Raw genomic sequence first — 115,343 nt, forward strand, 5'->3', positions numbered from 1 at the left:
CTTCGGCGGATTCGCGCCGAACTTGCGCGCGTCGTAGACGAGCACGTAGCTCAGCAGGTACGACGGCACGCCGAAATCCGACCCGAGTCCAGGCAGCGCGTTGCGGCCCACGACCGAGTAGTCGATCGGCCGCAGGAAGCCCTGCTTGCCGAGCTTGATCGCCGCGAAGCCGTCGAGATCCATCACGTCCCAGATCACGTTCCTGTTCTCGACCATCGCCTTGATCTTGCCGTCCTCCGGCGACGAGTCGTAACCCATCCTGATCCCGCTCGCCTTCGTGAACGGATCCATGTATGCGGAACGGAACGCCGAACGCGCTTCGCCGCCCCATGCGCTGAGCACGATTTCCTTCGGGTTCGACGCCAGCGCGTCTTTCGCGCCGAGCGACAGCAGCGTCGGCGCGATGCCGGCCGCCGCGCACAGCCGCAGGAAATCGCGGCGGCGCTGCGAGGTCACGGGTTGCAGCTCGCGTGCTTGGTCAAGCAGGTCCTGCAGATGGCGGTTCGTCATGGTGTCTCCTCCAGGCTGGACAGCGCCCGCACGCATCTCGTCGTTGTCGGGCACGGTGAATCGGCCGGCGACGACGGCAGGCGCCGCGTCGCGCGGGATGCAGCGTTCGCCGCGTCAGTCGGCCGCGATCCGGCAGGTCGCGTCGCGCTCCCACTGCACGAACACGTCCATGCCGGTGCGCGGCGACGCGAGCCCTCGCCACGCGGGCACGTCCGCCGTCATGCAGCCGAGCGCCGACGTCTCGATCTCGAAGCGGTACGACGAACCGAAATAGCTCCAATGACGGATGCGGCCGGCCACTTCGTTGTGTGCGCCGCCGCACGACGTCGCCGACACGGCGATCTTCTCGGGGCGCAGCGCGAACAGCAGCGTGTCGTCGGCGCGCGCGCCGCACGCGGGCGCGACGAACCGCGTATCGCCGACGCGATAGTGCGTGGTGGCCGCATCGCCGCCGAGCGCCACGCCTTCGATGAAGTTGCTCTTGCCGAGGAAATCCGCGACGAAGCGGTTCGCCGGCTGTTCGTACAGCCCGTCCGGCGTGCCGATCTGTTCGAGCCGGCCGTCGCGCATGATCGCGATCCGGTCCGACATCGACAGCGCTTCCTCCTGGTCGTGCGTGACGAACAGAAACGTTGCCCCGAGCCGTTCGTGCAGCGCCTTCAGTTCAACCTGCACCTCGCCGCGCAGCTTGCGGTCGAGCGCGCCAAGCGGTTCGTCGAGCAGCACGAGATCGGGATCGAACACCAGTGCGCGCGCGATCGCGACGCGTTGCTGCTGGCCACCCGACAGCTGGCGCGGCAGGCGATCCGCGAGATGGCCGAGCCGCACGAGATCGAGCGCGGCCTTCACGCGCTTCACCGCGTCGGGCCCCTTCTGCTTGCGCACCATCAGCGGATACGCGACGTTCTGTTCGACCGTCATATGCGGAAACAACGCATAGCCCTGGAACACCATCCCGAAGTTGCGCTTCTCCGGCGGCAACGCGACGATGCTGCGGCCGCCCACGCGCAGGTCGCCGGTGGTCGGATGCTCGAAGCCCGCGACGATCGTCAGCAGCGTCGTCTTGCCGGAACCCGACGGCCCGAGGATCGTCAGGAATTCGCCGCGCGGAATCTCGATCGACGTTTCCCGCAACGCATGCACGCTGCCGTAGCGCTTCGACACGCGATCGATCTGCAGGCCTGCGCCGCTCGCGATGCGCCCCGCCGATGCGGTGCGTGCCACATGCGCCCCGGCCCTTCCCTCCTCCACACCTGCCGACGTCTCCATCACCACGCTCATCGTGTGTCTCCTGGTCGACTCACAATTGGGTTGAACGTTCATTTAACAGAACTTATACTATGCCGAAATGCGGTCCGCAAGTAGCGGCGACCCTTGCCGGCTCTGACACACCCCGACACACAACAACCAGGAGACAGTGATCAGCATGAGCATCGAGGACATCCGAATCGAACGGCACGACGGCGTCGTGACCCTTCGACTGAACCGCCCGGCGAAGCGCAATTCGCTCGCGCGGCCGCATCTCGACTTTCTTCGCGAGACGCTCGACGCGCTCGCGAACGATCCGGCGGTACGCTGCGTCGTGCTGACCGGCACCGGCAGCGCCTTCTGCGCGGGCGCGGACGTCGACGAGTGGGCCGAGGCCGAGCGCAATGGCGAACTCGACACCTACGGGTGGACCGAACGCGCGCACCGTTTCGTGCAGGCGCTCGCCGCGTTTCCGCGCCCCACGATCGCCGCGTTGAATGGTTCGACGGTCGGCGCGGGCGCCGACATCGGCTTCGCGTGCGACTTCCGCATCGCGAGCACGGCCGCGACGCTGCGCTGCGGGTATACGGGCATGGGCTACAGCCCCGACATGGGCGGAAGCTGGTTCCTGCCGCGCCTCGCGCGCCCCGACGTCGTGCGCCGCTTCATCTTCCTGAACGAACGCTGGAACGCGCAGGATGCGCTCGCGGCCGGGCTCGTGTCGGAAGTCGTCGACGCCGATGCGTTCCCGGAGCATGTCGCCGCGTTCGCCGCGCGGCTCGCTCAGGGGCCGAGCGTCGCGTTCGGCCATACCAAGGCACTGCTTGCGCAGTCGCTCACGCATACCCTTGCCGAGCAACTGCGCGGCGAGCTGGCAGCCGGCGTCGCTTGCGGTCACAGCGAGGACGGCCAGGAAGCGCTTCGCGCGTCGGTCGAAGGTCGCGCACCCCATTTTGTCGGGAGATGATTGATGGATTTTTCGCTGACCCAAGAGCAGGACATGCTGGTGACGTCGCTGCGTCAGTTCGTCGAGAAGGAACTGCAGCCCCATGAATTCGCAGTCGATCGCGCGGACGACGTGCCGGCCGAACTCGCCGATTCGATCCGCCGCAAGTCGCTCGAGCTTGGCTTCTACGCGTTCAACATGCCCGAGAGCGCCGGCGGCCCGGGCCTCGACTACGTGACGCAGGCGCTGGTCGAGCGCGAGCTCGGCCGCACGAGCTGGGCGCTGCACGTGTTCGTCGCGCGGCCCAGCAAGATCCTGATGGCATGCAAGGGCGACCAGATCGAGCGCTACCTGAAGCCGGCCGTGCGCGGCGAGCGCGTCGACTGCTTCGCGCTGACCGAGCCGGGCGCGGGCTCCGACGCGATGGGCATCCGCACGCGCGCGGTGCGCGACGGCGACGACTACGTGATCAACGGCAGCAAGCACTTCATCAGCCACGCGGATACGGCCGACTTCGTGATCCTGTTCGCCGTCACCGGCGAGGAGGAAGTGCGCGGCCAGAAGCGCAAGCGCGTGACCTGCTTCCTGATCGACAAGGACACGCCGGGCATGACCGTGCGGCGTGGCCCGCACTGTACGAGCCTGCGCGGCTACCACCAGTCGGAGATCTTCCTGTCCGACTGCCGCGTGAGCGCCGCGCAGATCCTCGGCGAAGAGCATCGCGGCTTCGAGCTCGCGAACGACTGGCTCACCGCCGGCCGCGTGATGGTCGCCGCGAACAACATCGGCCGCGCGCAGCGCGCTTTCGAGATGGCCGCCGAATGGGCCGCGACGCGCCATCAGTTCGGCAAGCGCATCGGCGATTTCCAGGGCACGTCGTTCAAGCTCGCCGACATGCAGACCGAGATTCGCGCGGCGGAACTCGTCACGCTCTATACCGCGCAGAAGCTCGACCAGGGCACGATGACCGACGGCGACGCCGCGCTCGCGAAACTGCTGGCCACCGAGACGCTCGGCCGCGTAACCGATCACGCGGTGCAGATCTACGGCGGCATGGGGTTGATGGACGAACTGCCGATCGAGCGCTTCTGGCGCGATGCGCGCATCGAGCGTATCTGGGAAGGCACGTCCGAGATCCAGCGCCACATCCTGTCCAAGGAAATCCTCCGACGCTACAGCTGACGCGAATCGTCGCGCCGGCGCCCAAGCCGGCGCGCGTTCCGAAAGGACCATCATGACCTCTTCCCCTGAAGTCAGGGATCGCCGTGCCGCCGCCGCGGCCAACCTGCGCCGGCTGCTCGAGCCGGCCAGCATCGCGTTCGTCGGCGGGCGCGGCATCGCGGGCGCCGTGCAGCGCTGTCGCCACTACGGCTATGCCGGCGACATCTGGCTCGTCAATCCGAACCATGCCGAGATCGACGGCGTGCACTGCCATGCAAGCGTCGCCGACCTGCCCGCCGCGCCCGATGCCGTGTTCGTCGCGGTCCCCGCGCGGCAGGCGATCGACGTCGTGCGCGCGCTCGCCGAACGCGGCGCCGGCGGCGCGATCGTGTACGCGTCGGGTTTCTCCGAAACCGGGGCCGACGGCGCCGCGCTGCAGCAGGCGCTCGTCGACGCCGCCGGCGACATGGCCGTGCTCGGGCCCAACTGCTACGGGTTGATCAACGGCCTGAACGGCAGCGCGCTGTGGCCGGTCGCGCACGGCGCGCCGCGCGTCGAGTCGGGTGTCGCGGTGATCACGCAAAGCGGCAACCTCGCGTACAACCTGTCGATGAGCGCACGCTCGGTTCCGTTCGCGTACCTGGCGAGCGTCGGCAACCAGGCGTCGGTCGACATCGCTCGCCTCGTCGATGCATTCGTCGACGATCCGCGCATCCGCGCGATCGGCGTGCATCTCGAAGGATTGAAGGACGTGCGCGCGTTCAGCGAGGCCGCCGCCCGCGCGCTCGCGCGCGGCGTACCGATCGTCGCGCTGAAGAGCGGGACCTCGGCGCTCGGCGCGCAGCTCGCGATCAGCCACACGAGTTCGCTCGCGGGCTCGGACTCGCTGTACGACGCACTGTTCCGGCGGCTCGGCGTGATCCGCGTGAAGGACCCGGTCGGCCTCGTCGAAACGCTGAAGCTGCTCGCGATCGCCGGTGTGCCCGAGCGCCGCACGCTCGCCGCGCTGGCGACGTCCGGCGGCGATGCGGGCCTTGTCGCGGATCTCGGCGAAGCGCGCGGCATCGCGTTCCCGCCGGTCGGCGATGCGGGCCGCGACGCGCTCGGCAGCGTACTGCCCGCGTATGCGACGATCGCGAACCCGCTCGATTTCACGACGACGCCGTGGGGCGATCCGGACAAGATGCGCGCGTGCTGCGACGCGTTGCTGGCCGACCGCCCCGGCGCAGCCGCGATGATCCTCGACTATCCGCAGGAAGCGACCGGCGAACGGCCGCTGTGCGACATCGCGGCGCAAGCGTTCGCCGCGTCCGCGCGCCAGCACGGCGCGGTCGGCGCGGTGATCTCGGTGTTTCCGGACCTCACGCCGCCCGATCACGCAGCACGCATGGCCGCGGCCGGCATCGCGCCGCTGCAGGGGCTCGCCGACGGGATCGATGCGATTGGTGCGGCGATGACCTACGGCGAGACGCGCCGCCGCGTGCTCGACGCCGATGCGCTAAACGCGCTGCCGGTACTGCGGGCCGGCAACGGCGGCGGCAGTCACGGCGCCACGACGTTGCACGACGAATGGGCGAGCAAGCGGATGCTGGCCGCGCACGGGCTCGACGTACCGTCAGCGGAATGCGTCGCGCCCGCCGATGCACCGGCCGCCGCGCAGCGGCTCGGCTTTCCGGTCTGCGTGAAAGTGGTCAGCGATCGCCTGCCGCACAAGACCGAGGCGGGCGCGGTCGCGCTGAAGCTCGCGTCGCCCGAAGCCGTCGCCGCCGCCGTCGAGCGGATGACCGAACAGGTCGCGCGTTACGCACCGGACGTGCACGTCGAGCGGATTCTCGTCGAGAAGATGGCCGACGCGCCGCTGCTCGAACTGATCGTCGGCGTGAAGCGCGAGCCGAATTTCGGTCTTGCGCTCGTGCTCGGCACCGGCGGCGTGCTGGTCGAGCTGATCCGCGACACCGCGACGCTCCTGCTGCCGGTGCGTGAAAGCGATGTGCGCGACGCCCTGCTCGGGCTGAAGCTCGGCCCGCTGCTGACCGGCTATCGCGGACGTCCGAAGGCCGATCTCGATGCGGTAGTGGCGAACGTGATGGCGATCGCACGCTTCGCGCAGGCACACGCCGACACGCTGGTCGAACTCGACGTCAATCCGCTGCTGGTGATGGAACGCGGCGCGCTGGCCGTCGATGCGCTGGTCAGGCTCGACGCCTGACACCCGTCAGCCCGCTCAGGTATCGCCCGAGCGGGCCGGCGGCGACCGTGCGCGGGTCTTCGCCGCAGTTCGTTCAATGACGCTCGCCGAGCGTGCCGTCCGTGCTCACGTCATCGTCGCCGGGCGCATCGCGCAGCGCGGCGACGCCCCCTTCGACGCGAGCCTGGGCCGGGCAGACGGGGCCGGCCCTGCCCGGCCCGGGCCGAGGAAACGATCAGAAGTTGTGCCGCATGCCGATGCGCGCGGCGGCTTGCGTGCGGCTCGTCGACGGCGTGAAGCTGTAGCCGATCACCGCATCGACGCCGTTCGATGCGCGCATCCAGTCGACGGCCGCATAGACGTCGGTGCGCTTGGACAGCGCGTAATGCGTGCCGAGCGCGACTTCGTGCCAGTGATGGCCTTCGAACGTCGTGTACTGGTAGCCCGCGACGAGCGACAGCGGAGCGGTCGCCTGGTACAGGCCGCCCGCCTCGTACACGCGCATCGTCGACGATTGCCCGTAGCCCTTGAACGTCGTGTTGCTGAAATCCGCGTTGAGCGTCAGCTTGCCGAGCGTGTACGACGCGCCGATCCCGAAGATCGACTGCGAGTCGATCGAGAACGGCGTCGAATCGTGCAGGTCCGTGACGGCGCCCGTCGCCGGATCGACGGTCGCGACCGTCTGTCCGAGCATCGTCCTCACGCCCATCTGCACATACGGATCGAGCGCCGCAAGCCGGCGCGGCGCGTTGAGCCGCGTATAGTTGCCGCCTGCCGAGAAATCGCCGTGCGTGTAGCTCGCGCCCAGGCTCCACGCACTGCCGTCGTGGAAGCTGCCCGCATCGTTGCTGAACGAATACATGCCGCCGACCACGAGCCCGTGGAAACTGTTGCTGACGAACTTCACCGCGTTCTGCAGCCGGTCGCCGCTCTGACGGTCGAAGTCGCCCAGGTGCACGCCGTAGCCGCTGCCGAACGCGCTGACGTTGTAGTTCGCAGTGAAATCGAATGCAAAGTCGTACTGGTTGCCGAACGTCAGTGTGCCCCAGTCGTTGCCAAGCCCCACGTACGCCTGCCGCCCGAACATCGCGCCGCCCTGGTTCAGCTTGCCGGTGCCGAGCCGGAACCCGTTCTCGAGCTTGAACACGGCCTTGTTGCCGCCGCCGAGATCCTCCGTGCCCATCAGGCCGACGCGGTTGCCGTACGACACGCCGTCGTCGAACAGGTACGCATGCGCGCCGCCCGTATTGTTCACGTAGGTGATGCCGCCGTCGATGATCCCGTACAGCGATACGCTGCTCTGGGCATGTGCGTAGCCGTGGACCATCACCGACATCATGCCGGCCAGCAGGAAGCGCTTCTTCATTTTTCGGTGTCTCCGGTTTCCGCACGAGGCGGATCGATTGTTCGTTGTACGTGACATGCAGATGCGCCGCCCGCCCTGCTTCGCTTCGGCATCGCGGCGCTGGCGAGTATAGGTTTCGTTGAATGAATGTTCAATTGATTGAGAGAGGAATCCGCACCGGTGTTTACACGCATCGGCGATATCTTTATTGAAAAAACGTTCAACCCGTCATAACATCGACCGGCAGCCCCGCGGACGACGTGCGGGCCCGTTCCGAACCCTGGAGTGCACTGGATGACGACCCACCTCAGCCCCGCCGCCGAGCCGCGCCTGCGCTCGGCCTACGAAGGACAGAAGGCGCGTCCGTACGACCCCGCCGCACCGATCGCGACGCCCCTCGTCCTGCATCGCTGCACCGTGCAGCCCGAGTGGGTCGATTACAACGGCCACATGAGCGAATCGTGCTATCTGCTCGTGTTCGGCGACAGCAGCGATGCGTTCTTCCGCTACTTCGGCATCGACGACGACTATCGCGAGGCCGGCTGCTCGATTTACTCGGCGGAAACGCATATCCGCCACCTGCGCGAAGCGATGCTCGGCGAACCGCTCAGGCTCACGGTGCGGCTGCTCGACATGGACGACCGGCGGCTGCACGTGTTCCATTCGATGCACCATGCGACCACGGGCGCGCAACTCGCGACCGGCGAGCAACTGCTGACCCACGTCGACATGCGCGCGAAACGCTCCGCGCCGTTCCCGGCCGCGATCCGCCGGCATCTCGACGCGATTCACGCCGAACATGCGCGCGCGCCGCACGAGCCGCATGCGGGCCGCGCGATCGCGATCCGCCGCCCTACGCCCGCTTCACGCTGATCTCGCCGACCCACGACGGAGTGTTCTCATGCAGACGAACGACGCCTGGCGCACGCGCGCCAGCCAGCTCGACATCGATTCCCGCGCATTCGTGGACGGTGCGTTCCGCGACGCGCACGACGGCGCCACCTTCGCCTGCACGAGCCCGATCGACGGCCGCGCGCTCGCGCAGGTCGCGCATTGCCGGCAGGCCGACGCCGACCTCGCGGTCGCGGCCGCGCGGCGCGCATTCGAAAGCGGTGTGTGGCGCGACGCGTCGCCGCGCGAACGCAAGCGCGTGATGCTGCGCTGGGCCACGCTGATCCGCGAGCACGCGGACGATCTCGCGCTGCTCGAAACGCTCGACACAGGCAAGCCGATCGGCGACACGACCACGATCGACATCCCGTCGACCGCCTACTGCGCCGAGTGGTTCGCCGAATCGATCGACAAGACGGGCGGCGAAGTCGCGCCGGCCGACGCGCATCTCGTCGGGCTCGTCACGCGCGAGCCGATCGGCGTGGTCGCGGCGGTCGTACCATGGAATTTCCCCGCGATGATCGCGATGTGGAAATGCGCGCCGGCGCTCGCGGCCGGCAACAGCGTCGTGCTGAAACCGTCGGAGAAATCGCCGCTCAGTGCGTTGCGACTCGCCGCGCTGGCCGCGCAGGCCGGGCTGCCGGCCGGCGTGCTGAACGTGCTGCCGGGCTTCGGCGATGCGGGCGAAGCGCTCGCGCGGCATCCGGACGTCGACTGCATCGCATTTACTGGCTCGACCGCGGTGGGCCACCAGGTCGCGCGATGCGCGGCCGATTCGAACCTGAAGCGCGTGTGGCTCGAACTCGGCGGCAAGTCGCCGCAGATCGTGCTGCCCGACTGTCCGGACCTCGAACGCGCGGCGCGCACCGTCGCGCATGCGGTGTTCTACAACACCGGGCAGATGTGTACGGCGGGTTCCCGTTTGCTCGTCCACCGTGCGATCCGTGACGAACTCGTCGCGCGCGTGCTCGCGATCGCACCCGAGTACGCGCCCGGCGATCCGCTGTCGCCCGCGACGCGCATGGGCAGCCTGATCGATGCCGCGCAGGTCGAACGCGTGCTCGGCTACGTCGACGCGGGCCGCGACGAGGCGACGTTGCTCGCGGGCGGCAAGCGTGCGCGCGCCGGGAGCGGCGGCCAGTACGTCGAACCGACCGTGTTCGACTGCCCGCGTGCCGACGCGCGGATCGTGCGCGAGGAGATTTTCGGGCCGGTGCTGGCGGTCACGGCGTTCGACGACCTCGATACGGCCATCGCGCACGCGAACGACACGCGCTACGGGCTGGCGGCATCGGTATGGACGGCCAACCTGACGACCGCGCACGAAACCGCGCGCCGGCTGCGGGCCGGCACGGTGTGGGTGAACGGCTATGAGGAAACCGACGACATGAACTTCCCGTTCGGCGGATCCAAGGAATCGGGCAATGGACGCGACAACTCGCTGCACGCGCTGGAGAAATATACGGAGTTGAAGTCGACGGTGATCCGGTTGCGGTGACGCGAAACGGGCGGCGCGCGCCCGCAGGACGAATCCGCTCCCGTTGCGGCATGACCGCCATGCGATCAGTTTTCACGCGCCTCGGCGAGCCAATCCTCGACCTGTAGCCCCGGGACTCGCGCAAACTCGCGCACGTTATGTGTGACGAGCACCAGACGCCGAGCGCGTGCCTGCCCGGCGATCAACGCATCGAACGGACCGATCGGGGTGCCCGCCGCTGTCAGATGCGCGCGAATCTCGCCGGCGTGCTGAGCATCTTCCACATCGAAAGACACCACCTCGAACTGAAGTGCCTCTACACGTGCCACGTTCGCCGCCGCTCTTTGACTCTTGTAGGCGCCGTAATAGAGTTCCGGCATGCCGAAATCGGCTGGCTGATACGTGCGCAGCCGGGCCAGCATGGCCGGCTCGCCTTTCATGATGGCGATTACAGCGTTGGTATCCAACAGAAATTTCATCCAAATACGTCCAGATCCGGGCGTTCCTGAGCGGCAGGCTCGGTCGTGGCGGCGGCTTCGAAATCGGCGTCGACCGGGCCGATCAGCGGCGTGAGCCATACCCAGTCTTGCGGCACCGGCTCGAGAATCACAGATGAACCGTGGCGACGAATCCGGACCTCGGTCGTGTCGAAGCGGAAATCCTTCGGCAGACGGACAGCCTGCGATCCGCCATGCTTGAAAATCTTGGCAGTATCCATCTTCGCCCCTCGCGTATCTACGAAATGTATCTATTTTAACCACTCCGCGCGCTGATGACGAGTCACCCGATCGGTATATGAACAATGAGCAACGGAGCGTCGCGGAAACCCGATTCATTCCCACCAGGAAACAATCAATCGCACGCCGGCGATTCACGTCACCGCCCGCACGCCCTAGACTGTCGCATCGCTCCCCTTTCGGACCCAACGCAATGACCGACGTCCTGCCGCTGACCACCGATCCCGAGTCGGGCCTCCAGTACCGGCTGCGCCCGGCCACCGGCCGCCCCGCTGCCCGCCTGTTGCTGCTGCATGGCGTCGGCGGCAACGAAACCAACCTGCTGAACCTGGCCGACGTCATCGATCCGCGCATCGAGATCGCCTTCCTGCGCGCCCCGCTCGCGTTCGGGCCCGACCAGCACGCGTGGTTTCCGGTGCGCTTCGGCCCGAACGGTCCCGAAATCGACGCGGCCCGCGCGGACGCGAGCCGCGTCAAGCTGATCACGCTGCTGCGCGCCTTCCACGCCGGCGGTGACGCGGGCGCGGCCTTGCCGACGGTGATTGCCGGCTTCAGCCAGGGCGGCATCATGAGCGCGAGCGTCGGCCTCACGTCGCCGCAGGACGTCACCGCATTCGCGGTGTTGTGCGGGCGCATCCTGCCCGAAATCGATCCGCTGATCGCGCCGCGCGAGGCCCTTCGCCCGCTCCATGCGCTGATCGTGCACGGCCGCGCCGACGACAAGCTGCCCGTCGCGTGGGCCGACACCGCCGACGCGAAACTCACGGCGCTCGGCGTCGCGCACGATACGCGGCTGTACGCGGCCGGCCACGAGCTGACCGCGGAGATGGCCGGCGATTTCGGCCGCTGGGTCGGCGAACGAGCCGGATTGAACTGACTGGCACGAGGCGCCGGGGCGCCGGCCGCGAACGACCCGGCGCGCCCGGCTCATTTCGTCTTCAGACGCCCCGCGCCGGATCGGCAACGGCGCGCGTGGCCGAAGATGCAAGCGCATCCGCCGCCTGCTCCCGCGCGGCGCCGCGCTTCGCCAGCTTCCAGCCGACCACCAGCGCGAGCACGACGACCGGAATCGTCGCGATGGTCCACGTGCCGCCCGGATAGTCGAATGCCATCAGCACCAGCACGCCGACGAGGAAGGCCAGCGTGAGCCACGACGTGAACGGCGCGCCGGGCATCCGGAACGACACGGCCTTCAGCTCGCCGCGATCGACCGCGCGGCGGAACAGGATCTGGCACATGACGATGAAGCCCCACGTCGTGATGATCCCGAGCGACGCCATGTTCAGCACGATCTCGAACGCCTGCGCCGGCACGATGTAGTTCAGCGGCACGCCGATCGCATTGATCGCGACCGTGATCAGGATCCCGCCGTACGGCACGCCGCGTGCGTTCATCCGCGACACGAAGCGCGGCGCCGATCCGCCCATCGCGAGCGAACGCAGCACGCGCCCGGTCGAATAGAGGCCGGAGTTCAGGCTCGACAGCGCGGCGGTCAGCACCACCACGTTCATCACGGTGCCGACGTACGGCACGCCGAGCTTGCTGAAGAACGTCACGAACGGGCTTTCGTGCGCGCTGTACGCGGTCCACGGCAGCAGCATCGTCAACAGCACGACCGAGCCGACGTAGAACAGCGCGATGCGCCACATCACGCTGTTGATGGCTTTCGGCAAGACCTTGCGCGCATCGGCGGTCTCGCCCGCGGCGACGCCGACGAGCTCGATGCTCGCATACGCGAACACGACGCCCTGCACGATCAGCACGGCCGGCAGGATGCCGTGCGGGAAGATCCCGCCGTGATCCGCGACCAGGTGAAGCCCCGGCATCTGGCCGGCGACCGGATGGCCGCTCGCGAGAAACACGGCGCCGACCGCGAGGAACACCGCGAGCGTGCCGACCTTGACCAGCGAGAACCAGAACTCCATCTCGCCGAACACCTTCACGCCGATCATGTTCATCACCGACACGATCCCGAGCGCGCCGAGCGCGAACACCCACTGCGGCACGTCCGTGAACACGGCCCAGTACTTCATGTAGATCGCGACCGCGGTGATGTCGACGATGCCGGTGGTCGCCCAGTTCAGGTAGTACATCCAGCCCGCGACGAACGAGGCGCGTTCGCCCATGAACTCCCGTGCATACGACACGAAGCTGCCGCTGGTCGGCCGGTGCATCACGAGCTCGCCGAGCGCGCGCATGATCAGGAACGCGAACACGCCGCAGACGAGGTACACGAGCGCGAGCGCCGGCCCCGCGTGCTGCAGGCGCCCGCCCGCACCGAGAAAGAGGCCGGTGCCGATCGCGCCGCCCATCGCGATCATCTGTACGTGCCGCGGCTTCAACTGCTTCGCATAGCCGGCTTCGTGCGATGCGAACATCGCATCGGGGTCGGCATGTCGGGAATCCGCGCCGCCGGCCGGATCGGCCGGGCGCTCGCTGCTGTGGGTCATCGTGAGTCTCCGTTGTTTCTTGATGTATCGCGTCCCGCGCGGGGACGCTCAGGGTGCAGCCGCACGCAAGCCGCCGGCGTCACGCACCGTCGGCCTGCGCAGCCGGCGTCAAAGCACGCGCGGCCGGATCAGCGCTTCGGGCTGCAGCGCTTCCTCGACCTGCGCGGCGGTCATCCACGCGCGCTCCAGCACGACCTCGCGGATCGACTTGCCGGTCGCGTGCGCTTCGGCCGCCACGGCGGTCGCGCGCTTGTAGCCGATGTACGGGTTCAGCGCGGTTGCGAGCGCGACCGAGCGCTCCATCGTTTCGCGCAGCCGTTCGGGGTTCGCGGTGATCCCGCTCACGCAACGCTGCGCGAGCGTCGTGCAGGCGGCCGTCAGGTGGCTGAAGCTGCGGAACAGCGCGCTGGCGATCACCGGCTCGAACGCGTTCAACTGAAGCTGCCCGGCCTCGGCCGCGAAGGTCACGGTCAGGTCGTTGCCGAACACCTCGAACGCGACCTGGTTGACGACTTCCGGGATCACCGGATTCACCTTGCCGGGCATGATCGACGAGCCGGCCTGCACGGGCGGAAGGTTGATCTCGCCGAACCCCGCGCGCGGGCCGCTCGACAGCAACCGCAAGTCGTTGCAGATCTTCGACAGCTTCACCGCGATCCGCTTGAGCACGCCCGACACCTGCACGAACGCGCCGCAATCCTGGGTCGCTTCGATCAGGTTCGGCGCGGTGCTCAGGTCGAGCCCGGTAATGCGCCGCAGCGCCGCCAGTGCCTTCTCCGCGTATTGCGGATGCGCGGTGATCCCCGTGCCGATCGCGGTCGCGCCGAGATTGATCTCGCGAATCAGCCAGCCGGCTTCCTGCAGGCGCGCGATGTCTTCCGTCAGCATCACCGCGTAGGTGGAAAACTCCTGGCCGAGCGTCATCGGCACGGCGTCCTGCAGCTGCGTGCGCCCGAGCTTCAGCAAACCGGCGAACGCGTCGGCGCGCTCCGCGAACGCATCGCGCAGGCGCGCCATCGCTTCGAGCAGGTGCTCGACCGCGAAGCAGGTCGCCACGCGGATCGCGGTCGGATAGACGTCGTTGGTGCTCTGCGCGAGGTTCACGTGCTCGTTCGGATGCAGGTATTCGTACTGCCCGCGCGCGTGGCCCATGATTTCGAGCGCGCGGTTGCAGATCACCTCGTTCGCGTTCATGTTGGTCGACGTGCCGGCCCCGCCCTGGATGATGTCGACGACGAACTGGTCGTGCAGGCGCCCTTCGCGGATCTCGACGCACGCGGCGGCGATCGCATCGCGGTACGGCCGCGGCAGCAGCCCGAGCTCGCAGTTCGCGTCGGCCGCGGCCTCCTTCACCGCGGCGAGCGCCATCACGAAGTACGGCAGCGACGCGATGGTGCGGCCCGAAATGTCGAAATTCTCCTTCGCGCGCAGCGTATGGACGCCGTAGTAGGCCTCATTCGGAATGCTTCGCTTACCTAAAAGATCCGCTTCGACGCGGAAGCCGTTTTCTGTCATCGTGCCCCTCCTGGATGTCTCGTGCCGCTCGTCGTGCGCCGCTTCCCGACGCGACGGGTTCGCATTCTATGCCTTTGCAAAAACAAGCTCACTTCTGTATTATCGAAAGCGGTTTTGCGTGGGACGCAACAATGAGAGTTAAATGAAAAAAGGCGCGAGGGAAACCGGCATCGATCACTTGGGGGCGATGCGCGCGTTCGTCAGAGTGGTCGAAACGGGGAGTTTTTCGGCGGTCGCCAAGGAGATGCACGTGTCGACGTCCACCGTCGCACGCAAGGTCACGGCGATCGAGGAGGCACTCGGCGTCGCGCTGCTGCACCGCTCCACGCATAGCGTGACGCTCACCGAAGCCGGCCATATCTACCTGGAACGCGCCGTCACGCTGATCGCCGATCTCGACGACACCTTGCGCGTGGTCGCCGAGCTGAATGCGCAGCCGAGCGGCCCGCTGAAGCTCACCGCGCCGGTGGCATTCGGCCGCCGCCATCTCGCGCCGCTGGTCGCACCATTCCTCGCGCGCTACCCGACGATCCAGCTCGACGTGCGGCTCACCGACAACCACAACGACCTGGTGGCCGGCGGCTTCGATCTCGACATTCACGAAGGCGAGAACTACCTGGACAACCTCGTCGTTCACCGCCTGTCACGCAACGACAGCATCCTGTGCGCGACGCCCGGCTATCTCGACCGCTGCGGGCGCCCGTCCACGCCGGACGACCTCAAGCAACACAACTGCCTGCGCTACGTGCATCCGGAAGGCGATCCGCGCTGGGATCTCGTGAACGGCGACGCGCGTCATAGCGTGCTGCCGGCCGGCAACCTCGTCACCGACCATTCGGAGCTGCTGCTCGAAGCGACCTGCGCGGGGCTCGGCATCGCGGAGTTCGAGATCTGGCTGGTGCGCGACCTGCTCGCGAGCGGCCGGCTCGAATCCGTGCTGCCGCGCTACCGGCTGCAGAACCGGCTGACCGGCGAATACATCTACATCGCGTATCTGGCGAACCGGCGCAGCTCGGCAAAGTTGCGCGTGCTGAAGGACTTTCTCGCGGAACACCTCGCGCATATCGGCGAGCTGTCGGCGCTGGAGCTGACGAAGATTCGCGGCGCGAGGGTGTAGCGCACGCGCCTTTGGTCGCGCTCGCGCCGCTGCGCACGGCCCGCGTCGCGGACCACCGGCAGCCACGCATTCACGCCGTTCAGGCCGTTCAGGCCGTTCAGGCCGCCTGCAATTCGAACGGGAACGTGGCGTGCCCGATCTCGACACCCTGCGTGTTGAGCATCCGCGGCCGATGGAAGCCGGCCAGTTGCGCACGCTGCTCGGCCGTGCCGATCTGCAGCCGCTCGAGCAGCTCGCTGACGACCATGTAGAGCACGTCGAGATTGCCGTCCTCGATCTTCACCGAGATGCCGAGCGCCCCATCGGCGCCCAGCGCCCGCGTGCGCGCCGACGCACGCACGCCGATCCCGTAGCACGCATCGGCGCCGAGCTTGCCGACCACCTGCCCGTCGAACGCATTCATCAGCACCGTGCAATAGCGCCCTTCGCCGGCAACCAGCTCCGGATACGCGGTCATCGCATGATGAATGCGCGCCAGCGCGCGGACGCGCTCGGTGATGTCGCCTCCGCCCGCTTCCACCGTATCCGCCCCGTCGGCCAGCGACGCGTAAAGCCGCGCGAGCCGGTCCAGCGAAAACGCCGGCGTCGGCAGGTTGCACCCGTCGATGCCCCACTCGACCTCGTCGTCGCGCAGCCCGCATGCATCGGCCACCACGTGCTTCACGCGCACCTGCATCGGATGCTCGGGCAGATGGTAATCGGCGATCGCGGCGCCGATCGCCTGCGCGCCGGCCAGCATCCCGACGTGCTTGCCCGAACAGTTGCTGCACACGCCGGTCGGCGTGTAGTCGCGCTTGATCCACGCGCGGTACACCGCGTCCGACAACGGCGGATGGCCGCCGCAACGCAAGTCGGATTCGTGCGCGGCGACCTTGGCGAGCATCGCGCGCGTGCGTTCGATGTGCCGGTCCTCGCTGCTGTGCGACGCGCACATCAGCGCGATATCCGCATCGTCGAAGCCGAAGCGCTCGGGTGCGCCCGTCTCGATCACCGACAGCGCCTGCGCCGGCTTGGCCGCCGAGCGCGCGAGCGTCATCCGGAACGGATCGCCGAACCGGGCCAGCAGCCGGCCGCGTGCATCGACCACCGCCACATGGGCGACGTGCGTGTTCTCGATCGCATCGCCTCGGTACGTGACGACTGCTGCGCGTTGGGTGTCCATCTTGTGTTGTCTCCATACTTCGGGCCTGCTTGCCGGGGCCCGTCCAACCGGTACGGCAGTGTATCGAGTCGTCGCCGCCGCGCACCGGCCGGGTGATGGAAAGTGGTGTTGCACGCCACGCAAAGGCAATCCGCCCCCCACGAAAGCCTGACCAAATTAGTACAAAAACCATTCGATCGAATCGACATCAATTCGTACACGCACGTCCAATAACGCGAATAATACTCATTTTCACTGATCGCTTCCGATGTCTCTCGACGCCCGGTCGGCATCGCGAAACCGTACCTGTTCCCTGAATCTTCCGCTGCCTCTCGATATGTCCGCCAAGTGCAATACAAGGCCTCGTACCCTTGTATTGGCGCTGACCTGCAACCCCGCTGCTCGCTTCCGCCAAAGCCGCTCCCGCCCATGCCACTGACCAGCCCTCGTTGTCCACCACACTGCCGGCTATCATGGTCCAGTCGACTGCCGTCGGACATACAGGCGAAGCATTCGCCGTCGTGCAAGTTCACCGCGCCGCTGCTCGATGCGCCGCGCTCGGTCACGGTGATCCCGGAGCAACTGTTGACATCCTCCCCCACCTGAAGACGGGGGACTCCTACCGCGTCTGAAACGATGATGTTTATCTCAGATCGCCTCGGTGGGTTCCTGCTTCACAGAGCGGCCCGACTGCACCGGCTCTCCACAGGCTGCAACGCGGTGTCCCCGCGCCAGAATGTTCAGAGCGCCGACGACATCGGCGTTCTCCTCGTAACCGCATTCGACACAAGCGAATTTTTCCTGCGTGGTCCGATTTTCCGCACTCACGTATCCACAAGCCGGGCACGTCCGGCTTGTATTCGCGGGCGGAACTGTCACGAGCCAGCCGCCATTCCAGGCCAGCTTGTATTCCAACTGCCGCCTGAACTCGAACCACCCTTGGTCGAGGATGGCCTTGTTCAAACCGGACTTGGCCCGAACGTTCTTGCCAGGCGCATCGGTGCTGCCTGCCGCCGACCTGGACATATTCCGAACCTGCAAGTCCTCGATACACACCATCGCGTGGTTTTTGCTGATCGTGGTCGTGGCCTTGTGCAGGTAGTCGCGGCGAGCATTGCCGATGCGCGTATGGATACGCTGGACTCTGGCCTTGGCTTTTTTCCAGTTATTGCTGAACTTGACCTTGCGGCTCATCGCACGTTGGCATCGGCGCAGACGAGCCTCATGTTTCTTGAAACTGTTAAGCGGTGTGAGAAACGTGCCGTCGCTCATCGTAGCGAAGCGGGCAATGCCCATATCGATGCCGACCACGCTGGTGGCATGGGGCACCGGCTGCTCGACCTCCCGCTCGGTCTGGATCGAGACCCACCACTTGCCCGCGTTGAAGCAGACCGTTGCGTTGCGCAGTTCGCCCGGCACGGGACGCGACAACCTCAGCCGCATCCAGCCCAGCTTGGGCAGGAAAATGCGCCCATTGGGCTGGTCGAGCTTGAATTGCTTGGGGTCCGGGTAGCGAAAACTGTCGCGCTGGCCGCGCTTCTTGAACTTCGGAAGCGCCGCTCGCTGGGCGAAGAAGTTCTTGTAGGCCCGCTCCATGTCCTTGAGAGCCTGTTGCAACGGGTGAACGGGGGCATCCTTGAGCCACGGCGTTTCGCCTCCGTTACGCCACTCCGTCAGATGCTTGGCCATTGCTACGTATCCAATGAACTTGCCGCCCGCCTCGTAGTTCTCCTTCTGCAACGCCAATGCCTTGTTGTAGACGAACCGGCACGATCCGGCGAAGCGGCGCATATCGCGCTGCTGCTCGCCGTTCGGCATCAGTTCGAATTTGAAGGCCTGGAGTCGTCGCATCGGGCCATTGTATGTGTGGCCTACAAGCGAGAGTCAAGCCATTCGACGCGGCCGCAACCTGGCGCGTGAACAAGACGATGGACGTGCAGCTCAACGTGCAGAACCTGTTCGACAAGAAGTATTACTCGAGCGCATATCCGATCTACGCGACGTGGGCGCCGGGCCGTTCAGCGATGGTCACGCTCAACTTCTACCAGTAACGCTGCTGGCGGCGGGAGGGCCTGGTACGGCCTTCCCCGCCTCGCTCACCACGGCAGCGAATACGTCTTCACGTTCGTGAAGCTCTTCATCGCTTCCTGCACACCCTCCTTGTACCCCAGCCCCGAATCCTTCACGCCGCCGAACGGCGTCACTTCGAGCCGGTAGCCCGGCACTTCGCGCACGTTCACGCTGCCGACTTCCAGCTCGGTGATGAAGCGCGTGATGTGGTCGAAGCGGTTCGTGCAGACCGACGACGACAGTGCATAGTCGGTACTGTTCGACATCCGGATCGCGTCGTCGATGTCGCGGAAACGCATGATCGGCGACACGGGGCCGAAGGTTTCGTATTTCACGAGCGGCATGTCGGGCGTCACGCGATCGATCACCGTCGGCGAATACAGCGCGCCGCTGTGCACGTTGCCGACCAGCAGCCGCGCACCGCGTGCAATCGCGTCGTTCACCTGCTGCTCGCAGAACCTCGCGGCGGCCTCGTCGATCACCGTGCCCATGTCGACCGACGGATCGGCCGGATTGCCGTATGACCACGTCTTGGTTTTCTCGACCACCAGCTCCGTGAAGCGATCGGCCACCGACTCGTGCACGAGCATCCGCTTGATCGCGGTGCAGCGCTGGCCAGAGTTCTTGTACGAACCCGACACCGCGAGCGTGCTCGCTTCGTCGAGGTCAGCGTCTTCCATCACGATGATCGGATCGTTGCCGCCGAGTTCGAGCACCGCGCGCCGGTAGCCCATCCGTGATGCGATCGACTTGCCGATCGACACACCGCCCGTGAACGTGATGAGATCGATCGCCGGGTTCGTGATCAGCTCGTCGGCGATCTCCTTCGGGTCGCCGGTGAGCACTTGCAGCATCTGCGGCGGCAGGCCGGCTTCATACAGGATGTCCGCGAACAGGTAGCACGACAGCGGCACCTTCTCCGACGGCTTTACGACGATCCGGTTGTTGGTCGCGACCGACGGCACGATCTTGTGCGCAACCTGGTTCATCGGGTGATTGAACGGCGTGATCGCCGAGATCACGCCGAGCAACGGGTCGCGCTGCGTATACACGCGGCGCTTCTTGCCGTGCGGGGTCAGGTCGCACGAGAAGATCTGCCCGTCGTCCTTCAGCACTTCACCGGCGCCGAACGTCAGCACGTCGGCCACGCGGCCAGCTTCGTATGTCGAATCCTTGATGCACAAGCCGGCCTCGGCCGTGATCAGCGCCGCAATCTCGGCAGTGCGCGCGCGCACGATATCGGCCGCACGGCGCAGGATCGCCGCGCGATCGTGGCGCGTAAGCGTCGGCCGGTAGGCACGCGCGGCGGCAAACGCGCGCCGCACGTCGTCCAGCGTCGCCTTCGGCACGGTGCCGACCAGCGCGCCGTCGTACGGGTTGCGCACGTCGATCACTGCGTCGCGCCACTCGCGCTGCCCGTCGATGCGCAACGCTTCGTGCCGCACGCTGGATGCGGGAATCGGCTTCAGGACCGTGCTCATGTCGTCTCCGTCTTTGTGCAGCGTGATCGTGGCCACGCTTTCGGTTAGCGCACCACCACCAGCCCTTCGTATTCGAGGCAGCGGCACAGCGTCGCCCAGGCCGGCGTATCGGGCCATTCCCGTGCGCGGGCATCGATGCGGATCGGCCGCCCGAATTCGCGCGACGCGCTAGCGAGCAGCGTGTGCGCGATGCCGCTGCGCCGATACGCGGGTTCGACGTACAGCCGCGTGAGCGACGGTGATCGCATGGCGCTGCCACCGTCGTCGTCGATGCCGAGTTCGCCGATCGCCTCGTCGTCGCGATACGCGACCGCCGTCGCACGTGCATCGTCGAACACGATGCGGATCACGCGCTCGCAGCGATCCCTGAATACGACGACATGCATGGCGTCCCTCTCCTTGGCATCACGCTGCAGGCGAACGCGATGCGCGCACGCCTCCCTGCGCCCGCGAACCGGGGACTAATCCGGATCGTCCAGGGGCGACGGTTTGAGTATCGTCTTGCCACATCGGCACGCAGTAGTGCCAGACGGCACCTTTCATTGAGTCCACATCCACGGCGCGACGCGCGTATGCTCGCGACACCGCGCCCCTCGCGGGCCGCGCGCATCACGCGCACCGCCTCGCGTTTCCCGTACCGATCACAGGAGGAAGCATGCCGAGTCGCACCCCGACCGCCTTATGGGCCCAGCAGTTCCGGCGGTCGTCGGCGTCGAGCCTGCAGGACCAGATCCGGCGGATGCTCGTGGCCGCGATCCTCGACGGCCAGCTCGCGCCCGATGCCGCGCTGCCGTCGAGCCGCGAGCTCGCCGACCAACTCGGCGTCGCGCGCAACACCGTCGTGCTCGCGTACCAGATGCTCGTCGAAGAGGGCTACCTGATCTCGCGCGAACGCAGCGGGCACTTCGTGAACCCGAAGATGCTCGAGGGCCTGCCCGGCTTCTCGGCCGCCAAGCCCGCCGTGCAGCCCGGCGGCGGCGACGACACGCCGGGCCGCCCCGCATGGGACGAGCGCATCGCGCATCCGCCGTCGAGGCAGCGCAACATCGTGAAGCCCGCGAACTGGCAGCACTACGAATATCCGTTCATCTACGGGCAATTCGACCAGTCGCTGTTTCCGACCAACGACTGGCGCGAATGCTGCCTGAAGGCGCTGTCGGTGATGGAGATCCGCAACTGGGCGCCCGACCTGATCGAACGCGACGACGAATCGCTGATCCAGCAGATCCGCACGCGCGTGCTGCCACGGCGCGGCGTGTTCGCAATGCCCGACGAGATCGTCGTCACGAACGGCTGCCAGCAGGCGCTGTATCTGATCGCGGACCTGCTGTGCGGCAAGCACACCACGGTCGGTTTCGAGAACCCCGGCTATCCGGACGCGCGCAACATCTTCGAGAACCGCAACGCACGGCTGCTGCCGCTGGCCGTCGACGGCCACGGGATCGCACCCGGCGCGCTCGGCGCGACGCTCTCGCGCTGCGACTACGTGTACGTGACGCCGAGCCACCAGTGCCCGACCACCGCGACGATGCCGGTCGAACGCCGCCGCGCGCTGCTCGATTGCGCGCAGCAGCATGACTTCGTGATCATCGAGGACGACTACGAGAGCGAGAACACGTTCTCCGGCACGCCGCATCCGGCGCTGAAGAGCCTCGATACGGCCGACCGCGTGATCTACGTCGGCAGCCTGTCGAAGACGTTCGCGCCGGGGCTGCGGCTCGGCTACGTGGTCGGGCCGCGCGAGCTGATCCGCGAACTGCGTGCGCTGCGGCGGCTGATGGTGCGCCACCCGGTCGCGTATATCCAGCGCGCGTTCGCGACCTTTCTCGCGCTCGGCCATCACGACGCGTTGCTACGCCGGCTCGCGCATGCGTACAGCGAGCGCTCGCAGGCGCTGATGGCGGCGCTCGATGCGCACTTGCCGGAAGCGCGGTACGTGCCGGTGACGGGCGGTGCATCGTGCTGGGTCGAGGGGCCGCCGTGGCTCGATGCGACGCGCCTCGCCGCCGATGCACAGGAAGCCGGCATCCTGATCGAGCCGGGCAGCGTGTTCTTCATGAACGATGAAGGCGACGCGCGACGCTGCTTCCGGATGGGGTTTTCCGCGATCCCGCTCGAGCGGATCGAGCCGGGTGTGCGGGCGCTCGCGCAATGCGTGCGCACGCAACGTCCGGTGGCCTGACCGCACGCGAAAAAGCGTCGTGCGCCGGCGCAGCGCAGTCACCCGGGAGCACGAGCGTTGCGTGGGCGGCTGCTGGCGAAACCCGTTTCAACGATCGGCCGTGAGTCATCCTGCAACGTGACTCGCGGCCGCATGATTGCCGACCGCCTTGTCGGGTATCGATGAACCGCAGACGTGAACGCAAGATGCATCGATTCGACCGGCAGGCCATATCCGCTGCTTCATCGGACACCGCGTGCATCGCTCACGCTTGCAGACCGCTACAGTGCGGCTTCAACACACCATCGCCTGGATTGTTTTCGTTTCGATTCGTTTAGTAAATCCAATAAAAACATTACAACTCTCCAAATCCGATTGACAACGGATTCATCCAAATCCTAGTGTTACGACGCTGAAAGACGGCAACACGCCACGACGAACCGACGGTTCGATCGATTGGACTGCCGACGAAAAAATGCATGGATAACCGGAGGGGGCGATCATGATTCGATTCACGACGCTCGCGGCAATCCTGGCCGCGGCGTGCGCGTTGAGCGGGTGCGGAGGCGGTGACGGCAGCGACGGAACCGCGGCGTTGGCATTGGCGGCACGCCCGTCGGACGCCGTGGCCGATACGACCAATCTCGATGACAACCGCAACCTGTCGTTGACACAGTACGTCGATCCACTGATCGGCACACTCGCGAGCAACTCGCCGAACCCGGTGCCTGCGGGACAGGCCGGCAGCGTCGAACCGGCCGCCGGCCTGCCGTCGGGCATGGTGCAGTGGGCGCCCGACACCAACACCACGCCCGCGCCGAACAACAGCCAGGAGCCGAACTCGCCCGCCGGCTACTACTACGACATCCACTCGATCCAGGGCTTCAGCATGACGCACATGCCGGGTGCCGGCTGCAGCGGCAACAACGGCGAATTTCCGGTCATGCCGACCACCGACCCGGCTCAGCTCGCGCCAACCTTCAGTCATGCGAATGAAACGGCGAGGCCCGGCTACTACTCCGTGCTGCTCGACTCGCAGATCAAGGTGGAGCTGACCGCCACCCTGCGCACCGGCTTCGGCCAGTTCACGTACCCGGCCGGCAAACCCGCGCTGCTGGTGCTCGACGCGACCCGCACCAACACCAAGACCTCGACCACCGGCGCCATCACGCAGGTTTCCGACAGCGCCATTTCCGGCAGCACCATCGGCGGCGGCTTCTGCGGCAACTCGGTGCCGGTACCCGTCTACTTCTACGCCGCCTTCGACCAGCCCTTCACGTCGGCGTCGATTTCGCACGGCGTGGCCCAGCTCGGTTTCCGCTCCGGCCAGACGGCCAGGATGAAGATCGGCATCTCCTACGTCAGCGTCGCCAACGCAAAAGCCAACCTCGACGCGGAAAATCGCGGCTGGAACTTCGCGGGCGTGCGCACGCAGGCCGACCGCATCTGGAACGAGCGCCTCAATAGCATCCGCGTGGCGGGCGGCACGCTCGACGCGAAGAAGAAGTTCTACACGGCGCTCTATCACGCGCTGTGGGCACCCAGCATCTTCAGTGACGTGAACGGCCAGTACATCGGCTTCGACAACACCGTGCACCAGGTCGCCAAGGGCCAGCAGGCCCAGTATTCGTCGTTCTCGGGCTGGGACATCTACCGCTCGCTGATCCAGCTGAAGTCGATCCTCAACCCGTCCGAAACGAGCGACATGATCCAGTCGCTGATCAACGACGCGGACCAATGCGGCGCGATTCCGCACTGGGTCAACGACAACGTCGAGGACGGCGTGATGCCGGGCGACGCCGGTTCGCTGATCGTCTCGAACGCCTATGCGTTCGGCGCGCGGCGCTTCGATACGCGATCCGCGCTGCAGCACATGGTGAAGATGGCGAACATCCCCGGCACGGCCTGCAACAACGTGACCACCAACGGCGGTCGTGCGAGCTACCTGCAGACCGGGTACATCACCAACGGCGAGTGGGGGCAGGCTTCGTCCTCGCTCGAATACACAAGCAGCGATTTCGCGATCTCGCGCTTCGCCGGGGCACTCGGCGACGCCGCCACGCAGCGCATGCTGCTGAGCCGCTCGGCGTACTGGCAGAACCTGCTCGACACCGCGCTGACGCCGCCGCTGATCGCGGCGCGCCAGTCGAACGGCGCGTGGATACCCGAGACGCCGAGCAGCGGCGACAACTACGTGGAAGGCAATGCCGAGCAGTACACGTGGATGGTGCCGTACAACGGTGCGGGCCTGTTCGCGCAGCTGGGCGGCAATGCGGCGGTGACGTCGCGGCTCGACCAGTTCTTCACGGTGCTCAATGCCGGCCTGAGCCTGCCCAACTTCTACATGGGCAACGAGCCGACTTTCGAGGTGCCCTGGCTCTACAACTGGGCCGGGCAGCCGTCGGGCACGCAGCGCGTGGTGCAGCAGATCCTCGCCAGCGCGTTCGGCACCGGCCCCGACGGCTTGCCGGGCAACGACGACCTCGGCGCCGTGTCGGGCTGGTATGTGTGGGGTGCGCTGGGCCTGTATCCGCAGATCCCCGGCGTCGCGGGCCTGGCGATCGGCAGTCCGCAGTTCCCGCAGATCGACGTCCGGCTCGGCACTGGCCGCACGTGGCGGATTCGTGCCGAAGGCGCGCCCGCGTCCAGCTATGTGCAGTCGCTGTCGATCAACGGTCGCGCGCACGAAGTGCCGTGGGTCGCCTTCGACGACATCGCGAACGGCGCGACGCTGCACTTCGCAATGGGCAGCGCGCCATCGCAATGGGGCAGCAGGAAACAGCCGCCGTCGTTCGGCGTGCCCGTGGCGATCAACGCGGTCGACAGCTACAACAATCGCGGCTTCAGCGCGGACGGCGCGACCAATGCCGACGGCCAGGGCGCGGACTTCGACGGTAGCCTGTTCAGCTACTCGCTGAATGCGCTGGCAGCGGCGGGCGTGCAGCCCGGCAAGCCGTTCGCGGTGGCCGGCGCCAGCGTCGCGGTCGCGGGCGGGCCGCTCTCGCTCGACAACACCGTGACCGTCGGCCAGACCGTGATGCTGCCGCCGGGATCGGCCGGCACCGGCGTGGTGGTGCTCGGCTCGGCCAACAATGGCCCGAGCAGCGGCACGGCGCAGCTGAATTTCGCCGACGGTTCGAGTCAGGCTGTCACGCTGGCGTTCGACGACTGGACGCTGAACGGCGGCAGCGCGCACGCCAGCGCGGCGATCGCCGTCACGATGGCGTACCGCAATTCGGGCAGCGGCCAGCAGGACAACGTCAAGACCTATATCTTCGCGCAGAAGATTCCGGTGCCGCCCGGCAAGGTGGTGACGAGCATCGTGCTGCCGCGCCAGGTGAGCGCCGGCAAGATGCATGTGTTCGGCATCGGCATGACGGCGTCCTGACGTCCGCATGACCGGCGGGGATGCATCGGGCCTTCCGATGTATCCCCTCGCCGGCCGGCGCTGCTGCCGCGCGGCCCACGGTCGCCGAGACGTCCTCGCGTCACTGCAACGGTTTCGCGATATGCCCCTGAGGCAGCGCTTTTTGCTCATCGCGCCGCGTCGACGATTTCGATCGATGCGCGTCAAGGCACTCACCGTCGTGAGCCCGCGGGGCACCGGCAGACAGGCGCACCGGTCAGGCGCCGCCGCTGGCCCAAGCGAATCCTCCCGACTGGCGCTACCGCCAAAAACGAGCGCTCACTAACGTGTCGATACCGCGTGCCGCATGCGCGCCAGCGCCTTGCGCACCGCCCACCATTCGACAGGAGACACGTTATGGCAGACACGCTCACCGCCCCCGTCACGGCCGCCACGCTCGCGGCCTTTTCCGACGCCTTCAACCGGCACGACGCCAATGCGTTGATGGGCTTCATGACCGAGGACTGCGTGTTCGACGCGGCCGGCGGCCCCGACATCCACGGCACGCGCTTCGTCGGCCGTGACGCGGTACGCGCCGCGTTCGAAGCCGTGTTCAAGACCTTCCCCGACGCCCACTGGGGCCACGGCCGCCACACCATCGCCGGCGAGCGCGGCGTCTCCGAATGGGTGTTCACGGGCACGCACGCCGAAGGCTGGCGCATCGAGGCCGAAGGCTGCGACCTGTTCGAATTCCGCGACGGGCTGATCGCCGTCAAGCGGGCATTCCGCAAGGAACGGCCGAAGCAGCCGGCCTGAGCGCACCGCCCCGGCCACCGTGCTCCCCACGCATTTTGAAACGAATCATTTCATTTCATTCCACATTCCCCGGCAGCGGGCGGAATGACTTGACCGGCCTTCCCCAGCAAATAGCATCTGGAACAAGACGTTCCGTTAATTGAACAATCGGAGACAACCCATGAGCGAACAATCCACTTCCCTGCGTGCATCGGCGAACGGTCCGCAGGACATGACGCCGTCCGAAGCCTTCGTCGAGACCCTCGCGGCCAACGGCGTGACCGACATGTTCGGCATCATGGGCTCCGCGTTCATGGATGCGATGGACATCTTTGCACCGGCCGGCATCCGGCTGATCCCGGTCGTGCACGAACAGGGCGCGGGCCATATGGCCGACGGCTATGCGCGCGTGTCGGGCCGCCACGGCGTCGTGATCGGCCAGAACGGCCCCGGCATCAGCAACTGCGTGACGGCGATCGCGGCCGCGTACTGGGCCCATAGCCCGGTCGTGATCGTCACGCCGGAAGCCGGCACGATGGGCATCGGCCTCGGCGGTTTCCAGGAAGCAAACCAGCTGCCGATGTTCCAGGAGTTCACGAAATACCAGGGCCACGTCACGCACCCGGCGCGGATGGCCGAATTCACCGCGCGCTGCTTCGACCGCGCGCAGGCCGAGATGGGCCCGACCCAGCTGAATATCCCGCGCGACTACTTCTATGGCAAGGTCAAGGTCGAGATTCCGCAACCGCGCCGGCTCGATCGCGGCGCCGGCGGCGAGCAGAGCCTGGACGACGCAGCCGCGCTGATCGCGCAGGCGAAGTTCCCGGTGATCATCTCGGGCGGCGGCGTCGTGATGGCCGATGCGATCGAGGAATGCAAGGCGCTCGCCGAACGGCTCGGCGCACCGGTCGTCAACAGCTACCTGCACAACGACTCGTTCCCGGCGAACCATCCGCTGTGGTGCGGCCCGCTCGGCTACCAGGGCTCGAAGGCGGCGATGAAGCTGCTGTCGCGCGCGGACGTCGTGATCGCGCTCGGCTCGCGCCTCGGACCGTTCGGCACGCTGCCCCAGCACGGAATGGACTACTGGCCGAAGGACGCGAAGATCATCCAGATCGACGCCGATCACAAGATGCTCGGCCTCGTGAAGAAGATCTCGGTCGGCATCTGCGGCGACGCGAAGGCCGCGGCGATCGCGCTCACGCAACGCCTCGAAGGCCGCACGCTCGCGTGCGACGGCTCGCGCGGCGATCGCGCCGACCAGATCGCGACCGAGAAGGCCGCATGGGAAAAGGAACTCGACGACTGGACGCACGAGCGCGACGCGTACAGCCTCGACATGATCGAGGAGCAGAAGCACGAGAAGCCGTTCAGCGGCGGCCAGTACCTGCATCCGCGCCAGGTGCTGCGCGAGCTCGAGAAGGCGATGCCCGAGGACGTGATGGTGTCGACCGACATCGGCAACATCAACTCGGTCGCGAACAGCTACCTGCGCTTCAACAAGCCGCGCAGCTTCTTCGCGGCGATGAGCTGGGGCAACTGCGGCTATGCGTTCCCGACGATCATCGGCGCGAAGGTCGCCGCACCGCACCGCCCGGCCGTGTCGTATGCGGGCGACGGCGCATGGGGCATGAGCCTGATGGAAACGATGACCTGCGTGCGCCACAACATCCCGGTGACGGCCGTCGTGTTCCACAACCGCCAGTGGGGCGCGGAGAAGAAGAACCAGGTCGACTTCTACAACCGCCGCTTCGTCGCCGGTGAACTCGACAACCAGAGCTTCGCGGCGATCGCGCGCGCGATGGGCGCCGAAGGGATCACGGTCGACCGCCTCGAGGAGGTGGGCCCGGCGCTCAAGCGTGCGATCGACATGCAGATGAACGAAGGCAAGACGACGATCATCGAGATCATGTGCACGCGCGAACTCGGCGACCCGTTCCGTCGCGATGCGCTGTCGAAGCCGGTGCGCATGCTCGACAAGTACAAGGACTACGTGTAACGCCGCGTCGCCGACGCACCCCGTTGCCGGTCGCGCGCCCCTCTCGCGCGGCCGGCCCTCCGGCCGGACGCCGTGCCCCGTGCGGGCCGCCGCATCCGGCCGTTTTTCTTCCTTATCCGAGCAAACGATGAAAGCCCTCGACCGCATTCTCGACGCCGCGCGCCGCCAGCCGATGCGCATCGCGCTGTGCGAAGCCGACGATCCGCGCGTGCTGCAGGCCGCCGCACGTGCGACACGCGACGGCATCGCCCGCATCGTGCTCGTCGGCAACCGTGCGGCGATCCACGCGGCGGCCGCGCGCGACGCGATCGATCTCGACGGCATGACGCTCGTCGATCCGGCCACCGCCACGCAACGCGATGCCTATGCCGACACGCTGCACACGCTGCGCAAGAACAAGGGCATGACGGCCGAGGCCGCGCGCGACGCGGTGCTCGACCCGCTCTGCCACGCGAACCTGATGGTGCGGCTCGGCGATGCGGACGGCTCGGTCGCGGGCGCCGTGCATGCGACGGCCGACGTCGTGCGCGCGGCAATCCAGCTGATCGGCGTCGAGCCCGCGTTCCGAATCGTGTCGAGCTTTTTCCTGATGATGCTGTGCGAGCCGTTTCACACGATCAAGGGCGGGCTGATCTTCTCCGACTGCGCGCTGGTCGTCGATCCGCACGCCGATCAGCTCGCCGAGATCGCGATGGCCGCCGCCGACAGCGCGCACGCGCTGCTCGGCGAGGCGCCGCGCGTGGCGATGCTGTCGTTCTCGACGAGCGGCAGTGCGCATCACGCGGCGGTCGACAAGGTAACGGCCGCGACCGCGCACGTGCGCGCACTGCGCCCCACCCTCGCGATCGACGGCGACGTGCAGCTCGACGCGGCGATCGTCGCGGAAATCGCCGAGCGCAAGATCGCGCATTCGCAGGTGGGCGGCCACGCGAACGTGCTCGTGTTCCCGAGCCTCGAAGCCGGCAACATCGGCTACAAGCTCGCCGAGCGGATCGGCCGCGCGAAGGCCGTCGGCCCGCTGCTGCAGGGGCTGCGCCGCCCCGCGAACGACCTGTCGCGCGGCTGCAGCGCCGACGACGTGTATCACGTGATCGCGGCAACCACCGTGCAGGCGCAGGCGGCCGCGCAACGCGCCGCAACCGGCGAGGCTGCGCACGCATGACAGCCGACAAACTGGCGATCCTGATCGCGGTGATCGGCGCCGGCAGCTATTTCCAGACCGTCACCGGCTTCGGGCTCGGAATGATCGTGATGGGCGCGACGAGCGGCTTCGGGCTCGCGCCGCTCGCCACGGTCGCCACGCTGATGAGCGTCGTGTCGCTCGCGAACGGCGCGACCGCGTTGCCCGGCCGGTTGCATCACATCGACTGGCGCGCGGTCGGCGCGGCGACGCTCGGCATCCTGCCGTCCGTCGTCGCGGGCGTGCTGCTGCTCGAGTGCCTGAGCCGCTCGGCGGCCGACCTGCTGCAACTGATCCTCGGCGCGGTCGTGCTGTACGGCGGCCTGAGCACGGCGCTGCGCCCGACGCCGCTCACCGAGCGCTCGGACAACCGCAGCTTCTTCGTCAGCGGCCTGTTCGGCGGCTTGCTGAGCGGAATGTTCGGCGTGTCGGGTCCGCCGCTGATCTTCCAGTTCTACCGGCAGCCGCTGACGCTCGTGCAGATCCGCTGCGCACTGATCGTGCTGTTCACGACGACCTCGGCCACGCGCGTGCTGTACAGCGCATGCGAAGGCCAGCTCGATCGCGACATCTGGCTGCTGGCCGCGATCGCGACGCCGGTCGTGATGCTGACGACGGTCGCCGCGCGCCACTATCCGCCGCCGCTGTCGCCGGTCGCGCTGCGCCGGCTTGCGTTCGGCGTGCTGATGGCGATCGGCATCGGGCTGATCGCAACGTCGCTGCCGCCGCTGCTGCATCGCGCTTGATGTCGCGCGGCGTGCGCCGCGTCGAACCGCCCTGTTCCCGGCGATCGATTCGGACTCGACGCGTACACAGTTGCCGCGTCCGCGTCCGTGTCGAATGCAGTCACCCGCGTCATCGCCGCGCGCCGATCCATCCGGCGATTTCGACGAGCCGCTTCATGTCCGGCGCTGACGCGAGATCGATCGCGAGCCGGTGCCGGTAGTACGGACCGAGATCGAGCCCGACGCCGAGCCCGAGCACTTCGACGCGGCCGGCCGACTCCTGGCGCGCAACCACCTGCTTCAGGTGGTTGTCGAGGTAGAACGGATCGTTCGCGAGCGCCGTCGCGCCATCCATCGGGCTGCCGTCCGAGATCACGACGAGGATCTTGCGCGCCTCCGGCCGCGCCGCGAGACGCGCGCACGCCCATTCGACCGCTTCGCCGTCCACACCTTCACGGAACAGGTCCGCCTTGAACAGCGCGGCAATGCCCGTGCGCGCATGTCGCCAGCGGGCATCCGCGTCCTTGAACACCAGGTGACCGGTTTCGTTGAGCCGGCCCGGATGGCGCGGCTTGCCGCGCGCGAGCCAGTCGTGCCGTGCGCGGCCGCCGTTCCAGGCGAGCGTCGTGAAGCCCAGCACTTCGGTTGCGAGACCGGCGGCATCGCCCGCGCGGGCCAGCGTATCGACCATCAGCGCGACGCCGTCGATCCACGTCTTCATCGACCCCGAGCAGTCGATCAGGAACGCGAGCGCGCAGTCGGCGTGCGGCCGCACGCGTTCGAGCCGGAACAACCGCCGTTCGGCCGGCGAGCTGACCAGTTGCGCGAGGCGGCGGCCGTCGAGCCGGCCATGCTCCTCGCCGAACGACCAGCCGTCGGCCTGCGGCACGACGAGCGCCGCACGCAACACACGTGCGAGCCGCGTGACGTTGATCCGCTGCGCGGCGACCTGGCCGTCGAGCCGGTCGCGATATTCGCGCAGGAGCGCCGCACGGATCTGCGCGGCCGGCCGGAGTTCGCGGTCGTAGCGCGTCGTGTACGCGCGGTAGACGGCGTCGCCACCTTGCAGCACGACGCTGTCGCCCGTCTCCACGAGAGCCGGCATATCGATGCCAGTCTCGTCGAAATCGACCCACAGCGAGAAATTCGTCAGTGCATCGTCCTGCTCGCGCGCGTCTTCGGCCGCCGTTTCGACGACGGCCGCACGCGCGTCGTGGATCATCGCCGCGATGCGCTTCGCAAGCGTCAGCGCATGTTCCGCGAATGCGCGCTGATCGTGCCGGCACCGCTTGAGCCCCGCGAGCTGCACACCGATCTCGGGAACGATCGCCGCGCGCGACGCTTCGATCAGGTCTTCCGTCTCTTCGAGCACGGGCCAGCCCGTCAGCCGCGACCATGCGATCTGCGCGACCGTGTACACGAGAATCCCGACATGCGTATCGGCCTGCCCCGACCGGTGAAATGCGCGCGCCCAGGTCTCGAAACGATGGCGCAGGTTCTGCACGACACCGCGCATGGCGGGCGGCGCCAGCGACTCACAGCGCAGTTGCTCGAGCATTTCGAACAGCACGCGTTCGACCGGATCGTCGCCGGACAACGCGCGATGCAGGTCCGCATCCGAATGCAGGATGCGCAGTGCGGCGCCGTCGGCCGCACCGCGCCACGACGCGAGATCGTCGTCGGCGGCCTGCGCGCGCAGGTGCGGCGCATGGATCGGCAGCGGCCGCAGGTCGCGGCACACGCGGCCCGCGCGGTAATGCAGCGCCGCGTCGCGCGTCAGCGCACGCACCGTCGACGCGCCCAGCGCTTCGCGCGCCGATGCGCGGCGCGCGGCGTCGCGATCGGCGCTCACCGCCCCGCTCCCGGCTCGCCGCCGACACGCGACGCAACCGCCAGTTCCTCGCCGAAACAGCGCTGGTAATACTCGGCGACGACCGGCCGTTCGGCGTCGTCGCACTTGTTCAGGAACGTGAGCCGGAACGCGAGCGCCGGATCGCGGAAGATCTGGCAGTTCTCGGCCCAGTTGATCACTGTGCGCGGCGACATCAGCGTCGACAGATCGCCGGTCGCGAAGCCGTTGCGCGTCAGCTCCGCGAGGCTCACCATCGATTCGAGCAGCGGGCGGCCGGCTTCGTCCGCGAGTTCCGGCACGCGCGCGCGCACGATGCCGATCTCCTCGTCGCGCGGCAGGTAGTCGAGCGTCGCGACCACGTTCCAGCGGTCCATCTGCGCGTGGTTGAGCATCTGCGTGCCATGGTAGAGCCCGTTCAGGTTGCCGAGCCCGACCGTGTTCGCGGTCGCGAACAGCCGGAACGACGGATGCGGGTGAATCACGCGGTTCTGGTCGAGCAGCGTGAACTTGCCGTCGCGCTCCAGAATCCGCTGGATCACGAACATCACGTCGGGCCGCCCCGCATCGTATTCATCGAAAATCAGCGCGACCGGACGCTGCAGCGCCCACGGCACGATCCCTTCCTGGAATTCGGTTACCTGCACGTCGTCGCGCACGACGATCGCATCCTTGCCGACGAGGTCGAGCCGGCTGATGTGGCCGTCGAGATTGATACGCACGCACGGCCAGTTCAGCCGTGCCGCGACCTGTTCGATATGTGTCGACTTGCCGGTGCCGTGCATCCCCTGCACGAGCACGCGGCGATTGCGTGCGAAGCCCGCGAGGATCGCAAGCGTGACGTCCGGATTGAACCGGTATGCGTCGTCGATATCGGGTACGTGGTCGTCGCGCGTGCTGAACGCGGGCACCATCAGGTCCGAATCGAACCCGAACCGTTCGCGGACCGACACCATGCAATCCGGCTTGTTCGCCACCCCATCCATTGCGTTGCGCTCCTGTCGTTGCTTGTCATGCGGGCGTCGATCGTCGCGCCCGCGCCGGTCGTGTTGACGGAACGATTCGTTCCATCACTGAAAATGCGTGCCGGGCTGCCGCGCCCACTGCCCCACGTGGCCGGCTTTCCAGGCCGTTCGGTACAATGGCCGCACTCCAGTTTCCGGAACGCCTGCCATGCTGCCCGCGGATACGCCCACGTTGCGCGCCTTCGCGCTGCTCGAACATCTCGTCCAGGCCGGCGATGCCGTGTCGCTCGCCGATCTCGTGCGCGAAGTCGATATCCCGAAGGCGTCGCTGCACCGGATGCTCGCGTCGCTCGAGGCCGGCGGCCTCGTGATCCGCGAGCCGGGCCGCAAGAACGCGTATGCGATCGGCCCGCGCCTCGCGCGGCTCGGCACCGGCGTGATGCTGCATGCGGGCGCGCGCCGGCTGCGCCACGCGATCCTCGAACGGCTCGTCGCCGATCTCGGCGAAACCTGCAACCTCACCGCGCTGCACGACACGGATGTCGTCTATCTCGACCGCGTCGAAGCCGACTGGCCGCTGCGGCTCGACCTGAAGCCCGGCTCGCGCGTGCCCGCGCATTGCAGCGCCAGCGGCAAGCTGCTGCTCGCGCTGCTGCCGCGCGACGAACGCACCGCGCTGGTACGCGCGCTGGCGCTGCCGCGCTACACGCCGAACACGATCTCGGACCCCGAGCTGCTCGAAGCCGAACTCGACCGCACCGCGCACAAGGGCGTCGCGATCGACAATGAGGAATACGTCGCGGGCATCGTGTGCATTGCGGCACCGATCGTCAGCGACGACGGTGCGTGCATCGCCGCGGTCGCCGTGCATGCGCCCGTGTCGCGCGCACCGCTGTCGCGGCTGCTCGACCATGTGCCGCGTTTGCAGCAAGCGGCGCGCGCGCTCGCGGAAACGTTCTAGTTCCCGCACGGCGCGGCGGCGCACACGCAACGTCACGACGCGCGCTGGTAGTAGATGTTCTGCGGATGCCGCGCATCCGCGAAGAAGAACCAGCGTTCCGCGACCAGCCCCGCGTACTGGATCACGAATGCCGCGCCGAGCGCGACGGCGGCCGCGACCGACGTCGGCGCGAGCGCGCCCGCGCCGGTCAGCACGAACGGCACTGCGAATGCGCCGATCAGGAACCCGGCTTTCACCGCGCGCAGCGTGCCGTTGCCCTGCCCGTGAAAGAACTCCCGCGTATTGAACGCGCTGGCCGTGAAGCCACGCGACTTCTGTTCGACCTTGTCGCTGCGGATCCCGGTCGCGCTCTGCACGGTCGACTTCGGCCGCAGCCGCGCATTGCGTGCAAGCGACGCGAGCCGTGCCACGCCGCCCGCGAGCGTCAGCACGCAGGCGGCCACCGCGAGCCGGCCGACCAGCGCCGGCGCGAGCCACGCGGCGCACGCCGTCGCCAGCGTGCAGCCCGACGCGCAGCCGAGCAGCACGAAGTTCACGAGCGTCAGCGGGCTCGCCCATTCCTGCAGGAAGCGCAGGCACGCGTAGATCATCGCGGTACACACGAACAGCGCGACGCTTGCAAGCGCGCCCGCCGCGCCGATCAGCAACGTGCCGGGCCAGCCAAACAGGTGCGCCGCGCCATACGCGACCGCACACGCGAGAAACACCGGCAGCGCGATGCATTCGCGCGACAGCCACGACGTGCGCCACATCGCGATCGCACGCCACGCGCGTTCGGGGTGGCCGAGATGGAAGAACGACGCCAGCAGGCCGAGTGCGCCGAGCGCGACCGACAGCGCGGCGCCCGTCACGTAGAACGACGCAGCAATGTCGACACCTGCCGTGCGCGCCAGTGCCTCGACGATCACGAGCGTCAGCAACAGACCCTGTGCCGCACCGCACAGGGTGGTGAGGAAAACGACCGAAAAGGCTGGGCGCATGGGGACTCCGTTTTTTCGACTATGAGTAAGGGGCTGCGCGTTCAGCGCTGCGTCGCAAGCGACACGAGATCGATGTCGCCACGGGCCGCGCGAGCTTCGAACGACGCGTCCTGGTCGCGGCCGCTCGACGTGCTGCCGCATCCGCCGCTACTCCCGCAACCGCACGATGATTCGGTCTTCACGCGCGGCAGGTAATGATTCGACGGCCGCGTGTCCCATTCGGGCATCAGCTGATAGCCGCCGCGTTCGCGGATCGCGCGCGACACCTCCGACTCCGGATCGTGCACGTCGCCGAACAGCCGCGCCGACGTCGGGCACGCGAGCACACAGGCCGGCTTGCGGTCGCGTTCGGGCAGCGCCGGGTTGTCGATGCGGTCCGCGCACAGCGTGCACTTCGTCATCTCCTTGCGGCCTTCGTCGAGCTCGCGGGCGCCGTACGGGCATGCCCACGCGCAGTACTTGCAGCCGATGCACTTGTCGTAGTCGACCAGCACGATCCCGTCCGACTTGCGCTTGTAGCTCGCGCCGGTCGGACAGACGGGCACGCACGGCGGATCCTCGCAGTGCAGGCACGACTTCGGGAAGTGGATCGTGTCGGTCATCGGGAACACGCCCGCTTCGTAGGTCTGCACGCGGTTGAAGAACGTGCCGGACGGATCGTCGTCGTACGGGCGCATATCCGCGAGACTGCCGGCTTCGCCCGACGTGTTCCATTCCTTGCAGCTCGTCACGCAGGCATGGCAGCCGACGCACACGTTCAGGTCGATGACGAGGGCCATCTGGGTCATGGTGGTGCTCCTTCGATCAGCGATCTTCAGACTTCGGGCCGGCCGATGTCGCGCGCCGCAGCCGCGCGGCGAATGCGCCGGTTCCCGCGAAATACGCCTGCACGCGCTGCAGCACGCGCGGCGTGCCCGGCAGCGCCGGCATCGGCGCGAACTGCGGCAACGTCGTCGCCGCATCGGCTTCGGCCGGATAGATCCGCACCTGCACGTCGTACCAGCCGGCCTGCCCCGTGATCGGATCGGAGTTCGACATCCGCGCACCGCCGCGCGCCGCATCGGGCAGCTCGTCGGTGATCACGTGGTTCAACAGGAAGCCGCGCTGCGACTCGCCCGCCTGCGGCCCCAGGTTCCATGCGCCGGCCGCCTTGCCGATCGCGTTCCAGGTCCACACGGTGCCGGGCTCGACCGCCTCGCTGTAGCGCGCGCGGCAACGCACCTTGCCCCACGGCGATTCGACGTAGATCCACGCGCCGTCGTCGATCTGCTGCGCGGCGGCCGTGACCGGGTTCACGAACAGGTGGTTCTCGCCGTGGATCTGTCGCAGCCACGCGTTCTGCGAATCCCACGAGTGGTACATCGCCATCGGCCGCTGCGTGATCGCCGCGAGCGGATAGCGGCCCGCATCGGTCAGCCCGCTTTCGAGCGACCGATGCCAGAACGGCAGCGGATCGAAATAGCGCGCGATGCGCTCGCGCAGATGGTCGGGCGGCTGGCGGCCCGACGTGCGGCCCTGCGCGGCGAGCCGGAATTTCTGCATCACGTCCGAGTAGAGCTGGATCACGATCGGCACGCCGAACTTGCGCATCCCGTTGTCGACCGCCCACTGCATGTACGGCCCGTTGCAGTTGCGCATGTACTGCAGCGGCTCCGGCAACCGGTGGTGGTACACGCAGTTGTTCTCCGCGTAGCGCTTCCACTGGTCGGGATTCGGTTCGCCGACGACGGCCTTGTCACCCTCCTTGCCGCGCCAGCCGATCAGGAAGCCGGTGCCGGAATCGGGCGCGGTCTGGAAATTGATGACGAAATCCGGATAGTCGCGGTACTTGCGCTGCCCGTCCGCGGTCGTGAAGGCCGGAAACTTCAGCCGGCTCGCAAGCTCGATCAGCACTTCCTGGAATGGCTTGCATTCGCCGGCGGGCGGCACGACGGGTACCCGCACCGAGTCGACCGGCCCGTCGAATTCGGAGATCGGCCGGTCGAGCACCGACATCACGTCGTGACGTTCGAGGTAGGTCGTGTCGGGCAGGATCAGGTCGGCGAACGCCGTCATCTCCGACGCGAACGCATCGCACACGACGAGGAACGGGATCCGGTATTCGCCGTCGTCGCGCTTGTCGACGAGCATCTTGCGCACTTCCGTCGTGTTCATCGACGAATTCCACGCCATGTTGGCCATGAAGATCAGCAGCGTGTCGATCGGATAGGGGTCGCCGCGCCACGCATTGGTGATCACCGAATGCATGAGCCCGTGCACCGCGAGCGGGTACTCCCACGAGAACGCCTTGTCGAGCCGCGCGGGCGTGCCGTCCGGATGGACGAACAAATCCTCGGGGCCCGCGGGCCAGCCGAGCGGACCGGTGGCGAGCGGCGTGTTCGGCTTGATCTGCGCCGGGTCGTTCGGCGGTTTCGCCGACGGCGGCACCGCGCGCGGATACGGCGCCTTGTGCCGGAAACCACCCGGCCTGTCGATCGTGCCGAGCAGCGACATCAGCACCGCGAGCGCGCGGATCGTCTGGAAGCCGTTCGAATGCGCGGCGAGCCCGCGCATCGCATGAAACGCGATCGGCACGCCCTTCACCGATTCGTGTTCCTTGCCCCACGAATCGGTCCAGCGCACCGGCAGCGCGATCGCGTGGTCGCGCGCGACCGTCTCCATCTCGCGCGCCAGGCGGCGGATCGTGTCGGCCGCGATGCCGGTGATGTCGGCCGCCCATTCGGGCGTGCATTCGGCCACCTGTTCGCGCAGCAGCGTGAACGACGGCGCGACGGGCGTGCCGTCGTCGAGCGTATAGCGGCCGTCGAGCGCGGGCGCCGCGCCTTCCGTGTGATGCAGCACCGCGCGGTTCGTCTTCGTGTCCCACCACATCCGGTTCTGCGGATACAGCGCGTTGACCTCCGGCGCGCCGGCGTCGCGCACGAACAGCCCGAACGTGTCGGCGCCGTCGCGCTGGTCGACCAGCTCCGCCGCGTTCGTGAAGCGCGACACGAATTCGAGGTCGAACGCGTTGCGCGCGATCAGCTCGTGCATCAGCGCCATGAACAACGCGCCGTCGGTGCCGGGACGAATCGGAATCCATTCGTCGGCAATTGCCGCGTAGCCGGTGCGCACCGGGTTGATCGCGATGAAGCGGCCGCCCGCGCGCTTGAACTTGCCGAGCGCGATCTTCAGCGGATTCGAATGGTGGTCCTCCGCGGTGCCGATCATGAAGAACAGCTTCGCATTGTCGAGATCGGGCCCGCCGAATTCCCAGAACGAGCCGCCGATCGTGTAGATCATCCCGGCCGCCATGTTCGCCGAGCAGAACCCGCCATGCGCCGCATAGTTCGGCGTACCGAACTGTTTCGCGAACAGGCCGGTGAGCGCCTGCATCTGATCGCGGCCGGTGAACAGCGCGAAGCGCTTCGGGTCGGTGGCGCGCAGGTGCGCGAGACGCTTTTCGAGCACGTCGAACGCGACGTCCCACGACACCGGCTCGAACTGCGCGTCGCCGCGCTCGGCGCCCGGCTTGCGCATCAGCGGCTGCGTGAGCCGCGCGGGCGAATACTGCTTCATGATTCCCGACGAACCTTTCGCGCAGATGACGCCCTGGTTCAGCGGATGCGCGGGATTGCCGTCGATATAGCGCACCTCGCCGTCGCGCAGGTGCACGCGGATGCCGCAGCGGCACGCGCACATGTAGCACGTCGTCGTCTTGATCTCGGCCTGCTCGTCCCGCTCGCGTGCCCGATGTTCCATCGTCTGTCCTCGTTCGCGGATTCGCGGATGAGGGCGCGCCCGGCGGGGCGCACCCGTGAATCGGTTCATCCATGCTATGCCGGCACGCGGCCGACATAAAGTCGCATCCTCTGATCGATGCTATCGGTCGGCCCGATAGTTGCGCCGATCAACCATCGGATCGCGCCGGAAGCCGCATGCACCAAGGCCCGGCACGTGGGCCGGGCCTTCGGCGTCAGGCGTTACCGCGCATTACCCCGCATCAACGCGGCGGATAGGCGAGCAGTTCGCTGTCGTCGAGATGCTCGCGGCGGCTGCGGCGCGTGAGCCCGTAGGCGACGACCAGCACGCCGAGGCTGGCGACACCGAGCCACAGCGGCTTGCGCTGGTCCGGAATGAACGCCATCGCGACGAGAATGCCGACCATGCCGATGATCGCGACCCAGGTGAGGTACGGATACGCCCACATCTTGACGCGCAGCTTGCTGGCGGCCACCGGGTCGAGACGCTTGCGCAGGCGCAGTTGCGAGAACGCGATCAGCACGTACACGAACAGCGCGACGGTGCCGTACGAATTGACGAGGAACGCGAACACGGTATCGGGCGACACGTACGACATCACCACCGACACGTAGCCGAACACCGTGCCGAGCAGGATCGCGCGCACCGGCACGCCGCGCTTGTTGACCTTCGCGAGCGCGGCCGGCGCGTCGCCGTGGCGGGTCAGCGCGAACAGCATCCGCGACGCCGCATAGAGGCCCGAGTTGAGCGCGGACAGCACCGCCGTCAGCACGATCGCGTTCATCACGTTGGCGGCAGCCGGCAGGCCCATCACTTCGAGTGCGCTCACGTACGGCGTGGCCATCTGATGTGAATTCCACGGCACCAGCGCGACGACGAGTGCGACCGAGCCGACGTAGAACACCAGCACGCGCGTGATCACCGAATTGGTGGCCTTCGCAACCGCTTTCGCCGGTTCCCTGGCCTCGGCCGCCGCGATCGTGACGATTTCCGCGCCGAAGTAGAAGCCGGTCGCCGCGACCGCCCCGCTCATTACCGGCCCGATGCCGAGCGGCATGAAGCCGCCGTGGCCGAGCAGCGTCGGCAGCACCGACGTCGTATGCATCGACGCGGGCCACAGGCCGAGCACGTAAAGGCCGCCGAGGAACAGGAACACGATGATCGCGCCGACCTTGATCGACGAGAACCAGAACTCGAACTCGCCGTAGCTGCCGACCGAGATCAGGTTCGTGAGCGTCAGCACGACCAGCAGCGCGAGGCTGATGATCCACGCGGGTGTATCCGGCAGCCAGAACTGGATCAGCTTGGCGCCGGCGACCGCTTCGAGCGCGACGACGATCACCCAGAAATACCAGTACATCCAGCCGGTCAGGAAGCCCGCCATCTTGCCGGGCCCGCGCCAGTTGCCGAAGGCGAGCCGCGCGTATTCGTAGAACGAACCGACGGCCGGCATCGCGCATGCCATCTCGCCGAGCATCCGCATCACGAGCACGACGAGCCCGCCCGTGATCAGGAACGACAGGATCGCGGCCGGCCCGGTCTGCTGAATCACCACGCCGCTGCCGACGAACAGCCCGGCACCGATCACGCCGCCAAGCGCGATCATCGTCATGTGGCGCTGCTTGAGGCCACACTTCAGGTCACTCTGATTCGAGGGTTGCATGTCTTCTCCATATCCAGTTGTCCGGACGCCGCCCGCACGCCACCATCGGGTGAGCGCGGGCGCCGCCGGCGACGGCGCGTGCAGGGGCACCTGCCGCCCCGGCCGCACGGATTTCTGTTGCTTTTATTGTGTTCGACAGCCCGGCGCGCGTTACGTCACGCCGGGCGATATGCACTACGTTCAGGGCTTTTCGTCGTTCCTGAAGTAAGACAGGTAGAGCATCCGTTGCCCGAGGCGCCGGAACGGCGCGAACGGGTGGCCTGGCAGCGGCGACGTGAAGATCGGCAGCGTCTGGCGTGCGCCTTTCCCCGCGATCTGCTCGGCCAGCCGGCGGCCGGCCTGCTGCGAATACGACACGCCGTTGCCGCCGTAGCCGAGTGCGTAGTACACCGACTGCCGCGGGTCGGGCTGGCACACGCGCGGCATCATGTCGTGGCTCACGTCGACCCAGCCCCACCATGAATAGTCGATCTCCACGCCGCGCAGCGCGGGAAACTTGCGCGCCATCCCTTCCTTCAGCAATTCGAAGTGACGCGGGTTCGGCGCATCGTCACCGGTGATCGCGCTGCGGCTGCCGATCTGCAGACGGCGATCGGGCAGGAAACGGTAGTAGAAGCGCAGCGTGCGCGTATCGGTCAGCACCTGCGTCGTGCGGAAGTTGCACGCGTCGATCTCCGCGTCGGTGAGCGGGCGCGTAACCATCGAGTTCGACAGGATCGGCATCACCTTGCTGCGCAGCGACGGATGCAGCGTCTGCGCGGTGTACGCACCGGTCGCGATGCCCACCGCACGGGCCCGCACGACGCCGCCGGGCGTGCGCAGGTGGTGCACGCCGTCGATCGTCTCGAAGCCGAGCACCGGGCTGCTCGTATGCACCTTCGCACCGGCTTCGCGCGCGAGGCGCAGGTAGCCGAACGCGAGCTTCAGCGCATGGATGCCGATGCCTTCCGGCTCGTGCAATGCGCCGGCCGCTTCGTGATCGTTGATGAATTCGCGGCGGAAGGTTTCCGCGCTCAGCAGCTCGGACGGATAGCCGAACACGTCCTTCCACACCTTCGCCTCGGCCGCGAGCTTCGCCATGATGCGCGGACGGTGCGCGATCAGGAAATGGCCGCCCGGCTGCGGGTCGCAGTCGATTTCCGACACGAGCGACTTGAAGTTCTCGAAGCCTTCGAGGATCTCGTCGTGCATCTTCAGCGCGACGTCCTTGCCCCAGCGCTCGATCCACTGCGAGCGCGACAGCCGGCCCGATGCGTTCTGCCCCTGCCCGCCGTTGCGGCTGCTGCAGCCCCAGCTCGTGCGGTTGGCTTCCAGCACGACGGCCTTGATGCCGTGGTCCCGCGCGAGGCACAGCGCGGTCGCGAGGCCCGTGTAGCCGGCGCCGATGATCGCGACGTCGACATCGAGATCACGCGTCACGGGGCCGTCGTCGGGCGGCGGCGTGCCGGCCGTCGCGACCCAGTAGGTCGGCGCGTACTGCCTGCCGCACCCGGGCCCCGGCGACACGAGCGGATCGTAGGTCGGGTCGTAACGCGTGTCGTTCGGCCGGCCGCCGGCAAAGCCGCTCGCGGACCGTTCGATGGAAGGGGTCGACATGCTCAGACCTCCGACGCGGGCTGGCCTGCCGCGCCGCAACGGGCGCACGAGGCGATTCGACTGACTGATGCGGGGCGCGCGCTCGCCGCACGGGCGAATGCTGCCGACTGCCTGTTGGTCATGCCTGTCTCCTGATCGTTCTCTTCGGGTCGATCGTGTGCAGATGCTTCAATGCGGCGATCTGTCGAGGAAAGTGTAGGCAGGCCGATTTTTCGCAGGTAGGGCCAGTGGACCGGATTCGCTTGGACCAGCGTGTGCGACAGCGAACGGCGGGTAACAGCGGGCGCCGATACGACCCCCAACCGCGCCCCGCCCCATCCGCCCCGCCCGCCGTCACATCGCGCGCACCGCGACGCCGTCCACGCCGCCGCGCTTCTCGATCGCCCGCGCGGACACGATCGACAGGAGTGCAGACAACATCACGTAAACCCCGACGAGCCACGGCGCCCCGCCGTTCACGCGCAGCAACGCGGTCGCGACGATCGGCGTGAGCCCGCTCGCGAAGATGCCCGACACCTGGTAGACGAACGAGATGCCCGTGTAACGCACGTTCGCGTCGAACAGCTCCGCGAACAGCGCGGCCTCCGGCCCGTACGCCATCGCGTAGAAGATCCCGAACGGGATCACCAGCGCGAGCCACACGGCGAGCAGGTGGGTCGACTGCGTCTGCAACAGCCAGAACGCGGGCAGCACCGACAGCCCGCACAGTGTCGCGCCCCACCGGTACACGCGTGCGCGGCCGAGCCGGTCCGACAGGCCGCCGAACACCGGGATGAACACGCACATCACGACCGCCGCACTCATCACGCCGAGCAGCGCGTCGCCGCGCGAGATCGACAGGTTGCGCGTCATGTAGCCGATCGAGAACACCGCGAACACGTTGAAGAACACGCCGTCGATATAGCGCGCGCCCATCCCGAGCAGGATCGCCTGCCGATAGTTGGCGAGCAGCTCGACGACCGGCAGCTTCGTATCGCGCCGCTGGCGCTTGAGCGCGACGAACTCGGGCGTATCGGCCACCCGCGTGCGGATGTAGAAGCCGACCGCGACCAGCAGCAGCGACGCCGCGAACGCGACGCGCCAGCCCCACGCGAGAAAGGCGGCGTCCGGCAGCGCACGCGACAGCGCCGCGACCACGCCGGCCGCGAGGCACAGCCCGATCGCGAGCCCGATCTGCGGCAGGCTCGCATACAGCCCGCGCCGGTGCGGCGGCGCGTACTCGTACGCCATCAGCACCGCGCCGCCCCACTCGCCGCCGAGGCCGATGCCCTGCAGCACGCGCAGAGTCAGCAGCAGCACCGGCGCCCACATGCCGATCTGCGCGTAGGTCGGCAGGAACGCGACGCCGGCCGTCGACACGCCCATGATCAGCATCGTCAGGATCAGCGCGGACTTGCGCCCGACGCGGTCGCCGAGATGGCCGAACAGCAGGCCGCCGAGCGGCCGCGTGACGAAGCCGACCGCGAACGTCGCATACGCGAGCATCGTCGACACGAACGCGTCGCCGGCCGGAAAGTACTGCTTGTCGAATACGATGCCGGCGACCACGCCGTACAGGAAAAAGTCGTACCACTCGACGGTCGCGCCGATCACGCTGGCCGCGGCCACGCGTCGGACGACCCGGGAATCGATTGCCATGCGAGCTTCTCCAGGTAAGGATGCGCCGCAACCTGCCCCGGCGCCGTAACGGCGGGGGCATCGATGAACGCGCGGCGGCCGTCCGGGCGCAGGCGCACGGGCCACGCGGGTGATGCGTGGCGAGGCTCTATGCGAGCGCCTCGGCGGCCGAGGCGACGCCATGACCGCGATCGGCCGCGCGCGCGTCCTCGAGGATCATGTCGGACGCCTTCTCGGCGACCATCACGATCGGCACGTTGGTATTGCCCGATACGAGGGTCGGCATGATCGAACAGTCGACCACGCGCAACCCGCGCGTGCCGTACACGCGCAGCCGCTCGTCGACGACCGCGAGCGGATCGCTCGCGACGCCCATTTTCGCGGTGCCGGACGGATGGAAGATCGTCTGTCCGTATTCCCGGCAGAACTCGAGCAGCTCGTCGTCGGTCTGCGCGTCCGCGCCCGGCCGCACCTCGCGCTTCATCAGCGGCGCCATCGGCTCGGTCGCCGCGACGCGTCGCGCGAAGCGCACGCCGGCCATCGTCGTGCGGCGGTCGCGCTCGGTGTCGAGATAGTTCGGCTGGATCGAAGGCGCATCGCGCGCATCGTCGGTGCGGATGCGCACGGTGCCGCGCGATTCGGGCCGCAGCTGACAGATCGAATACGTGCAGCCGGGAAACGGATGCACGCTGCCGCCCGCCGAATCGGCCGACAGCGTCGAGAAATGGAACTGGATGTCCGGCGTCGCCGATTCGTCCGGCAGCGCACGGCAGAACATCCCGCCCTGGTTGATGCCGATCGCCAGCGGGCCGCCGCGAAACAGCGCCCATTGCAGCCCCATCTTCGCGCGGCCGATCCACGAATGCAGTTCGTCGTTGGTCGTGATCGGCTTCGTTACTTCGTAGATCAGACGAATCTGCAGGTGATCCTGCAGGTTCTCGCCGACGCCCGCGCGATCGGCGACGACCGGAATCCCGTGCCGGTTCAGCAGCGCGGCCGGCCCGACGCCCGACACCTGCAGCAGTTGCGGCGACTGCAGCGCGCCGGCCGCGAGAATCACCTCGCGCAACGCGCGGACCTCATGCACCTTGCCATGCTGGACGTAACGCACGCCCGATGCCTGCGCGCCGTCGAACAGCACCTTCAGCGCCTGCGCATCGGTTTCGACATGCAGGTTCGGCCGCCCGCGCGCGGGCTTCAGGTAGGCCACCGCCGTCGAACAGCGCAGCCCGTTGCGCGTGGTGAGCTGGTAATAGCCGACGCCTTCCTGGTCGCCCGTGTTGAAATCGTCGACCGTGCGCACGCCGAGCCGGTTCGACGCCGCCACGAACGCATCGACGAGTTCGTGCCGCTGCCGGATCGCGGACGCCCACAGCGGGCCGCCAATCCCGCGCGTCGGTCCTTCGCCGAGCGTGTTGTGTTCGAGCTTGCGGAAATACGGCAGGCACTCGCGCCAGCTCCAGCCGCGATTGCCGAGTGCGGCCCAGTGGTCGTAGTCCTGCTGCTGCCCGCGCACGTAGATCAGCCCGTTGATCGAGCTGCAGCCGCCGAGCGTGCGGCCGCGCGGCCAGTACAGGCGGCGGTTGTGCATGTTCGGATCGGGATCGGTGTGGAAGCCCCAGTTGTACACGGGATGAAACATCGTCTTGCCGTACCCGATCGGCACGTGAATCCACATGTAGCGGTCGGCGGGGCCCGCTTCCAGCAGGCACACCGTATGGCGCCCGCCGTCGGACAGCCGGTTGGCGAGGACGCAACCGGCCGATCCCGCGCCGACCACGACATAGTCGAAGCTGCGTGTCATTCCGTGTCTCCGTTCCGGGGTTTTGGAAAAATCCGGTATGTTTTGTCCAAATTTATTGAGCACACGGAACACATACAAGCCGATTTATTGTCCACGCCGCGAATGTGGTACAAAAACCGTTCAATTCGTTTCATTTCCCACGCACACACCATCCCGGGACGCACGCCGATCCCGACGGAGGAGACACATGCGCGACACCGCCCCCGCGCCGCCCGATGGCGCGCCCGCCGATGACGCGCGCGTCCTGCGCGCCCTCGCGGTGCTCGAAGCGCTCGCGTCGGCCGGCCAGCCCTACACGCTGTCGCAGCTCGCCGCGCGGCTGCATATCCCGAAGGCGACACTGCTGCGCCTGATCGAATCGCTCGAAACGCGCGGCTACGTGATCCACATGCCCGACTCGCGCGGCCACGATCGCGGCATCGCGCTCGGCCCGCGCGCCGCGCAGTTCGCGCTCGCGGCACTGTCGAACAACACGTTCACGCGCGGCTGCCGCTCGGTGCTGCGTGCGCTCGTCGACGCGCTCGGCGAAACCTGCAACCTCACCGCGCTCGACGGCGACACGGTGCTGTACGTCGAACGCGTCGAGACGACCGAGCCGTTGCGGCTCGAGATGCGGCCCGGCATGCGCGTGCCGCTGCATTGCACGGCGAGCGGCAAGCTGTTCCTGTCGCAGATGAATGCGCTGGAGCGCAACGCGATGCTCGCGCGGCTCACGCTGAAGAAGATGACCTACCGGACGCTGACCGATGCGCAGTTGCTCGCGGCCGAGCTCGACCGGCTCGCCGCGCGCGGCATCGGGATCGACAACGAGGAGTTCGTGCGCGGGATGGTGGCGGTAGCGGTGCCGGTGAAGGATGCGGCAAGCGGCCGCGTGCTCGCTGCGCTCGCCGTGCATGCGCCGACCGCGCGCGCGACACTCAACGACCTGCTGGAGAACGTGCCGAAGATGCGGGACGCGGCGACGCGGCTCGCGCCGCTGCTGCATGCGGCTGAGGGCGCGCCGCCGGGTTGATTGCCGTTACGCGCCAAAGCGTCGAAACGTTCAAGCCAGGTGATAACGCAACCAGAAAGTCTCGCGGCAGGCGTTGTCGAACGTCATCCGCGTCGGGCCGATCGGTTGCGCATCGGGATGACGAAGCACGTCGTAGTCGATCCAGCATTCGGCACACAGCAGATCGGACGGCGCGCGATCCTGCTCGACCGAGCGGCGCACGATCGCGCCGTTGTCGAAGCGGTATTCGGTTTCGTCGCGCGTGACCTCGACGTCGTCGTCGGTCCAGCGGTCGTGCGACGTCGTGTGCGACACGATCGACACCGGGCCCGAGAGTCCGTGGATCGCGGCGACGTAGGTAATGAGCTTGTCCATGGCGAGGCGGCAAGGAAACAGGTGGCTGCATCGCGCAACGCATGCTGCACGATGCGGCCCGAGCGGCGAGTATAGCCGCGTGCCGAAGACGTTGCCGCCGGCGGGGTTTCGCGCGCTACGCCTCCAGCGCGAGCAGCGCGAACGTCGCGAGCCAGTGCTCGCCCATGTAGTCGCCGGCCACGTGCGCGAGCGCACTCGCGAGATGCCGGTCGGCCGCGTCGAGCAGCTTCGCGCGCCGCGCATCGCCTTCCGGCAGCGCACCGGCCAGCGAGCGCTGGCACCACGCGCGGCTCAGGTTCAGCCCGTCGAGGTGCGCGATCTTCCCGTCGCTGCGATCGCTGACCGTCGCCGGCTCGAACAGCGTCGCCGGTTCGCCGCGCGCGAGATCGGGCAGGAAGCGCGCGAACCAGCCGTCGAATTCGGCGGCCGGCAGCACGCGCCGCATCAGCTCCGCCTCCATCAGCGCGGGCGACAGGAATTCGTCGCCCGACGGCTCCCATGCCTGGCACGCGACATCGTTCAGGTGCCAGCGCTTCGCGGTATCGACGATCAGCGCCGCGAGCCCGTCGCGCTGCGTATCGCGCGCGAAGTCGAGCGTGAGCGCCAGCGCGAACGCGGTGTTGAAGTGCGTGCCGACCCGCAGCGGATAGGTCGCCTTCGGCAGGAAGGTTTCGAAGCGCGACACGAACAGGTCGGTCAGCGGCGCCATCGTCTTCGCCCAGCGCGCGGCCTGCGGCATCGCCCCCTTCAGCGCGAGCCGCTCCAGCTGCGCCGACAGTGCGAGCAGCCACGCCCAGCCGTACGGCCGCTCGAAGCCGCTGTTGTGCGGCCGCGCGAGATACGCGCGCTCGCCGGCGACGTTCGCCTCGGTGAAGTGCGCGTCGACGGTGGCGACGATGCGTTCGGCCTCCGGCAATGCCGGATAGCGTTCGAGCACGCGCAGCACGAGCCAGTAGCCGTGCACGCACGAGTGCCAGTCGTAGCTGCCGTAGAAGATCGGGTGCAGTGCGCGCGGCCCCTGCACGTCGTGCGGACCTTCGAGCGAATGCGTGAGCTTGTTCGGATATTCGCGGGTCAGGTGCGCGAGCGCGAGCGACGCGAATTTCGAGGCGAGTTCGGGGGTCAGTCGGTCGGTCATCGGGATCTCGTCAGAAGCGGAATGCGAACGCGTACATCAGCAGCGTGTTCACGGCGAGCAGCAGCAAGGCCGTCGGCCACTGCACCTTGATCACGCCATTCTTGTCCTTCAGTTCGAGCAGCGCCGCCGGCACGATGTTGAAGTTCGCGGCCATCGGCGTCATCAGCGTACCGCAGAAGCCGCTCAGCATCCCGATCGCGCCGACGATCGCCGGGTTGCCGTGGAACTGGTGGACGATCAGCGGCAGGCCGATGCCGGCCGTCATCACGGGGAACGCGGCGAAGCCGTTGCCCATGATCATCGTGAACAGCGCCATGCCGACCGTGTAGGCCGCGACCACCGCGAACGGCGAATCGATCGGCACCCAGTCCTTCACGAGCCCCGACACCACGCCGCCGACACCCGCGACCGCGAACAGCGCGCCGAGCGCCGCGAGCATCTGCGGCAGGATCGCGGCCCAGCCGACCGCGTCCATCGTGTGGCGTGCCTCCTTCACCGCATGCACGGGCGAATCGCGCAGCATCGCGAGCGCGACGGCAAACGCGACGAGCGTGCCGAGCACGAGCGAGATCAGCGTCACGCTCTTCGGGTCGACGAACGGCACGAGCTTCAACGCGAACGTGCCGATCAGCGTGACGACCGGAATCAGCAGCGCGGGCAGGAACAGCGTGTTGCCGAAACGCTGCGCGCGCGTCTCGCGCCGCACGGCCGCCGCTTCCCCGGCTTCGTCGGACTTGCCGCGCCCGAGCTTGCCCGAGCCGGCGATCACCGCGAGCGCGATCGCGAGGCAGCCCGTCACGAAATGCGGCAGCCGCGCGCCGAACAGGAACGTGACCGCGTAGATCGCCCAGAACGCGAAATTGACGACGCGGCGCGGGTTCGTGCGATCGGTCAGGTTGAAGTAGGCGAACGCGGCGAACATCAGCCCCGCGAGCGTGTACAGCGATTCGAGGCCGATCATCGCGCGCCCTCCTGCGCCACCAGGCCGCAGCCGCGCGCGAGCCGGCGGTCGAGCAGCGCGAGGCGCGTGCAGTGGATCAGGAGTGCGGCGATCGCGGTCGGGATCGCCCACACCGACAGGTGCAGCGGCTCGATGGCGATGCCGTTCTGTTCGAGAAAGCCCTTGATCAGCAGGATCGACTGGATCGCGATGAAGATGTCCTCGCCGAAGAACACGGCGACGTTGTCGGCGCCCGATGCATGCGCGCGGATCTGCTGGCGCACCGATTCGGGCAGCTCGCCATGCCGGTTGACCGCGGCGGCCTCGGCCATCGGCGCGATCAGCGGCCGCACCATCTGCGCATGGCCGCCGAGCGACGTGAGGCCGAGCGCGGCCGTCGCCTGGCGCAGCACGAAGTACAGCATCAGCACGCGGCCCGTGGTGGCCGCCTGCACGCGCGAGATCATCCGCTTCGCCTGCTCCTTGAGCCCGTTGCGCTCGAGCAGCGCGATCACCGGCAGCGTCAGCCAGATGAGCCCCATGTAGCGGTTTTCGGTGAACGCCTTGCCGAACGCGCTGACGATGTCGACGAGATTCAGCCCGCCCGCCAGCCCCGTCGCGAGCCCCGCGATCGTGACCACCAGCAGCGCATTGAAGCGCAGCGCAAAACCGATCACGACGATCGGCACCCCAATCAGCACCAGCATTGCTCCTCCTTGTATCGGACGCGCGGCGCCTTGGCCTGCGCCGCCTGCCCGGTTTGGACCGGGCTCTGACGGCGCAATCTAACACGAGACTTTATCGACAAAAAGTCGACAATTTACCGCTTCGGGTAAACGTTGAAGCGTGCGAACACCGTGCCCGGGCCAGGTGTCGGCGGTGTTTCATCCGAGGATTCGGGGGGACGGCTGGACGGCGCGAACGCACCGGTTGCGGGACGCGCGTCAGCGCCCCGGCCGGCGGCGTGCGGCGTCCCGCCGCGCGTGGCGGAGCCCCGGTGCGCCGACTACACTGGAAAGCATCGGCAACGGACGGGAGAGCCGCCATGATTGACGTATTCCAGACCATCGGCAGCCGCGCGTTCTCCGCTCATCTGGCGAAGGACGGGATGGTGACGCTGAAGGAGCAACGCCATGAGGTCGATCGCGTGACGCTCGCGACCGCGTATGCCGCGCTCGTCGAGGAGTCCGAGCAGGAAGCCGACCTGCTCGACGCGACGGTCGAAGGCATGATGCGCGCGCTGATCCAGGGGTACGCGCGCAGCCATTGACGGCGCGGCCCCGCCCGTTGAAGCGGATGGCGGGCCGGCGCGGGCGCTACGCGGCCGGCGTACCGGCGCCCATGTCGAACCACCGGCCCGCGCGCAGTTGCCGGTAGTCGGCCTGCGTGAAGATCCTCAGCAGGTTCGCGACCGCACCGTTGCTGGCGCGGTCGAGTTCCGTCATGAACGCTTCGACTTCGTCGCGGCCGGCAAACAGGATCGTGCGAAAGTAGCGTTCGCGTTCCGCGTCGGACAGGTTCGTTGCGCGCAGCTGGTACGGATGGTGAAGCGCCGCGAACAGGAAATAAAAGCGCTCGGTGTCGTCGCGCAGCACGCGCACCGCGTCCGGATCGACCGGAAACTCGCGGTGGAACGACGCATGCCCGCTCTCGATGTGGATCCGGTACAGCAACCGGCCGTCTTGCTCGGTCACGATCGGCGCGTACGGATCCCGGCTGACCAGCAGGGTGTCGGGCATGGTCATCCGGCATTCTCCCCGTCTTTTTATCGAAGTCGCCACGGTAACATGCCGGCTTCCGCGGCCGGTCGTGCCGAAACCGCCGGACAGGCATGCGCGGGCCGGCCCGGTTCCCCTGCCCTCCGCCAACACCCCACAGTCATAGAGGAAACGCACTGAAACGGCACCATGCGCGAATTTTTCGATTGCCGCCGCCCGCGCCGCATGACAGCATGCGGGCGTCGCCAACCGAAAAGAATGCCGTGCCGTCCGGCCGCCGATGCCGTCCGGCGGCGCCGAACAGGCAGCCCCTTCCATGAACCCGGCCCACCTCCAACACTACGAACCGACCGGAGAATTCCGCTTGTGAACATCGGCATCGTCAACGACCTCCCGCTTGCCGTCGAGGCGATGCGCCGCGCGATCGCGCGCCGGCCCGAGCACCGCGTGCTGTGGGTCGCGACCGACGGCGCGCAAGCCGTCGAGCTGTGCGCCGCGCAGCCGCCCGACGTCGTGCTGATGGACCTGATCATGCCGAAATTCGACGGGATCGAAGCGACGCGGCGGATCATGCGATCCGAACGACCGTGCGCGATCCTGATCGTGACGAGCTGCATCGGCGCGAATGCATGGCGCGTGTTCGAGGCGATGGGCGCCGGCGCGCTCGACGCGGTCGATACGCCGCGGCTCGGCGACGGCGCGGCCGGCGACACGACCCGGCTCCTGCTCGCGAAGATCGACCAGATCGGCCGCCTGCTCGACGCGCCCGGCGGCACGCGCCTCGCCGGCACGGCCTCGCGCGCCGGCGGCGGCCCGCTGGTCGCGATCGGCGCGTCGGCCGGCGGCCCCGGCGCGCTCGCGTCGGTCCTCGGCGGCCTGCCGGCCGATTTCAGTACACCGATCGTGATCGTCCAGCACGTCGACCGCGCGTTCGCCGAAGGCATGGCGCAATGGCTCGACGGCCAGACGCCGCTCGCGGTGCGCGTCGCGCGCGAAGGCGACCGCCCGCAGCCGGGCGTCGCGCTGCTCGCCGCGACCGACGACCACCTGCGCATCACGCGCGCCGGCACGCTCGAATACACGCGTGAGCCGGCCGCCACGCCGTATCGCCCGTCGGTCGACGTGTTCTTCAACAGCCTGACCGAACACTGGCCCGGCCGCGTGATCGGCGTACTGCTCACCGGAATGGGCCGCGACGGCGCGATCGGCCTGAAGGCGCTGCGGATGAAGGGCTACCATACGATCGCGCAGGACGAGGCGACGAGCGCCGTGTACGGCATGCCGAAGGCGGCCGCGACGCTCGGCGCGGCGCGCGCGATCCTGCCGCTCGGGCGCATCGCGGGCGAGCTGGCGGCGCTCGCGAGAATCTGAGCCCGACGATGAACACGCGCAACACCCATGCCTGCCCCTGCGACAACCGCAACAACCCGCATCGATCATGACGATTGACCTGACTCGCCCGCCGGGCGGCCCCTACACGCCGCCCGTCGACGTGCCGGCGATGGTGCTGCTGGTCGACGACCAGACGATCGTCGCGGAAGCCGTGCGACGTGCGCTCGTCGACGAGGAAGGCATCGATTTCCACTACTGCCCGCGTTCGGACGACGCGATGGCCACCGCGATCGAGACGCGGCCGACCGTGATCCTGCAGGACCTCGTGATGCCCGGCATCGACGGGCTGAGCCTCGTGAAGGCGTACCGCGCGAATCCGTCGACGCGCGACGTGCCGATCATCGTGCTGTCGACGCAGGAAGAGCCCGTGATCAAGAGCGCCGCGTTCGCGGCCGGCGCGAACGACTACCTCGTGAAGCTGCCCGACCGCATCGAGCTCGTCGCGCGGGTGCGCTACCACTCCCGCTCGTACATGAACCTGCTGCAGCGCGACGAGGCCTATCGCGCGCTGCGGCAATCGCAGCAGCAGTTGCTCGAAGCCAATCTCGAGCTGCGGCGCCTCACGCACTCCGACGGCCTGACCGGGCTGTCGAACCGCCGCTATCTCGACGAATACCTCGCCGCCGAATGGCGGCGCGGCACGCGCGAGCGCAGCGAGCTGTCGCTGCTGATGATCGATGTCGACAACTTCAAGCTGTACAACGACACGTACGGCCACGTGTCGGGCGACAGCGTGCTCAAGCAGATCGCGTCGACCATCGAGCGCTGTCTCGGCCAGTCGGGCGATCTCGCCGCGCGTTTCGGCGGCGAGGAATTCGCGGTCGTGATGCCGGCCACGTCGCCGGGCGCCGCACGGCTGCTCGGCGAGAAGATCCGCCTTGCGGTCGAGGCACTGCGGCTGCGGCACGCGCATTCGTCGACGGGCAACACCGTGACGATCAGCATCGGCGGCGCGAGCATCGTGCCGATGCCCGGCCTGCCGACGACCCTGCTGATCGAAGCGGCCGACCGTGCGCTCTATCGCGCGAAGCACGAAGGCAAGAACCGCGTCGAGATCGATGCGACGCCGACGACGCCGGTCCCCGGCGGGTTCGGCGCGCCGCGCGTCGACTGAGCACCGAACGCCGAACCCGCGCCGCGCTCACACGGCGCCGAGCCGGCGCGCGTAGTCGTTCGCGTCCAGCGGGCGGCTGAACAGATAGCCCTGCTGCATGTCGCAGCCGATCTGCTGCAGAAACCACGATTGCGCCTGCGTCTCGACGCCTTCGGCCGTGACCTTCATCCCGAGCGAATGCGCCATCGCGACCACGGCCTGCGTGATCGCCACCGAGTCGTGATGATCGGGCACGCCCGACACGAACGAGCGGTCGACCTTCAGGTTGTGCAGCGGAAAGCGCTTCAGGTACGCGAGCGATGAATAGCCGGTGCCGAAATCGTCGACCGAGATCTTCACGTTCATGTCCGTGAGCGCCTCGAGCATCGGCAGCACGGTGTCCGTGTCGTTCATCAGCAGTCCTTCGGTAATCTCGAGTTCGAGCGCGGACGGATCGAGCCGGGTCTGCGCGAGGCAGCGACCGACCGATTCGACGAGCCCTTCGTGGAATTGCCGTGGCGACAGGTTGACGGCCAGCATCAGGTCGGGCGCGATCGTGCGGCGCCATTCGGCCGCCTGCCGGCACGCGGTTTCGAGCACCCACTGGCCGATCGCGACGATCTGCCCCGTATCTTCCGCGACCGGAATGAACTCCGCCGGCGACATCGGTCCAAGCTCGGGGCTCGTCCAGCGCAAGAGCGCCTCGGCGCCGACCGTGCGGCCGGTGCGCGCGTCGACGACGGGCTGATACGCGAGCCGCAGCATGTCCGACGAAAGCGCGCGCCGCAGCGACTGCTCGATCGCGAAGCGGCGCTGCAGCCGCAGGTTGAGCTGCGCGGTGAAGAACGTGAAGTGGTTGCGGCCGCGCTGTTTCGCGTCGTACATCGCCGAATCGGCATTGCGCATCAGCGTGACGGCATCGTCGCCGTCGCGCGGCGCGACGCTGATCCCGATCGACACGCCGAGCCAGTATTCGTTGTTCGCGATCGCGAACGGCTTCGCGATCGCGTCGATCACCTCGCGCGCGAGCACCTCGAGCCGGTCGGGATCGTCGCAGTCGTCGACGAGGATCACGAACTCGTCGCCGCCGACCCGCGTCAGCGCGTACTGGCCGCCGCCGCACGCCGCGAGCCGCGCGGCAACGCTGCGCAGCAGCGCGTCGCCGGCGTCGTGGCCGGCCGTGTCGTTGACCTTCTTGAAACCGACGAGATCGATGAACAGGATCGCGACGCGCGCGGGGCCGCCGGCCGCATCGTGTCCGCCGAACAGCTCGCGCATGCGGTCGCCGAGCCAGCGGCGGTTGTAGAGGCCCGTCAGCGCATCGCGCGTCGCCAGGTAGCGCAGCTGTTGCTGCGCTTCGCGCACGGGGCCGATGTCGTTGAACGACACGAGCACCGAATCGGCCTGCTTCTCGCCCGGCTTCACGATCGGCACCGCGTTGCCGCGCACCCAGATGACGTCGCCGTCCGCAAGGCCGAAGCCGACCGTGTAGCCGAGCATCGGCGTGGCCGTCTCGAGCGCGCGCAGGCTCGGCCATTCGTCGGGTGGGATCGGCGTGCCGTCCTCGTGCAGCTTGCGCAGGATCACCGTCGACAGCCGGCGGCCGACGAGATCGCCCTTCACGCGCATCATCCGGTTCGCACTCGGGTTGCTCGCGATCACGACGCCGTCGCGCGACACCACGAGTATCCCTTCGTTCAGGCTGTTGACCACGAGCCGGTGATGTTCCTCGCTGCGCGCGAGCTGTCGCGCGATCCGGTCCTGGTGCACCGCGAGGCCGACGCTGTTGCCGATATCGCGCAACAGTTCGGTTTCCTCGTCGCCCGGCCGGCGCGGCGTGCGGTAATAGACGGCGAACGCGCCGAGCACGACGCCCGCTTCATCGAGGAACGGCACCGACCAGCACGCGCGCAAGCCCAGCGGCAATGCGACGGCGCGGTAATCGGCCCACAGGGGATCGGTTTCGATGTTTTCGACGACGACCATCCGGCGCAGGTACATCGCCGTGCCGCACGAGCCGGCCGCGGGCCCGATCGACGCGCCTTCGATCGCCGCGCTGTACTGCACGGGCAGCGATGGCGCGGCACCGACGTGCACATGCACGCCGTCGGTATCGAGCAGCAGGATCGTGCACGACGCGCCGTCGCCGAGCAACGCCTCGGCACGCCGGCAGACCTCGACGAGCAGTTCCGGCAGCGGTGTGTTGCGCGTGATCAGCCTCAGCACGCTTTGCTCGGACGCGAGTACTTCCGCTGCGAGCCCGAGACTGTAACGAGAACTTTGCGGTTCGGTATTCAAGATGAATCCTGCCGTCTGTCCGATCGGGTCTGATGCGCCCGATTCGTTTTCGATCCTTCGTGCCGTATGTCGCCCCGGGTTTACGCCGATGCCCGGTGCGCCCCGTATTGCGCGGTGCCAACGCGCGTCGAAATATATTTAACACCAATCCGTGACAAGCGGCGCATCCACGTACATCAGGGGTTACGCGCGGTCGGCGCGGCGGTTGCAGCCGGCAGTCAGCTCGCCGAAAGACTTGCGCACGGCGCGACGGCCCGGGGCAAGGCCGCGCGTGGTGCGCGGCGAGCATGCAACCCGTTCGTCAGATTGTGGCGGCGCCCGGCTCCGTTCGCCTTCATGCCACCGCGCCGGGTTCCGTGCGCGTCACGGCCTTCAATGCATCGATCGCGGCCGTGACCGACACGCCCGCGGGCGCCGCATACAGCGCGCCGACCGTTTCCGGCATCGTCGACAGCTTCAGCGGCAACCGGCCGACCCGCTCCCCCGAGCGCACGGCCAGCTCGAACGCGCGGGCCGACTGCACGAACAGGCAAGGCGACTGCTCGGCCACCATGCGGTTGGTCTGCCATGACACCGATTCCATCCGCACGGGTGGCGGCGGCAAGCCCGCATTCGCGAACTCGGCGTCCAGCGCCGTGCGCGCGGGCGACCCGAGCGGCGGCGCGATCCACGGAAACGCGGCCGCGTCGCGCCAGCCGATCCGCGCGCGCCTGAGCAGCGGATGGCGCGGACCGCACACGACGATCATGTCGTCGCGATACAGCGGCGCGACGTCGAGCCCCGCGCTCAGCGCCGACGCGTCGAGCCGGCACACGAGCAGGTCGAGCTCGTGGCGCTGCGCCTGCGCGAGCATCCGGTCGAGCGTGTCCTCGCGCACGTTGAGCTGCACCGGGCGGCCGGCTTCCTGCAGCCACGCCAGCGCGCCCGGAATCAGTTGCGGCGCCATGTTCGGCAGCAGGCCGATCGACACCGGGCGGCCGGTGCCGGTACGCAACGCATCGAACGCGGGCGCGACGCCGCGCATGTCGGTCAGCACGCGGCCGATGCATTCGAGCAGCGCATCGCCATAGACGGTCGGCGCGACGCGCCGCGACGTGCGTTCGAACAGCGGCAGGCCGAGCGCGTCCTCGAGCTCGCGCAGCCATTTCGACAACGCGGGCTGCGTGATCGACGCGGCCTCGGCCGTGCGCGCGAAGCTGCGCGTGCGCCCGAGCGAGTCGAGCGTTTCCATGTCGCGCACGCGCAGCCGGCGCAGCGCCTGCGCGATGCGCTGCTCGTGGGCCGGCGCGCCGGGCGGCGCGAGCGGTTCCAGCCGCGTGCGGCGGGCCGGGCCACGTGGGTCGTAGGTCACGGGCGCCTCCGTCATTCATATTCATCAGGTTATCGATCGACCTCGATCTTTCATCGATCGATACACGATCCTGCCGCATAGTCGTCCGCATGAAAACCCCCGGCACGAGCCGGCATGACCAGGAGACAGTCGACGTGAAAGACGATCAGGACACCCCCGCCGCCGAACCCACCCCGCGGCGCCAGTTCCTCAAGCTGGCCGGCGCGGCAGTCGCGGCGGCCGGCTTCGGCGCCGACGCACTGGCCGCGAGCGCGCCGCCGGCCGCCCCCGCCGCCCCGGTCACCGCCGGCGCGGGCGTCGATCCCGCGCCCGCATTCCACGGCGCGACGACCGCGCCCGCCGCGCCGCCCGCCGGCTACAACATCCTGTTCATCCTGACCGACCAGGAGCGCCACTTCGACCGCTGGCCGTTCCCGGTGCCGGGCCGCGAAGCGCTGCGCCGCGACGGCATCACGTTCATGCACCACCAGATCGCCGCCTGCGTGTGCTCGCCGTCGCGCTCGACGGTCTACACCGGGCAGCACATCCAGCACACCGGCGTGCTCGACAACGCAGGCGTGCCCTGGCAGAAGGACATGTCGCCGGACGTGCGCACCGTCGGCCACATGCTGCGCGACGCCGGCTACTACGCCGCGTATCTCGGCAAATGGCACCTGAGCGCGTCGATGCACGAAACCGCGAGCCCGTACACGGCCCCCGTGGCCGACTACAACCGCACGATCCGGTCGTACGGTTTCGACGACTATTTCGGCGTGGGCGACCTGATCGGGATGGTGCGCGGCGGCTACCAGTACGACGGGATCACGGCCGAGGCGGCGGTGAGCTGGATGCGCAACCACGCGCCGCGTCTCGCGAAGGAAGGCAAGCCGTGGTTCCTCGCGGTGAACCTGGTAAACCCGCACGACGCGATGTTCGTGAACACCGACACGAACGGCTCGACGGTGCAGGACGCGAATCACCCGATGCTCGGCAACGCGCCGCCGCCGAACGACGCGCTGTATCGCACGTCGTGGCACGACGTGCCGCTCGCGGCATCGCGGCGGCAGCCGTACGACGAGCCGGGACGGCCATCGGCGCACGGGATGTTCAACGCCGCGCATGCGAACCTCGTCGGGCGCTATCCGTTCACCGACGAACGCCTGCGCATCTATCAGGACAACTACTTCAACTGCGTGCGCGACTGCGACACGCACGTCGTGCGCCTGCTGCAGTCGCTGCAGTCGCTCGGCCTCGACGAACGCACGATCGTCGTGATGACGGCCGACCACGGCGATCACATCGGCGCGCACCAGCTCGTCGGCAAGGGCGCGACCGCCTACCAGCCGCAGAACCACGTGCCGCTCGTGATCCGCCATCCCGCGTATCCGGGCGGCATGCAGTGCGATGCGCTGACGTCGCACATCGACATCGCACCGACGCTGCTCGGGCTCACCGGTCTCGACGATGCGCGGCTCGCGTCGATTCGCGGCAGCGCGCTGAAGGGGCACGACCTCACGCGCTGGCTCGCGAAGCCGGCCGACGCGAAGCTGCACGCGGCGCGCGATGCCACGCTGTTCAACTACGCGATGCTGCTCTACTACGACAGCGAATGGATGCTGAAAGAGCTGGGCACGCTGCGCCAGAAAGGCGTGCCCGAGGACGAGCTGCTGCGCCGCGCGCTCGCGCAGCAGCCGGATTTCCGGTTGCGCGGCACGATCCGCAGCGTGTTCGACGGCCGCTACCGGTTCACGCGCTATTTCTCGCCGCTCGAATTCAACCGGCCGACGACGATGGAGGCCTTGTTCGCGCGCAACGACGTCGAGCTGTTCGACGTCGCGAGCGATCCGGGCGAGATGCGCAATCTCGCGATGGACCGGAAAAAGCACGGCGAGCTGCTGCTCGCGATGAACGGCCGCCTGAACGACCTGATCGCGAGCGAAGTCGGCGACGACAGTCCCGACGTCATGCCGATCCGCGACGGCAAGGTGCAGGTGCAGATCCGCAAGTGGCATTGAAGGCGGCCGGCCGTCTTCCGGAACCGGCAATCCTCGGACGATTCCGCATTCCGTAATCCCCTGCCGTGCGGTCGCGCCATGCGCGCCGTACGCGGGGCTTCTCTTTTCGTCATCGCTCGGGACAGGTAAGCATCGAGTAAGCATGACGCCCTACAGTGTGCTGATTCTCCAAGGCGGATCATCGCGGCGAGCGCGCGCTTCGCCCGGGTCCAGGCTACATGAAGGGAAACGGCATGCAGAACCGGCCAGCATTGAGCTATGTGTGTGCGAAACATCCCGACGGGTGCCGGTCGAACTGGCACCCGCCCGCGAGCTGGAAACGGCAGCTTGCGACGCCGTCGCGCGGTGTCGTCGCGATCGATCACTACATCGCGGATGCGTCGGAGCTGATCGATCTCGAGACGACCGAGCCGGTCTTCACGCTGCACTTGCGCGCGCCGACAGGCCTCGAAATGCGCACCGACGGCAACGGCTGGGCCGCGCACACGATGCGCACGCCGTTGACTTACGTACCGCCCGGCTTTGCCTGTTCCAGCCGGTGGTCGAACGACATCGAGTGGCTCGCCGTCCACTTCGACGTGGCCTGGCTGTCGCGCTCCGGCCTGCTGGCCAGCACGCCGACCGTGCCGGCCATGCCCCGCTTCGACGTGAGCGACGATCTGCTCGTGCAGATCATCCGGAGCATCCATGAAGATGCGGTCGCGGGGATGCCGTCGGGGCCGACCTACGTCGAAACCCTGGGCGCGGCCGCGCTCGGCCGCATGTCGTATCTCGAGTCGACGCGCAAGGCCCGCGAGTACACGCATGCACAGGGCATGCGACGGGCCGTCGAGTATATCCGTGACAATTTCCGCGATCCGCTGACGCTGGTGACGCTCGCCGAAGCGGTCGACTATCCCGGCGACCTGTATTCGTTCATCCGGAACTTCAAGAAAGCCAACGGGATGACGCCGCATCAGTACATCGTCGAAACCCGGCTGCAAGCCGCCCGCGACCTGATCGAACGCGGTCGATGCGATGTGACCGAGGCCGCGCTCGCGTGCGGCTTTTCGACCACCAGCCACTTCTCCGCAACGTTCCGCAAACGGTGGGGGTTCTCGCCGTCCGGGCTCAAGCCGCGTGCCGCGAACGTCACGCGAGCGGCAGTGACAGGATCCACAGGCCGCTGATCGTCAGCGCGATCGTCAGCACCAGCAACGGCAACTGGTTGAACACCACGGTGCCGGCCAGCACGCGATGACGGACGGCGATCGCGTGCGTGACGACCACGCTCAGCACATGCCCGGCGAGAATCAGCAGGACCTGCGCATGCCAGATGGTGCCGACGTTGATCAGCAGCGCGGTGGGTGCGACCTGCGCCGGTTCGATCGACAGCAGGTTCCAGCCGATGCCGAGCGGATCGGACAGCAGTGAAACGATCTGCCGCCCCTGGTCGATGAACAGCGTGAAGTAGTGGCACACGTTGTAGAACAGCGCGATCGGCAACAGCAACAGGCAGAACTGCCGCGCAAACGCGCCGCCGTCCAGCTCCGAACGCGATCCCGCCGCGCCGAGTGCGCAGAAGCCCCGGAACAGTCCATGGTAGGCCAGCCCGACTGCTGCAAAAGTGGCCCACTGCCCGGCGAGCACGAGGTCTCCCGCTATCGCGTAGTTGTTTTTCAGCGCCGGAAACACCGCGACGGTCAGCGGATAGATGCCTCGCCAGAAGAAGGTGTTCCACACGGCCGTATCGCGCAGGCCGTCGTAGGCCGTCGACGACAGCATGAACGACAGAAAGATCACGATGCTGGTGTCGAACGGCGGCTCCGACGCCATCGCGGCGACCGGATTCCTCAGCCTGACGTCGATTTCTCGCGCCGCCCCGCGACGCCATTCGAATGGCGACAGTCGTGCGCACAATCCGCACAGGATGCCGAACGCATCGAAATGCCTGAGCCACACGTCGCGGCCGAAACAGAATGAACCGCCCAGTGCGTAGAGTGCATAGCCGGCAAGAAACAGGCTGGCATCTCGCGGCCTTGCCGCGCCGAACAGCTCCAGCGCGATCAGGGCGACATACGCGAACAGCGCGGGATACGATGCGAGGCCCCGGGGATAGCGATACCGGCCCCTGTCGATTGCCGGGACGCAGCGCGCCGCGATCCGCAGCATCGACGCGAACGGGTTCGTGAACGCATAGAGATCGCCGAACACCGCGCTGACATAGATCGACCCCAGGTAGAACCAGAGCCAGAATCCCGACATGCCGAGGTTGACGAACGGGTTCTGGGTGCCGAAGCGGCCCGACACGATCAGCAGGACGACGAAGCCCAGGCTGGCGGCCTGCCCCGCGGCGAGCGCCACGGCCGGTATCCGCCATGCCCGCCGCCATCGGATCGCCGGCGCGCGCGTGCTCGGAACACGCGCGCTCGAGCCCGACGCGAACGCCAGGATCATGAAGGACACCACGAGCGTGCCGGTCGCCGCGTACGCATAGAGCCACAACGGCACCGGCAGGTAGTAGGGAATATTCCACGCATGCGCATCGGCACAGGTCGGCGCACAGGCGACGAGCGCCGCAGCCCCCGCGACCCGCCGCGCGTTACGGCGCGGTACATGGACGCTGGCCGGGTGGGTCGCACCGGATTCGAAGTCGTCGTGCATGTCAGTAATCGGATGACGCAATCAGTCCCGTGACCTTCCAGACGGCCCCGCTTCCCTGCTCCGATACCACGCCGATCGTGTCGTACGGCGCATCGAGCAGCTTGATCAACGCGACGGCGCGCTTGTTGCCGTCTGCCGAATCGGGCAGTGGAAACACCAGGAACGGCAGGATCGGCGACGGCTTGTCGCCCTCCACGATGAGCGGCAATACCGCATCGTTCAACGACTTGAAGACCGCGAACGACGCGCGATCGCGCAAGATCGCGCTCGCGCTTGCCGTCGGCTGCGACGGGGTTCCGATGGCGAGATAGGCACCGTGATCCCGCAAGCGCCAGCCGGTCAATTGCTCGACCAGCGCGCCGTCGGGCTTGCCGGTGCGGCCGGCAGCCAGTGCGGGCAGCCAGCGCCTGTCCACCGGCGACGTCGTGACCCAGTCGCTGAAGAAGCGCGCGTAGAAATCGGCGAGCCCCTTGTCGACGCCGGGTTGCGCGCGCGGCGAGGCCGGCTTCGGCACGTCGCGCCGGCCGTGCCAGCGGACCGCCTGCCACGCGGCGCCGTCAGGCAGGCTCGTGCCGTCGAGGAACGATGTGTCCTTCACGCCGTTCGCGACGAACCAGCCCGCTTTCGCGTGCTTGGTTCGCGCGTCGATGAAACCGGCGAGCATCGGCCGGACCTGCTCCCACGGCAGCGCATTTCTCGACGCGCCACCGATCTTCGGATAACGAATCATCTGGAGATACGTCGACTTCGCCATTGCCTCCGTATCGACGGGCCAACGCCAGGTCATCTCGGCGGCGTGGCCGGCCGGGCCGCCGCGCTCGACCGGCGCGGCCATCGCCAGACCGGCGTCGCATTCGACTCCATAGCGGCGCCAGTCGGGTACGGACGGCGTGCCCTGGTGCGCCCACGCATCCTGCAGCGCATGCAGCGCCCGGCCGAACTCACCCAGCATGAATCCCGCGTTGCGCCCCTCTGCACGCCGCAGCGCGGCATCGACCCGTGAGCGTGAGGCCGGGCCATCCGGCACCACGACCCGGGCTGCCGCGGCAGCCGGCACCCGCGTCTCGCTCGGATAGTGCGCCGCCTGGGTATCCCGCGCATCGGGCGCGAAGCGCGACAGGCAGGCGAACTGCAGCGCCGACGTCATGTATTCGATCGAGCCGGCATCCAGCCGCTGGTCGGCGAGCGCAATCGCGTCGGCCTCGCCAGTCGCGAACCCCGCCTGCCTCGCGAGCCAGAACGTGAGGCCGAAGTGCACGTCCGCTTCGAACCCCGAGCACGTCAGCGGCATCGCGAGCGCCGCCAGCAAGGCCAGCGCGGCAACGCCCGGATGGCGCCGGGCGCGACCTCGCGCGCCGGCCCTGCCGGTTACGCCCCCCTCGCGCGACTGCCCGCGCGCCACCTGTCTGCGGTGCATCAATTGCCGATCTCCGTCGCTTTCGTGCTTTCGGGGAACGGCCACGCGCCGTTTTCGAACGACAGCACCAGCAGGCCGTTGTCCTGGCACGCCGTGGTCAACAGATGGCGGTCGAAATCGAAATCGAGTCGCGACGCACACCAGTCCGGGCCGCCCGGGCGGTACTGGCCGAACATCAGGTGCGCGGAACCGGCGCCGGGCGACTTTGCCGAAGGCGGGTTGTAGTACGCAATTTCCTTGGGCTTCGCCGGATCGCGAATGTCGAACACGCGCACACCGGAATTGAAGTAGCTGCACGCGAGCGCCGTGGCGTTCTCCCGGTTGTCGACGCTGCAGTAGTGCGACCCGTACGTGAAGGTGGAAAGGCCGAGAATGTCGGGCATCACCTTGCTGCAGTTCTGTACTGCGTGGGTTTCGAGCCGCAGCTCGGACACGAGCTTGGGCGCGGCTTCATTCGACATGTCGTAGATGTGGCCCAGCGGGAACGGCGTCATCCCGGCATTGCACGCGGCCTTCACGCCCGCCGCGCCCGGATCCTGGATCCCGCCCGAGCCGCCTTCATCCACTTCAACCAGATAGGGCTTGCCGCCCACCATGAACGGAATCGTATGCTGGCCCGCACTGCCGTCGCGCACCGGCACCGTTGCGATCCGGTGCATCTGCGCATTGGGACGACGGCTCTGCACTTCGCTGGTGTCGATGACGAAGAACCCGTTGTCGCCGTTCGAGTTCGCGTTGTCCAGCGGCGGTGCGCCCGCCCCGGCCGCCGCGCCCGTGTTGCCGAGGCCGATGAAGTATGCGCGGTTGCCGTCCTGGCTCACCGACAGCCCGTGCGGAACCGCCCCGAAGCCCAGGTCGGCCATCGTGATCGCCGAGATCAGCTTCGGCCGCGTCGGGATCGTCACGTCGACCGCGTAGTAGGACTTCGAATAGGCACCGCCGATGTAATACGTGAAGCCGTCCGGCGAAAAACCGCCTTCATGGCCCATCGGCTTGACACTCGGGAGAATGCCGCCGTCGGCGCCCGTGCCAATCGGTACGCTCGCGAGCAGTTGCGGGCGCGTGCAGTCGGTCGCCACGTCGTACAGATCGACTTCGGGGCCGGCGCCGCCGCCGAGCCCGTTATCGGCGGCGAGAATCCCGCGCGCGACGTTCACGCGCAGCGATTCCCACGGGTCGATCATCGCCGTGGACGTCAGCGAACTCACCCGCACCGGCTTGGCCGGGTCGGTGATGTCGATCACCGGCACGCCCGGGTTCACGCGCGGCGGTGCATCGGGGTTGTTGAAGGCCGGTGTGGCGCCCATCGTCGCATGGTAGAAGCAGGTCTTGCCCTGCCGGTCGGTGTAGGTCGCCGCCGACCACGACGCGCCCTCGCCCTGCACCTGGCTGACGCGCTTCAGGTTGCAGTTGAAGCCGCCGAATCCCGACTGGCGCAGCGCGGCGGGCACCTGCCCTTGCAGCGCCGTCTCGGGCGTATCGCCGGGGCTGCAGCCGGGCACGCGCGGCACGACGTAGTCGGCCACCGATACGGCGGGCGTCGCGCTCGTCGTGACGGTGTCGTCCCCGCCGCAGCCGGCGAGCATGAGTGTGCCGAGCGATAGCGCGATCGCCAGGCGATTCAGTGCGTGCATCTTTGCCTCCTCCTGTTTCGAACTTCGTTTCGAATTTCGTTCCGATCCGTCCTTATCATTAGTTGTCCGGATATATCTCGATGACGGCCACTTCGATCTGCTCGCCGGTCCGGCTGTGAAAGTGCAGCGAAAAGCGCCCGGTGATCCCGACCGGGAGAAGGTCCATCGACTGATCGGTTCCGGACGTGCATGCGGCGAGCGCCCCCGGGATTTCATGCGCCATCAGCACACCCGCCTCTCGCGCATGCACGCGGATATGCGCCGGCGCGCCTTCGCGAATCGCGATCACGGATCGCTCCCAGGGTGCCTTGTCCCGATCGACGTCGACGGAAAAGACCTGTTGATCCGGGGGGCGTGTCGACGCGTGCGACAGATGTCGTGCCACACCGTAGGCGAACACCAGCGCCGACACGGTCGCGATCAACGCGACGAGCCGACGCCGCGGTCGCAGATTCCTCTCCTCCATGGCGGCGCTCCGTTTCATCGGCTCTCACGCCGCGCCGACGCTTCGTGCCCGCAGGCCGGCCATCCGCGCGGCGCTCAGCCGTTCGACGAATGGTAGTGAGCGCCCCGATGCGGCGATATCTGCTTATTGCGGGTTGTCGGAAAATTGCGTCCGGAGTAACCCGAGGCGGGGCTGGCCAGACAGGGCTGCGCGAAGAATTCCGGATGCGTCACCCGCGAATCTCGCGGGGCGCCGATGCCCAAGGGACAGTTCACGCGCGACGCGGCCGGGCCGTTCGACATGGCGACCGTCCCAACCGCCTTTTCGTATCCGTGATTCAATGTCGAACGAACCGGCGTCGCGCAGTCGGGCGGCACGGCGATTCGCCACCTCATCGATCGACCCTCACTGGATCACCATGACGAACCCTGCCGAAATCAAGGCGCTCGTTTTCGATGTCTTCGGAACGATCGTCGACTGGAGAAGCGGCGTCGCACGCGGCGCCGCCGCGTTCCTCGACCGCTACGCACCCGCGCTCGACCCGCTCGAATTCGCCGATGCATGGCGGGCCGAGTATTCGCCGTCGATGGAAGAAATCCGCAGCGGACGCCGCCGCTACGTGCGCCTCGACGTCCTGCACCGCGAGAACCTGGTCCGCACGCTCGACCGCTACGGGATCGACGACGTGCCCGACGCCGACATCGACGCGCTCAACCTCGCGTGGCACAGCCTCGACCCGTGGCCCGACGCCGTCGCGGCGCTGCAACGGCTGAAGCGACGCTACATCATCGCGCCGCTGTCGAACGGCAACATCCGGCTGATGGTCGACGTCGCGAAACGCGCGGGGCTGCCGTGGGATGCGATTCTCGGTGCTGAGGTCGTCCGCGCGTACAAGCCGTCGCCGCAGGTCTATAGCGATACGGTCGAGATTCTCGGCGTCGAGCCGGCCGAGCTGTGCCTGGTCGCCGCGCACAACGGCGATCTTGCGGCCGCGCGCCGGCAGGGGCTGTCGACCGCCTTCGTGCTGCGGCCGACCGAACACGGGCCCGGCCAGACGACCGACCTGAAAGCCGACGATGCGTGGGACTTCGACGTCAGGGATCTGAACGAGCTCGCGGATCGGCTCGAGTGCCCGGGTTGAAAACCGGGTCCCGGTGCGCGATCGCGGAGTGGCCGGCGGCTCGTCGAGCGCCCGCGCCCAAGGCCTAGCGCGCCGGCGCCATCTCGGCCGCCCGCCCCTGCGCCGCCATCGCGAGGCGCCGCCAGTTGCGGGCCGCATACCGGTGCGCCTGCTGCAACGCGAGCCACAACCCGATCTGCCGAACCGGCTTGAAAAGGCCGCGTGCACTGAACACGGTGCGCCGCTCGACGCGGGTCCTGCCGCCTTCGATGGGTGTCAGCGTGAATTCATCCTCGAGCAGGTCGACCCAGTCGCGGCACCACACCGTCGACGCCACCATCCGGTAACGCAGCCGGCGATTCTCGTCGAGCACGAGAATCCGCTGGTCGATCGTGCCGCGATCGGTCGTGCACTGCCGCGTGTTGCCGACCGCCGGCATGCCTTCGAGCACGCGGCAACTGACCGGCTTCGGCACGCCGAGGCGGAACAGCAACGGCCGCGTGTCGTCCATCCGGGCATGGAGAAAATGCGGCCAGACATGCTCGGGCCGGCAATCGAACGTCCACTGCGAGTGAATTTCCACGACCGTCTCCTGGCGGCTGTCGGTGCGGCCATGATGGCACAACGGCGCCGCCGCCCTTGCAACCGCCACGCTCGCGCCGCTATTCCGGCTCGCCGACGAATCTCAGCCTCCCCGACTCCCCCGACAGCAGCGCGCGATTCGCGTCCGCCGCCGCGCGCAGGTAATCCCACAGCGCGGTCACACGCCGCAGCTTGCGCAGATCCTCGCGGCACGTCAGCCAGAAGCACCGCGTGACGACCACGTCGTCCGGCAACACCGGCACCAGCGCCGGCTGCGTGGCCGCCATGAAGCACGGCAGGATCGCCAGCCCACCGCCCTGCAGCGCCGCGAAATACTGCGCGATCACGCTCGTCGTGCGCAGCCCGGCCGTCGCGCCCGGCACCGCGCGGTCCAGGTACAGCAGCTCGTTGCTGAACGCGAGATCGTCGACGTAGCTGATGAACGCGTGCTGCGCGAGATCGTCCGTGCACGTGATCGGATCATGGTTCGCGAGATAGTCGCGCGTCGCATAGAGCCGCAGCTGGTAGTCGCACAGCTTGGTGACCACGTAAGGCCCGCGCTCGGGCCGCTCGAGCGTGATCGCCAGGTCCGCCTCGCGCTTGGGCAGGTTGACGAAATGCGGCACCGGCAGCAGGTCGACCGTCACGTGCGGATGCTCGGCGCGAAACTGCGCGAGCTGCGGCGCGAGAAAAAAGCAGCCGAACCCTTCCGTCGACCCGATCCGCACATGGCCCGACAGCGCCTCGCCCGTATTCGCGACCTGGTCGCACGCGGACTGCACGGTCGTCTCCATCGCGTCCGCATACGCGACGAGCCGCTGCCCTTCGGCCGTCAGCGTAAAGCCGCCGGAACGCGACTTGTCGAATAGCAGCGTGCCCATCGCGGCCTCGAGCGCGCGAATGCGCCGCGCGACAGTCGTGTAGTCGACGCCCAGCCGCTTCGCGGCGCCGCTCGCGCGCTGCGTGCGCGCGACTTCGAGGAAAAAGCGCAGGTCGTCCCAGTTCAGGTTGCCGGAAACCGGCTCGGTGGCAGTTCGCATCGACGGGAAAAAGGGGCTGGAGTCTCCGGGCCGGCCGTCGATATGCATAAATGCACATCCAACCGGTTTCTTTATCGGTACATGATGAATCTGCGCATAACTATACTCGACCGTGACCTGCGGACCACGAGCCGCGGCACCACCACGGAGACACCATGCAGACCCGATCCACCCTCGATGAGCATGCGACCATCGCGGCGCCGGCGCCCGAGCGCACCGCGAAGCACTACCTGCTGGCCGGCTGGGCCAGCATGGCCGGCACCACGATCGAGTGGTACGACTTCTTCCTGTACGGCACGGCCGCCGCCCTCGTCTTCAACCGCATCTTTTTCCCGTCGCTGGACCCGGTCGTCGGCACGCTCGCCGCGTTCGGCACGTTCGCGGTCGGCTTCATCGGCCGGCCGATGGGCGGCATCGTGTTCGGCCACTTCGGCGACCGCATCGGCCGCAAGTCGATGCTGATGATCACGCTGCTGCTGATGGGCGTGCCGAGCATGATCATCGGGCTGATCCCGTCGTACGACAGCATCGGCTACTGGGCCGCCGCGCTGCTGATCGCGATGCGCTTCCTGCAGGGGATGGCCGTCGGCGGCGAATGGGGCGGCGCGGTGCTGATGGCCGTCGAGCACGCGCCGAAGGGCCGCAAGGGGCTGTTCGGCAGCCTGCCGCAGACGGGCGTCGGGCTCGGCCTGATCCTGTCGTCGGTCGCGATGGCCGCGGTGGCCGCGCTGCCGGAAGCCGACATGCTGTCGTGGGGCTGGCGCGTGCCGTTCCTCGCGAGCATCGCGCTCGTCGGCCTCGGCTGGTTCATCCGCGCGAAGGTGCCCGAGTCGCCCGACTTCGAGAAGATGCAGCGCCAGGGCAAGGCCGAGAAGTCGCCGGTGACGGCCGCGCTGCGCCGCCATCCGCGCGAGGTGCTGACGATCGTCGGCGCGCGTGCCGCCGAGAACACCTGGTTCTACATGGTCGTCACGTTCGCGCTCGCCTACGCGACGCAGCAGCTGCATCTGCCGAAGGCCGAGATGCTGCACGCGATCACGGCCGGCGCGGCGCTGTCGCTCGTCACGATGCCGCTGTGCGGCCACCTGAGCGACCGCATCGGCCAGCGCCGGATGTTCGCGATCGGCCTCGTGCTGATGTGCGCGTTCGCCGCGCCGTTCTTCATGATGCTCGGCACGCAGCAGACGTCGTACGCGTGGTGGGCGATCGTGCTCGGCCTCGGCGTCGTGTTCCCGATCCTCTATGCGCCGGAATCGCTGCTGTTCGCGCAGCAGTTCCCCGCGGAAATCCGCTACAGCGGCATCTCGCTGTCGGTGCAGCTCGCCGGCGTGATCGGCGGCGGCTTCGCGCCGATGATCGCGACGTCGCTGCTCAAGGCCGGCGGCGGCCAGCCGCATTACGTGATCGCGTACCTCGTCGGCTTCGGCGTGTTCGCGCTCATCTGTACCGCGTTGATGCGACCGGCACGCGCGTGAGCACGCCGGCCGGCATTCGATCGATTTCAGTTCAGCCTGCTGCCCGCCGCGCATGCACGCGCGGCGGACGCAGACACCCTTTTCATCGTCACACCGCTTTACGGAGACATCCATGAACGCCGCAGTTCCCCAGACCACCCTCGCCCTGCCCACCGCCAAGCTGCTGATCGACGGCGCATTCGTCGAATCGCAAAGCGCCGAATGGGGCGACATCGTCAACCCGGCGACGCAGGAAGTAATCGGCCGCGTGCCCTTTGCGACGCTCGACGAGGTCGACGCCGCGATCGCGTCCGCGCAGCGCGCGTTCCAGACCTGGAAGACGACGCCGATCGGCGCGCGGCTGCGCATCATGCTGAAATTCCAGGATCTCGTGCGCCGCAATCTCGAACGGATCGCGCACACGCTGACGGCCGAGCAAGGCAAGACGTTGCCCGACGCGCAGGGCGACATCTTCCGCGGCCTCGAAGTGGTCGAGCACGCGTGCTCGATCGGCACGCTGCAGCAAGGCGAATTCGCGGAGAACGTCGCGGGCGGCGTCGATACCTACACGCTGCGCCAGCCGATCGGCGTGTGCGCGGGCATCACGCCGTTCAACTTCCCCGGCATGATCCCGCTGTGGATGTTCCCGATGGCGATCGTGTGCGGCAACACGTTCGTGCTGAAGCCGTCGGAGCAGGACCCGCTGTCGACGATGCAGCTCGTCGAACTCGCGATCGAGGCCGGCGTGCCGCAGGGCGTGCTGAACGTCGTGCACGGCGGCAAGACGGTGGTCGACCGTCTCTGCACGCACCCGGACATCAAGGCGATCTCGTTCGTCGGCTCGACGCGCGTCGGCACGCACGTGTACAACCTCGGCAGCCAGCACGGCAAGCGCGTGCAGTCGATGATGGGCGCGAAGAACCACGCGGTCGTGCTGCCCGATGCGCACCGCGAACAGTCGATCAACGCGCTCGTCGGCGCGGGCTTCGGCGCGGCCGGCCAGCGCTGCATGGCGACATCGGTCGTCGTGCTGGTCGGCAACGCGCGCGACTGGCTGCCCGATCTCGTCGAAAAGGCGAAGGCGCTGAAGGTCAATGCGGGCGCGGAGGCCGGCACGGACGTCGGGCCGGTCGTGTCGAAGGCTGCGAAGGAACGCATCCTGTCGCTGATCGACGAAGGCGTGAAGGCCGGCGCGAAGCTCGAACTCGACGGCCGCAACGTGAAGGTGCCCGGCTACGAGCAGGGCAACTTCGTCGGCCCGACGATCTTCTCGGGCGTGACGACCGGCATGTCGATCTACACGGAAGAAATCTTCGGGCCGGTGGTGGTCGTGCTCGAAGCCGACACGCTCGATGAAGCGATCGCGCTCGTCAACCGCAACCCGATGGGCAACGGCGTGGGCCTGTTCACGCAGAGCGGCGCGGCCGCACGCAAGTTCCAGAGCGAGATCGACATCGGCCAGGTCGGCATCAACATCCCGATCCCGGTGCCGGTGCCCTACTTCAGCTTCACGGGCTCGCGCGGCTCGAAGCTCGGCGATCTCGGCCCGTACGGCAAGCAGGTCGTGCAGTTCTACACGCAGACGAAGACGGTCACCGCGCGCTGGTTCGACGACGACGCGACGGCCGGCGGCGTGAACACGACGATCGCGCTGCGCTGACCCCGGGAGCCCGCACATGGAAATCGCATTCATCGGACTCGGCAACATGGGCGGCCCGATGGCCGCCAACCTGCTGAAAGCCGGCCACGCGCTGACGGTGTTCGACCTCGACGCGCACGCGGTCGACGTCGCGGTGCGCGCCGGCGCGACGGCCGCCGGCTCGCCGCGTGAAGCGGCCGCGCGCGGCGCCATCGTGATCACGATGCTGCCGGCCGCGCAGCACGTGCGCGCGGTGTATCTCGGCGACGACGGCGTGCTGGCCGGCGCGCGCGCCGGCGCTGCGCTGATCGACTGCAGCACGATCGATCCGGGCACCGTGCGCGCGGTGGCCGAGGCCGCCGCGCAGCGCGGCTTCCCGCTCGCCGACGCGCCCGTGTCGGGTGGCACGGGCGGGGCGCAGGCCGGTACGCTGACCTTCATGGTCGGCGCGGACGCCGCGCTGTTCGAGCGCATCCGCCCCGTGCTGCTCGACATGGGGAAAAACGTCGTGCAGTGCGGCGGCACGGGCACCGGGCAGATCGCGAAGATCTGCAACAACCTGCTGCTCGGGATCTCGATGATGGGCGTATCGGAAGCGATGGCGCTCGGCGCGGCGCTCGGGATCGATCCGGCCGTGCTGGCCGGCATCATCAATACGTCGACCGGCCGCTGCTGGAGCTCGGACGCGTACAACCCGTATCCGGGCGTGAGCGACACCGCGCCGGCCGCGCGCGGCTACGCGGGCGGGTTCGCGGCGAACCTGATGCTGAAGGATCTCGGGCTCGCGACCGAAGCGGCGCGCAGCGCCCACCAGCCGGTGTGGATGGGCGCGCTCGCGCAGCAGCTCTATCAGTCGATGACCCAGCAGGGGCTCGGCACGCTCGACTTCTCCGCGTGCGTGAAGCTGTACGAGGCGCAGCCGGCGTAACCGCCGCAGCCCGCACCGGACGTGCGCCGACCCGCGATGTGCCTGAACGGCATCGCGGGTCGTTTTGCATGCGGGGGAAGGAAAACGTGCGGCAGAGACGGCGCGTCAGCGCCGCCGGCCGCTCAACCGCGCGGGTTCGACGCCGTCTCGAAGGTCGGATGGCACTCGAACGCGAGTTCGGAGCGCGCGCCGACACGGCTGCCGCCGGTCAGCGATTCCTGCTTCATGCTCGCGCGCATGCCGCGCTGCGTGCAGTAGTTGGTGGCTTCGTCGACGGCCTTCGTATGGGCATCGGCCCACGTCGTCGACACACCGACCGTGCGCGTCGTCACGGTATAGACGTTCGGGTTCGACGTCGCGGTCACGTCGGAAGCGGTCGAACACGCGGCGAGCAAGCATGCAGCAGCCGCGACGGTCAACCATCGCAAGGTTCGAAAGGAAACTGGAGTAGGCATGGGGGGCAAGCGCGCGCCGTTCGACGCGCATTGAGCAACATAGGCGACAGTATGCCTGCTCGATCGCCGGAGATCATGCCCCTTTCAGTGAACACATTGTTTCGAATGGTTAAACGATGATGAAAATGGGGCAATATTTCCACCCCCTTTCCGGGCCAGATCACGCCAGCGGGTAGTTTTGCCCGATCGCCGGTTGCCCGTCGCCCGCCTCCCGCAGCCCGTTGCCTGGCGGCCGATCAGTGCGCGGCTGCCTGCCGGATGCGTGCCGACGCTTCCTCGAGGTCCCGCCACGCCGGCTGCCCCGGCGCGTAGCGCGCGCGGATATATGCGGCCAGCTCGGCCATTTGCCGGTCGTCGAATGCGTCGCCGAAGCCCGGCATGTAGCCGAGCTCGCCGGTGGCCGGCTGGTCGATCCCGTGATGCAGCACGCGCAGCAGGTTGTCCGGCGCGGCCTGGCTGACGCTCGTGTTGAGCCCCATTAGCGGGCGTACGCCGAAATGCCCGACGCCGCCCGATTCCGCATGACAGACCGCACACGCGGCGTCGAACGCACGGCGACCGTTCTCGAGGCCGAGCGTCGCGACGGCTTCCGCGCCGCGCGCCTGCCGGGCGGCCGCGTCGGCGGCGGCCGCGGCGTCGACGGGCGGCGACAGCGACGCGAGATAGTGCGCGATCGCCTGCACGTCGGCCTCCGGCAGCGACGCGAGCCCCGCGACGACGGGCGCCATCGGCCCGGCCGCGACGCCATGCTGCGCGGAGAAGCCCGTACGCAGGTAATCGAACAGCGCGCCTTCGGTCCATGGCACCGGCGAAGCCGGCGACGCGACGAGCGGCGGCGCGACCCAACCCTCGGCCTCGCCGCCCGACAGGTACGCAAAACCGCCCTTCTCCGCACCCAGCGCGTTGCGCGGCGTATGGCACGCGCCGCAGTGCCCGGCGCCGTCGACCAGATACTTGCCGCGATTCCACGTCGCGGAGCGTGCCGGGTCCGGCGCGAACGGCCGCGCATCGTGAAACAGCCAGTTCCAGCCGGCGACGAGGCGTCGCTCGTCGAGCGGGAACGGCAGCTTCGTCTTCGGCGGCACGTGCTTCACCGGCGGCTGCGACATCAGGTATGCATAGAGCGCGAGCAGATCGGGCTCGCTCAGCTTCGCGAACGCCGTGTACGGGAATGCCGGGTACAGGTGCGTGCCGTCGCGCGAGATGCCTTCGCGCATCGCGCGCGCGAACGCCGGATACGACCATGTGCCGATGCCGGTTTCCGGATCGGGCGTGAGGTTCGTCGTGTAGATCGTGCCGAACGGCGTATCGAGCGCGAGCCCGCCCGCGTTGGTCGCGCCGCCGGGTGCCGTGTGGCACACCGCGCAGTCCCCGGCGAGGGCAACCAGGCGGCCGCGCTCGAGCGTCGCCGCGCTCCACGTCGCGCCGTCCGCGCCGCCGGGCGCAACGGGTGCGATCGACGCGGGGCCCGGCAGGATCGCGCAGGCCAGGCCGATCAGCCCGCCGACCACCCCGCCCACGCCGCCGCCGGCCAGCCAGCGGCGCCAGCGCGATGCGCGACGCGGGTCGCTGCGCCCCGCTTCGGCGGAATCGGCCGGCACCGGTCGCGCGAGCGCCGCGCGAATGCGCTCGGCGTCGAACGGCGGTGCGCGAAACCGCACGCCCGTCGCGTCGTACAGTGCGTTCGCGATCGCCGCCGCCGCGGGCGCCGCCGCCTGCTCGATCCGGCGCGCATCGTGCCGTGACAGCGCGCCGTGCGCGCGATGGGCCGTGTCGTCGGACGCAATCAGTTCATGAGCGATCGCATCCGGCTGCGCACCCATGCCGGTTTCGTCGTGCGCGGGCCGCGCGGACAGGCGCGCCCCCATCACGCGCGAAATCGCCGCCTCGATCTGCCATGCGGGCAAGCCCGCCATCGACGCGTCGCCCGGTTCGCCGGCACCCTGCCCGGTCACGACGCGCCGCACCGCGACGTCGCCCGTCGCGCGGTCGACGTCGAGATCGACGACCCATGCGGACCAGCGCGCATCGCCGTCGCCTGTCGCGTCGGCGGCCGATGGTGTGTTGCCTGACGGTGCCGCGGCGCCATCGAAAGCGAAGCCACGCCCGCTCAGGCGCGCATGGGCACCCGGGTCGACCGCGGCCGGTGCACCCCATGCGGCGCGCTCGCTGACCATCCGGATGATCTCGCGTGGCCCGGCGTCCCGCGCCGCATCGAGATGCTGCAGGCGCAACGCAACCGGATCGCGCCGCAACGCGCCCGCGAGTTCGTCGACGAACGATTCGCGCGCGAACACGTGCGCGTGTCCGGGAATCGTGTGACCGGCATCGGCGAGTTCGATCGACGTCTGCGCGTGCCGGTAGACGAACGGCGCGGTCGGGCCGGTATCCACGCGTTCGGTCTTCGCAACGTGCGGCGCGTGACGATCGCCCGTAGCCGCCTGCGCGCGATAGCGCCAGGTCGTCATCCGCCCGTCGGACGCAGTCCGCGTTTCGACGTCGAGCGATACCTGCGCGTCTGCATGCGCATCGCCGATTGGCCAGGTATAGCGCGCGCGGTGTGCGCGCAATGCATCGGCGCCGGCTTCATCGCGCGGCTCGGGGCCCGTCACGCGCTCCGGTGCAACGGGCAAGCCCGTGTCAGGCTTCATCGCCGCCTCGCACGTAGCGGGCCGCGCGATGCACGGCCCGGATGATCTCCAGGTGCGTGCCGCAGCGGCAAAGATTGAAGCGCAACGCATCGCGGATCGCCGCGTCGTCCGGCGACGGATTGCGGTCGAGCAGCGCCTTCGTGCTCATGATCATCCCGTTCAGGCAATAGCCGCACTGCGCGGCCTGCTCGTCGATGAACGCGCGCTGGATCGGATGCGGCGCGTCGTGCGACCCGAGCCCTTCCAGCGTCGTGACGTCGCGCCCGCTCGCGGCGGCGGCCGGCACGACGCACGAACGCGTGGCCTGCCCGTCGACCAGCACCGTGCATGCGCCGCACTGCCCGAGCCCGCAGCCGTACTTCGGGCCGTTGAGCGCGCAGTCGTTGCGCAGGACCAGCAGCAGCGGCGCGTCGGGCGCAGCCTCGACGAAGGTATGCGGCGTGCCGTTCACGCGAAACGCCAGCGGCCGCGACGGAGAAGCGGGATGGGACATGAATGGATCCGGAATGCGGCGCGCGGGCCGGGCGGCGACCGGCTGCGGGCACTGCCGCCGGTGTGCGCCCGCCGGCACGCGCCTGACATATAACACGCCGAAAAACACGCGTACCGGCGCAGCGGCGCGCGCGACGTCGAAGCGCCGTCCGGCGCGGGCACCGCGTACGCGTCAGGCCACGGCCGCGACGCTGTTGCGCGACGGCGAGACGAGCGGCACGTCGAACACGTCGTAGCCGAACACCCACGACGGATCCTCGTTCGTGCGCAGCCATGTGTTGTTGTGCGACACGAGCTGCACCTTCGACGCACGCGCCGAGCGATTCGCCTCGTACAGCGCGAATGCGCCCGCGTAGTCGCCGACGCCGACTTCGTCGAGGCAGCGCGCGAGCATCGCGGCATCCTCGATCGCCATCGCCGCGCCCTGCGCCATGTGCGGCTTCATCGGATGGCATGCGTCGCCGAGCAGCACGAGGCGGCCGCGGCTCCACAACGGCAACGGATCGCGCTCGAGCAGCGGCCACTTGGTGATCGACGGCGACACATCGATCAGGTGCTGGATGTCGGCATGGAAACCCGCGAACGCCTCGCGCATTTCGTCGCGGCTGCTGTCGACCATCGACACGCCTTCGGGCCATTCGGCCTGCGGCACGCCGGTCACGTAGTAATACTCGTCACGCTTCTCGGTCACGTAGTAGACCATCATGTGGCGATCCTCCGACCACCACTTCACGCACATGTCGTACGGCTTGTTGCCGAGCAGCGACGCCGGGAACACCGCGCGGTGCGCGACATAGCCCGTGTAGCGCGGCGGTTCCGCGCCGAGCAGGTGCTCGCGGATCCGCGAATTCACGCCGTCCGCGCCGATCACGATGTCGGCCGTCTCGACGCTGCCGTCGGTGAACGTCAGGCGCACCGCGTCGCCGGTGTCCTCCACCGCCGCGAGCCGCTTGCCGAAGCGGATCGTGCCGGGCGTCACCGCCTGCGTCATCAATGCATGGAAATCGCCGCGATGCACGGTCAGGTAGCTCGCGCCGTAGGCCTTGCGCGCGTAGTCTCCGAGCGGGATCTGCGCGAGCACGTCGGCCGTCTGCCAGTCGCGGCTGTACCAGCAATCCGGATGCGAACCCATCGTCTCCAGTGCGTCCTCGCAGCCGATGCGCCGCATGATCTTCATCACGTTCGGGCCGAGGTGGATACCCGCGCCGAGGCGCGAGAACGCCGGCGCCTGCTCGTACAGCGCGACGTCGTAGCCGCCGCGCTGGAGCAGTGCCGCGGCGGCCGTGCCGCCGAGACCGGCGCCGATGATTGCGATACGGGGTGTGCTCATGCGGATCTCCTGATCGTGGGCCCGTCGCCGAACGCGGCGCGAGAACGGGCGGATTGAATGGCGTTTATGTAGCGTACACACTCAATTTATTCAGGACAAGCGGATTGTGGCCGGCAGCAACGACATTCGGGAAAACACCAATAAAACCCCAAATATCCGCGCCATCACACGATTGTCGCGCGATAGACGTCATTTTTATTCATTGTCATTTTCAAATGTACACACTAGACTTTGCTCGACATCCGGCGATCCCGCACCCGCGTGCCGCCCCACCCTTACCGACACGGAGCCTCCCGTCATGAGCAAGACCTACCGCATCGGCCAGATCGTGCCGAGTTCCAACACGACGATGGAAACCGAGATTCCCGCGATGCTGCGGCTGCGCGAAGCGATCCGCCCCGAGCGCTTCACGTATCACTCGAGCCGGATGCGGATGAAGAAGGTCGTCAAGGAGGAACTCGCGGCGATGGACGCCGAATCCGACCGCTGCGCGGTGGAACTGAGCGATGCGCGCGTCGACGTGCTCGGCTACGCGTGCCTGGTCGCGATCATGGCGATGGGGCACGGCTATCACCGCGTGTCGCAGGCGCGCCTGACGAAGCACACGGCGGACAACGGCGCGCAGGCGCCGGTGCTGACGAGTGCGGGCGCGCTCGTCGACGCACTGAAGGTGATCGGCGCGAAGCGGATCGTCGTCGTCGCGCCGTACATGCTGCCGCTGACCGAACTCGTGGTCGACTACATCCGCAACGAAGGCTTTGACGTGCTCGCGTACCGCGCGCTGGAGATCCCCGACAACCTCGACGTCGGCCGCCACGATCCGGCGCGCCTGCCCGACATCGTGAAGACGCTGCCGTACCAGGACGCCGATGCGATCGTGCTGTCCGCCTGCGTGCAGATGCCGTCGCTGCCGGCCGTCGCGAAGGTCGAGGCGATGACGGGCAAGCCCGTGATCACGGCCGCGATCGCGACGACCTACGCGATGCTCCGCGAACTCGACCTTGAGCCGATCGTGCCCGGCGCCGGTGCGCTGCTGTCCGGCGCGTACTGAGCGCGGCCCTTCCGACGGAGTCCCTTCATGCCCTCGACTTTCCTGTATGGCGCAAACATCCGCGCGAACGGCATCCGCCAGCACTACCTGCGCTACGGCGGCGCGACCGGCGCGCGCGCTTCGCGCCCGGCGATCGTGCTGATTCCCGGCATCACGAGCCCCGCGATCACGTGGGGTTTCGTCGGCGAAGTATTCGGCGCGACGTTCGATACCTACGTGCTCGACGTGCGCGGCCGCGGGCTGTCCGACGCGTCGCCGTCGCTCGACTACAGCCTCGACGCACAGGCCGACGACGTCGCGGCCCTCGTCGCCGCGCTCGGCCTGCCGCGCACGAGCCTCGTCGGCCATTCGATGGGCGCGCGGATCGCCGCGCGCGCCGCGCGGCGCGGCATCCGCGGGCTCGAATCGGTCGTGCTCGTCGATCCGCCCGTGTCGGGCCCGAACCGCCGCGACTATCCGGGCAAGCTGCCGTGGTACATCGACTCGATGGCGCTCGCGCGCGCCGGCACCGATGCCGAAGGCATGCGCGCGTTCTGCCCGACCTGGACCGACGCCGAACTGCAGTTGCGCGCCGAATGGCTGCATACCTGCGACGAGCGCGCGGTGCGCGCGTCGTACGAAGGCTTTCATACCGACGATTTCCACGCGGACGCCGCGCAACTGGCCGTGCCGTCGCTGCTGATCACGGCCGAACGCGGCGACGTGGTGCGCGACGACGATGTCGCCGAACTGCAGCGCGCGACGCCGTCGATGCGGCACGTGCGCGTGCCCGACGCCAGCCACATGATTCCGTGGGACAACGCACCGGGTTTCTACGCGGCGTTCGGCGACTTCCTCGGCGCGCCGCTCGCGGCCTGAGCGCGCGGCGCCCGCCCCTTTCCTTCACGCCTTTACCGGAGCCGACGATGCCAGTCAGCGATTCCCAACTGATCGACGCGTGGAAGCAGGTCCTCACGCTGTCGCGCCTCGAACCGGGCCAGACCGTCACGATCCTGACGAGCGCGGCCACCCACCCGCAGACGCTGTCGTGCGCGCTGATCGCGACGCAAACGATGGGCGCGATCGTCAACCGCCTCGACCTGCCGCCGGTGAACGGCGACAAGGCATTCAGCCGCGACCCGCTCGCGTATCTCGGCACGACGCCGCTGACCGGCAACAAGGCCGCGATCGCCGCGCTGCGCGAGAGCGACCTCGTGCTCGACCTGATGACGCTGCTGTTCTCGCCCGAGCAGCACGACATCCTGAAGTCCGGCACGAAGATCCTGCTCGCGGTCGAGCCGCCCGAAGTGCTCGTGCGGATGGTGCCGACGCTGGCCGACCGCACGCGCGTGCTCGCCGCGGCGAAACGGATCGCCGCCGCCCGCGAGATGCGCGTGACGTCGGCGGCCGGCACCGCGCTCGTGTGCCCGCTCGGCGAGTTCCCGCCGACGGCCGAATACGGCTTCGTCGACGCGCCGGGCCGCTGGGACCACTGGCCGAGCGGCTTCGCGCTGACCTACCCGAACGACCGCACCGCGCACGGCACGATCGTGATCGACCGCGGCGACATCCTGCTACCGCAGAAGCACTACGTGCGCGAACCGATCGCGCTGACCGTCGAAGGCGGCTATGCGACGCGCATCGAAGGCGGCGTCGACGCCGATCTGCTGCGCGACTACATGGAGACCTTCGCCGACCCCGAAGGCTATGCGATCTCGCATATCGGCTGGGGGCTGCAGCCGCGTGCGCGCTGGTCGACGCTCGGGCTGTACGACCGCGAGGCGACGATCGGGATGGACGCGCGCGCGTTCGAGGGCAACTTCCTGTTCTCGCTCGGCCCGAACAACGAAGGCGGCGGCAACCGCACGACCACCTGCCACATCGACATCCCGCTGCGCCGCTGCACGGTCGAGCTCGACGGCGCGACCGTCGTGCGCGACGGCCGCGTGACCGACCAACCCGCCTGACCAAGAGCACCCCACACCATGAACGATCTTTCCCGTCACGCCGAAGCGAACGTCTATCGCCAGCAGGGTTTCGGCACGCCGCTGCCGCCGCACGGCAACCTCGGCCTGCTGATCGTCGATTTCGTGGTCGGCTTCGCCGATCCCGCGACGTTCGGCGGCGGCAACATCGCGCCGGCGATCGCGCGCACGACGCGTGCGCTCGCGCTCGCGCGCGAACGCGGCTGGCCGGTCGCGCACAGCCGCATCGTGTATGCGGAAGACGGCAGCGACGACAACGTGTTCTCGCTGAAGGTGCCCGGCATGGCGACGCTGACCGAGCACCACCCGAACAGCGCGATCGTGCCCGAACTCACGCCCGCGCCGGGCGAACTCGTCGTGCGCAAGACCGTGCCGTCAGCGTTCTTCGGCACGCAGCTGGCGCCGTGGCTCGCGCAGCGCGCGGTGCAGACGCTGCTCGTCGCGGGCGCCGTGACGAGCGGTTGCGTGCGCGCGAGCGTGGTCGACGCGATGTCGCACGGGTTCCGCCCGCTCGTGCTCGCCGACTGTGTCGGCGATCGCGCGATCGCGCCGCACGACGCGAACCTGTTCGACATGCAGCAGAAATATGCGGCGGTGATGCCGCTCGACGACGCGATCGCGGCCATCGATGCGGCGCAGGCGCGCGCACGCTGAATCGTCGCGGCGACCCGGCGGCGTGACCGGCCGACGCCCGCCCGCGCGATTGACGCTGCGCTTTTGGCGACCTAGATTGGGGACGCGCGCGCTCGCGACGGCCACCGCCATGGCGCTCGACACACACCGCGAACAGGACGCCCGGGCCACCCGCCGCCTCGCTCCGCGTACGCCGCATCGGGCCGCGCGCCGCCGCTCCCTCGACAGGACCCTTCATCCGTGAACCGCTCCGAACTGCTCGCGCGCGACGGCTGCCTGACCGTCATCCGGCCGCCCGCGCCGCCCGTCAAGCCGGCACCCGGCCAGCCGGGCAGCCTGTCGTCCTACGTGCCGGCGCTGCCGGAAGTGTTCGTCGCGATTCTCGACGACGGCCGCATCCTCGCGTTCAACGGCCACGTCGATCTCGGCACCGGCATCCGCACGTCGCTCGCGCAGATCGTCGCCGAGGAACTCGACGTGCCGGCCGCGCGCGTAACGATGGTGCTCGGCGACACGGCCGCGACCCCGAACCAGGGCCCGACCATCGCAAGCGCGACGATCCAGATTTCCGCGACGCCGCTGCGCTGCGCGGCCGCGCAGGCGCGCGATGCGTTGCTGGCGCTTGCCGCCGAACGGTTCAATGTCGACGCGGCGCAACTGCAGATCGACGACGCGACGATCTCGGCGAACGGGCAAACGGCCACGTTCGCCGCGCTCGTCGCCACGCACCGGATCGCGCTGACGCTCGACCTGAACACCCGCACGAAAGATCCCGCCCTGTACCGGACCGTCGGCCGGTCGTCGCCGCGCGTCGACCTACCCGCGAAGGCAACCGGCCAGCTCACGTTCGTGCACGACATGCGCGTGCCGGGCATGCTGCACGGCCGTGTCGTGCGGCCGCCCTATGCGGGGCATGACAGCGGTTCGTTCGTCGGTGATGCGCTGATCGACGTCGATCGCGCATCGGTGGCCGACGTGCCGGGGCTCGTGGCCGTCGTCGCGATCGGCGATTTCGTCGGCGTGGTGGCCGAGCGCGAGGAACACGCGATCCGCGCGGCGCGCCAGCTGCGCGTGACGTGGCGTCCGCTCCCCGTGCTGCCGCCGCTCGACGAGCCGGCCGCCGCGATCGCCGCCGCGCCGGCCAAACGTCGCGTGCTGCTCGACGAAGGCGACGTCGACGCGGCGCGTGCGCAGCCCGACACGATTACGCTGTCGCGCACCTATGCGTGGCCGTTCCAGATGCATGGCTCGATCGGCCCGTCATGCGCGCTCGCCGACTATCGCGAGCCGGGCAACGGCCGGATCACCGTGTGGTCCGGCACGCAGAATCCCGTGTCGCTGCGTTACGACCTCGCGACGCTCGTCGCGCGCGACGAAGCCGATTTCGACGTGGTGCGGATGGAAGCGGCCGGCTGCTACGGCCGCAACGGTGCGGACGACGTGTGCGGCGACGCGCTGCTGCTGTCGCGCGCGGTCGGCCGCCCGGTGCGCGTGCAGCTGTCGCGCGCGGACGAGCATCTGTGGGAACCGAAAGGCGCGGGCCAGCTGATGCACGTGACCGGCACCGTCACGCGCGACGGCCACCTGCTCGGCTACGACTTCACGACGCGCTACCCGTCGAACGACGCGCCGCTGCTCGCGGCGCTGCTGACCGGCACAATCGCGCCCGAGCCGCGCGTGTTCGAGATGGGCGACCGCACGGCCGTGTCCCCTTACGCTAGCCCGCATCGCCGCTTCGTCTGCGAGGATCTTGCCCCGCTCGTGCGTGCGTCGTGGCTGCGCGGCGTGTCGGCATTGCCGAACTCGTTCGCGCACGATGCGTTCGTCGACGAATGCGCAGCGCTCACCGGCGTCGACCCGCTTGCGTTCCGGCTGCGTCATCTGCAGGACACGCGCGCGACCGAACTGCTGCAGGCCGTGGCCGATCGCGCGGGCTGGACGCCACGCGTGCGGCGCACGCCGCATGAACCCGAGCCGTCGCGGCTGGTGCGCGGCCGCGGGATCGCCTATGCGCGCTACGTGCACAGCCGCTTCCCCGGCTTCGGCGCGGCGTGGTCGGCATGGGTCGTCGACCTGAGCGTCGATCGCGTGTCGGGTGAGATCCGCATCGAACGCGTCACGGTCGGCCAGGACACGGGCACGATGATCAACCCCGATGGCGTGCGCCACCAGATCCACGGCAACGTGATCCAGGTATTGAGCCGCACGCTGAAGGAGCGCGTGCGCTTCGCCGACGGCAAGGTTGCGTCGCGCGAATGGGCGAGCTATCCGATCCTGACCTTCGCGGAAGTGCCGGACGTCGACGTCGTGCTGATGCCGAGGCAAGGCGAGCCGCCGCTCGGCGCGGGAGAATCGGCGTCGGTGCCGGGCCCGGCCGCCGTCGCAAACGCGTTGTTCGATGCAACCGGCGTGCGGTTCTACGCGCCGCCGTTTACACCGGAGACGGTCCGGGCCGCGTTACGCGACGCAGGCCGGTTGATGACGGCCGATGGTGCTGGCGTGCAGATGGCGACCGGCACGGCTTAGAAGCCGCGGGCTGCGTCGCAGGGTCGAATCGAACGACCGGACGGGTGCGATTACCACCCCGCGAGCGACGCGCATCACGCGTCGCCGTCTTCTTCCATCATCTTGCGCAGCAGGAACTGCAACGCGACCCGCTCGCCCGGATTGAGCGCGCCATACGTGCGCTCCGTCACCTGCCGCGCGAACGGCACCGTGCGATCGATCAGCGCGAGGCCGGTCGCGGTGGCGCGCACGATCAGCTTGCGGCCGTCGTTCGGATCGGGCAGCACCTCGATCAGCGCGCGCGCCTTCAGCCGGTCGACCACGCCGCGAATCGTCGCCTGGTCGATCGCGGTCGCCTTGACGATGTCGTTCAGCGAGCACCCCTGGCGCTCCTTGACCGCACACAGCGTGACGAACTGCGCGGCCGTGAGATCCGAATCGGGGATCGCTTCCTGGAAGATCGACACGTGCCGCTGATATGCGCGGCGCAGCAGGTGCCCGACCTGGTCGTGAAAGTCGTAGGAATCCTTGGAAGACGCCATGAAAGTGCAGGCCCGTGCCACGTGTAATGGAAAGACATGCAGTGTACACCCTCAATTCGACCCGACCGGCAGCCGGGTTGCCGCTTCATTGCGGTGCGTCAGGATTCGACGTACCCGGCGCGCAGCGCGGCCGACGATCGCCCGGCGGCCACGCCTTACCCACCTGGAAGGTCGCCGAAACGGCAAGCCATGCACGTTCGACCCTACTGCCGCGCACGTACTTGCGCACCTCGGTCAACTTTCGTGCACACACTTCACTTTTAAGCGCATACGCACGAATTTTGTGCATGCCATTCCTTTCTCTTCCCTCTTTCAACGTGCAGACGAATCCATCAAAAACCCCGATAAACACACGGCTTTTCTCACGAAAACATTTGCCGGCACGCGGCCGGAATCGTGCCTGTGCGATTCGGTATTTTCTAGTGTGTACGCTATTTAATTGCCGTGATATACAGACTCCAGTGCGCAGCGGAACGTCCGCTCGCGTCGATCGGCCACCCATTCATCCGTCACATTCGAACAGGGGCAATCCCATGTCTACCGCACACCCGAGCGCCGCCGTTTCCCCCGACGACGCGCCGCACGGCAATCTCTATCGCAAGGTCACGCTGCGCCTGATTACCCTCTTCTGCCTGTGCTACTTCGCGGCCTATCTCGACCGCATCAACATCGGGCTCGCGAAACTCCAGATGCTCGACGCGCTGAAGTTCAGCGATACGGTGTACGGGCTCGGCGCCGGCCTGTTCTTCGCCGGCTACATCCTGTTCGAAGTCCCGAGCAACCTGGTGCTGCAACGCGTCGGCGCAAAGCTGTGGATCGCGCGGATCATGATCACGTGGGGCCTGCTGTCGGGTGCGACGATGTTCGTGCACACGCCGATGCAGTTCTACGTCGTGCGCTTCCTGCTCGGCGCGGCCGAGGCCGGCTTCCTGCCCGGCGTGCTGCTGTACCTGACGCAGTGGTATCCCGATGCGCGCCGCGCGCGGATCGTCGCGCTGTTCATGGTCGGACTGCCGTTGTCGAGCATGATCGGCAGCCCGATCTCCGGGTGGATCATGCGCGCGTTCGACGGCACGCACGGGCTCGGCGGCTGGCAGTGGCTGTTCCTGCTCGAAGCGCTGCCGTCGGTGCTGCTCGGCTTCGCGGTGCTGCGCTGGCTGCCGAACAGCATCGAATCCGCACCGTGGCTGAACGCCGACGAGAAGCACGCGTTGCGCGCGAACCTCGACGCCGATCCGTCCGGCAACAAGAGCCATGCGCTCGGCAAGGCGTTCTCGGATCCGAAGGTATGGGCGCTCGGCCTGATCGATCTGTGCGTGCTGCTCGGCCTCTATGCGGTGAGCTTCTGGCTGCCGACGATCCTGCGCGACACGGGCGTCAAGGATGCGTATCACATCGGCTGGCTGATGGTGATCCCGAATGCCGCGGCCGTGCTCGCCACGCTGTACTGCGGCGCCAGTTCCGACCGCGCACGCGAACGCCGCTGGCATATCGTCGTACCGTTCATGGTGTCGGCCGTCGCGCTGGCGATCGCGGCATCGTCGCCGCACGGCACGTTCGGCACGGTGCTGCTGTTCTCGCTGATCAACGCGGGCGCGGCCGCCGCCATGCCGGTCGTCTGGGCGTTGCCTTCGACGTTCCTGAAGGGCTCGGCCGCCGCCGGCGGGATCGCGTTCGCGTGCTCGATCGCCAACCTCGGCGGGTTCGGCAGCACTTACTTCATCGGCTGGCTGCGCGACACGTTCCATTCGCAAAGCGCGGGGCTGTACGGTTTCGCCGCGTGCATGGTGGTCGGCTGCGCCCTCGCGCTCGCCTATCCGGCCCGGCTCGTGAACCGCTGACACAGCGCGTCGCCCGCGCGACGCGGTCATTTTTACAACCGCGCCGAGCGCGCGGGCCCGCCCCACGCCCCCGTCTCACCCCGCGCACGCCGCCCCGCCGGCGCGTGCGCGCCGCCCGTCCCCCGCTTTCCGCCTCCTCCCCGCCTCCTTTTCCGACGCCGCTCTCCGCGCAGGCACATCGCTTGCGCCATGCACGCGCCCGCCGATCCGGCGGACGACATCCTTCCCTCAACCGGCGCTGCGCACCGCGCGACCCTTCGCGCGGCGGTCCCGCATCGCAAGCAGGTTCCCTGAACGAGAGGACAACATGAAATCAATACGAACGGTGGTCGCCCTGTGCTCGGTCGTTTCCGTGCTCGCGGCGTGTGGCGGCGGCGGCAACGACGTCGGCACCGAGCTCGGCATCTCGAAGCCGCAGGCGCGCTTCATCAACGCGGTGCCGGCCGGGCCGAACCTCGACTACTACCTGAACGCGAAGCTCGACCAGGGCGGTATCGCGTACAAGGGTGTGACGCGTTATCACGACGTCGACTCGGGCACGCAGAACGCGAGCTATGACGTCTCCGGCACGACGACGACCATCGCCGCGCAATCGTTCAGCGCGGCAAACGGCCATCACTACACGACGATCGCACTGCCGAGCACGACGTCGCTGATCTCCGTGATCGACGATCCGTACGACAAGGGCCTGCTGTCGGACAAGGCGCGCGTGCGCAGCTTCAACGCGTCGCCGAATGCGCAGAACGTCGACATGTACATCGTCCCGCCCGGCACCGACATCACGACGCAAAGCCCGACGCTCGCGGGCGCGGCTTACCAGAACGCGGTGCCGGCAACGACGCAGGATTCGATCTACCTGAACGGCGGCAGCTACCAGGTAATCGTCACGACGGCCGGCAGCAAGACGCCGATCCTCAAGACCGCGCCGGTCACCATCAACAACAACGCCGACTGGCTGCTGCTGACGATCCCGTCGGGCGGGATCGGCGACGTGACGCCGAACGATATCCACGTGCTGGTTGCGCAGGGCAACGACGCCGATACGTCCGCGCAGGAACTCGGTCCGCAATAAGGACCGCCGATGATTGCGGCGGGCGGCGCGATCGTGCCGCCCGCCGCACCTTTCCCGTCCTGCCGTCAGTCGGTCCGCTCCAGGACGATCACATGCTCGGCGCGTGAACTGTCGCCGTGCTCGATGTCGACATCGCCGACATGGCGTACGCGCCAGCCCGGCCGCGTCGCGATCTGCGGCATGTTGCCGGACGGACGGCTCTCGATCCCGCCGAGCCCTTCGTCGGGCGTATCGACCGCTTCGTCGAGCGACGCGTTCGAATAAATCACGTTGTCGTGCCACTTCGACGCGCCCGCGGCGGCTTCCATGCCCTTGCCGTCGACGTCGACCGTGTTGTCGGTCATCGCCATGTTCGCGTTGTCGAGCGTCGGGATCCGGGCGGCCGCTCGCCGCACGGGGTCGTCGCTGTCGGGTGCCTGCGTGCCGCGCTCGATCGGCGGCAGACCGGTCGGCATTTTCCCGGCGATCTTCTCGGGTGTCAGCGGACGCTGCGCGACCTGCGCCGCCTGGGTCGCCGCGTCGGGCATGTCGCCGGCCGCCGGCGTCTTCACCGGGCTCTTCTCGATCTGTTCCCGCTGCTTTTCCGGGGTAGGGTTCGATTCCGCGTTCTGCATTGCACCTCCTTGTCCGGCCGGCGCGTGCCGGCATCAGGGCTGCCGCCGCCGGTCCGGGAATCGCTACAACGGTCCTTGCAAAACTTTCATGTGCGCGGCCCGGCACGCACGTCACCGGGCGCACGTGCCAGGCCGGCACGGCGCCTTTCCTGCGGACGGCGCACCCGCGCGTTGCCGGCGCGACGTCCGCCCCACGCGTCAGCCGCGCGTCAGCCGCCGCTCGCGCCGCCCGGCGCGGAAGCCGCGCCCGGCATGCTCGAGCCGCTGCCGGCCGCCCCGCTGCTCGGCATACCCGACGGTGCGGTGGACGGTGCGGCCGACATGCCGCCCGGTGCGCTCGATTCCGAGCTTGCGCCGCCGTTGTCGCTCTTCTTCTGGCAGCCCGCGCCTGCCGCCAGGCCCGCAATCAGGATGCCGGCGAAGACGGCTCGCGATACATGACAAAGTGAATATCGCTGCATGACACCTCCGCTGATGTCGATGTGGATGGAGCCCGCAGGCGCGCAATTCGCGTGCCACACCCGGCCGCCGCGGCCGCCCGCTTCCATTCATTTTTCAAATGACGGCCAACCGAATATTTAATTTCCCATCGCCTTGCCCGCCTTCCATACTCGCGAACAAATCCGAGACATAACGTCCACGGCGGCCGGGCCGGCGCAGCGTTCCCACGTTGCCGGTCACGCGCCCCGCACATGGAAGGAGACAACGGCGTGCAACTGGAAGCCACCCACCGCCCGGGCATCGTGCTCGGCGCGGACGACGCATCGCATCGCACCGATTCGGTCGCGCGCGACCCCGCGCTGAGCCCGCGGCTGCACAACCCCGACCTCGCGCCGACCAAGGCCGAGGGCCGGACGTGGGGCCGCTACAGCATCTTTGCGCTGTGGACCAACGACGTGCACAACATCGCGAACTACTCGTTCGCGATCGGGCTGTTCGCGCTCGGCCTGTCGGGCTGGCAGATGCTCGCATCGCTCGCGATCGGCGCGGTGCTCGTCTACTGCTTCATGAACCTCACCGGCTACATGGGCCAGAAGACGGGCGTGCCGTTCCCGGTGATCAGCCGGATGAGCTTCGGCATCTACGGCGCGCTGCTGCCCGCGATGATCCGCGCGGTGATCGCGATCGCATGGTTCGGGATCCAGACCTATCTCGCGTCGGTCGTGCTGCGCGTGCTGCTCACCGCGATCTGGCCGGGCCTCGCCGCGTTCGACCAGAACGCGATCTTCGGGCTGTCGACGCTCGGCTGGGTCACGTTCGTCGCGATCTGGCTCGTGCAGATCGGCATCCTCACGTACGGGATGGAAATGGTCCGCAAGTACGAGGGGCTCGCCGGCCCGGTCATCCTCGTCACGACGCTGTCGCTCGCCGCGTGGATGTTCAGCCGCACCGGCGGCCATCTCGCGATGTCGATCGGCAAGCCGCTGACCGGCTTCCGGATGTGGACGGAGATCTTCGCGGGCGGCTCGCTGTGGCTCGCAATCTACGGCACGCTGGTGCTCAACTTCTGCGACTTCGCCCGTTCGTCGCCGAGCGCGAAGACGGTGCGCGTCGGCAACTTCTGGGGCCTGCCGGTGAACATCCTCGTGTTCGCGACGATCAGCTTCGTGCTTGCCGGCGCGCAGTTCAAGCTGAACGGGCACATCATCCACAGCCCGACGGAGATCATTGCGACGGTGCCGAACAAGCTGTTCCTCGTGCTCGGCTGCCTCGCCTTCCTGATCGTGACGGTCGCGGTGAACATCATGGCGAACTTCGTCGCGCCGGCCTTCGTGCTGACGAGCCTCGCGCCGCATCGCCTGTCGTTCCGCCGCGCGGGCCTGATCAGCGCGACGGTCGCGGTGCTGATCCTGCCGTGGAACCTGTACAACAGCCCGATCGTGATCGTCTACTTCCTGTCCGGCCTCGGCGCGCTGCTCGGCCCGCTGTACGGGATCATCACGGTCGACTACTGGCTCGTGCGCAAGCAGCGCGTGAACGTGCCCGACCTCTATACCGAAGCGCCGACCGGCGCCTACTTCTACACGCGCGGCGTGAACCGCAAGGCGCTCGCGGCGCTGGTGCCGTCCGCACTGATCTCGATCACGCTCGCCGTCGTGCCGGCTTTCAGCGCGATGACGCCGTTCTCGTGGCTGCTCGGCGCGGCCATCGCGGGCAGCGTGTACTGGCTGCTGGCCGATCGCAACCGGCACTACGAGGAGCGTTCGGGCGAACCCATCGCGGTCGCCTGCGCCCAACACTGAAACACCTGCATACGGAGTCGCAATGAGGATCCTGGTAGTCAACGTCAACACGACCGAGTCGATCACCGACGCGATCGCCGCACAGGCGCAGGCCGCCGCGTCGCCGGGCACGGAGATCGTCGGGCTGACGCCGCGCTTCGGCGCGGAGTCGATCGAAGGCAACTTCGAGAGCTACCTCGCGGCGATCGCCGTGATGGATCGCGTGCTGCACTACGACGAGCCGTACGACGCGGTGATCCAGGCCGGCTACGGCGAACACGGCCGCGAAGGCCTGCAGGAACTGCTGACGGTGCCCGTCGTCGACATCACCGAAGCGGCCGCCAGCATCGCGATGCTGCTCGGTCATCGCTACTCGGTCGTCACGACGCTCGACCGCACCGTGCCGCTGATCGAGGATCGCCTGAAGCTCGCCGGGCTCGACGCGCGCTGCGCGTCGGTGCGCGCCAGCGGCCTCGCGGTGCTCGAACTCGAGGAGAACCCGGCGCGCGCGATCGAGTCGATCGTCGGCCAGGCGCAGCGCGCGGTGAAGGACGATCACGCGGAAGTGATCTGCCTCGGCTGCGGCGGGATGGCCGGCCTCGACCGGCAGATCGAGGAATGCACGGGCGTGCCGGTCGTCGACGGCGTCTCTGCCGCGGTCGCGCTCGCCGAGTCGCTGGTGCGCCTGAAGCTGAAGACGTCGAAAGTCCGCACGTACGCGCCGCCACGCCCGAAGCGGATCGTCGGCTGGCCGGGCACCTTCGAACAATGACGCGGCGCCGGCCCGCTGCTGCGTCGCGCGCGCGCATCGGGTCGCCGGGAGGCACATCGGCATGCGGGACCCACTAGACCCGAACACCCTGCCCCGCGGCACGTCCGACGCAACGGACGCGCTCGACGTGCTCGATGCGCGGCTGATGCGCATCCTGCTCGTGCTGCTGACCGAGCGCACCGTGTCGCGTGCGGCCGTGCGCCTGAACATGTCGCAGCCGGCCACCAGCGCCGCGCTCAAGCGGCTGCGCACGCTGCTCGGCGATCCGCTGCTGGTGCGCAGCCGCTACGGGATGGTGCCCACCGAGTTCGGCGCGCGGCTGATCGAACCGCTGCGCAACGCGCTGCGCGTGATCGACTTCATCCGCATCCAGCAGCCGAGGTTCGACGCGCGCACGTCGGTGCGCACCTACCGGATCGGCTGCCCCGACTACCTGAACGTGCTGTTCGTGCCGAAGCTCGTCGCGCTGTTCCGCGAACGCGCGCCGGACGCGCAACTCGTGTTCCATCCGCTCGGCGACGGCTTCGACGACGAACGCGCACTCGCCGACGGCGAGCTCGACGTCGTGATCGACAATCGCCCGGCGCGCTCGTCGCGGTTCCGGCAGGACGACCTGTTCGACGATCGCGTCGTGTGCCTGATGCGTGCGACCCATCCGCTCGCGCGGCACGGCACGATGACGGCGGCCGAGTTTGCCGACGCGCCGCAGCTGTGCCCGACACCGTCGTGGCTCGAAGCGTCCGGCGCGATCGACAGGCAACTCGAACGCGTGGGCCTGCAGCGGCGGATCGTCGTCACGCTGCCGCACTTCGAACTCGCCGCGCATGCGCTCGTGCGCACCGACATGCTGCTGACCACCACGTACCGGCTCGCGCGACACTATGCGAAGCTGCTGCCGCTCGCCGCCGTCGCGCTGCCGGCCGAACCGCCGGACATCGTGTACCGGATGACCTCGAACGAATCGGGGGCATGCGCCGAGGGCGTGCGCTGGCTGCGCGGGCTGATCGCGGAAGCGACGCGTGCGTGGCTCGATGCGGAGGCCAGGTTGCCGGCGGTTGCGGCGGTGGCAGTCTCGGCGGTGGCAGTCTCGGCGGTGGCGGCCGGCGCAGTCGCAAACGCGGACGCGGACGCGGACGCGGACGCGGACGCGGACGCGCGGAACAGTACGCCAGCCGAGGCCGATACGCCCGAGCCCACACGACGCACGCGCCGCAGGCAGTCAACGCATTGCCATGCGGCGCATCCGCGCCGTGTCGCCCATGCGGCACGCATCCACCGCCTCGCGACGAAGTCGCATTGACCGGCGCGATCGACAGGCGCGACAACGGGCCGGCGTCGATACGTCGATACGTCGATACGCAGCTCAGGCTACGTTGACAAGCACAACGGCAAAACAACCGATCGCGTGCCGCCCCGTGCATCACGCGCCGTCGCGCATCGGTTGCGCAAGCAACTTGCAGGCAACGACGGCGGCGGCGAGCGCGAGCACGCCGCTCACCGTCAGCGCGTCGGCGAACCCGCTCGCGAACGCAACGGGCGCGGCCTGCGCGAGCGCACCGACGGCAGACTGCGGCACACGCTCGAGCGCCCGCGCCAGGTCGCCGGCCAGCAGGCTCGACATGAACTGTGCATCGGCGAATGCGCGCAAGCCTGGCGCGGTGGACAGCAGCCGGTCGAGCCGCGCATGCGTGCTCGTCGCCAGCACCGCGCCGAGCACGCCGACGGCCGTCACGATCGCCGAGAAGCGCGTCGTCGTGCTGATGCCCGATGCCATGCCGGTACGGTTCGGCGGCACGCACGACATGATCGCCTTCTGCGTGTCGCCGTTCATGATGCCTGCGCCGCAGCCCGTCACGAACATGCCGAGCGCGACGAGCCGGTAGTCGCCGCTGGCCGTCAGCGCCGCGGTCGCGAGGTTGCCCGCGCCGATCAGCGCGAGCCCGCCCGCCAGCACGCCGCCGGACGACACGCGCGCGGCCAGCGCCGCGCCGAGCGACGGCCCGGCGATCATCGCGAACGCGAACGGCAGCATCCCGAGCCCCGCATCGATCGCCGACATTCCGAACGCGTTCTGCAGGTACAGCGGCAGGAACGTCATCATCACCTGCGCGCACGCCGCATAGCCGAACATCGCGAGCACGGCGCCGACGAAGCGCGGCTGGCGGAACAGCGCGAGATCGATCATCGGCCGCGCCTGCCAGCGCTCCGCGCCGATGAATGCCGCGAACAGCGCGGCGGCCAGCGCGAGCCGGCCGAGTGTCGCGGCCGACAGCCAGCCGTGCGACGGCGCGCCGATCAGCGCCGCGATCGCGCAGGCGAGCGCCGCGCCGAACAGCAGGCTGCCGGCCGCGTCCACGCGCTTCGCGTGCGGATCGCGCGACTCGTCGATCGCGACACGCGCACCGGCCGCAAGCAGCAGGCAGACGGGCAGGTTCAGCAGGAACACCCAGCGCCAGCCGATCCATTGCGTGATCGCGCCGCCGACGAGCGGCGCGATGGCTGTCGCGATCCCCATGCACATGCCCCAGATCGCCCACGCGCGCGCCCGTTCGCGCCCCTCCGGAAAGCGGTTCGCGATCACGGCGAGCGCAGCCGTCAGCAGCAGCGCGGCGCCGCCGCCCTTCACCGCCCGCGCCGCGATCAGCCAGCCGGCCGTCGGCGCGACGCCGCAGCCGAGCGACGCGAGAAAGAACAGCGCGAGCCCCGTGAGGAGCATCCGCTTGCGCCCGAAGCGGTCGGCGAGCCCGCCGGCCGGCAGCAGGCATGCGGCGAACGCGGTCATGTACGCGCTCACGACCCATTCGATATCGGCGAAGCTCGCGTGGAAACCGCGCGCGATGCTCGGCAGCGACACGGCGACGACGTTCGTGTCGAGCACGATCAGCGAGCAGGTCGCGGACGCGACGGCGAGCGTCGCGGCGGCAGGCAGGCGGGCGCCCGTGCGCGGGGCGGCAGCCGCGCCTGCGCGCGACGCCGGTGAAGGCTGGGACATCGGTTACTCCGGAACAGGATCGACGAGCCGTATGCTAGGCTTGGCCCGTATTGCCTGTCATTGACACGCCGAAGCTGTTTTATTGACGAAAATTGCAATCATGGACCGGCTCGAATTTCGCCACGTGCGCGCGTTCCTGAGCGTCGCGCAGCACCTGCACTTCGCCCGCGCGGCCGAAGCGCTCGACATGGCGCCGCCCGCGCTCACACGGCAGATCCAGGAGGCCGAACGCGTGCTCGGCGTGCGCCTCTTTCACCGGTCGCGCCGCGCCGTCACGCTGAGCGCGGCTGGCGAGGCCTATCTCGCCGAGGCCAGCGCCGCGGTCGAGCACCTGCAGCGCGGCCGCGAACTCGCTGCCTTGGCCGAGCGCGGCGAACTCGGCCGGATCGAGATCGGCTACGTGTCGTCGGCCGTCTATTCGGGCACGCTGCAGCGCACCGTCGGCGCGTTTCGTGACGCGCACCCGCGCATCGAACTGAACCTGCGCGAAGTGCCGATGGACGACGTCGCGAATCAGCTCGACACGGGCCGGCTCGATCTCGCGTACGTGCGCCCGCCGCTGCCGCTGCCCGGCGGCCTGCGGGTCGTCACGCTGCAGCGCGACGTGTTCGTCGCCGCCGTGCCGGCCGGGTCGCGCTACGCGTCGATGTCGGCCATTCGCGCGGCCGACCTCGCCGACGCGCGCTTCGCGGTACCCGAACAGGAGCGCGGCACGCTCGAAGTCGCGCGCCGCGGCCGCTTCGCCCCGCTGATCGCCGCCCGCCCGGGCGGCCTGCTCGCAGTGCTCGCGTGCGTGTCCGTGAACGGCTGGGTTGCGGTAATTCCCGATGCGCTCGCCGGCTGCGTGACGCTGCCGGGCGTCGTGTATCGGCCGATCGCCGGCAAGCCGATCACGTCGGAACTGGCGCTCGCGCACCGGCGCTTCGAAAAGGCGCCGGCGGTACGCGCGTTCCTGCGGACGGTTCCGTCGGCCGCGTAAGCCCCGCGTGAAGCCCGCGTGCGGCGATGGCGGCCATCCCGGCCGTCGCCGCGCGAATATGCATTGCACGATTCGATGTTTGTCGGCCGGAAACCGATTCCGTAACCTGCCCGGCAGCCGCGCCGCCTGCGCGCGGATTACCCGAGGACTCCCGCCGATGAATCCCTCCTCCGCCCCGGCGCGCCGCCGCGTGCTGCAGCGTCTTGCCGCCCTCGCCGCCGCGCCGCTCGCCGGCGGCCTCGCACGGCCCGCCCATGCGGCCGGCGCCGACCTGTCGGGCGTGACGCTCGTGCTCGGCGACCAGGCCGGCGGCCTGCGCGCGCTCGCGGAAGCCGCTCATGTGCTCGACGGCACGCCTTACCGGTTCCGCTGGGCCAACTTCCAGGGTGCCGCGCCGCTGTTCGAGGCGCAGCGCGCGGGCGCGATCGATCTCGCGCCGGCAGGCGACCTGCCCGTGCTGACGGCCGCGCTCGGCGACCCGTCGTTGCGGATCGTCGCGACGCGCGTCGGCTCGCCGGCGTCGCTCGGCATCGTCGTGCAGCCCGATTCGCCGGTCCGCACCGTCGCCGACCTGAAAGGGCAAACCGTCGTCGTGTCGTCCGCGCGCGGCAGCATCTCGCAGTACCAGTTGTACGGGGCGCTGCGCGAACACGGCCTCGCGCCGCGTGATGTCGACGTGCGCTTCGTGCTGCCCGTCGATGCATTCGCCGCGTTCGAGGCGAAGCGGATCGGCATCTGGGCGACGTTCGATCCGTACTACGGGCATGCGGTACGGCGCGGCGCGCGCATCGTCCGCGACGGCAGCGGCATCAATTCCGGGCTGGCATTCCTGACGTCGCCGATCGACACCCTCGACGATCGCGCGAAGCGCGCGGCGCTCGCCGACGTGCTGGCGCGGCTCGGCCGCGCGGGCCAATGGGCGCTCGCGCATCCGGCCGACTATGCGAGCGTCTATGCGTCGCTCACGCGCCTGCCGTCCGACGCGGCCACCGACATCGCGCGCCGGGCCGCGCTCGCGCAGCGCAGCCTCAGCGCCGCGGACATCGACGTGCTGCAGCGTGTCGCCGACCGCGCGGCGGCCGACGCGATCCTGCCGCGGCGCGTCGATGTCGCATCGATCGCGATCCGGAGCGTATCGGCCTGAACGTCGACGCGACGAGCGTGCGCATCGCGGCGAATGGCGCCGCCGCGTGCTGCCCTGTCGCTGAAATCCCTGCCCCCGAGCAAACCCGCGCCCGCTGTCACCGCCACGTCATTCGTGCGTACAATGATCTGACCGCTTGCCGCCGCCGTTCGCGGCAAGCGGACGAGGACATTACAAACAGAAGACAAACAAGAATTGCGCCGATCCGGACCCGTTTCCGCAAGATCGGCGACAACCGGACCAGACAATGCGGCGCAGACCGGATTTCACGGGGGGACATATGTCCAGGCACACCCGAAAGCCGTTGGTATCGCTCGTCGTACCCTTCCACGACGAGGCGGAAGCGATCGAGGCATTCTTCGCGACCACCCTTCCCATCCTCGAATCCATCGACACCACACGCTTCGAAATCGTGTGCGTGAACGACGGCAGCCGCGACGACACGCTCGGCAGGCTGATCGACGTCGCAGCCGGCGACCCGCGCGTGCGCATCGTCGATCTCACCCGGCGCTTCGGCAAGGAAGCCGCCCTCACCGCCGGCATCGACGAAGCCGCCGGCACCGCCGTGATCCTGATCGACGCCGACCTGCAGGACCCGCCCGCACTGATCCCCGCGATGGTCGAACGCTGGCTCGCCGGCGCCGAGGTCGTCGCCGCGAAGCGCACCGACCGCATGTGCGACCCGCTGATGCAGCGCGTGGCCGCCGCGCTCTACTACCGCGTACACAACCATCTCTCCGAAGTCGAGATGCCCGAAAACGTCGGTGATTTCCGGCTGATGGATCGCCAGGTCGTCGACGCGCTGCGCGCGCTGCCCGAGCGGCGGCGCTTCATGAAAGGCTTGTTCGCGTGGGTCGGCTATCGCATCGAGCTCATCGAATACACGCGTGCGCCGCGTAGCGGCGGCCGCTCCAAATTCTCCGGATGGCGCCGCTGGAACTTCGCGCTCGAAGGCATCACCAGCTTCAGTACCGTGCCGCTGCGCGTGTGGACCTACATCGGCCTCGCGTTCGCCGCGCTGTCGTTCATCTACGGCGCGTTCATCGTCATGCGCACGCTGCTGTTCGGCAACCCCGTGCACGGCTATGCGTCGCTCATCTCCGTGATGCTGTTCGTCGGCGGCATCCAGCTGATCGGCATCGGCGTGATCGGCGAATATCTCGGCCGCATCTATCACGAGTCCAAGCAGCGGCCGGTCTATCTCGTGCGGCGGCGTTACCGCGCCGACGCCCTGGTGGGCCAGTACCCGGCGCGGCACGCCGCGCAGCCGGACGCCACGAAGCTGCTGCCGTTTCCGGTCCGGCGCGTCGCCACGGCCCGGCGACGGCAGCCGGCCGTCGCGAGCGCGGCGGCCGCGCGCAATCTGTCGGTCAAGTAGCGCCGCATGGATATTTCCACCTCATCGATCCAAGCCGGCGAACGCCCTGTCCGCGTCTGGCTGACGCCCGGACGCGTCGCGCTGTACAGCATGGTCATGCTGACGGCCGGCGTGCTGTTCATGACGATCCTGGTCCGGATCGGCTTCCACTCGACCGACCCGGGCGTGTTCCGCCCGGGCTCGGGATTCTTGGTGTTCTGGTCCGCGTCCCATCTGATGCGCCACGGTTCGCCGTGGCAGATCTACGACGTCCCCGCGTTCTCGCGGGTGCTCGTCGGCCTGTTCCCGACCGCGGCCCACTATGCGTTCCTGCCGTGGCTGTATCCCCCCACGTATCTGCTGGTGGTCGCCCCCTTCGCGCTGCTGCCCTATGCGATCGGCTATCCGCTGTTCGTCGCGCTCGGCATCGTGCTGCTCGGGGTAGCGGCCTGGCGCGTGTCGGGGCTCGCGGCGACGCCCGGTGCGAAACGCGTCGGCTGGCTCGCGCTGCTCGGCTGCCCGGGCGTGATCGTCACCGCGACGTACGGACAGAATGCGATGCTGACCGCGGCGTGCGCGGCGCTCGCCGTGCATTTCGTCGACCGGCGGCCGATGCTGGCTGGCTTCTTCATCGGACTCCTGTCGGTCAAGCCGCAGCTGGCGTTGTTGTTCCCGTTCGTGCTGATCGCCGCGCGCGCGTGGCGCGCCTTCGCGTGGGCCGCGGCGTTCGCGACCGCCTTCACCGCGCTGGGCATCGCGACGGGCGGCATCGAGTCGCTCCACCTCTTTACGCAGAACGCCGGCGCGCTGCGTGCACTGATCATCGAGCATGGCGTTCCGTTCTGGTTTGCGTCGCCGACGCCGTTCGCGGCGTTTCGTCTCGCCGGCCTGCCGCTGACGCTCGCCTATGCCGGGCAAGCCGCCATCGCCGCGATCGCGATCGCGGCCGCGTGCTTTGTCTGGCACCGCCACCGGGATGCGCGGCTGCGCGGTGCCATGCTGGTCATCGCGACGCTCGCCGTGAATCCCTATCTCTGGCACTACGAACTGTCCTGGCTGTGCATCCCGATCGCCTGCCTGATCGCCATCGGCTCGCAGGACGGCTGGCTGCGTGGCGAGCAAAGTTTCGTGGCCGTCCTGTGGGCGCTGCCGTTGTACGAGTTTCTGAATCCGTGGCTGCATCTGCCGCAGGTCGGGCCGCTCGTGATGACGATCGCGTTGCTCGTGCTGTTGCGGCGCGCCCGGCTTGCGAGCCGCGGCACGCACGCCGCGGTCGTTCGCGCCCCCTGAGCCGATCGCCGCACGTCACGCCGGCACCTGCCCGTGCCGGCGGCCACGCCCGGCAATCGCGCACCAGGTCGCGCTCGCGCGGGCACAACGCCACCGACCTGAACATCCAGCCAGTCAACCTGGCGTCCGCGCGCGCATTGCCGCGCCGGCATCAATTCGTGTTACGAATCCCCGATTCCTGCCTACAATGTTCAGAACGCCAGTCGTCCGGCCTGCCGCGGACGACAACCGGATCCATACGGCGCAGCGCAGGCCGGATCACTCGGGGGACGTATGTCCGCGCATGCCAGAAAACCACTGGTCTCGCTCGTCGTGCCGTTCCACGACGAGGAAGAAGCCATCGACGCGTTCTTTGCCACGACGCTGCCGATCCTCGAATCGGTCGAGTCGGTTCGTTTCGAGATCGTCTGCATCAACGACGGCAGCCGTGACGACACGCTCGGCAGGCTGATCGACGTCGCAGCCGGCGACCCGCGCGTGCGCATCGTCGATCTCACCCGGCGCTTCGGCAAGGAAGCCGCGCTCACCGCCGGCATCGACGAAGCCGCCGGCACCGCCGTGATCCTCATCGACGCCGACCTGCAGGACCCGCCCGCGCTGATCCCCGCGATGGTCGAACGCTGGCTCGCCGGCGCCGAGGTCGTCGCCGCCAAGCGCACCGACCGCATGTGCGACCCGCTGATGCAGCGCGTGGCCGCCGCGCTCTACTACCGCGTACACAACCATCTCTCCGAAGTCGAGATGCCCGAAAACGTCGGCGATTTCCGGTTGATGGATCGCCAGGTCGTCGACGCGCTGCGCGCACTGCCCGAGCGGCGGCGCTTCATGAAAGGCCTGTTCGCGTGGGTCGGCTATCGCATCGAGCTCATCGAATACACGCGTGCGCCGCGCAGCGGCGGCCGTTCCAAATTCTCCGGATGGCGCCGCTGGAACTTCGCGCTCGAAGGCATCACCAGCTTCAGCACCGTGCCGCTGCGCGTGTGGACCTACATCGGCCTCGCGTTCGCCGCGCTGTCGTTCATCTACGGCGCGTTCATCGTCACGCGCACGCTGCTGTTCGGCAACCCCGTGCACGGCTATGCGTCGCTCATCTCCGTGATGCTGTTCGTCGGCGGCATCCAGCTGATCGGCATCGGCGTGATCGGCGAATATCTCGGCCGCATCTATCACGAGTCGAAGCAGCGACCGGTCTATCTCGTGCGGCGGCGCTATCACGCGCAGCGGGACACCGCCGCGCATCCGGCATCGAAGCTGCTGCAGTTTCCGCTCAAGCGCACGCACGCGGCCCGCCGCCGGACGGCGCAGCCCACGGCCGCCGGCCACGGCGCCGCGCGGAAAGCGTCCGTCAAGTAACCGCGCGCACGACGCATGGATCTCCCCCGACAAGCGATACGATCGGCGGCCCCTGCCGTCCGAGCATGGCTGACACCCCGGCGCGTCGTTGCGTACAGCGCGGTCGCGCTCGCATGCTATGCGCTGTTCGTCGCGATCTGGGTAGCCGTCGTCCGTCACGCGCCCGCCACCGCGCCGTCGCGCCCGGGCCCCGACTACGCGGTGTTCTGGTCGGCGTCGTACGTGATGCTGCATGGCTCACCCTGGCAAGCGTACGACCTGCCGACCTTCTCGCGGCTGGCAGCCGACCTGTTCCCGCAGTTCCGCCGCGAAGACCTCGTCGCGTGGCTGTACCCGCCCACCAACCTGCTGCTCGTGACGCCGCTGGCGCTGCTGCCGTACGCAGTCGGCTACCCGCTGTTCGTCGCGTTCGGCGTCGTGGTGTTCGGATTCGCCTCATCGCGCGTATCGGGGCTCGGCGCGACGCCCGGCTTGCGGCGCATCGGCGCGTTCGCGCTGCTCGCCGCCCCGTGCGTGTTCGTCACCGGGATGTTCGGGCAGAACGCGTTCCTCACCGCGTCGTGCGCGGCGCTGGCCGTCTGCTGGGCCGACCGTCGGCCGATGTGGGCCGGCCTCTGCATCGGCCTGCTGTCGGCCAAGCCTCAGATGGCGCTGCTGTTCCCGTTCGTGCTGGTCGCCACGCGCGCCTGGCGCACGATCGCGTGGGCCGCGCTCGCCACCGCCGCGTTCGCCGCGTTGAGCGTCCTGATCTGCGGCGTCGAATCGCTACGCCTGTTCGTCGCCGGCACGGCGCTCGCGCGCACGCTCCTCCTCGAGCAAGGCATCGTGTTCTGGCTCGCGTCGCCGGCGCCGTTCGCCGCGTTCCGCCTCGCGGGCCTGCCGCCTGGCGCCGCGTATGCCGCGCAAGCGTGCATCGCGGCGCTGGCGATCGCCGCCGCCTGCATCGTGTGGATGCGGTCACGCGACGTCCGCTTGCGCGCGGCGGTGCTGGCGGTCGCCACGCTCGCGGCGAACCCGTACGTGTGGCACTACGAGCTCGCCTGGCTCGGCATCGCGATCGCGTGCCTGCTGGCGATCGGCTGGCAGGACGGCTGGCTGCGCGGCGAGCAGACCGCGATCGCGCTCATGTGGCTGCTGCCGGCCGTCGAATACCTGAACCCGTGGCTGCAAGGGCCGCAGCTCGGCCCGGTCGTGACGCTGTTCGCGCTCCTCGTGCTGCTGCGCCGCGCCGGCCCGAGGGCTCAGAACGCGAGCCGCGGCGGTACGTAGACGCCGTAGTACGGCCCGACGCCGGTCGCGACGCCCGTCATCTTCACGCCGGCGACGAAATGGCCCTGGATGTACTTGTACGTACCGCCGAGGGACACGTCGATATGGAACGGCGCGAACGCGACGATCGGCACGCTGGTGCTGGTCGCCGTCTGCGTGACGACCGGCAGCACCACGGTCGCGCCGATCGGCACCGACGTGTAGAGCGTCGCCTTCACGCCGGTCGCGAGGTTGATGGTGTCGCCGATGTTGAGCGGTGTCGGATTGCCGGTTGTCATCAGGCCGCCCATTGTCGTCGTGTCGGTCGCGGTCGACTGGAACGACGTCCACTGTCCGCCCATGCACAGCAGGCCGTAGACCTGGCCGTTCGTGATCGAGAATTCGAACGGCTGGCCCGTCAGCGGATTGATCAGCGGCTGGTTGGTCGCCGCGTTCCAGTACTGGTTGTACACACACTGGTCGATCGCGACCGGAAACAGCCCGCCCGCCCCCACTCCGCCCGGCGCCGCCAGCACCGCCACGGCGGTCGCGCTGTCGGATGCGCCCGGGATCCCCAGCAGCCCGCCGAGCAGCAGCGGAATCGAGCCGCCGTTCACACCGGGCGCGCGCGACACGGTGACCTGCACCGCCGGCACGTCGTACTGGCCCGGCGTGATGGTCGTCGGCTGCATGGAGGCGGGGTTGCGCGTCACGTTCCAGTATCCGGTGGTCACCGTGCCGGTCGACAGCGCCGCGCCGGCCGCCGAGTTCTGCGCGATCACGCCGTTCGCCGCCGGCGCCGCCTGCGACCAGTTCACCGCGCCGCCGCTCGGCGACATCATCGCGTCGGCCCCCGCGAGCGCGGCCGCATCGGCCGCGTTCTGCAACTGGTTGTTCACCGTGACCACCCACGCGATGTCGATCGCCAGCGCGCCGAACGACAGCAGCGGAATCAGGAACAGCAGGAAGAACAGCGCGACCGAACCGCGCTGCCGTTCGGCGTCGACGGGCTGCGTGGCGGTCACGTCATTCATAGAGCATCACCGACGTCGCCGAGACCGTCACCGGGCCGGTCAGCGCGCTGAACGCGGACCCCAGCACGAGCCCCGAATACGTGTAGGTCACCGTCACCGTCAACGCGGTGCCCGACGTCGTGCCGTTCGCCTGCGTCACGGTCACCGCCGGTGTCGTCGCGGTGCCGCCGGTGATCAGGCTGTTCTGCATCGCGTTCTGCGCGATGCCGGCGATCTGCGTCGTGGTCAGCATCGGCACGCGCAGCATGACGCCGGCGCGCGCCGCCTCGCGGCTCGCGTTCGTGATGACGGCCTTGTCGCACAGGATCAGGCTCGTATCGATGATGCCGATCAGCACCATCAGCAGGAACGGCAGCATCAGCACGAACTCGAGGGACACGACGCCGCGCGCGTGGCGGGCGCCCGTCGCCCCGCGTGTCATTTTGCGGCTCCCGCATCCGGCGGGACGACGCCCGGCTCCAGCGCCGCGCCGGACAGCGGCGGCGGGCTACCCGCCCCGCCGGCAACCCCGGCAACCCCGGCGCCCCCGCGCGACGCTAGCCGCGCGCGCACCGCCTGGTAGAAGCGCAGGTTGTCGGCCACCGCCGACGCGGGCAACTCCGCGGACAGCAGCTTCTTCGCCGAATCGGTGTTGCCGAGCACGCCGTACGCGAACGCGAGGTTCTGGCGCGCCTGCCACGGCGCGGACGGCAGCCCGGCGACGTCGAGCAGCACGTTCACGCCTTCGCGCGGCCGATTGCTCAGCACGAGCGACAGCCCGAGGTCGACGCGTAGCCCCTGCGCGTCAGGATGCGCACGCAGCGCCTCGCGATACACGACCTGCGCATCCGCATGACGCCCCTGCAGGTCGAGCACGGTGCCGAGCCCCTCCGCCGCGAGCGGATGGTTCGGCTGCGCGGCGAGCAGGTCGCGATAGCGCTGCGCGGCTTCGTCGAGGCGCCGCTGCCGCAACGCGACGCGCGCGAGCCCGAGCCGCGGGCCGAGCTCCGCCGGTGCCTGCCGCTGCGCTTCGTCGTACAGGATTCGCGCACGCTCCAGGTCGCCCGCGCGGTAGTTGACGTCGCCGAGCCCCAGGCGCGCCGCGAGCGAATCGGGATACTTCGCGAGCACCTTCTCGTACAGCGTCGACGCGAGATCGACGTTGCCGCCGGCCAGTGCGCTGTCGGCGATGCGCAGTTCGGCCTGCGGATCGTCGCTCTTGTGCGACAGCACCGGCCGCGTCTGGATGCCCGACGCGCCGCAGCCGGCCAGCACCGGCAGCACGGCCGCGAGCGCGAACGCGCGTACGACGGATCGTGTCATCTGAACACCTCGAGCAGGCGAATCGCCGCCGGGCCCGCCGCGATCAGGCAGACCGTCGGCAGGATGAACAGCATCATCGGCAGCGTGATCTTCGGCGCAAGCTTCGCGGCCCGTTCCTCGAGCGCGACGATCTGCTCGGTGCGCTCGGTGCGCGACAGCGTGCGCAGCGCCTGCGTGATCGGCGTGCCGAACCGCTGCGACTGCGTCAGCGTCGTCGCGAGCGAGCGTGCCGACGTGAAATCGACTCGCATCGCGAAATGCGCGAGTGTCGCGGACACGTCGCCGCTCAGTGTCAGCTCGTCCGCGCACACGGTCAGCTCGTCGGCGAGCGGCGGGCAGATGCGCACCAGTTCGTGCGCGACGCGCCGGATGCCCGACGCGAGACTGTTGCCGGCCATCGTGCAGATCACCAGCAGGTCCAGCGCATCGGGAAAGCACGTGGCGATGATCCGCCGCCGCCGGCGGATCATCACGCCGAGCACGTATTCCGGCACGATCACGCCGATCACGAAGGCGGCGATCATCGCCAGCGCGCGGATCACGAAGTATTCGCCGAAGCGCGGAATCAGCGGGCTGAACACGATCGCGCCGCACGCGAACAGCACGCCGCAGCTCAGCTTGATCCCGATCATCACCGACGCCGCGCGGCGCTCGCGAAAGCCCGCGCGCGTCAGCTGCAGGCCGAGCTTCACGCGCTGCATCGGGTCGAGCACCGGCAACCGTTCGCCGAGCTGCGCGAGCCGGCGGGTCAGGTCCAGGCGGACGCCGCCCGGCTGCAGCCATCCCGCCATCGATGCGGGCGGATGCTGCCCGGCAGCCTGCCGCACGCGCACCGCGATCCGCTGGCGCGTGCCGCCGCCGGGCGTGGCGAGCGCCACCGCGACACAGCCGAGCAACAACAGCAACTCGAGGCCGCGGGCGGCCAGTATCGACATCGTCATCGTGCAGTATCCAGTTTCGAGATCTTGCGGATCACCAGCAGGCCGACCGTCAGCAACCCGGCCGCGATCGTCAGCATCGTGTGTCCCGGGTGCGTCGTGAACAGCAGCATCACGTACTCGCGGTTCACGAGAAACAGCACGCCGATCATCACGAACGGCACCGCCGAAATGATGTTCGTCGTGACGCGCCCTTCGGCAGTCAGCGCGCGGGTCTTCAGGCGGATGTCGCGACGCGTGCGGATGATGCTCGACAGCTCGTCGAGCGTTTCGCCGAGGCTGCCGCCGGTCTCGCGCTGCAGCAGCAGGTAGACGGTGAAGAACGAGAAGTCCGCAATCATCAGCCGGTCCGCCGCGTGCGTCAGCACGTCCTTGAGATCCGCGCCGACGCGCAGGCTGTCGCCCATCGAGCGGAACGTCGCGCGCACCGGCTCGGCCGCGCCGTCGCCGACCATGCTGATCGCCTGCGTGACCGGAATGCCCGCGCGCACGGCCCGCACGATCATGTCGATCGCGTCCGGGAACGCTTCGAGAAAGCGAATCCGGAAGCGCTCCACCAACGCACGGTAGCTCGCACGCATCGCGACCAGCGGCAACCCGACGTAGATCAGCGGACGCAGGAAGTCCGGCGGCCCGATCAGCTTCACCGCGACGATCGCGACGATCGCGCCGGCGATCGTGCTCGCGACGACGATCCTCACGCCGCCCTTGCCGCCGACCGCGCGCACGCGCGTCACGCGGCGCTGCAGCCACGCGCGCAGGCGGCCCTGGCGGCGCTCGAGGTTGAACAGCGCGACCCCGGGCGTGGCGGATGCGAGCCCGTCGCGCCCGGCGAGCGACGGCGACAGCCGGCGCATCCGCGCGCGGATGCGCTGGGCCGGCGTGCGGCTCGCGCGATCGAACCACGACGACAGCACGAGCCCGACCGCGAGGATCATCACGAACGCGCCCACCGCGAACAGGTCGGCGGCCCTCATTGCCGGAACACCTCGGCGAGCGCATCCTCGACGCCGTAATACGCGGCGCGCGCCGCGAATCCCGGCCGCAAGGGCGACGCCTCGAACACGCCCTTCACCGCGTCGCGCGTCGTGTCGCCTTCCTGGCGGAACGCGAACAGGTCCTGGGTGATCACCACCTCGCCTTCCATCCCGACGATCTCGGTGATCCGCGTGACGCGCCGCACGCCGTCGCGCATCCGCTCGATCTGCACGAACAGGTGCACGGCGCTCGCGATCTGGCGCCGAATCGACAGCAGCTGCAGGTTCGCGTTCGCCATCATGACCATGCTCTCGAGCCGGCTGATCGCATCGCGCGGCGAATTCGCGTGGATCGTCGTCATCGAGCCGTCGTGCCCCGTGTTCATCGCCTGCAGCACGTCGAACGCCTCGGGGCCGCGAATCTCGCCGAGGATGATGCGGTCGGGCCGCATGCGCAGCGCGTTGCGCACGAGATCGCGCTGCGAGATCCCGCCGAGCCCTTCGGTATTCTCCGGCCGCGTCTCGAGGCTCACGACGTGCGGCTGCAGCAACTGCAGCTCGGCCGCATCCTCGATCGTCACGATCCGCTCGTGCTGCTCGATGTGCTGCGACAGCGCGTTGAGCAGCGTCGTCTTGCCCGAGCCGGTGCCGCCCGAGATCACGATGTTCAGCCGGCACGCGCATGCGACCTTGAGCACCTGCAGCATCGGATGCGAGATGTTGCCCTGCTGCGCCATCCGCGCGAGCGTGATGTCGCGCTTCGCGAACTTGCGGATCGAGATCGACGGGCCGCGCATCGCGATCGGCGGCAGCACGACGTTCACGCGGCTGCCGTCGGCGAGCCGCGCATCGACCATCGGGCTGCTCTCGTCGACCCGGCGCCCCACCGCCGCCGCGATCCGCTGCGCGACGCTCGCCACGTGCGCGTCGTCGCGGAACTTCAGCGACGTGAGCTCGAGCCGGCCCGCGCGCTCGACGTAGACCTGGTCGGGCCCGTTGACGAGGATGTCGGTGACCGTATCGTCGGCGAGCAGCGGCTCGATCGGCCCGACGCCGAACATGTCGTTCAGGATCGCATCGACGATCAGCACCTGCTCGCCGGCCGTGATCTTCAGGCGCTCGCGCTCGACCGTGTGCGCGGCCACCTGCTCGATGCCCGCGCGCACTTCGTCGCGCGTCTTCATCAACGCCGCCGACATGTTCATCGACGCGAACACCGCGCTGCGGATCGCGTCGAACTTGCTCGACCGGATCAGCGCCTCGTGGGTGTCGGCCGCCACGGATGCGCGCGCCGGAGCCGGTGCAGGCGTGTCCGCCGCGATCGGGGCCGAGGCCGATGGCGCGGCCTCGCGCGCCACGGCGGGCGTCGCGGCCTGTGGCTCGGCCGGCGCGGGATCCGCCGGCGGCCGGTTACGGGTGCCGAACGTCACGTTCCCTTCCTCCACTTGACGAGCCGCGCATACCACGGCTCGGCGACGACCATCGGCTCGCCGGTGATGCCGTTCGCGAGCTGCCGGATCTGGTCCAGGAAGCCGTTGCGCTTCGCGCCTTCGATCGGCTCGCCGAGGTTCTCCGCGACGGCGAGCGTCTGCGGCTCGTGCGGCAGCTCGTGCAGCTTCGCGCCGCCGAATGCGTCCTCGAAATCGACCGGTTCGACGCGGCCCGCGACCGGTGCGAGCGGATTGTTCAGCACCATCGACAGCAGCCGCTCGCCGGGCAGTTCCCGCACGAAGCGCACGATCCGCGCGGCTTCGTACGCGGCGAGCACCGAACGGTCGACCACGACATGGACGAGATCGGACGCCACGAGCGCGTCCTCGAGCAGCTTGCCGGCGCCGCGGCCGACGTCGAACAGCACGTAGTGGAAGCGGTCCTTCAGCATGTCGACCAGACGCGCGACGGCCTGGTCGCCCAACGGGACGTCGGCGCCGTAGGCCAGCTCGGCGGAGAGGACGTGCAACCGGTCGCCCTTCGTCACGAACATGCGCTCGAACAATGCGTCGTCGGGACGCTGCCCCATGTTCAGCAATTCGATCAGCCCGTTGTTGCTGGACAGCCCGAGCATCGAATTCGCGCCGCCGCCATGCAGGTTCAGATCGACGTAGGCGACCCGGCGGCGCTTCTCGCTCGCCAGGAAGCGCGCGAGGCTCACCGTGATCGTGGTCGCGCCGACGCCGCCGCGCGCGCCGACGAAGCTCACGACCTTGCCGGTGCGCACCTGCACGACCGATTCCGTCGCGGTCAGCGCACGCCGCATCAACTCGACGGTCAGCGGCTTGACGATGTAGTCCTGCACGCCGATGCCGAGCAGGTTGCGAAACAGCCCGACGTCGTTCTGCGTGCCGATCGCGATGACGCGCACCGACGGGTCGCACACGTCGGCGAGCCGCATCATGTCCGATACCGGCAACACCGAATCCGACACGTCGATGACGAGCTGGCGCGGCGAACGCTCGTACTGCTGCAGCAACCGGATCGCATCGTCGCAGGTGCCAGGCTGCAGGTGGGTGCGCGTGATCGCCAGCTCCTGCGTGACGCGGCGTATCACGTCCTCGCTGCCCGAATCGGCGACGACCGCGACGAGATCGGCCGCGCCCGCGGACGCGGCGCGCCGGGTTTGCTGACGGTCGAGGAGGTTCATGGGCGGCATCGTGATGGCATCCGGGTCCGGTCAATGGCTGGGCGAGCCGGTCGTCAGCGTCTTGCCTGGCGTCGGCTGCTTCACGCGATCCTCGACGTAGCGGCGCACCGCGTCGGCTGCCGTCTGCGCATCCGCGCCGCCGTACGGCACGGGCGCGACGAGATCCTCGGGCCGCGCGAGCATCGCCGCGAGATTCGAATAGGTCGCGCAGCCGAACGGCACGCCGGGCCGCGCGAACCCCGCGTCGACGAGATGCGACGGCTGCATCAGCTTCGCGCAATCAGGCGCCACCGCGTGCGCGCCGTCGAAGCCGATCGCCCGCGCATCGGGCAGGTTGACCGGCGGCGGCGCCGACAGGCAGCCCGCGAGCACCAGCGGCAGCAGTGCGGCAACGGTCGATCGGGTTCGCATGCGCGCTCCTCCGGTTCAGTACACGAAGCCCGCGGCGCCGACGAGGCGCGGCGTGTCGCCCGACAGCAGGTCGAGCCCGAGGTTGCGCTGCACCGCGAACTCTAGGTCGCTGCTCGGCCGCGCGACGGTGTCGATTGCCTGCTCGAGCTGGCCGGGCCCGGTCGGCTGCACGATGTACGGCGTGACGATCACGACCACCTCGGTCTTGTTGTCCTGGAAGTTCTTCGACGAAAACAGCCGGCCGATGATCGGCAGCCGGCCGAGCCCCGGAATCTGCGACACGGTGTCGGCCGTCTGGCTCTGCAGCAGCCCGCCGATCGCGAAGCTCTGCCCGCTCGACAGCTCGACCGTCGTCTCGACGCGCCGCACCGTGAGTGCCGGCACCTTGATGCTGCCCGTCGTCACGCTGTTGCTCGCATCGACCTCGCTGACTTCCGGCCGCACCTTGAGGCTGATGCGGTTGTCGGTGAGCACGGTCGGCGTGAAATCGAGCGACACGCCGAACGGCTTGTACTCGACCGTGATCACCCCCGTGTTGCCGGTCTGCGCGACCGGGATCGGAATCTCGCCGCCCGCGAGGAAGCTCGCCGTCTCGCCGGACATCGCGGTGAGGTTCGGTTCGGCGAGCATCGTGATCAAGCCCTCCTGGTCGAGTGCGTCGAGCACGACGTCGATCGACCAGCGCCCCGCGCGGAATCCGCCGAGCACCGAGAAGGCGCCCGTCGGCGACAGGTTGAACAGGCCGTTCGTCGGGTCGAACAGCGTGCGTCCGTTGAACAGCCCGCCGACGAAGTTGCCGGCAGCGCCCAGCGAGCTCCAGTTGATGCCGAGCTGCTGCGTGACGTTGCGGCTCACCTCGGTCACCCGCACGCGCAGGTTCACCTGGATCGGGCGCGACAGCGTGAGCCGGTTCACGATCTTTTCCTTGTCGTGCAGGTACGGCGTGAGCGACTGCATCACGGCGTCCGCGTCGGCCGCGCTCGGCACCTTGCCCGACACCATCAGCGAGCCCGGCGCGCCGGACACCGACAGCTTCAGCTGCGGAAAGCGGCTGTCGAGCACGCCCTGCAGCGACGCCGTGTCGACCTGCACGATCACCGTCTTGCGCAGGATCGGGCGATGGTTCGCGCCGAGCGCGATCAGCGTGGTCGTGCCCGCCTTCTTGCCGAACACGAACACGGTGCGCGGGGACGGCACCTGGATGTCCGCGATGGACGGATCGGCAACGAACATCGCGGCCGCGGGTTCGGGCAGCGACAGCAGTTCTCCCTTGCCGGTCGCGATCGACAGCGCCGCGCCCGCGTCCGGCGCGCGTGCGACCTGCGCCAGCACGCCCCCGGACGCGACGATGCAGGCCAGGCACCCGAAAGCGATCCAACGAACCATGCGCACCATGCGTGTTCCCGTCAAATGCCGGCCGCCGGGCGGCCGGCCCGAATCGTCAATCCGTCACTGCGCCGCCACGGCCGGCGGCTGCGCAGTGGCCTCCGCCGCGACATTGGCGCCGCCCGTCGTCGTGGGCGTCGCGGGCATCGCCGGCCAGGCCGGCAGCCCGGCCGGCAACGGCGGCAGGCCCGGCGTGCCGGTGCCGCCGCCACGCGATCCGTCGTCGACCGACGAACCGCGATAGATCACGACCGCGTTGCTCCGCCACGCCGGCCGCGCGCCCGACTCCGGCCGGGCGGACGGTTCGCGTGCGGCCTCGCGGGCCGCGCGCGACACGTCGCCGGCCCACACGGGCTGCGTATCGGGCTCCTGCGCGTCGCCGCCTGCCGGCTGCCGCCGGTCGCTCGTCGCGAAGCTGCGCAGCGCGAGCGACAGCGAGCCGAGGCGGGTCGCCACCAGCACGACCTGCGCGGTGCGCGGCGCGACCTCGAGCGTGACCGTGCGGGCGCGGGCCGTCGCGTCCGGCGCGCTCGCGGGCGCCTTCGCGCGCTGGAATTCGGAGCCGACCGCGAGCACGCGCGCGCGCCGCACCACGGTCTCCGCTTCGAACGTGCCGGGCGACGTCGCCGAGCCGCCGATCTGCTGCGTCAGCAACACGTCGACGAAGTCGCCCGGCTGGATCAGCCCCGCGTTGCCCGACACGTCGTCGACCGGCACCGAGATCGCGCGCATGCCGGGCTGCAGCGCCGCCGCGAGAAAATCCGGCGCACCGGCCGGTATCACGTTCTCGACGCGAATCGGTGCGCCGGCGCCGACGTGGTTGCGCAGCAGCGCGCCCTTCAGGTCCGCGCCCGGCTGCGACTCGACGAACGCGCCAGCCGGCACCTGCGCGCGCGGCATGCGCTTCCACGCCAGATCGTTGTCGCGCAGCAGCAGCCCTTCCGGCAGGTCGGCGGCGGCGACCCGCACGCGCGCCTGATCCGTTTCGGCGGGCACCGACGGCGTCGACGCGGCGACGTACAGCTCGCGCAGGATGAACGCACCGATGCCGGCGGCAACGACGAGCACGGCCAGTCTCAGCGGTTTGGGCATGGCGGCGTGCGTCCCCCCGGCTAGGTCAGCGAAACCGTGTGTGGAAACGACGCCCAGACGGCCAGCGTGCCGCCGAGCGCGAGCGCAACGCCGTACGGCACGCCGCGCGCGGCGACCGCGCGAACCGAGGCTGCGCGTCGCGGCCGCGCCGCCAGCAACGCGACGCCGCACAGCGCACCGCCCGCGCCGACGCCCGTCAGGACCGGCAACGCCAGCGACGGGCCGGCCCACAGGAATACCGCCGCCGCCAGCTTGACGTCACCTCCGCCGATCCAGCCCGCATGGCGCATGCCGCCGAACAGCAGCAGCATCGCCGCACCGGTCGCGACATGGCCGGCCAGCGGCGCGAACCCGTCGCGCGCGAGCGCCGCCGCGACGAAATACAGCGCCGCGAACGCGAGCACCGCGCGATTGGACAGGCGCCGGTCGCGCAGATCCTGCGCGGCGAGCGAGGCCAGCAAGACCGTGGCCACCGACTGCACGAGCATGAGCATGGGAGAGCCGTCCGTCGACACGCCCCGGCCGGATACGTTCTACCGCTGCGGATCCCGGTGTTCGTCGGTGGCGCTCGGGTTCAGGGGATCAGATCAGGCTCGTCACCTTGTTGATCAGCGTCGTGAACACGCTCGGCAAGCCGCCGGCGTTGCTGCTGAGGATCACGCCGACCGCCGCGAGCGCGACCACGACGATGCCCGCCAGCACGGCGTATTCGAGCGAACTGACGCCACGTTCGTCACGCAGCAGGGATTTGACGTATTGCAGCATGGCAACCTCCGTGTAACGGGGCCGGTGACCGACCGTTGAACGCAAAGATGCTCCGTTGCTCCGGTGGTTGCGCAGGGCATCCGCCCATGGCGATCCATGCGCGCGACCCTGGCACGAGGCCGCCCGCATCCCCCGGAATCCTCTCTCGATTACTGCAACACGCGGCGTGCAACGACATCTTCGATCGTTGCGTGCCTGCATCGGTGGTGCGGTCTTCCCGCACGATGCAACCGCGCTGATTCGTCTAGGGTATAGACAATTTTTCAGGCGAATTCAAATTATTTGGCGTCGGAATGCATTTATGGATTTCATCCTGCAACGATGAAATCCATGTCGTGCATTTCCGGTCATTTTTTCTCGCGTGACAGCGAAGGGTTCGCCGATCGGAACGAGCATGCCGACTGCTGCAGCGCGTGAATGATCGCCCCGGTTTCCATTCGATTTATCGGCATGCCGGGCCGATCCGCATGCGGCCGTCTTGCCACGCCCGGCCGGCCGTCCCGGCATGCACGACGGCCTCGCATCACATCTCCCCCGACCACCTGCCCCCGTTTTTCCGCCCGGATTCGGCAAATGATCTTCGCGCGAATCCACGCGCGTCTTCATCGCGACTTTCCAACCGGCAATTTCACGATTCCGCTTCCAGCTTCATTCGACTTGATTGGAATCCTGATTGAATGTCAGTTGCATGTGAATGCCGTTCTCATCCGGATGGAACGAATCGCCCGGCGCACCAACCCGAAAAACGGCGATAAGCATAGTTCAAATCGTTTCTTGTCCAGCCCTGGCACGTCATCGAGAATGCGCCGACGGGCTGAGGCCCGGCTTCGCTTCCCCCCAACGTTCCGGAACCATCGATTCATGCTTCCATTGCGCCTGCTTCGCTCGCTGCTGATCGCGTCCCTCTTTGCGTTGCCGGCCGCCGCCGCGCACGCCGACAAGCCCGCCACCATCCGCATCGGTGTCGCCCAGCAAGGCGCCGGCGATCCGCCGACGTTCGGCGGATCCAGCGCGGCCACCGCGCAGTTGCAGCAGCTGGTCGAAAAGGAGTTCGCGGCCGACGGCATCAAGGTGCAGTGGCTGTTCTTCAAGGGCGCAGGGCCGGCCGTCAACGAGGCGATCGCCAACAAGGCGCTCGACTTCGCGTACCAGGGCGACCTGCCCGCCGTGCTCGCCCGGGCGAACGGGATCAAGACGCGCCTGCTGCTCGCCGCGAGCGTGCGCTCGGGCGTCAAGATCGCGGTGCCGCCCGACTCCCCGATCCGCTCGATCAAGGACCTGAAGGACCGCCGCGTGTCGATCTTCCGCGGCACGAACCTGCAGCTCGTCGCCGACAACGCGCTCGCGAAGAACGGCCTCGGCGAACGCGACCTGCGCGTGATCAATCTCGACGCCGCGAGTTCGCTCGCCGCGCTCGCGTCGAAGGGCATCGACGCGTCGGTGGGCGACTACCAGCTGTACAAGCTGCGCGACGCGGGGCTCGCGAAGATCATCTACGAGTCGCAGAACGACGGTCCGCAGCTCACGCGCCAGACCCACCTGCTCGTGCTCGACGATTTCGAGCGCGCGCATCCGGACATCGTGCAGCGCGTCGTCACCGCAGTCGTGAAGGGCGCGCAATGGTCGTCCGATGAAGCGAATCGCGATGCGCTGTTCAAGCTGTGGGCGAAAAGCGGCGTGCCGGTGTCGTCGTGGCAGGCCGACTATGCGAACCAGCGCCTGAAGGATCGCCTGTCGCCGTTGATCGATCCGTTCGTCGTCGCGCGCTACAAGTCCGTCGCGCAGGATGCGCTGGCACTGAAGCTGATCCGTCAGCCGGTCGACGTCGATGGCTGGTTCGAGCCGAAGTATCTCGACAATGCGCTGCGCACGCTGAAGCTCGAAAGCTACTGGCCACGCTACGACGCGGCCGGCAAGCCCCTTTCCTGACCCGGACCTGCCACGATGAGCGACACCGCCTTTTCCATCCCGTCATCCGGGCGCCACGCGCTCGCCGCGCCGCCGCACCGTGCGGCGGCCGTGAAGCGGTGGTCGTGGCGGCTCGCGCCGTGGCTGCTGCCCGCGCTGCTGTTCACGCTGTGGAGCGTCGGCAGCGCGCGCGGCTGGATCGCGCCGCAGATCCTGCCGCCGCCCGAACGCGTGTTCGACGCACTCGCGGATCTCGCGACGAGCGGCGATCTCGTGCGCCACACGCTGATCAGCCTGCAGCGCGTGCTGGTCGGCTTCGCCGCCGGCACGCTGCTCGGCTTCGCGACCGGCGTCGCGCTCGGCCTGTCGCGCACGCTGGAAGCCTACGTGCTGCCGAGCTTCAATGCGCTCGTGCAGATTCCGGTGCTCGGCTGGCTGCCGTTCCTGCTGCTGCTCGTCGGTGTCGGCGAGCCGCTCAAATACCTGCTGATCGCGCATGCGGCGCTCGTCCCCGTCACGCTGAGCACGTTGCAAGGGTTTCGCCAGACCCCGCCCGCGCTGGACGAAGTCGCCCGCGTATTCGGCTACACGCAGCGGCAACGCATCGTGCACGTCGTGCTGCCCGCCGCGATCCCGACGCTCGCGACCGGCGTGCGGCTCGCGTTCACGAAGTCGTGGCTCGCGCTCGTCGTCGTCGAGCTCGTCGCATCGTCCGAAGGGCTCGGCTACCTGATCGTGTACGGGCGGCAACTGTTCCAGCTCGATCTCGTGATGGCGGCCGTGATCGTCGTCGGCGCGGTGGGCCTGCTGATCAACCGGCTGCTCGATGCGCTCGAAGCGCGCTTGCGCCGCGGCGTGCCGTCCGCGTTCCGCGGCTGAAGCGCCGCCCCTGCCCGCGCCACCGAAGGAGTCCCACCCTTGACGTATCCTGCTGCCGCACCTGACGCCACCCCGCCTGCTGGCGCGACCGCCCGCCGCCTGCGCGCACCCGACTGGCGCGGCTTCGTGCTGCCGCTCGTCGCGTTCGCGCTGTGGTGGGCGATCGCTTCCGCGCACCTCGTGAGCAGCGGGTTGCTCGTCGGCCCCACCGACGTGCTGAGTACCGCATGGGCGCAAACCACGAGCGGCGCACTCGGCCGCGCGCTGTCCGCGTCGCTCGCGCGTGAAGCGTGCGGCTTCGTGCTCGGCGCGACGGGCGGGCTGCTGCTCGGCGCCGCGCTCGGACTATCGCGCGTCGCGGCGCGCATGGTCGGCCCGAGCTTCGACACGTTCAAGCAGATCTCGCTGTTCGCATGGATTCCGCTGATTTCCGTATGGTTCGGCCTCGGCGACGTCGCCAAGGTCGTGTTCCTGTCGCTCGCCGCGCTGCTGCCCGTCGCCGCGCATACCTGCGACGGCATTCATGCGGTGCCGCGCGCGTATGTCGACGTCGCCCGCGCGCTGCGCTACTCGCGGCTCCAGCTCGTGCGCTACGTGATCCTGCCGGCCGCGCTGCCGTCGATCTTCACCGGGCTGTATCTCGGCCTGATCTATTCGTGGCTCGCGACGCTCGGCGCCGAATACCTGCTGGTCGCCGGCAGCGGGATCGGCAACACGCTGATCGACGGCAGCGAGCAGTTCCGGATGGATCTCGTGCTGTTCGGGATCATCGTCGTCGGCGTGACCGGCTGGGCGCTGAACGCGATCGCGCGTGCGATCGAGCGCAAGGTGCTGGCCCGGCGCGGCGACCCGACGCGCTGATCGCCTTTTCCTTCCTCGTCACCCTCTTCCTCGCACCGCCATGACGACCCTCGCCTCCGATTCGCTCGACATCCTCCACGTGAGCAAGCACTACGCGCAACGCGGCGCCGCGCTCGCCGTACTCGACGACGTGTCGCTGCACGTGCGCGCCGGTGAATTCGTCACGATCGTCGGCGCGAGCGGTTGCGGCAAGTCGACACTGCTGCGGCTGATCGCCGGGCTCGATACCGATTACGCGGGCGAGATCCGGGCCGGCGCCGAACGCGTGCGCGACACGTCGCTGCAGCGCGGGATCGTGTTCCAAGATCACCGGCTGTTCCCGTGGCTGACCGTCGCGCAGAACATCGAGGCCGCGCTGCGCAACGCCCCGCTCGATGCGGCCGCGAAGCGGCGCGCGGTTGCCGATCACATCGCGCTCGTCGGGCTGAACGGCTTCGAGCATGCGTATCCGAACCAGCTGTCGGGCGGGATGGCGCAGCGCGTCGCGATTGCGCGCGGCCTCGTGAACCGCCCGCGCGTGCTGCTGCTCGACGAACCGTTCGGCGCGCTCGACGCGCAGACGCGCGCGCGGATGCAGAACGAACTGCTGCGCATCTGGGAGCAGGAGCGCATCACGATGATCCTCGTCACGCACGACGTCGACGAAGCCGTGTATCTCGGCGACCGCGTCGTGACGATGGCACCGCGCCCGGGCCGCATCGAACGCATCGTCGATGTCGCGTTGCCGCGCCCGCGCCGGCGCGATTCGCCGGAATTCGCGCGATTGCGCGATACCGTGCTCGCCGATTTCG

98 protein-coding genes (2 of these 98 running past the window's edge) are annotated in these 115,343 nt (G+C 68.5%); 45 read left to right on the forward strand and 53 right to left on the reverse strand.

Annotation, left to right across the window (positions count from 1 at the left end; all coding sequences use genetic code 11):
• Both CFB82_RS27545 and CFB82_RS27550 read right to left on the reverse strand, forming a co-directional pair.
• On the reverse strand, positions 1–510 hold the 5' end (the start) of the coding sequence (locus CFB82_RS27545; RefSeq protein WP_089486069.1) for an ABC transporter substrate-binding protein. It extends 600 nt beyond the left edge of the window; only the first 510 of its 1,110 coding nucleotides appear in the window; the start codon lies at positions 508–510; its stop codon lies off the left edge, out of view.
• A 114-nt stretch (positions 511–624) separates the two neighbouring features.
• Entirely contained in the window at positions 625–1,791 is a 1,167-nt protein-coding gene (locus tag CFB82_RS27550; RefSeq protein ID WP_089486070.1) for an ABC transporter ATP-binding protein, read from the reverse strand.
• Positions 1,792–1,936: 145 nt separating this feature from the next.
• Here CFB82_RS27550 and CFB82_RS27555 point away from each other — a divergent pair, with 145 nt between their 5' ends.
• Genes CFB82_RS27555 through CFB82_RS27565 form a run of 3 tightly spaced genes read left to right on the forward strand, consistent with a single transcriptional unit; the run spans position 1,937 to position 6,074 of the window.
• The gene (locus CFB82_RS27555) at positions 1,937–2,725 is read left to right on the forward strand and encodes an enoyl-CoA hydratase/isomerase family protein (protein WP_089486071.1); all 789 of its coding nucleotides are present in this window, start codon (positions 1,937–1,939) and stop codon (positions 2,723–2,725) included.
• Positions 2,726–2,728: 3 nt separating this feature from the next.
• Positions 2,729–3,886: an acyl-CoA dehydrogenase family protein gene (locus tag CFB82_RS27560; protein ID WP_089427807.1), complete on the forward strand. Its 1,158-nt coding sequence runs from the start codon at positions 2,729–2,731 to the stop codon at positions 3,884–3,886.
• Between the two features lie 52 nt (positions 3,887–3,938).
• Positions 3,939–6,074, forward strand: a complete 2,136-nt coding sequence (locus CFB82_RS27565) for an acetate--CoA ligase family protein (RefSeq protein ID WP_089486072.1) — start codon at positions 3,939–3,941, stop codon at positions 6,072–6,074.
• Positions 6,075–6,288: 214 nt separating this feature from the next.
• Here CFB82_RS27565 and CFB82_RS27570 read toward each other — a convergent pair whose 3' ends face one another.
• Positions 6,289–7,419: a porin gene (locus CFB82_RS27570; RefSeq protein ID WP_089486073.1), complete on the reverse strand. Its 1,131-nt coding sequence runs from the start codon at positions 7,417–7,419 to the stop codon at positions 6,289–6,291.
• A 273-nt stretch (positions 7,420–7,692) separates the two neighbouring features.
• Between CFB82_RS27570 and CFB82_RS27575 the strand changes: the two genes are divergently transcribed.
• Complete coding sequence (locus tag CFB82_RS27575) at positions 7,693–8,271, forward strand: thioesterase family protein (protein ID WP_089486074.1); 579 nt, start codon at positions 7,693–7,695, stop codon at positions 8,269–8,271.
• A gap of 28 nt (positions 8,272–8,299) precedes the next feature.
• Complete coding sequence (locus tag CFB82_RS27580; protein WP_089486075.1) at positions 8,300–9,787, forward strand: aldehyde dehydrogenase; 1,488 nt, start codon at positions 8,300–8,302, stop codon at positions 9,785–9,787.
• A gap of 65 nt (positions 9,788–9,852) precedes the next feature.
• On the opposite strand, the gene CFB82_RS27585 is transcribed toward CFB82_RS27580, so the two are convergent.
• Positions 9,853–10,245, reverse strand: coding sequence for a type II toxin-antitoxin system VapC family toxin (locus CFB82_RS27585; protein ID WP_089486076.1), 393 nt, complete (start codon positions 10,243–10,245; stop codon positions 9,853–9,855).
• Positions 10,242–10,484 (reverse strand): antitoxin, encoded by a 243-nt coding sequence (locus CFB82_RS27590; protein ID WP_089486077.1) that lies wholly within the window; start codon positions 10,482–10,484, stop codon positions 10,242–10,244. Before CFB82_RS27590 ends, CFB82_RS27585 begins: the two co-directional genes overlap by 4 nt.
• A 212-nt stretch (positions 10,485–10,696) precedes the next feature.
• On the opposite strand from CFB82_RS27590, the gene CFB82_RS27595 reads away from it, so the two are divergent.
• The gene (locus CFB82_RS27595; protein WP_089486078.1) at positions 10,697–11,380 is read left to right on the forward strand and encodes an alpha/beta hydrolase; all 684 of its coding nucleotides are present in this window, start codon (positions 10,697–10,699) and stop codon (positions 11,378–11,380) included.
• Between the two features lie 61 nt (positions 11,381–11,441).
• Here CFB82_RS27595 and CFB82_RS27600 read toward each other — a convergent pair whose 3' ends face one another.
• Together CFB82_RS27600 and CFB82_RS27605 are read right to left on the reverse strand one after the other, a co-directional pair.
• Positions 11,442–12,953, reverse strand: coding sequence for an amino acid permease (locus tag CFB82_RS27600; RefSeq protein ID WP_069251264.1), 1,512 nt, complete (start codon positions 12,951–12,953; stop codon positions 11,442–11,444).
• Between the two features lie 108 nt (positions 12,954–13,061).
• Positions 13,062–14,468: an aspartate ammonia-lyase gene (locus CFB82_RS27605; RefSeq protein ID WP_089486079.1), complete on the reverse strand. Its 1,407-nt coding sequence runs from the start codon at positions 14,466–14,468 to the stop codon at positions 13,062–13,064.
• A 142-nt stretch (positions 14,469–14,610) separates the two neighbouring features.
• Here CFB82_RS27605 and CFB82_RS27610 point away from each other — a divergent pair, with 142 nt between their 5' ends.
• Complete coding sequence (locus CFB82_RS27610) at positions 14,611–15,585, forward strand: LysR family transcriptional regulator (RefSeq protein WP_089486080.1); 975 nt, start codon at positions 14,611–14,613, stop codon at positions 15,583–15,585.
• A gap of 97 nt (positions 15,586–15,682) precedes the next feature.
• Here the strand turns inward: CFB82_RS27610 and CFB82_RS27615 are convergent, their stop codons facing one another.
• On the reverse strand, positions 15,683–16,747 hold the full coding sequence (locus CFB82_RS27615) for an asparaginase (protein WP_089486081.1): 1,065 nt from the start codon (positions 16,745–16,747) through the stop codon (positions 15,683–15,685).
• Positions 16,748–17,374: 627 nt separating this feature from the next.
• Positions 17,375–18,577: an RNA-guided endonuclease InsQ/TnpB family protein gene (locus CFB82_RS27625; RefSeq protein WP_089486082.1), complete on the reverse strand. Its 1,203-nt coding sequence runs from the start codon at positions 18,575–18,577 to the stop codon at positions 17,375–17,377.
• Between the two features lie 65 nt (positions 18,578–18,642).
• On the opposite strand from CFB82_RS27625, the gene CFB82_RS27630 reads away from it, so the two are divergent.
• On the forward strand, positions 18,643–18,777 hold the full coding sequence (locus tag CFB82_RS27630) for a hypothetical protein (RefSeq protein ID WP_373558858.1): 135 nt from the start codon (positions 18,643–18,645) through the stop codon (positions 18,775–18,777).
• A 45-nt stretch (positions 18,778–18,822) separates the two neighbouring features.
• Here CFB82_RS27630 and phnY read toward each other — a convergent pair whose 3' ends face one another.
• Together phnY and CFB82_RS27640 are read right to left on the reverse strand one after the other, a co-directional pair.
• On the reverse strand, positions 18,823–20,277 hold the full coding sequence (gene phnY, locus CFB82_RS27635; protein WP_089486298.1) for a phosphonoacetaldehyde dehydrogenase: 1,455 nt from the start codon (positions 20,275–20,277) through the stop codon (positions 18,823–18,825).
• 44 nt (positions 20,278–20,321) lie between these two features.
• The gene (locus CFB82_RS27640; RefSeq protein WP_089486084.1) at positions 20,322–20,663 is read right to left on the reverse strand and encodes a GNAT family N-acetyltransferase; all 342 of its coding nucleotides are present in this window, start codon (positions 20,661–20,663) and stop codon (positions 20,322–20,324) included.
• Positions 20,664–20,932: 269 nt separating this feature from the next.
• Between CFB82_RS27640 and pdxR the strand changes: the two genes are divergently transcribed.
• The 6 genes from pdxR (at position 20,933) to CFB82_RS27670 (ending at position 30,504) form a co-directional block, all read left to right on the forward strand.
• The gene (gene pdxR, locus CFB82_RS27645) at positions 20,933–22,459 is read left to right on the forward strand and encodes a MocR-like pyridoxine biosynthesis transcription factor PdxR (RefSeq protein WP_089486085.1); all 1,527 of its coding nucleotides are present in this window, start codon (positions 20,933–20,935) and stop codon (positions 22,457–22,459) included.
• Positions 22,460–22,940: 481 nt separating this feature from the next.
• A complete protein-coding gene (locus CFB82_RS27650; protein WP_089486086.1) occupies positions 22,941–25,826 on the forward strand; it encodes a GH92 family glycosyl hydrolase in 2,886 nt (961 codons plus the stop codon).
• A gap of 375 nt (positions 25,827–26,201) precedes the next feature.
• Positions 26,202–26,600: a nuclear transport factor 2 family protein gene (locus tag CFB82_RS27655; RefSeq protein WP_089486087.1), complete on the forward strand. Its 399-nt coding sequence runs from the start codon at positions 26,202–26,204 to the stop codon at positions 26,598–26,600.
• Positions 26,601–26,760: 160 nt separating this feature from the next.
• On the forward strand, positions 26,761–28,578 hold the full coding sequence (gene xsc, locus CFB82_RS27660) for a sulfoacetaldehyde acetyltransferase (protein WP_089486088.1): 1,818 nt from the start codon (positions 26,761–26,763) through the stop codon (positions 28,576–28,578).
• Between the two features lie 127 nt (positions 28,579–28,705).
• The gene (gene pta / locus CFB82_RS27665) at positions 28,706–29,740 is read left to right on the forward strand and encodes a phosphate acetyltransferase (RefSeq protein ID WP_089486089.1); all 1,035 of its coding nucleotides are present in this window, start codon (positions 28,706–28,708) and stop codon (positions 29,738–29,740) included.
• Positions 29,737–30,504, forward strand: coding sequence for a sulfite exporter TauE/SafE family protein (locus CFB82_RS27670; RefSeq protein ID WP_089486090.1), 768 nt, complete (start codon positions 29,737–29,739; stop codon positions 30,502–30,504). Before pta ends, CFB82_RS27670 begins: the two co-directional genes overlap by 4 nt.
• Before the next feature lie 109 nt (positions 30,505–30,613).
• On the opposite strand, the gene CFB82_RS27675 is transcribed toward CFB82_RS27670, so the two are convergent.
• Both CFB82_RS27675 and CFB82_RS27680 read right to left on the reverse strand, forming a co-directional pair.
• Positions 30,614–32,335 (reverse strand): cobaltochelatase CobT-related protein, encoded by a 1,722-nt coding sequence (locus CFB82_RS27675; RefSeq protein ID WP_089486091.1) that lies wholly within the window; start codon positions 32,333–32,335, stop codon positions 30,614–30,616.
• Complete coding sequence (locus CFB82_RS27680) at positions 32,332–33,318, reverse strand: AAA family ATPase (RefSeq protein ID WP_089486092.1); 987 nt, start codon at positions 33,316–33,318, stop codon at positions 32,332–32,334. Before CFB82_RS27680 ends, CFB82_RS27675 begins: the two co-directional genes overlap by 4 nt.
• Positions 33,319–33,505: 187 nt before the next feature.
• Between CFB82_RS27680 and CFB82_RS27685 the strand changes: the two genes are divergently transcribed.
• A complete protein-coding gene (locus CFB82_RS27685) occupies positions 33,506–34,258 on the forward strand; it encodes an IclR family transcriptional regulator (RefSeq protein WP_089486093.1) in 753 nt (250 codons plus the stop codon).
• 32 nt (positions 34,259–34,290) lie between these two features.
• On the opposite strand, the gene CFB82_RS27690 is transcribed toward CFB82_RS27685, so the two are convergent.
• From CFB82_RS27690 to CFB82_RS27730, 7 genes are all read right to left on the reverse strand, one after another.
• Positions 34,291–35,238 carry a dimethyl sulfoxide reductase anchor subunit family protein gene (locus CFB82_RS27690; RefSeq protein ID WP_089486094.1) on the reverse strand — a complete coding sequence of 316 codons (948 nt, stop codon included), beginning with the start codon at positions 35,236–35,238 and terminating at the stop codon, positions 34,291–34,293.
• Between the two features lie 41 nt (positions 35,239–35,279).
• Positions 35,280–36,026, reverse strand: a complete 747-nt coding sequence (locus CFB82_RS27695; RefSeq protein WP_089486095.1) for a 4Fe-4S dicluster domain-containing protein — start codon at positions 36,024–36,026, stop codon at positions 35,280–35,282.
• A 16-nt stretch (positions 36,027–36,042) separates the two neighbouring features.
• Positions 36,043–38,979 (reverse strand): molybdopterin oxidoreductase family protein, encoded by a 2,937-nt coding sequence (locus tag CFB82_RS27700; protein ID WP_089486096.1) that lies wholly within the window; start codon positions 38,977–38,979, stop codon positions 36,043–36,045.
• A gap of 241 nt (positions 38,980–39,220) precedes the next feature.
• On the reverse strand, positions 39,221–40,642 hold the full coding sequence (locus tag CFB82_RS27705) for an amino acid permease (protein ID WP_069251247.1): 1,422 nt from the start codon (positions 40,640–40,642) through the stop codon (positions 39,221–39,223).
• Positions 40,643–40,822: 180 nt separating this feature from the next.
• Positions 40,823–42,238: an NAD(P)/FAD-dependent oxidoreductase gene (locus tag CFB82_RS27715; RefSeq protein ID WP_089486097.1), complete on the reverse strand. Its 1,416-nt coding sequence runs from the start codon at positions 42,236–42,238 to the stop codon at positions 40,823–40,825.
• Between the two features lie 333 nt (positions 42,239–42,571).
• On the reverse strand, positions 42,572–43,876 hold the full coding sequence (locus tag CFB82_RS27725) for an MFS transporter (RefSeq protein ID WP_089486099.1): 1,305 nt from the start codon (positions 43,874–43,876) through the stop codon (positions 42,572–42,574).
• Between the two features lie 127 nt (positions 43,877–44,003).
• Entirely contained in the window at positions 44,004–45,659 is a 1,656-nt protein-coding gene (locus CFB82_RS27730) for a GMC family oxidoreductase (RefSeq protein ID WP_089486100.1), read from the reverse strand.
• 187 nt (positions 45,660–45,846) lie between these two features.
• Here CFB82_RS27730 and CFB82_RS27735 point away from each other — a divergent pair, with 187 nt between their 5' ends.
• Positions 45,847–46,671, forward strand: a complete 825-nt coding sequence (locus CFB82_RS27735) for an IclR family transcriptional regulator (RefSeq protein ID WP_089486101.1) — start codon at positions 45,847–45,849, stop codon at positions 46,669–46,671.
• Between the two features lie 30 nt (positions 46,672–46,701).
• Here the strand turns inward: CFB82_RS27735 and CFB82_RS27740 are convergent, their stop codons facing one another.
• From CFB82_RS27740 to CFB82_RS27755, 4 genes are all read right to left on the reverse strand, one after another.
• Entirely contained in the window at positions 46,702–47,025 is a 324-nt protein-coding gene (locus tag CFB82_RS27740; RefSeq protein WP_089486102.1) for a hypothetical protein, read from the reverse strand.
• Positions 47,026–47,140: 115 nt separating this feature from the next.
• Positions 47,141–48,163: a DUF2891 domain-containing protein gene (locus CFB82_RS27745; protein ID WP_069251241.1), complete on the reverse strand. Its 1,023-nt coding sequence runs from the start codon at positions 48,161–48,163 to the stop codon at positions 47,141–47,143.
• Between the two features lie 10 nt (positions 48,164–48,173).
• On the reverse strand, positions 48,174–49,124 hold the full coding sequence (locus CFB82_RS27750; RefSeq protein WP_089486103.1) for a DUF979 domain-containing protein: 951 nt from the start codon (positions 49,122–49,124) through the stop codon (positions 48,174–48,176).
• Complete coding sequence (locus tag CFB82_RS27755) at positions 49,121–49,810, reverse strand: DUF969 domain-containing protein (RefSeq protein ID WP_089486104.1); 690 nt, start codon at positions 49,808–49,810, stop codon at positions 49,121–49,123. The genes CFB82_RS27750 and CFB82_RS27755 overlap by 4 nt, the downstream gene beginning before the upstream one ends.
• 338 nt (positions 49,811–50,148) lie before the next feature.
• Between CFB82_RS27755 and CFB82_RS27760 the strand changes: the two genes are divergently transcribed.
• Positions 50,149–50,373, forward strand: a complete 225-nt coding sequence (locus CFB82_RS27760) for a hypothetical protein (protein WP_089486105.1) — start codon at positions 50,149–50,151, stop codon at positions 50,371–50,373.
• Between the two features lie 46 nt (positions 50,374–50,419).
• Here CFB82_RS27760 and CFB82_RS27765 read toward each other — a convergent pair whose 3' ends face one another.
• Complete coding sequence (locus tag CFB82_RS27765) at positions 50,420–50,848, reverse strand: hypothetical protein (RefSeq protein ID WP_089486106.1); 429 nt, start codon at positions 50,846–50,848, stop codon at positions 50,420–50,422.
• A 339-nt stretch (positions 50,849–51,187) separates the two neighbouring features.
• Between CFB82_RS27765 and CFB82_RS27770 the strand changes: the two genes are divergently transcribed.
• Together CFB82_RS27770 and CFB82_RS27775 are read left to right on the forward strand one after the other, a co-directional pair.
• On the forward strand, positions 51,188–52,192 hold the full coding sequence (locus tag CFB82_RS27770) for a chemotaxis response regulator protein-glutamate methylesterase (RefSeq protein ID WP_089486107.1): 1,005 nt from the start codon (positions 51,188–51,190) through the stop codon (positions 52,190–52,192).
• A 67-nt stretch (positions 52,193–52,259) separates the two neighbouring features.
• Positions 52,260–53,327 (forward strand): response regulator, encoded by a 1,068-nt coding sequence (locus CFB82_RS27775; RefSeq protein WP_089486108.1) that lies wholly within the window; start codon positions 52,260–52,262, stop codon positions 53,325–53,327.
• A gap of 27 nt (positions 53,328–53,354) precedes the next feature.
• Here CFB82_RS27775 and CFB82_RS27780 read toward each other — a convergent pair whose 3' ends face one another.
• Both CFB82_RS27780 and CFB82_RS27785 read right to left on the reverse strand, forming a co-directional pair.
• Positions 53,355–55,604 carry a putative bifunctional diguanylate cyclase/phosphodiesterase gene (locus CFB82_RS27780; protein ID WP_089486109.1) on the reverse strand — a complete coding sequence of 750 codons (2,250 nt, stop codon included), beginning with the start codon at positions 55,602–55,604 and terminating at the stop codon, positions 53,355–53,357.
• 334 nt (positions 55,605–55,938) lie between these two features.
• Entirely contained in the window at positions 55,939–56,955 is a 1,017-nt protein-coding gene (locus tag CFB82_RS27785; protein ID WP_089486299.1) for a LysR substrate-binding domain-containing protein, read from the reverse strand.
• A gap of 134 nt (positions 56,956–57,089) precedes the next feature.
• Here CFB82_RS27785 and CFB82_RS27790 point away from each other — a divergent pair, with 134 nt between their 5' ends.
• Positions 57,090–58,949: a sulfatase-like hydrolase/transferase gene (locus CFB82_RS27790; protein WP_089486110.1), complete on the forward strand. Its 1,860-nt coding sequence runs from the start codon at positions 57,090–57,092 to the stop codon at positions 58,947–58,949.
• 233 nt (positions 58,950–59,182) lie between these two features.
• A complete protein-coding gene (locus tag CFB82_RS27795; protein WP_089486111.1) occupies positions 59,183–60,118 on the forward strand; it encodes an AraC family transcriptional regulator in 936 nt (311 codons plus the stop codon).
• Here CFB82_RS27795 and CFB82_RS27800 read toward each other — a convergent pair.
• The 4 genes from CFB82_RS27800 to CFB82_RS27815 are packed head-to-tail and all read right to left on the reverse strand — an operon-like array spanning position 60,081 to position 65,127.
• Positions 60,081–61,592: a hypothetical protein gene (locus CFB82_RS27800; protein WP_256990492.1), complete on the reverse strand. Its 1,512-nt coding sequence runs from the start codon at positions 61,590–61,592 to the stop codon at positions 60,081–60,083. The two genes, CFB82_RS27795 and CFB82_RS27800, sit on opposite strands and share 38 nt — an antisense overlap.
• A gap of 1 nt (position 61,593) precedes the next feature.
• Positions 61,594–63,009, reverse strand: a complete 1,416-nt coding sequence (locus tag CFB82_RS27805; protein ID WP_256990493.1) for a DUF6765 family protein — start codon at positions 63,007–63,009, stop codon at positions 61,594–61,596.
• Positions 63,009–64,643, reverse strand: a complete 1,635-nt coding sequence (locus tag CFB82_RS27810) for an LVIVD repeat-containing protein (RefSeq protein WP_089486112.1) — start codon at positions 64,641–64,643, stop codon at positions 63,009–63,011. The genes CFB82_RS27805 and CFB82_RS27810 overlap by 1 nt, the downstream gene beginning before the upstream one ends.
• A 58-nt stretch (positions 64,644–64,701) precedes the next feature.
• On the reverse strand, positions 64,702–65,127 hold the full coding sequence (locus CFB82_RS27815) for a hypothetical protein (RefSeq protein WP_089486113.1): 426 nt from the start codon (positions 65,125–65,127) through the stop codon (positions 64,702–64,704).
• Positions 65,128–65,506: 379 nt separating this feature from the next.
• On the opposite strand from CFB82_RS27815, the gene CFB82_RS27820 reads away from it, so the two are divergent.
• Positions 65,507–66,229, forward strand: a complete 723-nt coding sequence (locus CFB82_RS27820) for a haloacid dehalogenase type II (RefSeq protein ID WP_089486114.1) — start codon at positions 65,507–65,509, stop codon at positions 66,227–66,229.
• A 64-nt stretch (positions 66,230–66,293) separates the two neighbouring features.
• Here the strand turns inward: CFB82_RS27820 and CFB82_RS27825 are convergent, their stop codons facing one another.
• Positions 66,294–66,791: an SRPBCC family protein gene (locus CFB82_RS27825; protein ID WP_089486115.1), complete on the reverse strand. Its 498-nt coding sequence runs from the start codon at positions 66,789–66,791 to the stop codon at positions 66,294–66,296.
• A gap of 79 nt (positions 66,792–66,870) precedes the next feature.
• Positions 66,871–67,830 carry a LysR family transcriptional regulator gene (locus CFB82_RS27830; RefSeq protein WP_089486116.1) on the reverse strand — a complete coding sequence of 320 codons (960 nt, stop codon included), beginning with the start codon at positions 67,828–67,830 and terminating at the stop codon, positions 66,871–66,873.
• 155 nt (positions 67,831–67,985) lie between these two features.
• On the opposite strand from CFB82_RS27830, the gene CFB82_RS27835 reads away from it, so the two are divergent.
• The 3 genes from CFB82_RS27835 to mmsB all read left to right on the forward strand — a co-directional run bounded on the left by CFB82_RS27835 (position 67,986) and on the right by mmsB (position 71,851).
• A complete protein-coding gene (locus CFB82_RS27835; RefSeq protein WP_089486117.1) occupies positions 67,986–69,305 on the forward strand; it encodes an MFS transporter in 1,320 nt (439 codons plus the stop codon).
• 112 nt (positions 69,306–69,417) lie between these two features.
• The gene (locus tag CFB82_RS27840; RefSeq protein WP_089486118.1) at positions 69,418–70,944 is read left to right on the forward strand and encodes a CoA-acylating methylmalonate-semialdehyde dehydrogenase; all 1,527 of its coding nucleotides are present in this window, start codon (positions 69,418–69,420) and stop codon (positions 70,942–70,944) included.
• A 16-nt stretch (positions 70,945–70,960) separates the two neighbouring features.
• Positions 70,961–71,851, forward strand: coding sequence for a 3-hydroxyisobutyrate dehydrogenase (gene mmsB, locus CFB82_RS27845; RefSeq protein WP_089486119.1), 891 nt, complete (start codon positions 70,961–70,963; stop codon positions 71,849–71,851).
• Between the two features lie 122 nt (positions 71,852–71,973).
• On the opposite strand, the gene CFB82_RS27850 is transcribed toward mmsB, so the two are convergent.
• From CFB82_RS27850 to CFB82_RS27870, 4 genes are all read right to left on the reverse strand, one after another.
• Complete coding sequence (locus CFB82_RS27850; RefSeq protein WP_069251226.1) at positions 71,974–72,306, reverse strand: hypothetical protein; 333 nt, start codon at positions 72,304–72,306, stop codon at positions 71,974–71,976.
• 236 nt (positions 72,307–72,542) lie between these two features.
• A complete protein-coding gene (locus tag CFB82_RS27855) occupies positions 72,543–74,957 on the reverse strand; it encodes a c-type cytochrome (protein WP_089486120.1) in 2,415 nt (804 codons plus the stop codon).
• Positions 74,947–75,450, reverse strand: a complete 504-nt coding sequence (locus CFB82_RS27860; RefSeq protein ID WP_069251224.1) for a (2Fe-2S)-binding protein — start codon at positions 75,448–75,450, stop codon at positions 74,947–74,949. Before CFB82_RS27860 ends, CFB82_RS27855 begins: the two co-directional genes overlap by 11 nt.
• A gap of 171 nt (positions 75,451–75,621) precedes the next feature.
• Positions 75,622–76,779 (reverse strand): FAD-dependent monooxygenase, encoded by a 1,158-nt coding sequence (locus CFB82_RS27870; RefSeq protein ID WP_089486122.1) that lies wholly within the window; start codon positions 76,777–76,779, stop codon positions 75,622–75,624.
• Positions 76,780–77,077: 298 nt separating this feature from the next.
• Between CFB82_RS27870 and CFB82_RS27875 the strand changes: the two genes are divergently transcribed.
• The 5 genes from CFB82_RS27875 to CFB82_RS27895 all read left to right on the forward strand — a co-directional run bounded on the left by CFB82_RS27875 (position 77,078) and on the right by CFB82_RS27895 (position 82,953).
• Positions 77,078–77,830: a maleate cis-trans isomerase family protein gene (locus CFB82_RS27875; RefSeq protein ID WP_060212471.1), complete on the forward strand. Its 753-nt coding sequence runs from the start codon at positions 77,078–77,080 to the stop codon at positions 77,828–77,830.
• 27 nt (positions 77,831–77,857) lie between these two features.
• Entirely contained in the window at positions 77,858–78,688 is an 831-nt protein-coding gene (locus CFB82_RS27880; protein WP_089486123.1) for an alpha/beta fold hydrolase, read from the forward strand.
• A gap of 47 nt (positions 78,689–78,735) precedes the next feature.
• The gene (locus tag CFB82_RS27885) at positions 78,736–79,776 is read left to right on the forward strand and encodes a 2,5-dihydroxypyridine 5,6-dioxygenase (RefSeq protein WP_089486124.1); all 1,041 of its coding nucleotides are present in this window, start codon (positions 78,736–78,738) and stop codon (positions 79,774–79,776) included.
• 18 nt (positions 79,777–79,794) lie between these two features.
• Positions 79,795–80,448, forward strand: a complete 654-nt coding sequence (locus tag CFB82_RS27890; protein ID WP_089486125.1) for an isochorismatase family protein — start codon at positions 79,795–79,797, stop codon at positions 80,446–80,448.
• Positions 80,449–80,667: 219 nt separating this feature from the next.
• A complete protein-coding gene (locus CFB82_RS27895; protein ID WP_089486126.1) occupies positions 80,668–82,953 on the forward strand; it encodes a xanthine dehydrogenase family protein molybdopterin-binding subunit in 2,286 nt (761 codons plus the stop codon).
• A gap of 74 nt (positions 82,954–83,027) precedes the next feature.
• Here the strand turns inward: CFB82_RS27895 and CFB82_RS27900 are convergent, their stop codons facing one another.
• Positions 83,028–83,474 (reverse strand): MarR family winged helix-turn-helix transcriptional regulator, encoded by a 447-nt coding sequence (locus CFB82_RS27900; RefSeq protein ID WP_046549825.1) that lies wholly within the window; start codon positions 83,472–83,474, stop codon positions 83,028–83,030.
• Positions 83,475–84,007: 533 nt separating this feature from the next.
• Between CFB82_RS27900 and CFB82_RS27905 the strand changes: the two genes are divergently transcribed.
• Together CFB82_RS27905 and CFB82_RS27910 are read left to right on the forward strand one after the other, a co-directional pair.
• Positions 84,008–85,315, forward strand: a complete 1,308-nt coding sequence (locus CFB82_RS27905) for an MFS transporter (protein WP_089486127.1) — start codon at positions 84,008–84,010, stop codon at positions 85,313–85,315.
• Positions 85,316–85,622: 307 nt separating this feature from the next.
• A complete protein-coding gene (locus tag CFB82_RS27910; protein WP_089486128.1) occupies positions 85,623–86,387 on the forward strand; it encodes a DUF4397 domain-containing protein in 765 nt (254 codons plus the stop codon).
• Positions 86,388–86,452: 65 nt separating this feature from the next.
• Here CFB82_RS27910 and CFB82_RS27915 read toward each other — a convergent pair whose 3' ends face one another.
• Positions 86,453–87,001, reverse strand: a complete 549-nt coding sequence (locus tag CFB82_RS27915; RefSeq protein WP_089486129.1) for a DUF3005 domain-containing protein — start codon at positions 86,999–87,001, stop codon at positions 86,453–86,455.
• A 209-nt stretch (positions 87,002–87,210) separates the two neighbouring features.
• Entirely contained in the window at positions 87,211–87,462 is a 252-nt protein-coding gene (locus tag CFB82_RS43415) for a hypothetical protein (RefSeq protein ID WP_179255461.1), read from the reverse strand.
• A 231-nt stretch (positions 87,463–87,693) separates the two neighbouring features.
• Here CFB82_RS43415 and CFB82_RS27930 point away from each other — a divergent pair, with 231 nt between their 5' ends.
• The 3 genes from CFB82_RS27930 to CFB82_RS27940 all read left to right on the forward strand — a co-directional run bounded on the left by CFB82_RS27930 (position 87,694) and on the right by CFB82_RS27940 (position 91,295).
• Complete coding sequence (locus tag CFB82_RS27930) at positions 87,694–89,244, forward strand: NCS1 family nucleobase:cation symporter-1 (RefSeq protein ID WP_089486131.1); 1,551 nt, start codon at positions 87,694–87,696, stop codon at positions 89,242–89,244.
• Between the two features lie 22 nt (positions 89,245–89,266).
• The gene (locus CFB82_RS27935; protein WP_089486132.1) at positions 89,267–89,995 is read left to right on the forward strand and encodes an aspartate/glutamate racemase family protein; all 729 of its coding nucleotides are present in this window, start codon (positions 89,267–89,269) and stop codon (positions 89,993–89,995) included.
• Positions 89,996–90,056: 61 nt separating this feature from the next.
• Positions 90,057–91,295, forward strand: a complete 1,239-nt coding sequence (locus CFB82_RS27940; RefSeq protein ID WP_089486133.1) for a LysR substrate-binding domain-containing protein — start codon at positions 90,057–90,059, stop codon at positions 91,293–91,295.
• A 120-nt stretch (positions 91,296–91,415) separates the two neighbouring features.
• On the opposite strand, the gene CFB82_RS27945 is transcribed toward CFB82_RS27940, so the two are convergent.
• Entirely contained in the window at positions 91,416–92,987 is a 1,572-nt protein-coding gene (locus CFB82_RS27945; protein ID WP_089486134.1) for an MFS transporter, read from the reverse strand.
• A gap of 100 nt (positions 92,988–93,087) precedes the next feature.
• Here CFB82_RS27945 and CFB82_RS27950 point away from each other — a divergent pair, with 100 nt between their 5' ends.
• The 6 genes from CFB82_RS27950 (at position 93,088) to CFB82_RS27975 (ending at position 100,379) form a co-directional block, all read left to right on the forward strand.
• Positions 93,088–93,966 (forward strand): LysR family transcriptional regulator, encoded by an 879-nt coding sequence (locus CFB82_RS27950; RefSeq protein WP_089486135.1) that lies wholly within the window; start codon positions 93,088–93,090, stop codon positions 93,964–93,966.
• Between the two features lie 157 nt (positions 93,967–94,123).
• Entirely contained in the window at positions 94,124–95,110 is a 987-nt protein-coding gene (locus CFB82_RS27955; protein WP_089486136.1) for an ABC transporter substrate-binding protein, read from the forward strand.
• A gap of 280 nt (positions 95,111–95,390) precedes the next feature.
• Positions 95,391–96,488: a glycosyltransferase family 2 protein gene (locus CFB82_RS27960; RefSeq protein ID WP_089486137.1), complete on the forward strand. Its 1,098-nt coding sequence runs from the start codon at positions 95,391–95,393 to the stop codon at positions 96,486–96,488.
• A gap of 6 nt (positions 96,489–96,494) precedes the next feature.
• A complete protein-coding gene (locus tag CFB82_RS27965; protein ID WP_089486138.1) occupies positions 96,495–97,757 on the forward strand; it encodes a glycosyltransferase family 87 protein in 1,263 nt (420 codons plus the stop codon).
• 273 nt (positions 97,758–98,030) lie between these two features.
• Entirely contained in the window at positions 98,031–99,110 is a 1,080-nt protein-coding gene (locus CFB82_RS27970) for a glycosyltransferase family 2 protein (protein ID WP_089486139.1), read from the forward strand.
• 15 nt (positions 99,111–99,125) lie between these two features.
• On the forward strand, positions 99,126–100,379 hold the full coding sequence (locus CFB82_RS27975) for a glycosyltransferase family 87 protein (RefSeq protein ID WP_089486140.1): 1,254 nt from the start codon (positions 99,126–99,128) through the stop codon (positions 100,377–100,379).
• On the opposite strand, the gene CFB82_RS27980 is transcribed toward CFB82_RS27975, so the two are convergent.
• The 12 genes from CFB82_RS27980 to CFB82_RS28035 all read right to left on the reverse strand — a co-directional run bounded on the left by CFB82_RS27980 (position 100,352) and on the right by CFB82_RS28035 (position 110,904).
• On the reverse strand, positions 100,352–101,392 hold the full coding sequence (locus CFB82_RS27980; RefSeq protein ID WP_089486141.1) for a TadG family pilus assembly protein: 1,041 nt from the start codon (positions 101,390–101,392) through the stop codon (positions 100,352–100,354). The genes CFB82_RS27975 and CFB82_RS27980 overlap by 28 nt on opposite strands.
• The gene (locus CFB82_RS27985; protein ID WP_046549839.1) at positions 101,385–101,813 is read right to left on the reverse strand and encodes a TadE/TadG family type IV pilus assembly protein; all 429 of its coding nucleotides are present in this window, start codon (positions 101,811–101,813) and stop codon (positions 101,385–101,387) included. The genes CFB82_RS27980 and CFB82_RS27985 overlap by 8 nt, the downstream gene beginning before the upstream one ends.
• Complete coding sequence (locus CFB82_RS27990) at positions 101,810–102,694, reverse strand: tetratricopeptide repeat protein (protein ID WP_089486142.1); 885 nt, start codon at positions 102,692–102,694, stop codon at positions 101,810–101,812. The genes CFB82_RS27985 and CFB82_RS27990 overlap by 4 nt, the downstream gene beginning before the upstream one ends.
• On the reverse strand, positions 102,691–103,635 hold the full coding sequence (locus CFB82_RS27995; RefSeq protein WP_089486143.1) for a type II secretion system F family protein: 945 nt from the start codon (positions 103,633–103,635) through the stop codon (positions 102,691–102,693). The genes CFB82_RS27990 and CFB82_RS27995 overlap by 4 nt, the downstream gene beginning before the upstream one ends.
• The gene (locus tag CFB82_RS28000) at positions 103,632–104,609 is read right to left on the reverse strand and encodes a type II secretion system F family protein (protein WP_089486144.1); all 978 of its coding nucleotides are present in this window, start codon (positions 104,607–104,609) and stop codon (positions 103,632–103,634) included. The genes CFB82_RS27995 and CFB82_RS28000 overlap by 4 nt, the downstream gene beginning before the upstream one ends.
• The gene (locus CFB82_RS28005; RefSeq protein WP_089486145.1) at positions 104,606–106,039 is read right to left on the reverse strand and encodes a CpaF family protein; all 1,434 of its coding nucleotides are present in this window, start codon (positions 106,037–106,039) and stop codon (positions 104,606–104,608) included. Before CFB82_RS28005 ends, CFB82_RS28000 begins: the two co-directional genes overlap by 4 nt.
• Entirely contained in the window at positions 106,036–107,259 is a 1,224-nt protein-coding gene (locus tag CFB82_RS28010) for an AAA family ATPase (protein ID WP_089486146.1), read from the reverse strand. The genes CFB82_RS28005 and CFB82_RS28010 overlap by 4 nt, the downstream gene beginning before the upstream one ends.
• A 21-nt stretch (positions 107,260–107,280) precedes the next feature.
• On the reverse strand, positions 107,281–107,661 hold the full coding sequence (locus CFB82_RS28015; RefSeq protein WP_089486147.1) for a CpaD family pilus assembly lipoprotein: 381 nt from the start codon (positions 107,659–107,661) through the stop codon (positions 107,281–107,283).
• 15 nt (positions 107,662–107,676) lie between these two features.
• A complete protein-coding gene (locus CFB82_RS28020) occupies positions 107,677–109,047 on the reverse strand; it encodes a type II and III secretion system protein family protein (protein ID WP_373558854.1) in 1,371 nt (456 codons plus the stop codon).
• A gap of 63 nt (positions 109,048–109,110) precedes the next feature.
• On the reverse strand, positions 109,111–110,139 hold the full coding sequence (cpaB, locus tag CFB82_RS28025; protein WP_069251198.1) for a Flp pilus assembly protein CpaB: 1,029 nt from the start codon (positions 110,137–110,139) through the stop codon (positions 109,111–109,113).
• A gap of 20 nt (positions 110,140–110,159) precedes the next feature.
• Positions 110,160–110,633 (reverse strand): A24 family peptidase, encoded by a 474-nt coding sequence (locus CFB82_RS28030; RefSeq protein ID WP_089486149.1) that lies wholly within the window; start codon positions 110,631–110,633, stop codon positions 110,160–110,162.
• Between the two features lie 88 nt (positions 110,634–110,721).
• Positions 110,722–110,904: a Flp family type IVb pilin gene (locus CFB82_RS28035; RefSeq protein WP_069251196.1), complete on the reverse strand. Its 183-nt coding sequence runs from the start codon at positions 110,902–110,904 to the stop codon at positions 110,722–110,724.
• Between the two features lie 861 nt (positions 110,905–111,765).
• Here CFB82_RS28035 and CFB82_RS28040 point away from each other — a divergent pair.
• The 4 genes in view from CFB82_RS28040 to CFB82_RS28055 are tightly spaced (at most 40 nt apart) and all read left to right on the forward strand, a layout consistent with a single transcriptional unit that may run on beyond the window.
• Entirely contained in the window at positions 111,766–112,833 is a 1,068-nt protein-coding gene (locus CFB82_RS28040; RefSeq protein ID WP_069251195.1) for an ABC transporter substrate-binding protein, read from the forward strand.
• Between the two features lie 15 nt (positions 112,834–112,848).
• Positions 112,849–113,691: an ABC transporter permease gene (locus CFB82_RS28045; protein ID WP_089486150.1), complete on the forward strand. Its 843-nt coding sequence runs from the start codon at positions 112,849–112,851 to the stop codon at positions 113,689–113,691.
• A gap of 39 nt (positions 113,692–113,730) precedes the next feature.
• Positions 113,731–114,552, forward strand: a complete 822-nt coding sequence (locus tag CFB82_RS28050; RefSeq protein ID WP_089486151.1) for an ABC transporter permease — start codon at positions 113,731–113,733, stop codon at positions 114,550–114,552.
• 40 nt (positions 114,553–114,592) lie between these two features.
• Positions 114,593–115,343 carry the 5' portion of an ABC transporter ATP-binding protein gene (locus CFB82_RS28055; RefSeq protein ID WP_089486152.1) on the forward strand. Its footprint extends 95 nt past the window's final position, so the window shows 751 of its 846 coding nt (coding positions 1–751); the start codon lies at positions 114,593–114,595; the stop codon falls past the right edge of the window.

The organism is Burkholderia sp. HI2714 (assembly GCF_002223085.1).
Taxonomy (GTDB): domain Bacteria; phylum Pseudomonadota; class Gammaproteobacteria; order Burkholderiales; family Burkholderiaceae; genus Burkholderia; species Burkholderia lata_D.

Bases quoted from the DNA above. Each gene is read 5' to 3' on its own strand.
- CFB82_RS27600 (WP_069251264.1), bottom strand. From the start codon at position 12,953: ATGACCCACAGCAGCGAGCGCCCGGCCGATCCGGCCGGCGGCGCGGAT.
- CFB82_RS27935 (WP_089486132.1), top strand. From the start codon at position 89,267: ATGAGGATCCTGGTAGTCAACGTCAACACGACCGAGTCGATCACCGAC.
- CFB82_RS27625 (WP_089486082.1), bottom strand. From the start codon at position 18,577: ATGCGACGACTCCAGGCCTTCAAATTCGAACTGATGCCGAACGGCGAG.
- CFB82_RS27860 (WP_069251224.1), bottom strand. From the start codon at position 75,450: ATGTCCCATCCCGCTTCTCCGTCGCGGCCGCTGGCGTTTCGCGTGAAC.
- CFB82_RS43415 (WP_179255461.1), bottom strand. From the start codon at position 87,462: ATGCAGCGATATTCACTTTGTCATGTATCGCGAGCCGTCTTCGCCGGC.
- CFB82_RS27980 (WP_089486141.1), bottom strand. From the start codon at position 101,392: ATGAATGACGTGACCGCCACGCAGCCCGTCGACGCCGAACGGCAGCGC.
- CFB82_RS27555 (WP_089486071.1), top strand. From the start codon at position 1,937: ATGAGCATCGAGGACATCCGAATCGAACGGCACGACGGCGTCGTGACC.
- CFB82_RS27870 (WP_089486122.1), bottom strand. From the start codon at position 76,779: ATGAGCACACCCCGTATCGCAATCATCGGCGCCGGTCTCGGCGGCACG.
- CFB82_RS28045 (WP_089486150.1), top strand. From the start codon at position 112,849: ATGAGCGACACCGCCTTTTCCATCCCGTCATCCGGGCGCCACGCGCTC.
- CFB82_RS27955 (WP_089486136.1), top strand. From the start codon at position 94,124: ATGAATCCCTCCTCCGCCCCGGCGCGCCGCCGCGTGCTGCAGCGTCTT.
- CFB82_RS27775 (WP_089486108.1), top strand. From the start codon at position 52,260: ATGACGATTGACCTGACTCGCCCGCCGGGCGGCCCCTACACGCCGCCC.
- CFB82_RS27550 (WP_089486070.1), bottom strand. From the start codon at position 1,791: ATGAGCGTGGTGATGGAGACGTCGGCAGGTGTGGAGGAGGGAAGGGCC.
- CFB82_RS27800 (WP_256990492.1), bottom strand. From the start codon at position 61,592: ATGCACGACGACTTCGAATCCGGTGCGACCCACCCGGCCAGCGTCCAT.
- xsc (WP_089486088.1), top strand. From the start codon at position 26,761: ATGAGCGAACAATCCACTTCCCTGCGTGCATCGGCGAACGGTCCGCAG.
- CFB82_RS27715 (WP_089486097.1), bottom strand. From the start codon at position 42,238: ATGTCGACCCCTTCCATCGAACGGTCCGCGAGCGGCTTTGCCGGCGGC.
- CFB82_RS28040 (WP_069251195.1), top strand. From the start codon at position 111,766: ATGCTTCCATTGCGCCTGCTTCGCTCGCTGCTGATCGCGTCCCTCTTT.
- CFB82_RS27795 (WP_089486111.1), top strand. From the start codon at position 59,183: ATGCAGAACCGGCCAGCATTGAGCTATGTGTGTGCGAAACATCCCGAC.
- CFB82_RS27915 (WP_089486129.1), bottom strand. From the start codon at position 87,001: ATGCAGAACGCGGAATCGAACCCTACCCCGGAAAAGCAGCGGGAACAG.
- CFB82_RS27755 (WP_089486104.1), bottom strand. From the start codon at position 49,810: ATGCTGGTGCTGATTGGGGTGCCGATCGTCGTGATCGGTTTTGCGCTG.
- CFB82_RS27885 (WP_089486124.1), top strand. From the start codon at position 78,736: ATGCCAGTCAGCGATTCCCAACTGATCGACGCGTGGAAGCAGGTCCTC.
- CFB82_RS27805 (WP_256990493.1), bottom strand. From the start codon at position 63,009: ATGCACCGCAGACAGGTGGCGCGCGGGCAGTCGCGCGAGGGGGGCGTA.
- CFB82_RS27730 (WP_089486100.1), bottom strand. From the start codon at position 45,659: ATGACACGCAGCTTCGACTATGTCGTGGTCGGCGCGGGATCGGCCGGT.
- CFB82_RS27610 (WP_089486080.1), top strand. From the start codon at position 14,611: ATGAAAAAAGGCGCGAGGGAAACCGGCATCGATCACTTGGGGGCGATG.
- CFB82_RS27855 (WP_089486120.1), bottom strand. From the start codon at position 74,957: ATGAAGCCTGACACGGGCTTGCCCGTTGCACCGGAGCGCGTGACGGGC.
- CFB82_RS27575 (WP_089486074.1), top strand. From the start codon at position 7,693: ATGACGACCCACCTCAGCCCCGCCGCCGAGCCGCGCCTGCGCTCGGCC.
- CFB82_RS27930 (WP_089486131.1), top strand. From the start codon at position 87,694: ATGGAAGGAGACAACGGCGTGCAACTGGAAGCCACCCACCGCCCGGGC.
- CFB82_RS27985 (WP_046549839.1), bottom strand. From the start codon at position 101,813: ATGACACGCGGGGCGACGGGCGCCCGCCACGCGCGCGGCGTCGTGTCC.
- CFB82_RS27875 (WP_060212471.1), top strand. From the start codon at position 77,078: ATGAGCAAGACCTACCGCATCGGCCAGATCGTGCCGAGTTCCAACACG.
- CFB82_RS27810 (WP_089486112.1), bottom strand. From the start codon at position 64,643: ATGCACGCACTGAATCGCCTGGCGATCGCGCTATCGCTCGGCACACTC.
- CFB82_RS27585 (WP_089486076.1), bottom strand. From the start codon at position 10,245: ATGAAATTTCTGTTGGATACCAACGCTGTAATCGCCATCATGAAAGGC.
- CFB82_RS27745 (WP_069251241.1), bottom strand. From the start codon at position 48,163: ATGACCGACCGACTGACCCCCGAACTCGCCTCGAAATTCGCGTCGCTC.
- CFB82_RS27840 (WP_089486118.1), top strand. From the start codon at position 69,418: ATGAACGCCGCAGTTCCCCAGACCACCCTCGCCCTGCCCACCGCCAAG.
- CFB82_RS27740 (WP_089486102.1), bottom strand. From the start codon at position 47,025: ATGGACAAGCTCATTACCTACGTCGCCGCGATCCACGGACTCTCGGGC.
- CFB82_RS27880 (WP_089486123.1), top strand. From the start codon at position 77,858: ATGCCCTCGACTTTCCTGTATGGCGCAAACATCCGCGCGAACGGCATC.
- CFB82_RS27655 (WP_089486087.1), top strand. From the start codon at position 26,202: ATGGCAGACACGCTCACCGCCCCCGTCACGGCCGCCACGCTCGCGGCC.
- cpaB (WP_069251198.1), bottom strand. From the start codon at position 110,139: ATGCCCAAACCGCTGAGACTGGCCGTGCTCGTCGTTGCCGCCGGCATC.
- CFB82_RS28000 (WP_089486144.1), bottom strand. From the start codon at position 104,609: ATGAGGGCCGCCGACCTGTTCGCGGTGGGCGCGTTCGTGATGATCCTC.
- CFB82_RS27570 (WP_089486073.1), bottom strand. From the start codon at position 7,419: ATGAAGAAGCGCTTCCTGCTGGCCGGCATGATGTCGGTGATGGTCCAC.
- CFB82_RS27680 (WP_089486092.1), bottom strand. From the start codon at position 33,318: ATGGATGGGGTGGCGAACAAGCCGGATTGCATGGTGTCGGTCCGCGAA.
- phnY (WP_089486298.1), bottom strand. From the start codon at position 20,277: ATGAGCACGGTCCTGAAGCCGATTCCCGCATCCAGCGTGCGGCACGAA.
- CFB82_RS27990 (WP_089486142.1), bottom strand. From the start codon at position 102,694: ATGACACGATCCGTCGTACGCGCGTTCGCGCTCGCGGCCGTGCTGCCG.
- CFB82_RS28015 (WP_089486147.1), bottom strand. From the start codon at position 107,661: ATGCGAACCCGATCGACCGTTGCCGCACTGCTGCCGCTGGTGCTCGCG.
- CFB82_RS27995 (WP_089486143.1), bottom strand. From the start codon at position 103,635: ATGACGATGTCGATACTGGCCGCCCGCGGCCTCGAGTTGCTGTTGTTG.
- CFB82_RS27965 (WP_089486138.1), top strand. From the start codon at position 96,495: ATGGATATTTCCACCTCATCGATCCAAGCCGGCGAACGCCCTGTCCGC.
- CFB82_RS27945 (WP_089486134.1), bottom strand. From the start codon at position 92,987: ATGTCCCAGCCTTCACCGGCGTCGCGCGCAGGCGCGGCTGCCGCCCCG.
- CFB82_RS28035 (WP_069251196.1), bottom strand. From the start codon at position 110,904: ATGCTGCAATACGTCAAATCCCTGCTGCGTGACGAACGTGGCGTCAGT.
- pta (WP_089486089.1), top strand. From the start codon at position 28,706: ATGAAAGCCCTCGACCGCATTCTCGACGCCGCGCGCCGCCAGCCGATG.
- CFB82_RS27615 (WP_089486081.1), bottom strand. From the start codon at position 16,747: ATGGACACCCAACGCGCAGCAGTCGTCACGTACCGAGGCGATGCGATC.
- CFB82_RS27905 (WP_089486127.1), top strand. From the start codon at position 84,008: ATGTCTACCGCACACCCGAGCGCCGCCGTTTCCCCCGACGACGCGCCG.
- CFB82_RS27900 (WP_046549825.1), bottom strand. From the start codon at position 83,474: ATGGCGTCTTCCAAGGATTCCTACGACTTTCACGACCAGGTCGGGCAC.
- CFB82_RS28020 (WP_373558854.1), bottom strand. From the start codon at position 109,047: ATGGTTCGTTGGATCGCTTTCGGGTGCCTGGCCTGCATCGTCGCGTCC.
- CFB82_RS27640 (WP_089486084.1), bottom strand. From the start codon at position 20,663: ATGCATGTCGTCGTATTCAGGGATCGCTGCGAGCGCGTGATCCGCATC.
- CFB82_RS27960 (WP_089486137.1), top strand. From the start codon at position 95,391: ATGTCCAGGCACACCCGAAAGCCGTTGGTATCGCTCGTCGTACCCTTC.
- CFB82_RS27970 (WP_089486139.1), top strand. From the start codon at position 98,031: ATGTCCGCGCATGCCAGAAAACCACTGGTCTCGCTCGTCGTGCCGTTC.
- CFB82_RS27700 (WP_089486096.1), bottom strand. From the start codon at position 38,979: ATGGAACATCGGGCACGCGAGCGGGACGAGCAGGCCGAGATCAAGACG.
- CFB82_RS28010 (WP_089486146.1), bottom strand. From the start codon at position 107,259: ATGCCGCCCATGAACCTCCTCGACCGTCAGCAAACCCGGCGCGCCGCG.
- CFB82_RS28030 (WP_089486149.1), bottom strand. From the start codon at position 110,633: ATGCTCATGCTCGTGCAGTCGGTGGCCACGGTCTTGCTGGCCTCGCTC.
- CFB82_RS27975 (WP_089486140.1), top strand. From the start codon at position 99,126: ATGGATCTCCCCCGACAAGCGATACGATCGGCGGCCCCTGCCGTCCGA.
- CFB82_RS27760 (WP_089486105.1), top strand. From the start codon at position 50,149: ATGATTGACGTATTCCAGACCATCGGCAGCCGCGCGTTCTCCGCTCAT.
- CFB82_RS27725 (WP_089486099.1), bottom strand. From the start codon at position 43,876: ATGGCAATCGATTCCCGGGTCGTCCGACGCGTGGCCGCGGCCAGCGTG.
- CFB82_RS27940 (WP_089486133.1), top strand. From the start codon at position 90,057: ATGCGGGACCCACTAGACCCGAACACCCTGCCCCGCGGCACGTCCGAC.
- CFB82_RS27695 (WP_089486095.1), bottom strand. From the start codon at position 36,026: ATGACCCAGATGGCCCTCGTCATCGACCTGAACGTGTGCGTCGGCTGC.
- mmsB (WP_089486119.1), top strand. From the start codon at position 70,961: ATGGAAATCGCATTCATCGGACTCGGCAACATGGGCGGCCCGATGGCC.
- CFB82_RS27765 (WP_089486106.1), bottom strand. From the start codon at position 50,848: ATGACCATGCCCGACACCCTGCTGGTCAGCCGGGATCCGTACGCGCCG.
- CFB82_RS27950 (WP_089486135.1), top strand. From the start codon at position 93,088: ATGGACCGGCTCGAATTTCGCCACGTGCGCGCGTTCCTGAGCGTCGCG.
- CFB82_RS27835 (WP_089486117.1), top strand. From the start codon at position 67,986: ATGCAGACCCGATCCACCCTCGATGAGCATGCGACCATCGCGGCGCCG.
- CFB82_RS27565 (WP_089486072.1), top strand. From the start codon at position 3,939: ATGACCTCTTCCCCTGAAGTCAGGGATCGCCGTGCCGCCGCCGCGGCC.
- CFB82_RS27820 (WP_089486114.1), top strand. From the start codon at position 65,507: ATGACGAACCCTGCCGAAATCAAGGCGCTCGTTTTCGATGTCTTCGGA.
- CFB82_RS27605 (WP_089486079.1), bottom strand. From the start codon at position 14,468: ATGACAGAAAACGGCTTCCGCGTCGAAGCGGATCTTTTAGGTAAGCGA.
- CFB82_RS27690 (WP_089486094.1), bottom strand. From the start codon at position 35,238: ATGCGCCCAGCCTTTTCGGTCGTTTTCCTCACCACCCTGTGCGGTGCG.
- pdxR (WP_089486085.1), top strand. From the start codon at position 20,933: ATGCCGAGTCGCACCCCGACCGCCTTATGGGCCCAGCAGTTCCGGCGG.
- CFB82_RS27830 (WP_089486116.1), bottom strand. From the start codon at position 67,830: ATGCGAACTGCCACCGAGCCGGTTTCCGGCAACCTGAACTGGGACGAC.
- CFB82_RS27815 (WP_089486113.1), bottom strand. From the start codon at position 65,127: ATGAAACGGAGCGCCGCCATGGAGGAGAGGAATCTGCGACCGCGGCGT.
- CFB82_RS27705 (WP_069251247.1), bottom strand. From the start codon at position 40,642: ATGCAACCCTCGAATCAGAGTGACCTGAAGTGTGGCCTCAAGCAGCGC.
- CFB82_RS27910 (WP_089486128.1), top strand. From the start codon at position 85,623: ATGAAATCAATACGAACGGTGGTCGCCCTGTGCTCGGTCGTTTCCGTG.
- CFB82_RS27735 (WP_089486101.1), top strand. From the start codon at position 45,847: ATGCGCGACACCGCCCCCGCGCCGCCCGATGGCGCGCCCGCCGATGAC.
- CFB82_RS27750 (WP_089486103.1), bottom strand. From the start codon at position 49,124: ATGATCGGCCTCGAATCGCTGTACACGCTCGCGGGGCTGATGTTCGCC.
- CFB82_RS27685 (WP_089486093.1), top strand. From the start codon at position 33,506: ATGCTGCCCGCGGATACGCCCACGTTGCGCGCCTTCGCGCTGCTCGAA.
- CFB82_RS27890 (WP_089486125.1), top strand. From the start codon at position 79,795: ATGAACGATCTTTCCCGTCACGCCGAAGCGAACGTCTATCGCCAGCAG.
- CFB82_RS27580 (WP_089486075.1), top strand. From the start codon at position 8,300: ATGCAGACGAACGACGCCTGGCGCACGCGCGCCAGCCAGCTCGACATC.
- CFB82_RS27650 (WP_089486086.1), top strand. From the start codon at position 22,941: ATGATTCGATTCACGACGCTCGCGGCAATCCTGGCCGCGGCGTGCGCG.
- CFB82_RS27560 (WP_089427807.1), top strand. From the start codon at position 2,729: ATGGATTTTTCGCTGACCCAAGAGCAGGACATGCTGGTGACGTCGCTG.
- CFB82_RS27590 (WP_089486077.1), bottom strand. From the start codon at position 10,484: ATGGATACTGCCAAGATTTTCAAGCATGGCGGATCGCAGGCTGTCCGT.
- CFB82_RS27595 (WP_089486078.1), top strand. From the start codon at position 10,697: ATGACCGACGTCCTGCCGCTGACCACCGATCCCGAGTCGGGCCTCCAG.
- CFB82_RS27850 (WP_069251226.1), bottom strand. From the start codon at position 72,306: ATGCCTACTCCAGTTTCCTTTCGAACCTTGCGATGGTTGACCGTCGCG.
- CFB82_RS27670 (WP_089486090.1), top strand. From the start codon at position 29,737: ATGACAGCCGACAAACTGGCGATCCTGATCGCGGTGATCGGCGCCGGC.